This is a genomic window from Fulvimarina thalattae (assembly GCF_040239565.1).
Taxonomy (GTDB): Bacteria; Pseudomonadota; Alphaproteobacteria; order Rhizobiales; family Rhizobiaceae; genus Fulvimarina.
This window is the reverse complement of the sequence record NZ_JBEHWS010000004.1, coordinates 223825-318681: the sequence shown is the minus strand read 5'-3', so window position 1 is coordinate 318681 and position 94857 is coordinate 223825. Positions and strand designations below refer to the sequence as shown.

The window sequence follows — 94857 nt, the reverse complement described above, 5'->3', positions numbered from 1 at the left end:
CGACGACGACCCGTCTCCACCACCGAAAGTCGGGAAACTTCGTGACTGTGAGTATGACTATCCATACTCACTGTCTCTTACGTCAGATCAGACCCAACAAGGCGGTACCCGGCGGGTGCTTACGATCCACGAAGGATCCGGGGCTTTTCTTTGCCTGGTACGACGGACTCTGCCGACGTTACTGTGCCGAGGAGGTCTGCACCGGTTTGACCAGCGGCGTGATACGGCGGACCGTCACGCGGCGGTTCTCGGCATTCTGCTCCTGCGTATTCACCTTCAGGAACTGCTCGCCATAGCCCTGCGTAATCAGGTTCTCCGGCGGAACGTCGAAGTAGTTGGTCAGCGCCGCCGCCACTGTCTCCGCACGCTGGTCGGACAGCCTCAAATTGGCGACATCGGTGCCAACCGCATCCGTATGGCCTTCGACGATGAAGGTCTCGTCCGGATTCTGGTCGATGACCTCGGAAATCGCACGGGCTAGGGCTTCCAGATTGGTGACCTGTTCCTGTGCGATCTCAGCCGAACCGAAACCGAAATTGATCGTGTTGAGATCGATCCGGCGAACCTTGTCGCGAATGCGCTTGGAGCGGCGCACCTCATCGACCGAGTATATCCGCTCGACCGTCTCGACAGGCGGAGCGACGATGGTGCGATAGTAGAGATCCTGATCGGGCTCGGCCACATCCACGATGTAGTCTGATTCCGGGATCGTGTACCGCACCGGCGGCAGCTCCGCGCCGGGATCGTAGTAATACTGTGGCTCGGCCGTATCGCTCTCCGCATAGGGATCGTAGAACAGCACGACCTCGCGCCCATCCGGCAAGATGCGCGAACGCTGGATGGTTTCGCCGTAGCGATTGGTGATCGTCACGACCTGCACCCCGTTCTCGCGAACGATCGTCTCGCGAACGCGGCCTCCGCCGAGGCGCTCATAGTACTGGTCCTGAGCGTCCACTGCGACACGGCCGGTGTCGTCGCTGCGGATGAAGTAGGCCGCGGCTGCGCCTGCCGCGGCGCCGGCAAGGCCGGCACCGACGAGCGACAGAATCTCGCGACCGTCGTCGTCACGCTCGACGACCTCGACCCCCGGAGGCACTTCCGGCTGGGGACCGCGCACGACGGTCGTGTTGTTGACCGTTGTATTGTTGGTCGTCGTCGTGTTGTTCGTGGTCGTTGAATTATCGGTGACCGTCGAATTGTTGATGGTCGTCGACTCGATCCGCTCGCCCTCTTCGGCGTTTGCCGACGGGATGTCTCCGACCGGCTCTGCCAGCGTCTGGACGCGGGCATCACTCGCGGCGACACCACCCTGAGGCACTTCCTCGGTCTGAATGTCCTCGGAAACGGCTTCCGGCTCTTCTTCTGGGGCAGTCGAAGCCGCGGCTGCTGCAGGCTCTTCGGCACTGTCTTCAGCAGGAGCGGCACCAGCTTCGGCCGGCGTATCTCCACTCGTTGCTTCGGGAAGCTCGCCGGTGCCTTCCGCATCGGTTTCTGCGGGAACAGCATCGGCGGGAGCGTCATCAGCTGGTGTTTCTTCAGCCGCTGATGGTTCCGCCGTGCCGTCTACGGCAGGAGCTTCGTCGAGAGTTTCACCCGGAGCCTCGTCAGCCGCAGGAACTTCTTCAGATGCGGGGTCGGCGGCAGGCTCTTCAGCCACGGCCGGCTCGTCGCTCGCTGCAGGGGCCGCGGCGCCTGGAGCTGCTTCATCCGCAGGTGCTTCCGGCTCGCTGGCTTCCGGCGCCGGTTCAGGTTCTGCTGCTTCCTCTTCAGCTGCTTCAGAAGCCGGCGCTTCTTCGGCGGCGGGTTCTTCCGCCGGAGCGGCTTCTTCAGCCGGTGCAGCCTCTAATTCCGGCTCAGGAGCCGGTGCTTCTTCTTGAGCAGCTTCGGGCTGTTGTTCGGGGGCAGCTTCTTCCGCAGGGGCTTCAGCCTGCGCTGGTGCGGGCGCTTCCGCTGGCGCCGGTTCTTCCGCAGGAGTCGGCTCTTCGACCGGAGCTTCCTCGGCCTGCGGCTCTGGGGCAGGGGCGTCTGCAGCTGGTGCCTGTGGTTCTTCAGCAGGCGCTTCAGGTTCCGGCTGCGGTTCTGGTGCCGGTTCCGGCTGGGGCTCAGGCTCCGGGGCAGGTGCCGGCTCTTCAGCCGCCGGTGCGGGCTCCTCTACCGGCTGGGCCTGCTCTGCCGGCTGTTCTTCCGGTGCAGGTTGCGCGCTCTCCGGCGGCAGAACTGGTTGTGCTTCACCCTCCGCCTGCGCGAGACGATATTCGGCACTGTCTGCGGCATAGGCCGAGATCGGACCGGCAAGGGCGGTCGAGGCAGCCAGCGTCGCCACGGAGGCGAAGCGGCCGGCTTTCTTGATATCGAACATGGTGTCCAACTCACGTTTTGTTTTCTCAATGCCGTGGCGGACTCTCTCGGTCTGCCCACGGGATCGTGGAGCGTCAGATAGGGCGCTCAAGATGAACGTAAGCTGAGTTTGCCGCGATCACGGGAAATTGGGCGGTTCCCAGTCATAAAGCCAGGAGAGAGAGGCGCGCAGGCGCGCAGGCGGCGTCACCGCCATGACGACGTCGCGCCCAAGCGAAAGGGGCGGCGGCAAATGGTAGACGAAGCGGTGGAAGCGCGCTCGCCCGACGACACGCTCGACACGCGCCCGGCGCAATCCTTCATAGGAAGCCAATGCGGCGATGAGATCGCGATGGGTGGCGATCTCATGGCTCAGAACATATGCGTCTTCGATCGCCATCGCCGCGCCTTGAGCGGCGAAGGGCAGCATGGCGTGCGCAGCATCGCCGATCAGGACGACTCGCCCATCGGCTAGCACCCATGGCCGGCTTGGTGGTGCCGCACGAAGCGGCCAAGGCGTGAAATCGGCGGCATTCGCGATCAGACCTTTCAGATCGGGATTCCAGTGAGAAAATGCCTGAGGGAGCCTCCGCCCTTTCGCGTCATTTTCCGAGGAGGCCTTTTCGACGAGGACGAGATTGACTTCTTCCCCGGACCGGATCGGATAGACGACAGCGTGACGCTTTGCACCGAGCCAGGCTGTGATGCCTGAGGTTCTCGCATTGAAGTCGCGGGCAGGTTGGCCGGTTACACGGCCGCGCCACGCAATAGCCCCTGCAAATTGTGCCGGCTGAAGGCGAAAATGGGATGCGACCCTACTGTTTACGCCGTCCGCCGCTATGAGGATGTCGGCGTTGGCCTGACTGCGCTCGCCATCTATTGAGCGAAATTCCGCGTCGATCCCGTCTGATCGGTTTTTGAGCGCAACGAGTTCATGGCCGGTTTCAAGCCGGATCAGCGGTTCGGTCTCGACAGCCTCGAGAAGAACTTTCTGCAGATCGCCGCGATGGATGGAAAGGTAAGGCGCGTCGTGGCCTGATCCCACGGGAACACTTGCGAGGCGCCGCCCGCTTCGCCCACTACGCAGGGTTACGGCTGTCGCTTCAACGCTGTGTTGCCGAAGAGCGGTTGTGAGATCGAGTCGGTCGAGAACACGCAGGGCGTTGGAGGAGAGCTGAAGGCCGGCCCCCACCTCCCGCAAGGTGGCGGCTCGCTCGTAGACTGTGGAACTGATCCCCCGCCGCGCGAGTGATAACGCCATGGTGAGGCCGCCGATGCCAGCGCCCACGATGGCGATCGATCTGCCGGATGAGTCTTCCATCGGCCGCTCAGCCAGATTCTGCGCTTCAGCCTTCGTAGAGACAGCCAGCCGGCTTGGTTTCGGTGGCTTTCAGATCGCCGGAATACTTGAAGAGGGTGGAACAGTAGGCGCAGATCTTCTCCTGCTCGTCGCCCATGTCGAGAAAGACGTGTGGGTGATCGTGCGGCGGATTGGCGCCGCAGCACATGAACTCCGTGACGCCGATCTCGATGACGTCGTGGCCTGCATCGTTCTGGAAGTGCGGGATCTGGTGTCCGGCCATAAGATACCTCGTCGGAACGCTCGTCTGATTTGGCGCGGACCATATTGAGGACGAGGTCGAAATGCCAGCGCCTGAAACGCAAAAAGCGGACCGTGCGGCCCGCTTTCGGTGATTTCCGTTGTTGCCCTCGCGCGAGGTCAGCTGGTGATGTCGACGCCCCCCGGGATCGTCTCGACCCGCGGATTTGCCTTCTTGAAGGCTGCGACCCAGTTGCGCGGAAGATAAAGGTGGTTGACGCCGCGCATACCCATGAACTCCGCCACGTCGTTGTTGAAAGACGAGCAGTTATAGGCAACCGCGCTCCAGAGCTTCAGGCCGGCCTGCTTCTCGCGAACAAAAGCGGAGAGGCGCTGGTACTGCGCGGCGGTGAGCGGGATTGTCATCTCGTTCTGTAGGTAGGCGATTTCCGTGTCACCGTCCGTCGGCCCCGTGCCTGACGGGACAGGAACCAAATGGCCCATGGAATACATTCCGGGTCCGCCTTCCGGCCAGAAACCGGCGATGTCTACCATTGAAGGGACAAGGACGCCGGAGCGATCGTAGGGAACTCGGCCCGTCGAATCGAGCTGTCCGAAGGCGACGAACGAATGGCCGTAGCTTTCCGCGTTACGAGCGCGGAAGGACATGAAATAGGGCTTGTCGAGAATGCCGACTGCGCTCTGGCCAGACCACGGCGTGAAGCTGACTTGGCCGGAAGCTGAAGCGAGATTGGCGGTCGGAGCGCCAACGGTCATGTTGCTGGACGTAGATGTCGAGGAACAGCCGGCTAGGGCTGTCACGACGAGCGCAATTGCGCCGAGTTTTGCGAAACTGTTTGCCATATCGGCCGATCCTAAACGCTTGCGAGGACCGTCCTGCGTTTGAGACGAGAACGTCGCGTGCTGAGTGTAGAAAGGGGAACGTATTGTTCCTAAAGGCCGAATGAGGCCGAATTTGGGGGAGCGGCTACTGCCAGCCCCCCCAATTTCTACAAGGGGATTAGCCCTTGGTGACGTAGGTCTCTTCATAGACAGGAGCCGGAGCAGCAACGGGCTCTTTGCCCTTGCCCTTACCCTTGCCCATGCAACCAGCGAAGGAAGCGACTGCGAGGGCCGCGACCGAAGCGATGATGATCTTTTTCATTTCTATACCTATCAGTGCCTGACGGATGATGCCGCAGTTAAGGTTCGGTCGCGTTGACCGATACCTGTCTGCAAACTGTTGCGATTTGGCGATAGGAGCAAGTGCGAAACCGCAACACTTGCCCGCCATCGCGATTACCTAACCCCGAAGCGCTTAATCTGCGGTTACCGAGGTCAGTTTCCCCTCTCTCAAAGGGCCGTAATCCCTTTATTCGCAAGCGTTTGTCACATCAAGCGCTCATTCGCATAGACTGGTGCGCAGTGGCATCACGTGTTTTGAAACGTGGAAATTCTTCGCGAGATGGAGGGCTCCAGACGGCCTCGCCGGACGCTCCGGCGGGTAACCTCGTCACCCATTGCCACGATCTTGCCACGAAGGGCAAGGCGAAGCGATTCTTATTCGGTCGGATTCAATACAAAACGGCCCGCGCCATTCCTGACGCGAGCCGATAACCGCCTGTTTATATTTTCGGATCGACGAAACCGATTCCCGTCAGCGAGTCACGATCTCGGGTCCCATCAGTGCGTTCGGAATGAACGTCGAGAGGAACGGCACGTAGGTGACGAGGATGAGGAACACGAAGAGGACGCAAACGAACGGCGCTGCCGCCTTCACCACCTTCACGAGACTCATCCCGGTGATGCCCGAGGTCACGAACAGGTTCAGTCCGATCGGCGGGGTGATCATGCCGATCTCCATATTCACGACCATGATGATGCCGAGGTGGATCGGGTCGATGCCGAGCTCCATAGCAATCGGGAACACGACGGGCGCGACGATAAGGAGGAGGCCCGAAGGCTCCATGAACTGGCCGCCGATGAGGAGCAGCACGTTCACCGCGATGAGGAAGGTGAACCAGTTGAAGCCGTAATCCAGCATCAGCGCCGTGATCGCATCGGGGATGCGCTCTGCCGTCAGCGTGTGGGCGAAGAGCAGCGCGTTGACGATGATGAACATCAGCATGACGGTCGTCTTTGAGGCGTCGACCATCACCTTGCGCGTCTCGTCGTGGATCAGCGCCGGAAAGAAGCGCACCGTCATGAGGCGCAGGTTGCGGCCCCAGATCGGCAGGCCGGCGGCAAGTGCGCCGGGGATCTGGCCGAGAACGCCCATGCCTGCGGTGCCCGTCGCGACATAGGCCGAACTGCCATCGATGCCGATGGCCTGAGATACCATGCCGTGCTGCAGCCGCCAGAACGGATAGGCGACGAGTACGATCGCGACGCCGATCAGCCCGATCATGGCGCGGAAATCGATCGTGGTGACGCCCGGCTCGCCCATGGCGAAGAAGGACAGAATCAGCCAGATGAAGAAGAAGGCGATCGCGTAGACCGTCGCCTTGAAGCCGACGACGGCGCGGTGGCTGCGCCCCTGGTCGATCCAGGCCTCCTCCTTGAGTGGACCCATGTCGCGGTAGATGAAGAGCGCGACGAAGCCGGAGTAGACCGCTGCGACCGCCGCGGCTTCCGTCGGCGTGAAGACGCCGCCGTAGATGCCGCCGAGGATGATGACGACGAGGAACACGCCCCAGCCGGCTTCCTTGCCGCCCTCGACGATTTCGTGGAAGCCTTTCCACTCTTCGGCCGGCAGGTTCTTCCAACGCGCGACGACGTAGATCGCAAGCATCAGCATGACGCCGGCAAGGATGCCGGGGATGATGCCGGCCAGGAACATGCGCCCGACAGAGACATTCACCGCTGCCGCATAGACGACCATGACGATCGACGGCGGAATGAGAATGCCGAGCGTGCCGGCATTGGCGATGATGCCCGCCGCGAAGCTCTTCGAATAGCCGACCTGCATCATGCCGGCGATGGCGATCGTGCCGATTGCGACGACGGTTGCGGGCGAGGAACCCGAAAGCGCGGCGAAAAGCATGCAGGCCAGCACCGAGGCCATGGCAAGGCCGCCCCGCAGATGGCCGATCGTGGCGATCGCGAGCCGGATGATCCGCTTGGCGACGCCGCCCGTCGACATGAAAGCCGAGGCGAGAATGAAGAAGGGAATGGCGAGCAGCGTATAGTTCTGGCTGGCGGTGAAGAGCTGCAGCGCGACCGAACTCATCGAATCGGACGAGAAGAGCGCGATGACGAGGATCGAGGACAGACCCAGCGAAATGGCGACCGGCACACCGAGAAACAGCAGGCCGAAGACCATGATGAAGAGGAAACCCGTTTCCATGGTCCGGTCAGTCCTTGAGCGTGTTGAGGTTCTGCTGGACGAGGTCTTCCGCCTCGTGGCCCGCTACGATGAGCTCCCTGTTGCCCCGCGCGATCTCGACGAGCGCTTGAAGGGAACGGTAGGAAAGGAGGGCAAGGCCCACAGGTAGCATGAGATAAGCGACCCAGCGCTGGACGCGGTCCTGAAGACCGAACGCCGTTTGCATCCAATCGGGATAGCGCAGTTCATCGAGGCCGGTGCCCCGGTCGAACATGAAAGTCCAGTAGCCGATGGCACCGCTCTGCCGCCAGTTCGACGAAACATCCGCGCCGAAGAAGGCGAGCCAGCCCGAATAGAGAAGCAGCATGCCATAGGCGAACGTCGCGAACGCGCCGAACAGAGCGGCAGCCTTGAAGAGCGGTTTGGGGAAGAGGCGGATGACCGCATCGACACCGAGATGGATGCCGACCTTCACGCCGTAGGCCATGCCGAAGAGAATGAGCCAGGCAAACAGGATTCGGGTCGCTTCCAGCGAGCCCTGCCAGCCGGAATTGAAGCCGTAACGTCCGACGACCTGAAAGAAGGAGATCAGCGTGATCAGCGCCATCAGGATGGCGATCACGTTCTCTTCCAGACGCTCGACGGCGGCGGGAAAGGCCCGCTCGGCCGCATACAAGGCCGCGACCAGCGCAAGAAGCGCGATGGTCATCCCCAAAAGTTCCATGATTTCCTCCCGATGGCCCCAAAGGGCACATGAGCGGGCCATGCTCTTGGCACGGCCCGATCGTTTATGGCGCTATCAGTTCGCGGACTGCTCGGCGGAGCCTTCGCTTCCTGCATCAGCCTTTTCGGTGGAGCCGTAGCTCTCGGCAGTTTCGATCACGTCGGCACCGATATCGTCTTCGAATTGGTCCCAGACGGGCTTCATCGTGTCGACCCAGACCTGACGCTGGCTATCGTCGAGTTCGCGGATCTCGGTTCCGGCCTCGGTAATCGAGCTGCGGCAGGTGGCTTCCTGATCGGCGACCTGCTGGTTCGCCTCCTCAAGTGTGTCACCGAGGATCTGCAGAAATTGCTCGCGTACATCCTCGTCGAGGCTGTCGAGCCAGTCCTGGCTGGTGATCACGCCGTAGGCGAGAAGCTGGTGGTTCGTCTCGGTGATGCCGTCCTGCACTTCGAAGAACTTCTGGGTGTAGATATTGCACCAGGTGTTTTCCTGGCCGTCCACAACGCCGGTCTGAAGGGCGCCGTAGACCTCCTTGAAGGCGAGCTTCTGGGCGGAAGCGTTCATCGCCTCGATCATCGCCACCGCGACGTCGGAGGTCTGGACGCGGAACTTGAGACCCGAAGCGTCTTCAGGCTTCAAGAGCGGCTTGTTGGCCGAGAACTGCTTGAGGCCGGATGCGATATAGCCGAGGCCCTTGTAGCCCTCGTCCTCGAGTGCGGCGAGAAGTTCGGTCGCATCGTCGGAAGCGAGATAGCTGTTCGCATCTTCGAGGGTCGGGAAGAGGAAGGGCAGATCGTAGAGGCGGAGCTGCTTGGTGTAGGCCTCGAACTTCGACAGCGACGGCGCGGCGAGCTGGACGTCGCCGAGGAGCAGAGCCTCCATCACCTTGTCGTCGTCGTAGAGCGTCGAGTTCGGGAACACCTGCATGCAGGCCTTGCCGTCCATCTGCTCGTTGATGTTTTTGGCGAGCAGCTGCGCCGCGTCTCCCTTCGGATGGCCGCTGTCGGCGACGACATGGCTGAACTTGATGACGGTCTCTCCGTCGCCGCAGGCATCGCTCTGCGCCTGTGCGGCACCGGCGGCCAGAACGAGCGCGAGGCCCGAGATCGTACCGAGCATGAGATTCTTCATGGGAATGTCTCCTCCGTGGCGGATCTTGGCGATCCGTTTGAATTGGCGTTTTTCGCGTGCCGAGCCGGGGGCTCCGGTTCGTCAGCTAAGCGTGACACGCAACATGCGGGATGGCTGAAGAAACGTCTTCGATTGGGTAAGGCACAGCCGTGAGGGGCCGGCTACCAAAGTCTCGCAATGCCTCCCGCCACCGCGATACAAAACGTTCTGCATCTGTCGTGCCAGTTTTCAATATTAGCAGAGATTTGTTGGAGAGGTGCGGATTTTCAGGGCGTTAGGGGGCGACCGCCGCTGCCCGTCACGAATGCGAACGGGCTCGTTGTGTAGCGAGCTACCCATCGTCGGCTCCGCCGATCGGCAGCTGACGACACATCGGTTTCTGGTGCTGTAGGCGCAACTCATGGACCGAAGAGGTTTGCGGTTCGAAGCTGAAAAACCCCTTCAGGCGTCGCTGCGCTCCTCGTCGGGTTCGCTTGTTTCGATCCCGAGCCTTTTGATCTTGTCGTATAGACCTTTGCGCGAAATCTGAAGCGCCTCGAACGTCGGCTTCAGCGCACCTTGATTTCGCGACAGTTCCGTTTCGATGACGAGCTTTTCATAGGCCGCCAACCGGTCGGCGAGCGAACCTTTCTCGCTGACGGGCTCGGAAAGGCGCTCGGTTTCGGACTTCTTTGCGGCGGCCACTCCCGGCCACATACCGAGGACGAACCGGTCGGCGTAATTGCGTAGCTCGCGGACATTTCCGGGCCAGTCCTGCCCGATCAGCATTGCCTCGATCTCCGGGGCGATCGGCGGGATTTCGCGTCGGAACCTCGCCCGCGCCTCGCGCGCAAGGTGATAGAACAGGAGCGGGATATCCTCGCGGCGTTCCTTCAGCGGCGGGATCGTCATCGTCACGACGTTGAGGCGATAATAGAGGTCGGAGCGAAACCTGCCCTTGCGGCCGGCCTCGGCAAGATCGGTCTTGGTCGCGGCGAGAAAGCGGATATCGAGTTCGATCGGCTTGTTAGAGCCCAGCCGCTCGATCGTACGGGTCTCGATCGCCCTCAGAAGCTTTGCCTGAAGATCAAGCGGCATCGATTCAATCTCGTCGAGAAAGATCGTGCCTCCGTCTGCATGTTCCAGCTTGCCGATCCGTTGCTTCTGGGCACCGGTGAACGCGCCGGGCTCGTGGCCGAAGAGTTCCGATTCGATGATATCGGCCGGGAGAGCTGCGCAGTTGATGGCGACGAAATTGCCCTTCTTGCGGTCGCCGAAATCGTGCAGTGCGCGTGCGACGACCTCTTTGCCGGCGCCGGTCTCTCCGAGGATGAGGACATCGACATCCGTGTCGGCAAGCGCCGATATCTCGTTGCGAAGCCTCTGGATCGCCGGTGTTCGCCCGACAAGCCGTGCCGCCAGTTCGTGGTCTCCGTCGAGAACCGAGCGCAGCAGCCGGTTCTCCATGACGAGGCGGCGCTTTTCGAGGGCGCGCTCGATGACCGAGTAGAGCCGCGATACCGAGAAAGGCTTCTCGATGAAGTCGTAGGCGCCGGTCCGCATGGCATCCACCGCCATCTGAACGTCGCCATGGCCGGTAATCAGGATGACCGGCAGCGTCGGATCGATCGCGAGAGCTTCTTTCAAAAGTTGCAGCCCGTCGAGACCCTTCATGCGAATGTCGCTGACGACCACCGCATAGGCGTCGTGCCGAAGCTGGGAGAGAAGCGTGGACCCGTTCTGATGAATGCGGACGGGCAAGCCTTCCAATTCGAGCCCTTGGGCGAGGGCGTCGCGCAGATCCTCGTCGTCGTCGACCAGATGAACGACTGCGGCGCTTGGATCGGGCATGAAGGTCGCTCCCGCTCAGCCTATTCGGCGGCAATCGCCGCGCTATCGGCGTTTCGCAGACGAATTGCAAACACCGTTCCCTCCGGGCCGCTTTTGAGGAGCCTGATGGTTCCGCCGAAATCCGCAAGAATGTTGGAGACGATGGAAAGGCCAATCCCGATGCCTTCGCCACTCGATTTCGTGGTGAAGAAGGGTTCGAAGATTTCGGACTGCATCTCAGTAGGAATGCCCGGTCCGTCGTCGCGGATTTCGATCTCCGCAATGCCATCCACCGAACTTCGCGAAAGGGTGACTTCGATCCGGCTTCCCGAGGTCTCGCCGATCGCATCGGCCGCGTTGTTGATGAGATTGACGAACACCTGGCTCAGCCGGATCTTTCCGCCGATCACTTCCACATCCCGCAATTCCGGTGCGATGGTGAGCTTGATACCCGTCTTCTTGAGGCGCGGACGAACGAGAATCATCGCCTCGTCGAGGACCGCGCCGAGCGCGATCGGGCTCGATGTGGTTCCGGGTTTGCGGGCGAAGGCGAGGAGCGTCTTCGACATTTCCGCCATGCGCTCGGTCATCGCAGTGATGCGCTTGAGGTTTTGCGCCGCCATCTCGGTTCGGTCGCTGGCGATCAGGCGTTCGGCATTGTCGGCATAGGTCCGGATCGCGGCAATCGGCTGGTTGAACTCGTGGCCGAGTGTCGCCGCCATCTGACCGAGCCCTGCGAGCTTCGCGGTCTGAACCAGTTCGTTCTGCGTCTTGCGTAGTTTCTCTTCCGTCTGTCGGCGTTCTTCGACTTCGCCGGTGAGGGTCTGATTGGCACGGCTGAGGGCCCGCGTCCGGTCGCGCACCTTGCGCTCAAGCTTCAGAGCGACCGATCGGTCGCGGCGCTCGCGCAGGATCGCCTGTTCACGCCTGCGGATCAGGACGCCGATGGTTGAAGCGAAGAGAACCACGAGAAGCGCGGCAAGAGCCTGAGAATAGAGTGCGGCCTGCGTTATCGCGCTGGTGCTGGCCAGCACGTGCACCTGCCATTCGAGGAGGGGCATGTAGCGCGTTCGTTCGAGGTAGGGCACATCGAGATCGCCGATACGGGCGAACCATGCCGCGGAATCGATAGCTGGAAGGGTTTCTATCCCCCATTCGGGACGGTTCGTCAGAAATATTCGGTCGAATTTGTCGGTGACGAGAATTGGGTTCTTCGAGAGCGCCCAGGTCGATTCGACTGACTCGAAACCGACGAGCACGGTGACATAGCCGAGAATATTGCGCTCGCGGCGGACCATCCAGGTAAACAGATAAGCCCGTTCGCCATCGGGAAGGATGAGGCTCTGACGACCGAGCCGGCCTTCGGAAGCGACGTCGAGGGCTGACTGCACCTCATCGTCCTCCAGCGACAACCGGTTTCGAGAGGAAGCGATGATCTCGCGATCCGCCGAGAGAAGCGCGACATCGAGAGCACCCGACATCGCCGTGATGCGCCCCACCTCTAACAGCGCTTCATTCCGGTCGATCTCGATCAGCGGTGCGCCGGGCGGTGACAGAATCGACCTTATCTCGCGAGCCTGCGCGACCAGCGGCGTCAGCAGGCGATATTTGTCGAGAATGCCTTCGAGGACGGCGGTCTGCACGTTGAGCGTCTCGACCGCATCGCGGACGATCCGCTCACGCTCTCGATCGGCGGCGAACCGACCGGCAAGGACGATCGCGAGAATTGCAATCGCGACGATCGATACCGCCGCAAAGCCTCGCAGGAGCCAAAACCGGCGCCGGATTGCCGGGCGGCCCGACTGCGCAGGCGCACTTGTGGCTTCCCACCCCATGAAATCTAGCGCCCATCCTCCAAGCATTTTGGCACGATAGTGCCAAAACCTGGAGAAAGGGAGCCAGTCACTGGGGCATCAGAGGATGAAGCGCGAGAGGTCCGTGTCGCCCGCAATGCCGTCGAGCGCATTGTGCACATAGGCCGCATCGATCGTGTAGGTCTCGCCGCCCTTGTCCGGGGCCTCGAACGAGATGTCGTCGAGAACCCGCTCCATAACCGTCTGGAGCCGGCGGGCGCCGATGTTTTCCACCGAGCCGTTCAGCTTCACTGCCGTGTCGGCCAGAGCGTCGATTGCGTCCTCGGTGATCTCTAGGTTCACGTTCTCGGTCTTCATCAAGGCAATGTACTGCTTGATGAGCGAGGCTTCGGTTTCGGTGAGAATCCGGCGGAAGTCCTCACGGGTGAGGGCGCGGAGTTCGACGCGGATCGGCAGGCGGCCCTGAAGCTCTGGCAGCAGGTCCGACGGCTTGGAGACGTGGAACGCACCGGAGGCGATGAACAAGATGTGGTCGGTCTTCACCGGTCCATGCTTAGTCGCAACGGTCGTGCCTTCGACCAGCGGCAGGAGATCGCGCTGCACGCCTTCGCGGGAGACGCCGGCGGAATGGCCGTCCTTGTTCGCCACCTTGTCGATCTCGTCGAGGAAGACGATACCGTTGTTCTGCACCGCTTCGACCGCTTCGCGGGTGAGCTGCTCCTGGTCGAGCAGCTTGTCGGATTCCTCGCCGATCAAGAGATCGTAGGAGTCGCGAACCGTCGTGCGCACCTGCTTGGTGCGGTTCATCGCCTTGCCGAACATCTCCGACAGGTTGAGGACGCCGATATTGGCGCCGGGCATGCCGGGAATGTCCATGCCGCCCATGGGGTTCGACGTGTCGGAGATCTCGACGTCGATCTCCTTGTCGTCGAGTTCGCCATCGCGCAGTTTCTTGCGAAAAGAGTCCTTCGTGGCGGGCGAGGCAGACTTGCCGACGAGCGCTTCGAGGACGCGATCCTCGGCTCCCTTATGGGCCTTGGCCTTAACCTCTTCCCGCTTTTTCTCCCGCACGATGCCGATGCCGATCTCGACGAGATCGCGGATGATCTGCTCCACGTCGCGGCCTACGTAGCCGACCTCGGTGAACTTCGTCGCCTCGATCTTGATGAAGGGCGCACCCGCGAGCTTGGCCAAGCGGCGGGAAATTTCCGTCTTGCCGACGCCGGTGGGGCCGATCATCAGGATGTTCTTTGGCATCACCTCTTCGCGCAGGCCCGGTTCGAGCTGCTGCCGGCGCCAACGATTGCGCAGTGCGACTGCGACGGCGCGCTTGGCGTCCTTCTGGCCGATGATGTGGCGGTCGAGTTCGGATACGATCTCGCGGGGGGAATAATCTGTCATGGCTCGTCTGGGTTTGGCGGGCTCGTCGCCGGCCTGTCCTTCGTCTGCGGGCGTTGGCCCGCCCTTATTCTGAAACCGCTACATGGGTTGGAGCTGCGAGATTCGCCAGTGCGCCCTTTAAGGCAGGTTCGAACGCCAGCGCCTTGCGAGAGAACATGCCTCGGCCGGCAGGCGTCGCACAGGCTACATTCGCTCTTTGAGACCCTTCGAGATCAGCCAGCGGTTGACCGGGTAGGATGTCAGGAATCCGCAGATCATGGCGATCTGCATGGAGGCCCAGAATTCGGGAGTGGACGGATCGATAGCGACGCCGATCAGTGCTCCGAACAGGACGAAGTGCGCCAGCGCCATGAAGCCATACATTCCCACCTGCCAAGCCGTCAGCGACAGGATGTCGGCCTTGATCGCAGCCTTCAGCGCGCCGCCTCGGCTCATGTCCGGATTCATCGGCTTGATCGAAGCATATTGAAACGCGATGCCGATGATCAGCGCGAGAATGTAATCGAAGATCCAGACGGCGAAGATCTTTTCCGAAAAGAGGGTTTCATACCCGAAGACGATCGCGACCGCCGGGAAGAGGAAGGCAACCGTTTCCGCAATGATGTCGGCGATCGTGCAGCCCGCGCCGCAATGGGTCGCGCCTTTGCCGACCGAGGCAAAGAATGGCGTCTTCTCCATGTGCGGCATCGGTTTGTCGTTTTCCATCGCGGCCCGCGCGATGTCGTCGCGTGCCAGCCAGCCGTATTTGAAATAGCCCCAGAGCGCGAGCGGGCCGGCATAGAGCCCGGTGATCGGCCAGACGAAATTCATTACGGCCATATGCTGCGGGCGATAGATGACAATCGCAAGCAGGATGAGGGAAGACAAGAGACCCGCGAGGATCAGGATGATTGCGAGAAGATGGAGCCAGTCCGGAATCATGAATTGCTTCGGTTTGCTTGTTCGGCCTCGAGACGATGAACCAGACGACCGATGTCATTGATGCCTGGTGTTCGGCTCTTTTTTGTGCCGGTCACATAAAGCCCAATGCTGAAGCTACGCTCGGGTTTCGCGCTTTCAGTGCCTCATTCATTGGCTGACCATTCAAAGCGGGGAAGGGTGCCTCCGGGACGGCAAAAGGCTCCGCCACACTGAAGATCAGTGCAACGGAGCCCGTACATCCCTCGGATAAAGTTGCCCTCAGTTCGTTAGGCGCGGCTGAGAGACCGTCTTCATGAAAAGGGCTTCCATCGCCTCCTCGATGCCTTCGCTGAGGCTGACTTCAAAGAAGAAACCAGGCGATGCACATTCCTTCATTTTCGGGGCGATTTCGTTAGAGAACGGTTGTATCCAATTTCGATACCACTCGTTATTCCAGAGGGGCAGATAGGTGGTGTAGAGAACGGCGATCTCGACGTCTCGTTTCTTTAACTTCTCGCAGTATTTCACATCGATCGGCTCTTGGCAGCGTGTCGCCTTGGTCAGCCTCTTGGTGCAACCATAAGGCTTGTATGAGTCGGCGACTCCGTCGGATACGAAGAATAGGATTTGTCGGCGGTCGCTTTTTCCATCCGTACCCTTGGCCGGAATTTCTTTGCTTGCTGATTTTAAAGTGTCGTCGAACGATGTCAGCTGATCATTGAAGAAATTCTTTGTAGGGATGGTCATGAGGTCGAGAGCGTCGGTCTTGGCACTTACGCTATCGAGATCACCAGTGAGTGGCGCCACTTCCGTGAAACCCATTGCTTCTGCTCGTTTTCCGAATGAATAGACAGCCATCCGAAACTGGTCAGGCGTCTGACGGACCTTCTTCGCTCGCTCCGTCAATCGCTGTGTCGCGTGGCGCACGACATCAATACGCATTTTGACACCGAGGGACTTGGCAAGATTGTAGTAGTTATTTGCTTTATCCATCTGGTGGCATGCAAACGCGCACTTTTCTTCGTCGCCCCTACCGCCATTTCCCGTGTTGTCCAAAAGAGTTTGGATATCTCGCGGTGTGGCGCCTACGCCCATCGATGGCGTGTTATCGAGTAGCATGTAGAAATCAATCGGCGCGCCAATAGCGGTTTCGGCTCGAACCTTACCGGTTACGGTCCTGACCTTCTTCCCGAACAAACCACCGAAATGCATCTGGACGTCCGCCGAATATTCGATCTCGGAAACGAGCACATTTCCCGTCTTCGTCAGTTTCGGATCAATTTCCACATCGTCCAACTGAATCCGGTTGAGTAGGTTTGCCTTGGCCACCCGTTCGATCAGCGCTTCGCCGCCTTCAATCTTGCCGTCCCCGGCCATGAGTATGGCCTTTTCGAATGTCGGGCTCGAGGGGGAGAGCGCCGATAGAACCGCCGCATCGGCCGCCGCATCGAGTTGCGACTTCGCCGCCTGGAGCCGGGTCATGTCGATGGCTCCGCCAGCGGCGAGCATGATCGGAAGTACGAGCAGCGCGGCGATCATACCGAAATTGCCGCTGTCATCTCTAAAAAATCTCACCTTAAACATTCCTTCAGCCAGCTACTCTCGGTAAGAAATGCGGCGAAGGATACGGTTTTTGTCTTTACATTAGGATAAGGGGCCAGTTCGAATTTTTCGCCCGCCGACGATCGGGAAGCCATGGAACGTTCGCGGGCAGTGACCGTTCTTCAGCCAAACACGGAAAGTCTCGCCAACGACGAGTGGCTTGTTTCGGCGGTTAGCGCCGAGTTCCGGGCAACCAGGCAAAATAACCGGTTCGCTTCGCGTTCGATATCGAACGTGTCGAGCTGTTCTGCGTCCCGAAACCACCGCTCGCCAAGAGACGTGTCAATCAGAACGGAGTAAATGATGACCAAGATTTCTGAGGCGAAGATCGCCATTCTCGCAACGGATGGTTTCGAGGAAGTCGAACTCACCGAGCCGTTGGATAAGCTTCAGGCAGCCGGTGCCGAGGTTCACGTGATCTCGACTAAAAGCGGTTCCATCCGCGGTTGGGATCAGGATCACTGGAATCGCGAGATCAATGTAGACAAGCAGCTCTCAGAGGTCCGCGTAAGCGATTACGATGCGCTGGTCCTGCCGGGCGGGCAGATCAATCCCGACGTGCTGCGCGCCGACCCGAAGGTCGTGTCATTCGTCCGCGAGTTCTTCAACTCGAAGAAGCCGCTCGCCGCGATCTGCCACGCACCATGGCTGCTGATCGAGGCGGACGTCGTGCGCGGGCGCGACGTGACGTCCTACAAGTCGATCAAGACCGACATCGTGAATGCCGGTGGCAACTGGCTCGATCAGGAAGTCGTCTGCCACGAAGCGCTGATCACCTCGCGCAATCCAGGCGATCTCCCTGCGTTCATCAGCAAGATCATCGAGGAGGTCGAAGAAGGCCGTCACGAGGATCGCAAGGCCGCTTGAGCTTTAGCAATATATTGAAGACCGAAAAGGGCTGGCTCATCGCCGGCCCTTTTTTGTTCGAGGGGTGAAAGCGAAACGGCCTCACCGTCGTTGCCAGAAAAGCAACTCTTCGTGTATGTCCCAAGGGATATTTTCGTCTCGAAAGGCACACGAATGGCAACCCAGCCCAGCTACGACACCGACAGCGCCGCGGATATGGACTATCCGGAGCATGATCGGACCTATGCGCTGTTCCTGAACATGTTCAAATGGGGGGCGATTTTCGTCGTCGCGTTGCTGGTCGCCATGGCAGTAAGCCTTGTTGGCTCCGGCGGCGTCCTTGGTGGCATCGGCACATTCTTGATTGTCTTCGCCGCCGCCTATTTCCTAGCCAAATAGCTTCCAAGAATAGCTGCGATCAACGCGGATGAAGCAGGCCGTGTCAACGGCTTTGAATGATATGGGAGGGAAAGCGACGGATGAAGGTCTTCATACCGCGTGAAGAAGACGGCGAGACCCGCGTTGCGGCATCGCCCGACACGATCAAGAAGCTAAAAGGTCTTGGAGCCGAAATCGTCGTTCAGTCCGGCGCGGGCGAACACTCCAGAATCACCGATAAGGCGTTCGAAGATGCGGGCGCCTCGATCGGCGACGGCGATAGCGGCAAGGATGCCGATGTCGTTCTCAAGGTGCGTCGGCCGAGCAAGTCGGAGGCCTCGGGCTACAAGGATGGCGCCGTCGTTCTCGCTCTGATGGACCCCTACGGCAACGAGGACGCACTCAAGGAGCTGGCCGAAGCCAAGATCTTCGCCTTCTCCATGGAGCTGATGCCGCGCATCACCCGGGCCCAGGTGATGGACGTTCTCTCATCCCAGGCCAATCTCGCCGGCTATCAGGCCGTCATCGACGCTTCCCACGAATTCGATCGCGCCTTCCCGATGATGATGACCGCGGCGGGCACCGTTCCGGCAGCGAAGGTTTTCGTTATGGGCGCGGGCGTCGCAGGCCTTCAGGCGATCGCGACCGCCAAGCGCCTTGGGGCGCGCGTCTCGGCCAACGATATCCGGCCGGCCACCAAGGAGCAGGTCGAATCGCTAGGCGCGAAGTTCATTGCCGTCGAGGACGAGGAATTCAAGAAGGCCGAAGACTCAGGCGGCTACGCCACCGAGATGAGCAAAGAGTATCAGAAGAAGCAGGCAGAGCTCGTCGAAGAGCACATCGCCGCTCAGGACGTCGTGATCACGACAGCGCTCATTCCGGGCAAGCCAGCGCCGAAGCTCGTCTCCAAGACAATGATCGAAGCGATGAAGCCGGGCTCTGTGCTCGTCGATCTCGCCGTGGAGCGCGGCGGCAACGTCGAAGGCTCGAAACCTGGCGAAATCGTCGATGTCGGGCCGGCAAAGGTGATCGGCTACAAGAACGTGGCCGGCCGGATCGCGGCGAGCGCTTCTTTGCTCTACGCCAAGAACCTCTCCTCCTTCCTCGAAACCATGATCGACAAGGAGGCTGAAAAGCCAACGCTCAAAATCGATTTCGACGACGAGCTCGTGAAATCGACGCTGCTGACGCGCGACGGCAAGGTCGTTCACGAGCGTTTCGGTGGACCGTCCGGAAGCGAGGAGAAAGAGAAGACCGGCGAAGCTGAAGCCGAAACCGGCGAGAGTGAAGGGGACAACTGATGGAAAACGAGACCGCTCAGAACACGCTCCAGAAGCTCAATCAGGCCGGTGCCGCGCTCCGCGAGGCTCGTCAGGGCGTCGAGCAGATGATCGGGCAGGGCGCCGCCAGTGAAGCGGCCGGCCATGCCGCGGCTTCGGGTGCGCCTTTTGTCTTCTATCTGGCGATCTTCGTGCTTGCCTGCTTCATTGGCTACTACGTCGTCTGGTCGGTGACGGCCGCGCTGCATACCCCGCTGATGAGCGTCACCAACGCCATTTCTTCGGTCATCGTGGTCGGGGCGATTCTTGCTATCGCGCTTTCTACGTCCTGGGCCGCCACCGTTTTCGGTTTCATCGCCCTCGTCCTCGCCTCGGTAAACATCTTCGGCGGGTTCCTCGTGACCCAGCGCATGCTCGGCATGTACAAGAAGAAGAACTGAGGGGAGACGGATAGATGGCTCAAAGCCTGGCAACACTCGCTTATCTTGTCGCCGCGGTTCTCTTCATTCTGGCGCTCCGTGGCCTTTCGCACCCCTCCACCAGCCGGCAGGGCAATCTCTACGGCATGATCGGCATGGGGATCGCGATCCTCACCACGCTGATCTATGCGGGGACCTCCTTCGGATCGCTGGTTCTGATCGTGCTCGGTCTCGCCATCGGTGGCGGGATCGGTGCCTATATCGCGCGCAAGATTCCGATGACGGATATGCCGCAGCTGGTCGCGGCGTTCCACTCTCTGGTGGGTCTCGCAGCGGTCATGGTCGCGGCCGGCGCGCTCTATTCGCCGCAGGCTTTCGGAATTGGTGCGCCGGGTTCGATCGAGGTTCAGGCACTCATCGAAATGTCGATCGGCGTCGCTATCGGCGCGATCACCTTCACGGGCTCGATCATCGCCTTCGCCAAGCTGGACGGGCGAATGAGCGGCAAGCCGATCGTCCTGCCGATGCGGCACTGGATCAATATCGGGCTCGGCGTGGCAATCGTCGTCCTTGTCGTGGTGTTTGCCATGACGGGCAGCACGGTCTCGTTCTGGCTCATCGTCCTCGCCTCGCTCGCCCTCGGCATTCTGCTGATCATTCCGATCGGCGGCGCGGACATGCCGGTCGTCGTTTCTATGCTGAACTCCTATTCGGGTTGGGCGGCCGCAGGCATTGGCTTCACGCTCCAGAACCTTGCACTCATAATCACCGGCGCGCTGGTCGGCTCGTCCGGCGCGATCCTCTCATACATCATGTGCAAGGGCATGAACCGATCGTTCTTCTCGGTCATTCTCGGTGGCTTCGGCGGCGAGAGCTCCGGCCCGAGCCAGGACGACATGGGCGACAAGACCGTCAAGCAGGGCTCTGCGGAAGACGCCGCCTACCTCATGAAGAACGCCAATCAGGTGATCATCGTGCCGGGCTATGGCATGGCGGTCGCACAGGCGCAGCATGTCCTGTCAGAGATGGTCGAGGCGCTGAAGGAGGAGGGCGTCACCGTCAAATACGCCATCCATCCGGTGGCGGGCCGCATGCCGGGCCATATGAACGTGCTCCTCGCCGAGGCGAATGTGCCCTATGACGATGTCTTCGAGCTCGACGACGTGAATTCGGAGTTCAAGCAGACCGACGTCGCCTTCGTCATCGGCGCGAACGATGTGACCAACCCGGCGGCGCGTGACGACCAGTCCTCGCCGATCTACGGCATGCCGATCGCCAATGTGGACGAGGCCCAGACCTGTCTCTTCCTCAAGCGCTCGCTGTCTTCGGGTTATGCTGGCATCGACAACTCGCTGTTCTACAAGGACGGCACGATGATGCTGTTCGGCGATGCCAAGGAGATGGTCGAGAAGATTGTGAAATCTCTGGAAGAGTAAGAGCGGGGCAGCTGCGGCCCCGGTTCGAGGACTGTCGACATGAATGAAGGCGGCGGATGCGCGATGTCGGCATCCGCCGCCTTTCTTTTGTTATGGGCCTCACCCACCATTCGATCGATCTGGATCGCAACCCTAGGGACCGATCCCGTGTTAGGCTGAGTGCCTGACGCCAATCTTCACCGGGGATCGATCGAAGGATGATCACAGCGCTCGCCGCCCGACTTGTCGCCGCGCTCGGCTTGATGGGCGCCGCGAGCCAGTCCGCCGAGTTCACCCAGCAATATCTGCAACGGCTCGGGGGCGCGGCGGACGAACTGGCCGCGACGGTCGAGCGGTTTGATGAGAGTGTCGAAGTTCAGGGGCTGGACCGGGGTTCGGCGCTTGATCGGCTGCGCGGCAACAGCGATCCCTTCGTCGCATCTCAGGGCGATCAGATGGGAGAGACGATCGCGCGGGCCGAGCTTGTCGGTGAGCGATACCGCGAACTCCGGGAGACGAGCCCGCTTTTCCGCCCTTTCGTGGCTCTCACCAATCCCGACTGGGCGATTGCCGACCGGGTTATGGACGATTTTCGGCCCGCTCTCCCGGTCACGATGGACGGTTTCGTCTTGACCGCGACCGGTTTCCTGCTTGGTTGGGCAGCAGGAGCCTCAGGTCACGGCGCCGTGCGGATGAGAAAGCAGCGTCGCAACGGGAAATCCGGAGCGAGCGATGCGGGCCAAGGCGAGGGGGCTATCGCTGTCAGCTCCTCTGCCCACCGACCCGATGGCGAGCGCCGGGAAGGTTCCTCGGAACACAGTCCCAGACGCTTGCGCGGCCGCAGTGCGGACCAGGATATGCTTTGATCGCTTTGCCTTCGTTTCTCGGCCAAGACAGAAGATCGCTCGACCGCGGCCTTTGGCAGCTTGCGCGCATGAACCGAAAGCTCCATTGAAGCGGTGAATGACCGATCTTTTCCCGCCCGCATTGAGAACACCCAACCTCTTCGATGAGCCCGTTTCGACGCTTGTTCGCGTCATCGACACGGAAACGGCCGGACAGAAGCTGGAAGAAGATGCGGTCATCGAGATCGGATCGGTCGATCTCGATCTGTCGACGGGCGCTATCTTCAATCCCATGCAGACCTTCTGCGATCCGGGCGGAGTTGTGATCAGCGACGGTGCTCGACGAGTGCATCACATCACCGACGAGATGCTGGCCGGCGCGCCCCCCTTTGCCGAAGCCGCACAGCCATTCCTCACTGAAACCTATGCGGCCCAGCGGGCCGACTTCGATCGCTCACGGCTGAGCTTCACCGGCCGCTGGCTCTGCACCTACAAACTGGCACTGCGCGCCTTTCCGAATGTTCGAGCGCATGGCCTGCAAAGTCTCGTCAAATACGTTCCGCTTAATCTGTCGAGTGTTGAAGAGATGCTTGCCGGTCTTCATCCTCACCGTGCGCTGTTCGATGCGGTTTGCACAGCCGTTCTGCTGCGCCGGATCGCGGAAGAACTCATGCCCCTCTGTCATGACCTAACGGACTTTCTGGACCGCGCCGAGCGCGTGTCGAACGAACCGGCGCTCCTCGCCAAATTGCGTTTCGGTCGCCACAAAGGTGTGCCGATCCGTGAAGTGCCGGCCGACTATCTCGAATGGCTCGTTTCCGAGCCCGACATGAACGCAGATGCGGTTTTCACAGCCAAGCGCCAACTCGCGCTTCGGCAAGTGCGGGGCGAGCGGGCGCTGCCCTCTTCCATCTGACGGGAAGCAACGGGCGAAGTGTCGCTCTGGAACCGACTCGCCGTGCCTGCGGCGAAAGCTAGTTTCCGCCTTCATGAAGCCCTTCGCCGACCTCATCGATGCCCTGACGTTGACGCCGTCTCGAAACGGCAAGCTGCGGCTGATGGTCGAGCACTTCGAGGCGCAGCCCGATCCAGAGCGCGGGCTTGCGTTGGCAGCGATTACGCGCGATCTCGACATCAAGTCCGTGAAGCCGGCCATGCTGCGCGAGCTGGTGGCCGAGCGGATGGACCCGGTGCTGTTCGGCTATTCCTACGACTATGTGGGCGATCTGGCGGAGACGATTTCTCTCGTCTGGCCGACGCCCGAGGCGGGGACCGACGACAGCGCCACAGGCGGGCCGACACTGGCGGAAGTGGTCGAAACGCTGAACGCGGCGACCCGCCAGCAGGGACCGAAACTGGTCGAAGCATGGCTGGATAAGCTCGATTCCTCCGGCCGCTATGCGCTTCTGAAGCTCGTTACCGGCGCGATGAGGATTGGTGTCTCGGCGCGCCTCGCCAAGCAGGCGCTCGCAGATTTCGGTAAGAAGGACGTCAGCGAGATCGAGGAGCTCTGGCACGGACTCGACGTGCCCTATGAGGAGCTCTTCGCCTGGCTTGAGGGGAGGGCGGAGAAACCCGTCTCCGCAGCGAAGTCCCCGTTCCGGCCGGTCATGCTGTCGACGCCGCTCGAAGAGCCGGACTATGGGGTTGTCAGGCCTGACGAATACGCCGCCGAATGGAAATGGGACGGCATTCGCGTGCAGGCGAGTGCCGAGGGCGGTGTCGCAAAGCTCTATTCGCGTACAGGCGACGATATCTCCGGGGCATTCCCCGATCTGATGGACTTTATGACTTTCGATGGCACGCTCGATGGAGAGCTTCTGGTAGCCGTACCGACGCAGGAGAAGTCAGGCCTGCCGACGGTCGAGGACCATGCGGGTAAGCGCAGTGACGATATCGTGGTCGGCACGTTTTCCGACCTTCAGCAGCGCCTCAACCGAAAGACCGTCTCGGCCGCGATGCTCCAGAAATATCCGGTATTCCTGCGCGCCTACGATCTTCTCTTCGAGAATGGCGAGGACTTGCGCAGCGTTCCGTTCGCCGAGCGCCGAAAGCGACTGGACGTTTTCGCAGAGAGGCTGGAACCGACTCGCTTCGACGTCTCGCCCTTCGTGCCGTTCGAGAGTTTCGACGATCTCTCGAAGCTTCGGGCTGAGCCGCCCCACGCCGTCATAGAAGGCCTGATGCTGAAGCGCTGGGACTCGATCTACGTCCCTGGCCGACCGAAGGGCCCATGGTTCAAGTGGAAGCAGGACCCCTATCTGATCGATGCGGTCCTGATGTATGCCCAGCGCGGCCACGGAAAGCGGTCGAGCTTCTATTCGGACTACACCTTCGGTGTCTGGACCGGCGAGATTGATGAACCGGAGCTCGTGCCTGTCGGCAAGGCCTATTTCGGCTTCACCGACGAGGAGCTGAAGCAGCTCGACAAATATATCCGCGACAACACCATCGACCGGTTTGGTCCGGTGCGTTCGGTAAGAGCCGAGCCGGACCATGGGCTCGTGATCGAGGTGGCGTTTGAGGGATTGCAGCGTTCGGGCCGTCACAAATCCGGCGTTGCGATGCGTTTCCCGCGGGTCTCACGGCTGAGATGGGATAAGCCGGCGGCTGAAGCCGACCGGCTGGAAACGCTTCAGGCGATGCTGGATTGAGATCGTCTCTAGTGACTCGCGCAAGGCACAACTCGGTGGAACCAGTCGAAAGCTGAATCCTCAGCGTCGCTTGTTGCGCTGGCGCTCGACATCGCGGGACACGAGATGCGCAATTACCACAAAGCCGGACAAGCCCAGGACGATCCAGAGTATGTTGAGAAGGTCAGCGCTCATCGTCGTTCACCTTGAGGAAGCGAGTTGCCGTTCTGTGAACATAGTAGCTGATGCCAAATCCCGCCAGACTGATGACTGGAACGCCGAGCCCCAATGTTCTGGTCACGGCAGCATTCACAAGCGGCCCGACGCCAATCGCAAGACCGTTGAGATAAGTGACCTGGAGCTTCTCACGCTCCGTCGGTCCGCCTTTCTGGTCGATCAAGGAAAACATGAATTTCGTCTCTGAAAATACGAAACTGGCCCGGCATTTGCCGGGCCAGAATGCGTGTCACAGTCTCGTCGGAGCCCTCAGAAGTTCTCCTCTTCCGTCGGCACCAAAATCTCCCGCTTGCCGGCGTGGTTGGCCGGGCCCACGACGCCTTCGTTTTCCATCTTCTCGATGATCGAGGCGGCGCGGTTGTAGCCGATGGAGAGGCGGCGCTGGATGTAGGAGGTGGACGCCTTGCCATCGCGGAGGACAACCGCGACGGCCTGATCGTAGAGATCGGCGCTCTCGTCGAGATCGTCATCCGATGCTGCCGGAGCGTTCTTCGAGGACGCGCTGTTGCCGCCTCCCTTGCCACCCTTGCCGGAGCCGGACTTGCCGTCGTCTTCATCCTCGTCGTCTTCGAGGACGGCATCGAGGTAGTCTGGCACGCCCTGTGCCTTCAGGTGGCTGACGATGCCTTCGACTTCGGCGTCGTCGACGAATGGGCCGTGGACGCGCTGGATGCGGCCACCGCCGGTCATGAAGAGCATGTCGCCCATGCCGAGCAGCTGTTCGGCCCCGCTCTCGCCGAGCATGACGCGCGAGTCGATTTTCGACGTCACCTGGAAAGAGATGCGGGTCGGGAAGTTCGCCTTGATCGTGCCGGTGATCACGTCGGTCGAGGGACGCTGGGTCGCCATGATGACGTGGATGCCGGCGGCACGGGCCATCTGGGCGAGGCGTTGGACGGCGCCTTCGATCTCCTTGCCTGCAACCATCATCAGGTCGGCCATCTCGTCGATGATGACGACGATGTAGGGGAGGGGCTGCAGGTCGAACTCTTCCGTCTCGAAGATCGGCTCGCCGGAATCCCGATCAAAGCCGGTCTGCACCGTGCGCGACAGGGTCTCGCCCTTGGCCTGTGCCGTGCGGACGCGCTGGTTGAAGCCGTCGATATTGCGAACGCCGACCTTCGCCATCTTGCGATAGCGATCCTCCATCTCGCGCACCGTCCATTTGAGGGCAACGACCGCCTTCTTGGGGTCCGTGACGACGGGGGAGAGGAGATGCGGAATGCCGTCATAGATCGACAGTTCGAGCATCTTCGGGTCGATCATGATCAGGCGGCATTCGGCCGGCGAATGCCGGTAGAGCAGTGAGGAGATCATGGTGTTGATCGCCACAGACTTGCCCGAGCCGGTCGTGCCCGCGACAAGAAGGTGCGGCATCTTGGCGAGGTCGGCGATCACTGGCTCGCCGCCGATCGTCTTGCCGAGCGCGACGGGCAGGCGACCTTTGTGCTGGGCGAAGGTGGGCGAGTCGATCATCTCGCGGAAATAGACCGTCTCACGCTTCGGGTTCGGCAGTTCGATACCGATTGCGTTCTTTCCGGGGATGACGGCGACACGGGCCGCGATGGCGCTCATCGAGCGGGCGATGTCGTCGGCAAGACCGATGACGCGGCTCGACTTGATGCCGGGGGCGGGTTCAAGCTCATAGAGCGTCACGACCGGGCCAGGCCGCACTTCCATGATCTCGCCCTTCACGCCGAAGTCCTGGAGCACGCTTTCCAGAAGCCGAGCATTGTCGGCGAGGGCCGCCTCGGAAAGCGTTTCGTCGAGATAGGGTGCCGGAGGCGGCGTCAGATATTCGACCGACGGAAGCTCGAAGGTTTCCGGATCGGGAAGCTCGAGCTTGGGCTGCATGGCGAGCGCCTTGCCAGAGCCGTTGCGCAGCTGGTTCTGCTGACCGGTGATCGTGCGGGTCTGCGGCACGGCACGTCCGGTTGGCAGATCCTGAGAGGACGGGGACGGCGCATGGGCGCGCGGCATCTGCCGCTGCTGGCGCTCGGCCTGCTGCGGTCCCTGTGCTGGCTGACCGGCATCGAAATCCGGCTCCTGGCGCTGAGGCTGCGGTGCCTCGGCCTTCGGGCGGCGGCCCGGGAAAGCGACGATATTGCCGGGCAGGAGACCGCGCCAGCCGCCTTCGGCAGGTTGGGGTGCCGGCTCGGGTTGAGGCTCCGCATAGGTCTCGTCGCCGCGATAGCCGTCGTCATAGCCCTCGTAATTCGGGTCGCCTTCCGCGTTCTGCTCACCGGCACGGAACCAGGCGTGATTGGCGAAGGGATCGGCTTCGGAAGGTGCTTGGACGGGTGCTTCGAAGGGTGCGTCGAAACGGCCGGTTACCTGCGGCAGGCCATAGGGATCGGCAGCCGGTTGTGGAGCGGGAGCCGGCCGGCTTTCCATCGCTGGCTGGGAGAAGTCGTCCTCGTCCGCCTGATCGGCAAACGGATCGACGAAACCGGCGGCCGGGCCTTGGCCGGGCATGCGGATCGAGACGCCGCGATGGGCGACTTCCGGTTCATGCGGCGGCTGGACGGCCGGCATTTGGGGAGCGACCGGGCCGAGTTGCGGCTCGGCGCGACGGAGCAGCGATGGATCGCGGACGAGGGGCGCGGGTTCGGCATGGTCGTTCCACTCGTCGAAGCGGTCGCCGAATTCGCGGCGACGCTCTGCCCGCTTGGCACGGACGCGGTCGATCGCCGAACGGGCCGAGAAAACGACATGCGCCAGCGCGCCCATGGCAAGGGCAAACTTGCCCTCCTGTCCGTCGAGTTCGTCCTGCTGTGCTGCATGATAGGCAGATGCGCGATGCTGAGCGTTTATCGGTGCGGGACGGCTGCCGGTCTTGAGGTCCCACAGACCAGAACCGCCGAGGAAGAGCCGCACGCCGGGAACTACTGCGAGAAGGCCGACCGGGACGGCCCAGAATCCCGATGGGTAGCCGCCAAAGAAGAGTGCAGGCACCTTGAGAACAATGTCACCGAGGACACCGCCGAGGCCGATCGGCAGCGGCCAGCTTTCGCTTTCAGGCAGGCAACCGAGGGCCGCGCAGACGAGTGCGATACCGGCGACCGCGAGCCAGCCTTTGCGCGCCAGCCGATCGAGCGGCCGGCCGATGAGGTAGAAGACGCCCCAAATGAGCGGCCAGAGAACGATGAGCGCTGCACCGAGGCCGAGAACCTGCATCAGGAGATCGGCGGTAATCGCGCCGGATGCGCCGGCCGCGTTCTCGATTGCCTGTCGGTTGGCCTGGCTCCACGAGGGATCGGCGACATTCCAGGTTGCGATCGAGGTCGCGAAGAAGACCGATAGGCCGATCATGCCTAATCCCGCGCCCAGTTCGGCCTGTCGCTTGAGGTTCATACGCTTGCCGCTTGCGCCATCCGCCGTGATCGTCATTTCGCCGCCCGTCTTGAGGTGGATTAATAGTCTCTGCGCCGCGCTCCATACGAGGCGCGGACGTGTCCTCCACACATTAGGACCGCGCTGGTTAAGCGGCCTTTAAGCTTAAGGCGCCGTTACCGTTTCCGGCGCCGCTCATTGTTCGAGACTTGAACGGAGCGGCAGAAGTCGACAACTCTTTGAAACGTAACGATCGAAAGCGAATTCCGCCGTTGGGGCGTGAGAAGAGGTAGAAGATGATGGATATCGAGCACCAAACACGGGACGGTGGTGGCCGTTTCACCACATCGAGTGGAGCCGCCGAACTCACTTATGTTTGGCAGGATACCGAGACCGTGGTCTTCGATCACACATTCGTGCCGCCGGAAGAGCGCAGCAAGGGTATCGCGGCAGAGCTGGTGAAGGCCGGCGCCGCCTGGGCGCGTCAGGAAAATCTGAAAGTCGTGCCGCAATGCCCGTATGTGGCTGTGATGTTCCGGAGAAGTCCCGAGGAATACGCGGATATCGCAGCCTGAGCCGCAGGCCTGAGGGCGAACATAACGGCTCTTAGTGCCGAAAACGAAAAGAGGCGCCCCTTCGGACGCCTCTCTCTCGTTCAGTCCGACCGGAAGATCGATCAGGAATGGTAGGCGACCTCGCCGTGATAGGCGAGATCGAGGCCCTGACGTTCGTCTTCCTGGGACGGACGCAGACCGATCGTCAGATCGACGATCTTGAACGCGATCACTGAGACGACACCACTCCATACAATGGTGATCAGCACACCGACGACCTGAGCCCAGACCTGGGAGACCATGGTTACGCCTTCACCATAGCCGATACCGCCGAGCGCGCTCGAGGTGAAGACACCGGTTCCGATGGCGCCGATGATACCGCCGATGCCGTGGATGCCGAAAACGTCCAGGCTGTCGTCATATTGCAGCTTGTTCTTGACCACCGCGACGAAGAAGTAGCAGCCGGCGCTGGCGATTGCGCCGAGAACGATCGCGCCAACGGGGCCGATCGTGCCGCAGGCCGGCGTCACGGCGACGAGGCCTGCGACGATGCCGGAAGCACCGCCCAGCATCGAGGCCTTGCCGCGCATCGCCGCTTCGATCGCGCACCAGGCAACGAGCGCGCCGGCAGTGGCCGTGAAGGTGTTGATCATCGCCAATACGGCGGCTGCGGTCGATTCGAGGTTCGAACCTGCATTAAAGCCGAACCAGCCGACCCAGAGGATCGCGGCGCCGACCATGGTGAGCGTCATCGAATGCGGAGCCATGTTGTCCCGCCCGAGGCCGATGCGCTTACCCACGAGGAAGGCCCCGACGAGAGCCGCGATGCCCGCATTGATGTGGACCACCGTGCCACCGGCAAAGTCGATTGCCGCGATCCCGCCCGAGACCGCGCCAGTGAAGATGAGGCCAGCGCCGTCCCAGACCATGTGGGCCACGGGATAGTAGGAGAACGTCGTCCAGATAAGGACGAAGGCGATGACTGCTGAGAACTTGATGCGTTCTGCAAAGCCACCGACGATCAGTGCGGGCGTAATGACGGCGAATGTCATCTGGAAGGCGATGAAGAGATATTCCGGTATCTCCACGCCGTCTGTGAAGGTCGCCGCGGTCGATTCCACGGTGACCCCTGCAAGGAACAGTTTGCCGAGACCGCCCCAGAAGTATCCCGTACCTCCGCCAAAGGCGAAGGAATAGCCGTAGACCACCCAGGCGATGATCATGACGCCTGAGATCATCGTGCACTGCATCAGCACCGAGAGCATGTTTTTCGCGCGCACGAGGCCGCCATAGAAGAGGGCGAGACCCGGCATGGTCATGAAGAGCACGAGGAGGGTCGCCGTCATCATCCAGGCGACATCGCCCTTGTCGACCGTCGCGACAGCGGCTTCCTCGATACCGGCGCCACCCGATGCGACCGTTTCCTGCGCGAGCGCCGCAGAAGCCTGAAGGAAAGCGGCAAGAGCCGCGGATGCTGCCGCCATGGGCCGCAGGATGCTGTGTCTGGTCACGTTTGGACGCCCCTCATACAAGTTTTGCCGGCGCCTGTAGAAGTGCGCCGCAACATTCCGAAGGTCGGGAATCAAGCAGCGTGCCAATTCCCTGTGCCTTGCGGAAAGGGCTGGCTTAAAAGAAAGGTGAGCGCTTATTGTCTAAATAGCGTGCTGTTGCCTAGAAATTACTCATAGATTTCTGGCGGTGTTTAAAAATTTGAAGGTAGGAACGGCAAAGGGCCCGCCGCAAGGCGAGCCCTTCTTTGGATCCCTTGGGGGATCGCTCGTTTCGATTTCGCCGATCAGCGCTGGCCGCTGGCGAATTCCGGATAGGCTTCGACGCCCACTTCGGCCCGGTCGAGACCGAGCGCCTCTTCCTCTGCCGAAACGCGCAGGCCCATAGCCGCCTTGATGATGCCGAAGATGACAAGGCTCGCGACAAAGGTGAAGACACCGTAGGCAACGATACCGATGAGCTGCGTGACGAAGCTCGCATCGCCGTTCGTCGCCGGAACGATGATCGTGCCCCAGATGCCCGCAACAAGGTGGACCGGGATCGCACCGACCACGTCGTCGATCTTCAGCTTGTCGAGCAGCGGAACCGTGAAGACCACGATGACACCACCGACGCCGCCGATGAGGATCGCCTGCCAGGCGGTCGGAGCGAGCGGCTCCGCCGTAATCGAGACGAGACCGGCGAGCGCACCGTTGAGCACCATCGTCACGTCGACGCGGCCATAGATCGCCTGAAGGAGGATCATCGTCACGACGACACCGCCGGCAGCTGCAAGGTTGGTGTTGGCGAAGATGCGACTGACGTCGCTGACATCACCGATCGTGCCCATGGCAAGCTGCGAAGCGCCGTTGAAGCCGAACCAGCCGAGCCAGAGGATGAACGTGCCGAGGGTTGCGAGCGGGATCGAGGAACCCGGCATCGGAACGCCCGTGCCGTCTTTGGCAAAGCGACCCGTGCGGGCACCAAGCAGAAGCGCGCCAGCAAGGGCTGCCCAGCCGCCGACCGAGTGAACCAGCGTCGAGCCGGCGAAGTCGGAGAAGCCCATCTCGGAGAGCCAGCCTGCACCCCACTGCCAGGACCCGGCGATCGGGTAGATGAAGCCTGTCAGAATGATCGTGAAGACCATGAACGAGCCGAGCTTGATACGCTCAGCGAGCGTGCCCGAAACGATCGAGGCGGCCGTAGCAACGAAGACCATCTGGAAGAACCAGTCGGACGCCGTCGAATAGCCGGTGGAAAGCGCATCGCCGCCGACCGGATCCCAGGCATAAGGTGCCAGCGTGCCGATATAGCCGCCGTCGACACCCGTATACATGAGGCTGTAGCCGCAGGCCCAGTACATGATGCCGGCTGTCGAGTAGAGACCGATGTTCTTCAGGCACTGCATCGACACGTTCTTGGAACGCACAAGTCCGGCCTCGAGCATGGCGAAGCCCGCTGCCATCCACATGACGAGGAAGCCGCCAATGAGGAAGAGCAGTGTATTGAAGATGTAGGCTGTCTGGTCGCCCGGGGCACCGCCGCCGGACGAGGCCGCGGCATCAGCCGCTGGAGCGGCTGCGTCAGCCGCCGCATCGGCGGCCGGCGCAGCAGCGTCCTGCGCAAAGGCAGCGGTGGCCGTGAGGCCCGCACCAAGCGCCGTGTAGAAAATCAGTTTCTTCAATTTCATTCTATCGTCCCTTCTCACCCTCAAAGCGCGCTCGAATCGGTTTCGCCGGTGCGGATGCGAACCGCCTGATCGATTCCGTAGACGAAGATCTTGCCGTCGCCGATCTGGCCGGTCTTGGCGGCGGCCTGAATCGCTTCGATCGTCTTGTCGACGGACTCGTCACCGACCACGACTTCGACCTTCAGCTTGGGAAGAAAGCTGACCGCGTATTCGGTGCCACGGTAGATTTCCGTGTGTCCCTTCTGGCGGCCGTAGCCTTTGACCTCGGTGACAGTCAGCCCCTGGATCCCAACGCCGGTCAGCGCTTCGCGCACCTCGTCGAGTTTGAATGGCTTGATGATCGCCATTACGATTTTCATGTTCACCTCGAACCTGTTGCGGCGGCTCAAGCCGCAGGTGTTGAGCCAAGAATGCGCCGCAGCATCATGCGGCGACTGCCCAACTCAGATTCAAGCTTTGTGCCAAACTCGAGATTTGGTCTCGAAACCCCATGGGGATGGCGGGTTTAACGGATAGGCAATATCAACGGCGGGGCCGGCGTCGGCTCTGCCTACGAATTGTGCGATATTGCATTGCACATTCTGATTAAAAAACATGCAGATTAGGGCGCTGCATGATTTCGGCATGCGATCTTATTATCCGAACGACCGCTCCGCAGGCGAAAACTGCTTGGAATCAGCCCTTTCGCGGGCGTATGAGGCCTTCTTGCGCGACCGAAGCGACAAGCACTCCGTCGCTAGAGTAGAGACTGCCCCTTGTGAGGCCGCGCCCGCCTGAGGATGACGGGCTGTCCTGGGCGTAAAGCAGCCAGTCCGATGCCCGGACCGGTCGGTGAAACCACATGGAGTGGTCAAGGCTCGCGGCCTGCACCCGTTCGTCGAACACCGAGAGACCGTGCGCAAAGAGCGATGTGTCCAACAGCGTCATGTCGGAGAGATAGGCGAGGACAGCGGCGTTGAGGTTCGTGTCGTTGCCGATCTCGCCGCTGCAACGGACCCAGATGCGCTGGATCGGGTCGAGTTTGTTCTCAGTCAGATAATGATCGAGCATGATCGGCCGGAACTCGATGGGGCGCGGCCTCTGCCAGTATCGCTTTACGGCGGGCGGCGCATGTTCGAGGATTTTTTCCGTTAGTGCTTCGCCGTGGGGTATTTCGTCCGGTGACGGGACGTCCGGCATTTCGATCTGGTGATCAAACCCATCTTCAAGCACCTGGAAGGACGCTGAAAGAAGAAAGATCGCCCGGCCATGCTGTATCGCGACAACGCGCCTCGTGGTGAACGAGCCGCCGTCGCGGATGCGATCGACATCGTAGATGATTGGCGCGGACGGGTCCCCGCCGCGCAGAAAATAGCTATGCAGCGAATGGCAGAAACGATCGGCCGGCACCGTGCGCTGAGCCGCGACAAGAGCCTGCGCCACCACCTGTCCGCCGAAGACGCGTTGCCAGGTCTGATCGGCGCTCACGCCGCGAAACAGGTTCTCCTCGATCTTTTCCAGATCAAGTATCTCCAGAAGCTGCGATACGGCTTTCATGTCTGTGGTCGTTCCCTTCTCGCAGGTCATGCGGCGATTGAGCCTTTCGAAGCTCTGGTGCTCGGCGCTCACCAAACCATATGCTTTGAAAAGAGTTCGTCCATGGCGAACATGGGCTGGAGACTGAGGAGAGCTGACGATGGCCGAACAAGCGACGGATTTTTCCGCGGGCGACATTGAGGCAGGCGAGCGCGCCGATATCCTGATTGCGGGCGCGGGCTATGTCGGGCTGACACTGGCTGTCGCGATAAAATCTGCCGCGCCTTCTCTCGACGTGCGCCTCGTCGACATCGCGCCGGAGGGGGTCTGGAAGAAGGATGGCCGCGCATCCGCTATCGCCGCCGCTGCCATCCGCATGCTCGATCAGCTCGACGTCTGGAACTCGGTCGAGGACGAGGCTCAGCCGATCACCGAGATGATCGTGACGGACTCCAGAACCAGCGACGTGGTCCGCCCGGTGTTTCTCACCTTCGGCGGCGAGGCCGAGCCCGGCGAGCCTTTCGCGCATATGCTCAGCAATCAGGTTCTGAATGGCGCCCTACGCGAAAAGGCGGCCGAGATCGGTGTTTCGATCGAGCAGGGCGTCGGCGTTTCAGCGATTCATCCGAAATCCGCGCGCATCGACATCGACCTCACGGATGGCCGCAGGCTGACGACCCGGCTGCTGGTTGCCTGCGACGGCGTCAACTCGAAAATTAGATCCATGGCCGGCATCCAGACCGTCCGTAAGGAATACGACCAAGCCGGCATCGTCGCGACCGTCTCCCATGAGCGACCTCACGAAGGGCGGGCGGAGGAGCATTTCCTGCCCTCCGGCCCATTCGCCATCCTGCCGCTCAAGGGCAATCGCTCATCGCTCGTTTGGACCGAGAACACTCGCAAGGCGAAGGAGCTCGTCGAGGGCGACGAGCTGGTCTTCGAGCTCGAACTGGAGCAGCGCTTCGGCCACAAGCTGGGAGCGATCAGCCTCGAAGGTGGCCGCAAGGCCTTTCCGCTCAGCCTGACGCTTGCCCGCAGCTTCGTGAAGCCGCGCGTCGCTCTATGCGGTGACGCCGCCCACGGCATTCATCCGATTGCGGGGCAGGGGCTCAATCTCGGCTTCAAGGATGCGGCGGCACTCGCCCAGACCATCGTAGAAGCCGAGCGCGGTGGGCTCGATATCGGCGCGATCGACGTTCTGGAGGAATATCAGCGCTGGCGCCGCTTCGACACGGTCCAGATGGGCATGACGACCGACATCCTGAACCGGCTCTTCTCCAACGACAGCAGCCTGCTGCGCTCGGTCCGCTCCTTCGGTCTTTCACTGGTCGACCGCGCCCCACCGCTGAAGGAGTTCTTCATCTCCCAGGCGGCGGGACTGACCAATGGTCCGTCGCCGCGCCTCTTGCAGGGCGATCCGATCTGATATCGCGTCGGTCTGTCGGTACGATACCATCGGGCGATTGCGGTTCTTGGAAGAGGACGCTAGGAAGCGTGGCGAATCCACGGCCCAAACGCCTGCGCCGCACTTCCGGCTGCGAATGAGGCCCACTGAAAGCAGATCGGAGCCATAGACGCATGACGACCGGCGGAATTTTCTTTGTTCTTCTCCTGATCGCCCTGATCGCGGTCATGCCGATCTGGCCATATTCGCGTCGCTTGACGATCGGCCCGCTGATGATAGTCGGCCTGCTTCTCGTCGCCGTTCTCGTGCTGATCCTGATCGGCATTCTCTGACGCATCGATAGTTTCACTTGTCGAACGCAAAACGGGCATCCTGCCGGATGCCCGTTTTGCTGTGTCGTCGTATTTGTGCCGGAAGGCGCTTGTCAGAATTTCGGCGCTTCCTTGCCGGCTGCGCGATAGGCCGAGCGGAGTGTATTCGCCATCAGCATGCCGATGGTCATCGGGCCGACGCCGCCCGGAACGGGCGTGATGGCCTTGGCCTTCTCGGCTGCCTCGTCGTAAGCGACATCGCCCACGAGCCGGGTCTTCGGCGTTCCATCGTCCTTGGTGCCCTTTTCGGGTGCATCGATCCTGTTGATGCCGACATCGACGACCACGGCACCTTCTTTCACGTAATTGCCCGTCACCATCTCCGGCCGGCCGACGGCAGCCACCAGAATATCGGCGTTGGCGCAGACGGCGGCGAGGTTTTTGGTGCGCGAATGGGCGATGGTGACGGTCGCATTGGCGGCGAGCAAGAGCTGGGCCATCGGCTTGCCCACGATGTTGGATCGGCCGACGATGACGGCGTTGAGACCCGAAAGATCGTCGCCCAGAACGTCGCGGATCATAACCATGCAGCCGGCCGGCGTGCAGGGCACGAAGGCTTCGTCTGCCGCGCCCGTAGCGATGCGCCCGACATTGATCAGGTGAAAGCCGTCTACATCCTTGTCGGCGTCGATCGCCTGGATCACCTTGCCCTCGTCTATCTGTTTGGGCAGCGGCAGCTGGACGAGGATGCCGTGGATCGTATCATCCTTGTTGAGATCGTCGACGATCTTCAGAAGATCCGCCTCGCTCGTATCCTCGGGCAGTTCGTGCTTGACCGATTTGAACCCGCATTCTTCCGCGCGCTTCGCCTTCGAGCCGACATAGACCTGGCTTGCCGGATCGGATCCCACGATGACCACCGCGAGCCCTGGCTGGAGGCCAGTCTCTTCCTTCAGTTTCTTGGTCTGTTGGGTGACCTCTTCGATGATCGACTTGGATCGCGCCTTGCCGTCCATGATCGTTGCGTCGCTCATGAGTCTCATTCCTCCCGAATATGATGCGCGGCGCCCGCCACTCTCCTTCGAATAGGGGGAACTATAGGGCTAGGGCAAGAAAGGCACGGAGGGCGGTCGAGCCCGATCGGGTGAAAAATGCTGGCCGGATGGGGATGTCGGCGCGCCAAGACACGCGGAGCTTCGCGTCAAACCCCCTTGCCGAACATCCGCTTCAGCATTTCGGCCATCGGGCCTTTTTCAGGCACCTTGACCTGCGGGCCTGTTCCTCGAGCCTGATGGATGTGGCTCTTGCCCTTGGCGGGCTTGCCGGTTTCATTGGGTTTCGGTGTCTTTGGAGGCTTTGACGCGGTCGAGGCATTCGGGCCGCCCGCCGTCGAGATCTTGTTCATGAAGCTCGCGTCCTCGCCCTTCACCAGCGGCTCGATATTGCGCGCGATCGTGTCGAGGAGAGGCTCCAACCACTCCCTGTCGGCTTTGGAAAAATCGCCCAGCACATGGGGCGTGACCGCCTCCTTCCGGCCCGGATGGCCGATGCCGAGACGCATGCGGCGATAGTCCCTGGTGCCGAGATGGGCGTCCGTGGAGCGCAGGCCATTGTGCCCCCCGTTCCCGCCGCCGGTCTTTACCTTCACCCGGCCGGGATCGAGATCGAGTTCATCATGGACGACGATCACGTCCTTCGGGTCGATTTTGTAGAACCGCGCGGCTTCGCCGATCGATCGTCCGGAGTCGTTCATGAAGGTGAGGGGCTTGAGGAGAAGTACCTTTTCACCGCCGATCTGGCCCTCGGAAATCTCGCCGGAGAACTTCTTCGACCATGACGAGAAGCTTGGATCTCGCGCGATCTCGTCGACGGCCATGAAGCCGATATTGTGCCGATTGTCGGCATATTTCGGACCGGGATTGCCAAGGCCTGCGATGAGGATCATGGAGCGTTCCTTTTATCGGGACTTCGGAACCAAAACGGCCGGATGAAACACCCGGCCGTTCGATACATCTGGCGAATGAGAGCGTGAGACGCCAGCCTATTCCGGGCCGGCCTTGGTCTCGCCTTCGACGGTCTGGGCGTCCTGCTCGGTGACTTCGGTCGCCTCGACCTCGTCGGCCTGCGGAGCCTCGTCCTCGGAGATGTCGCCTTCTTCTTCCTCGGAGCGCAGCGCTGCCGGGGTTGCGATCGTCGCGATCGCGAAGTCGCGGTCGGTGATCGTGAACTCGACGCCCTTCGGCAGCTTGACTGCGGAGGCTGCCAGCGTGTCGCCGATTTCCTTATCCGTCAGATCGATCGTGAAGTATTCCGGAATGGCGTTCGCGGAGCACTCGACCTCGACCGCATGGCGCACGATGTTGAGGACGCCGCCGCGCTCGAGCCCAGGAGAGGCCTCTTCGTTCTCGAAGTGAACCGGGATTTCGACCGTCACGCGGGTCTTTTCGCCGACGCGCAGAAAGTCCACATGCTCCAGGAAGTCGCGCACCGGATCGAGCTGGTAGTCGCGCGGGAGAACTTTGATCTTCTCCTTGCCTACCGTGATCGTCGCGAGATTGGTCATGAAGCCGCCGGCGTGAAGCGCAAGGAAAGTTTCCTTGTAGGGGAGCGCGATCGGCAGAGGATCTTTGTTGTCGCCGTAGATGACGGCTGGAATCATGGCGTTGCGGCGCAAAGCTCTGGCGGCCCCCTTGCCGACCTTTTCGCGCTTCTCGGCCTTGACCTCGAAGGTCTGATGCATGGTTTTGTCCTTTGACTGTTGAGGTGGTCGCCCGGCCGCGTCTCGTGCCGGAAACGACGAAAAGCGGCCTGCCACTGGCAAACCGCCCATCTCCGCGCTGCCTCCAAGGGTGTCTGCGCGGACGCCGCAGCCTATAACGCAGGCCTGCCTTGAGGGCAAGCGGGCCGCGTGACGGCTCTTTTCGAGGCGCGTTCGCGTCAGCCGTCGAGAAAACGGGTGGTGCGCGGGGCGGAGCGCTCGATAGTCCGCGGTCGCGGCAATACGACCTCGTCGGGTTTCTCGACGGTTCAGAAGTAGCGGCTGGCCCAGGCCGCGATGATGCCGGCAGCGTATTCGGCATCGGCGCCATCGGTTAGAAAATGCGTCGCGCCTTCCAGCGAGACGAAGCTCTTGGAATGGCGTGCCCGGTCGTGAATCATCCGTGCGTTCTCGATGCCGACGACATCGTCCGTCGGCGAATGCATCACGAGGAGAGCTATATTGAGGGCATCGATCCGTTCGGGCTGAGGCTGGTCTTTCAGATCGTCGACAAACTTCCGGGCAATGGTGAAGGTCCGTCCACCGAGTTCGACCTCGGCGCGTCCATCCTTGCGTATGGCGTCGAGCGCATCCTCGAAATTGTGGGTCACGTGCCAGGCGTCGTAGGGCGCGGCAATCGTCACGACGGCTTTGCATTCTGGAATATCGCTTGCCGCCGCGATCGCCACCGCGCCGCCTAAGCTATGCCCAACGATCAGCTTGGGAGCGGCGTAGTTCTCACGCAGGAAACCGGCGGCTGCGACCGTATCGGCGCGGTCGGTCGAGAAGTTCGTATATTCGAAATCGCCTTCGCTCTGGCCGATACCGGAGAAGTCGAAGCGTAGGGTTGCGATCCCCGCCTCGGCGAGGGCGCGGCTCACTTTGACGCTTGCGAGGAAATCCTTGCCGCAGGTGAAGCAGGAGCAGAACAGCGCGTAGGCCACCGGATCAGCGTCGGGCACTTCGAGCCGCGCGGAAATCCTGTTTCCGTTCGAACCCGTGAACTCGACGGCTCTGCTTTCGGTCATGTCACTTTCCGCGTGGTGATCTGGCGGAAAGGGTAGGACGCAGTAGAAGGAAAGCCACCAGCGCCAAGGCGCCGCCGCCTGACGAGCGGCGCGATTGGGTCCGCAGGCCGATCAGTCGAAGAGGCTGGAAACCGATTCTTCTGAAGCCGTCCGCGCGATCGCTTCGCCGAGGAGATTGGCCGTGGTCACGATGCGGATATTGTCGGTCTCGCGAATCGCCTTGGTCGGCTCGATCGAATCCGTGATGACCAGCTCCTGCAGGCTGGAAGCGGCAATACGGGCCGCCGCGCCGCCGGAGAGGACGCCGTGGGTGATGTAGGCCGAGGCGCTGTTTGCGCCGGCATCGACGAGCGCTGCGGCGGCGTTGCAGAGCGTGCCGCCCGAATCGATGATGTCGTCGATCAGGATGCAGTTCCGGCCGTCGACATCGCCGATGATGTTCATGACTTCCGATTCGCCTGGCCGCTCGCGCCGCTTGTCGACGATGGCGAGCTGTGCGTCGAGCCGCTTGGCCAGAGCGCGGGCACGCACCACGCCGCCGACGTCCGGCGACACGACGGTGAGGTTCGAAAGGTCCTGATGCTCCTTGATGTCACGGGCAAAGAGCGGGATCGCGAAAAGGTTGTCTGTCGGGATGTCGAAAAAGCCCTGGATCTGCCCGGCATGAAGATCGAGGGTCATCACCCGGTCGGCGCCGGCATGGGTAATGAGGTTGGCGACGAGCTTGGCGGAGATCGGTGTGCGGCCGCCGGCTTTCCGATCCTGTCGCGCATAGCCGAAATAAGGGAGGACGGCGGTGATGCGCTTGGCCGAGGCGCGGCGCATCGCGTCGATGATGATCAACAGCTCCATCAGGTGGTCGTTGGCGGGGTAGGACGTCGACTGGAGAATGAAGACGTCTTCGCCGCGCACGTTTTCCTGAATCTCGACGAAGATTTCCTGGTCGGCGAAACGGCGGACCAGAGCCTCGCCCACCGGAAGCTCCAGATATTTCGCCATCGCCTCCGCAAGCGACCGGTTGGAGTTGCCGCTGAAAATTTTCATCACGCTAGTCCGTGTCTCGGCTGTTCCGTCACATCCTTTGCCCCGGGAGCCTGCCGGACGGCTCCCGCGGACGCGCCGCTTTCGCCAGCGCGCTTTACCAGCCTGCCGGGAAACTTCAACCCAAACACCGTTGGGAGTTTCTGGAGATGGTTACGGCTTGTTGCCGTGACATCAACCTGAGGCCTGCGGAAGGCTCTGTGCTTCCTGAAGTGTCGTTCTCGCAACGCGGTCGAGCACCGTACGATCGACGCCCGCCCAAGGACCATCAGGCGACTTAGCGTAACGCTCCTGGCCTTGGATGCGGTGAATGCGCTCGTCATTGGGATCGAGAACGTCCCAGACATAGACCAGCACCGATTGATCGCCCTCATCGAAGGCGCTGAAATATCCTTTGAGGCGTACCGATGCCTGTCCATCGGATGCCGGGCGAATGGTGACGCTGGAGCGGCCTGCTTCGTCGGAGAGGGCCTGAGCGAGAATATTGGCCTGCTCGTTCGGCGCGCCGACGAGTGGCAGGAACTGAACCTCCGATGTCGACCGGCCGAGCGCCGCGGATTGCGTCTGAGTCTGCGTCTGTGGCGCGGGTGCGGGTTGGGACGGCGGCGCAATGCTTGCCTGCTGTTGCGCCGTGGACGCGTCGTTGTCGTCGGAATAGGTCGGCTGCTCGTATGTCTCTGCCGGCTGCTGAACTGTCTGCTGGTTGGAGGACGGCGCAAGGAGCGGCGCCGACTGAATATTGTTCGATGTCGGCGCAGCTTGTTGATAACCGTCGTTCGGCTGAGCCGAGGCGTTCTGCTGATACCCGCTGTTCTGCTGGTAGCCCGCTTTTTGCTGATAGTCTGGATTTTGCTGCGCTGGCTGCTGATAGCCCGCATTCTGTGGCTGGTAGCCCCCCGGCAGCTTTTCGACTGGGTAGGGCGGCGTCGGCGCGGACATGCCGCCATAGCCGCTGGAAAGATCGCTTCCCGACCCCGCGGGGTTGGGGGAGGGCGACCCGTATACGCCGCCGCCCGAGCCGATCGAAGCTGGCGGAACCAGATTGCCATCGACGCTCGACATCATCTCCACGCCAGAACACGCACTGAGCATGCCCGGAGTCATGGCCGCGATAAGAAGGGTAGCCTTCTTTCGATCGAAGCGTCGCTGTCCGGTCACGTTGGTCAAGCCTCTTGCTTATCCCGCCATTCGCTCCGTCCGGCCGGAGGAACGTGTGTCGTGTGACGCTGGGAGAAAAAGCTTGATGGGTGGTGAAGAGAACCTGACCCCGATACCTATAAGTTGTCGGGCACAGTAAACGGAGTCTTGACGGCGTTACCCGTCAGGGCCGGATCACCGGAAGATCGAGCGAGAGTTTCGAGAACGGCTCCGGCGCGCCTTCCGTGGTGAGATAGGTCCGGCCCAGGGTCATCGCGGTACCGCTTTCCGAGTCCATGATGATCATATGAGCAAACAGCGTCATGTCCGGCACGATCTCAGCCGCATTGCCCGACATGAACATCGGTGCATCCATCCAGGACGGCGCATAGCTGGCCCCGAGTGAATAGCCGCAGGCCGACAGGCGGTGGCGGGCGAGATCGTGTTCTTCCATGACCGTCGCATGGGCGTCGAACACGTCGCCGAAGGTCTTGCCGGGCCGCATTGTTTTTTCCACCGCTTCGAGCGCTTCGGTCGCGGCGGCGTAGAGCTCCTGATGGCGCTCCGTTGGCTCGCCGATGATGACCGTGCGCATCAGAGCCGAATGATACTGCGCTTTGACGCCTGCCCATTCGAGGGTGAGCTGATCCTGCTCCTTCAGCTTGCTGCGTCCTGACTTGTAGCGGCAAAGAAGGGCCGCTTCCCCGGAACCGAGAATGAAGGGATTGGCCGGATAGTCGCCGCCTTTTTTCAGGATCGTGCCCTGAAGAACCGCGAGGAGCTCGCCTTCGTCGGCGCCCGGCTTGATCAGCGGCAGGACCTCTTCATAGGCCTCGTCGGCCAGGCGGGTCGCTTCGCGAACCTGCGTGATCTCGGCCGGTGATTTCACGGCGCGGATCAATGGGATCAGGAGCGATGCATCCTTGAGCGAAGCGAAGGAGTCGAGACGCTCCTCGACCATCCTGCCGTTGGCCGCGGTGAGGCCATGGGTTGCCCATTCGACGCCGATCTTGGCGCCGAGGAGGTCCATATCTTCCAGCATGTCGCGCAGTTCGATCACCGGATCGGCGCTTCCCCGGTCCCGCCAGACGATGACGGTTTCGATGATCGAGGTTTGTCGTGCCTGCCGCATATCGGCCGAGCGCGTGAGGAGCCGCATCTGGCCGTCGGCAGTGAAAACCAGGCACTGGAAGAAGCAGAAGCCGAAGGAGTCGTAGCCGGTGAGCCAGTACATGGATTCCTGGGAGAAGAGCATCAGCGCATCGAGCTTCTCCTCCTTCATCCGCGCCATGAGGCGTGCCTGTCGGGCTTCGTATTCCTCGCGAGTGAAATGCAGCATGACGTTCAGCCTTTGACCGCGATTGCTGAAAGCTGGCGTCCGTAATCCGGATCGCCGCGATGTGTCGCCCGGCGGAAAGAGAAGAACCGCTGATCGCCATAGGTACATATACCGACGGACCGACCGTCAACGCCGGCCTTGTTCAGGCGCTCTACGATCAGGCCGGGCAGGTCGAACTGATATTTGCCGGGCGCGACGCCGTCTTCGAAGAACCGGCGAGCGGACGGACCGGCAGCCTCGACAGCCTCGTCGAGACGCTCCGCGCCCACCTCGTAACTGGCTTGGCTGATAGTCGGGCCGAGAATCGCCGTGATACGCGAAAGTTTGGCGCCAAGGCTGACCATGGCTTCGAGGGTCGCCTCGATGACCCCGCCGGTCGCGCCCTTCCAGCCGGCATGGGCTGCGGCGACGACACCCGCTTCTGCATCTGCAAAAAGGATCGGTCCGCAATCGGCCGTGACCACGCCGACAGCAAGACCTTTCGTCTTTGTCACGACGGCATCGGCTTGTGGACGCTCGTCGCCGAACGGCTCTTCTACGATGACGGCCGTTGGCGAATGTATCTGCCATGGGGTCGCGAGCCGATCGGGAGAAACTCCCATGAAACCGAGTGCGCGAGACCGATTCTCGATGACCGCATCGCGCTCGTCATTCGAGCCAAGCCCAGCGTTCATCGATGCATAGAGTCCCGTCGATACGCCGCCGTCACGGGTGAAAAACCCATGGCTTATCGCCGGTCCGAAGGCCTCGGCCGTTTCAACGTGGATTTCGTTCAGCACCCTCGAGCCGCCCCGTGCCCTCATCGCATAATCGGCGCGGATGGTGGTGGAGGGGCGAGGGGAAGTCAATCGCCCTCGTGTCTGTAGTCGAAAGCGATGCGTGACTGTGCCTGCTCAAAGGCGAGGAGCTCAAATGGAACTCGGGCTGGCTGATGAGCGGTGTCGAGAACGCCAAAAGCAGTTACCAGCGAGCACTTGCCCGTGCGATTGCGGATTGACTGAGGGCAATCTCGTTTAAACGCAACGGGCTCATACGGTTGCCGGGACGAGGGAAAGGGCGGTGCGATAGGGTCTTTGCGGCGCCTGCTCCGCGGGCCGATGAACACCACGAAAAACCGCCTTGGTGTCCCGCTTTGTCAGGAACTCGGAGAAAGCTCTTACTTCGAGCGGTCGCGAGATGTGGTAGCCTTGCACAAAGTCCACGGCCGGTTTCTGATCGTGAAGATAGTCGAGACGTTCCTGCGTTTCGATCCCCTCCACAATGAGCATTTTTCCGGAAGCTTCGACCATTTCGATCGCGAGATCGAGCATCCGCGCCTTCACGCTTCCGGAGGCTGCCATGGCGAATCCGCGGTCGATCTTCACGCCGTCGACGGAAAGATCGACGAGGTTCTGCATGTTGGAGTAGCCGGTTCCAAAATCGTCGATGTAGGTGTTGATTCCTGCACGTTTCATCTTCTCGATCTGGACCTGGACGAGCTCGACATCGATCGCCTCGCTTTCCACCAGCTCCGCGACCAGTTCGAACCGTTGTTCAGTTCCTTCGAAGATTCGGAAGATGTCGATCAGCTTGTCTTCTTCCAGATCTCGCGGGAAGAGATTGAACGTCACGCGTAGACGCCGATCGAGGTGTACGTTCTCTGTCAGGTCGCGGAAGGCCCGCTCGACCACGAGCTTGGTGAAGGCGAGCGTCAGCCCGAACTTTTCGATGAGCGGAATGAATTTGTCCGGGAAGACGATCTTGTCGTCGACATCCCGCCAGCGCGCCAGCACCTCGCAGGCAGCGATTTCTCCGGTCTTCATGTCCAGGATCGGCTGGTAGAGGCACTCGACCGACTGCGCCGTGAAATTCCGGCGAAAGCGCGATTCGAAGGACAGATTTCTGGAGATGGCTGCTTTCGTCTGCAGACCGGCACACACGGATACGAAGAGAGCCAGGGCCAGAAAGGCGGCAACGAACGTCAGGTGCATGCCTAAAACGGCCAGAATTGATGCCTCGGTCGCCGCACAGACAAAGCCGTTGCCGAGACATGTCGAATCGCGAAGCTTTAGGTCGTAGGAGGGCAGCGAGGACGAGATGCCTGTGTTGCGCGTTGCCTCGTAGAGCCCTTTGGTGCCCTTGCGGTGCCACCAGTTGCCTGTCTCGGAAACGAAGGCGGTCTCGACCGCGACCCATTCAGGATGCGCGAGCTCGCCCTGAGGTGTGGGTATGACCACGCCCAACGGTCCAGCCCGACCAATCGACGCTTTCATATTGTCATAGCCGAGCGCTTTGACATTGCGGTCGACCCAAAGCTCTGCCTGAAGGTTGCCGAGCTTCATCTGCAGATCCGGCTCACCAAAGTCGATCCGCTCTGAGAATATGCCTGAATTGGAGGAACAGATGACCTCGTTGTCCCGCATATAGAGGAAATCGTTCAGTCCATCCGGCAAGAGCGCAACGCGTTGCAGCTGCCGGAAATAGGTCGTGCTGCAGGGCGGTCCGAGGACTTCTCTCTCGAATGCAAGTATAGCTTCCGTCAGCTTCGTCGACAGAGCGTTATAGGGTTCCAGGGCCTTGGCTGACGTGGTTCGCATCTCGTCCCGAACACCTTGAACAACGAACCATCCGGCGATCAGGCATAGAGACAGGAAAACAAGAATTGCAGCTGCTACACCAATGCTTCGTTGCCGTCTGGCCGAAAGGAAGTGACTGACGATCTTAGCCATTTTTGCGCCCTATGCCCTAGCGACGCATACAACTGGAATAACCCTCAAAGATCGATTAACGTCATCAAAAATTGTAGCATTTCAACGTTTCGGTTCGAGCGATCCAATGAGCTTCAAACCGTCTTTCATGTCATTTGTTTCAACAAGTTGCGTCCGAAGTTTCATTCAATACAACCGGTCTTGCGATCGCTTCGATGGTGGTTTGGGCAAAAGTCTCGCGACGCGGTCGCAACGCCAACAAGAAGCCGATATTTGTGTTGGAAATATCAAGGTTTCTTTGCCGGGGCGCTGGCCGCCGGCCCAAGCAGAAACCCCGTTTCTTAATCGTCACACATTCAATCAAGCGTCCCGTTTCATGATCCATTCAACTTCGGGAGCGGCAACGAAGCGCCATTTGCGCAAGGGGCCGGCCATGACGTTAAGATAATACATCTCGAATCCATAGGGTGCGCCGCAGGGATGATGGCCGCGCGGCACGCAGACGACGTCGCCGTCCCTCACCGCCATTACCTCGTCGAGCGAGCCGTCGTCGGTATAGACACGCTGGAAGGCAAAGCCTGAGGCCGGGTCGAGCCGATGGTAATAGGTCTCTTCCAGATAGGTGATGCGCGGGAAGTCGTCCTCGTCGTGCCGGTGGCTCGGATAGGACGACCAGTTGCCGGCCGGCGTGAAGACCTCCGTCACCAGAAGCCGCTCGGCGACCGGGGAGTCCTCCATGGCGATATTGTTGATAAAGCGCGTGTTGTTGCCCTTGCCACGCTCGGTGAGCGAGATACCGTGCGGGCCGATGCGGCGTGCGGGGTAGTCGGCGTCGTCCGAGGCGGGCGCGGAGCAGACGGCGAGGACACAATCGGTCTCGGCGACCGCGCTCCATTCCGAACTGTGCGGCACGTAGAGACAGTGCGGCGGCGTCTTCTCGAAGACGCTCATGCGCTCGCCGAGGGTGCCGAAATCCTCGCCCGCGCCGCTGATTTGCGCCTTGCCCTCGACCATGACGAGGATGACTTCGCGTTTACCCGTCGCCTCCGACGCGCTCTCGCCGGCGCGGAGGCGATAGAGCGAGAAGCCGACATAGCGCCAGCCGGCGCTTTCCGGCGTGATCTGGTGCACCTTGCCATGGGTGCCGAAGGGCTTCTTCTGAAGATGGCTCATCGCTCGTCCTTCTTCTTGGTGGTGTCGGCCGGTGGAGTGGCGTTTGGATCGTAGGTGATGATCAGCGCCCAGGCGAGCCAGGCTCCCGATCCGAGGAAGAAGAGCGCCCAGAACGTGTTGCCGTTCACCGCCTCGAAGACTCCCCAGGCGAGCGTGAGGACGGTGATGATGAGGCGCCGCCAGAGCGGTCTCAGCCACGGGCTGGAAGTGTCGAACATCCTAAGCGATCAGCCCCGTCTGGCGCGACATTTCCTTCAGCGCCTGAAGGCCCATGCTCTGATATTTGAATGGATCGCGTTCGATCGGGTCCTGCTCGGCCTCGATGACGACCCAGCCGGAATAGCCGGCCTTCGCCGCGGCCTTGAGGACTGGCAGGAAATCGACCACGCCTTCCTCGTCGCCCGGCACGGTGAACATGCCACGGCGCACGCCCTCTAGGAAGGAGAGGTTCTCCTCGCGCAGCATCTTGAGGAAGCCGGGCCGCACATTCTTGCAGTGGATATGCCCGACGCGGTCCATGTATTTTTCTGCGATCGCCGCCGGATCCGCACCGCCGACCGTGCAGTGACCTGTGTCGAGGAGGAGCTTGGTATCCGGGCCGGCAAGCGACATGAAGCGGTCGATGTCGTCGGCGCTCTCGACCACGGTGCCGGTGTGGTGGTGGTAGCAGAAGCGGACGCCTTGCTTCGCGGCATGGCTCGCCAGCGCGTTGATCGCCTCCATGAAGCGCGGCCAGTCGGCCTCGTCCATGATCGGTCGATCGTTCGCCGCCGCCTGGTCGTTGCCGTGAACGGTGTTCGAGCATTCGCAGACGATGATGACGTCGGAGCCGGCTTTCTTCGTCATCTCCAGATGGACGTCCATCGCCGCGATCTCGGTCTCGAGCGTCGAGCCTGTGTCGAGGATGTTGGTCGAATGCCAGCCGCCGACGAATTTCAGGCCGTATTCGCCGATCTTTGCCTTCAGCTCCGTGCCGTCGGTCGGCATCTTGTGGCCCTTCTCGATGCCGTCGAAGCCGATCTTTCGGCAGTCGTCGAGGCATTGGTCGAGGGAGATGTGATCGCCGATCGACCAGTCGTCGTCGTTCGACCAGGCTATCGGGTTCGTTCCAAAGCGGATCATTAAGTGGTCCAGTTCAATAAAAAGGTCGGTCAGCCGGCGGCGCGGATGCGCAGCTGTTCCTCGTATGCCTTGCGGGCGGTCTCGACTTCCTCGCGCGAGGAGACTTCCGGCACGGCCACGTCCCACCAGTGCCCGCCGTCGGGCGTCGAGGGATAGGGGTCGGTGTCGATGACGACCACATAGGGTCCGTCCACATCCTTGCCCTCGGCAAGAGCGGCTTCGAGCTCGGCGATCGAGCCGACGTGTTTGGATGTCGCGCCCATGGACGCGGCATGGGCGGCAAAGTCGATGTTCGAGTGTTCGCCGCGATAGCTGTTGGCAAGGAGATTGTTGAACTCCGCCCCGCCGCAGCCCTGCTGGAGCCGGTTGATACAGCCATAGCCGCGATTGTCGGTGATGACGACGGTGATCTTCTGGCCGAGCATCGCGGCGGTCGCGAGCTCGGAATTCGCCATCATGTAGCTGCCGTCGCCGAGCATACAGACAACGTCGCGCTCCGGCTGCGCCATCTTGATGCCGAGCGCGCCGGCAATCTCGTAGCCCATACAGGAATAGCCGTATTCCATGTGGTAGCCGCCCGGCCGCGGCGTCTTCCAGAGCTTATGGAGCTCGCCGGGCATGGTGCCAGCGGCGCACATGACGACCGTATCCGGCCCGCTCGCACGCTGAACCGCGCCGATGACCTGCTGGTCGGTCGGCAGTTCGTTGGTTTCGTCCGGCGCATCGGTGAGCGGATCGACGGCGGCGAACCATTCCTCTTTCAGCGATGCCGACGGGGCCTCGAAGGCGACATCGCCGAGGGTGTCCGACAGCGCTTCGAGCCCCACGAGGGCATCGCAGCAGAGCGGTTCGGCCTCATGCTTCATGGCGTCATAGGCCGCGACGTTGAGGCTGACGAGCTGGCGCTTCGGGTTGCGGAACAGGTTCCAAGAGCCGGTGGTGAAGTCCTGAAAGCGCGTGCCGACGCCGAGCACGAGATCAGCCTCCGCGCAGACGATGTTGGCCGAAGATGCGCCGGTGACGCCGACGGGGCCGAGATTGAGCGGGTGATCCCAGACGAGCGCCGACTTGCCAGCCTGGCTTTCGACGACGGGGATGCCGTGCTTTTCGGCAAAGGCCCGAAGCGCATCCGTCGCGCCGGCATAATGGACGCCCCCGCCCGCGACTATGACCGGCTTCTTCGCCGCCTTCAGCATGTCCGCCACCGCTGCGACCTCTACCGGATCGGGATGCGGCCGGCGGAAGCGCCAGGTCTTCGGCGTGAAGAAGCTTGCCGGATAATCGTAGGCCTCGGCCTGCACGTCCTGACAGAAGGAGAGGCAAACCGGGCCGCATTCGGCCGGATCGGTCATGGTGCGGAAGGCGCGCGGGAGCGCCGTCAAGAGCTGCTCGGGCCGGGTGATGCGGTCGAAATAGCGGGTCACAGGCCGGAAGGCGTCATTCACAGTTACCAAGCCGTCACCGAAATCCTCCACCTGCTGGAGTACCGGATCGGGGCCGCGATTGGCGAAGACGTCACCGGGCAGGAGAAGTAGCGGCAGGCGGTTCACATGGGCGAGCGCCGCAGCGGTGACCATGTTCGTCGCGCCGGGGCCGATCGAGGAGGTGACGGCCATCGCGCGGCGGCGGTTCGATTGCTTGGCATAGGCGGTCGCGGCGTGGCACATGGTCTGCTCGTTGTGCCCGCGATAGGTCTGGATGTTCTCCCGCTCGCCATAGAGCGCCTCGCCGAGGGCGGCGACATTGCCATGGCCGAAGATCGCCCAGACGCCGGCGAGAAAAGGCTCGCCGTCCTCGTTGAGCTGGGCGGCAATGTATTTCACCAGCGCCTGTGCGGCGGTCAGTCGGATCGTGCTCATTTTGTGTCTCCTCCCGCGCGGGCCTCGTCCCAGAGGGCGCAGAGGCGCGCGTATCGATCCGCCATCTGCGAAACGGCCGCATCCGGCGTGATCTCGTCCTTCATGTAGGCTTTCGCGGCGTCCGCAAAGATGGTGCGGCCGACGGCAAAGCCTTTGACCAGCGGAAATTTCGCGGCCTTGGCGAAGCTCGCTTTCAGCGAGTCTTCGGTCGCTTCAAGCCCGAGGACCACGATGCCGCGCACATGCGGGTCATTCTCCTGGATCGCGGCGCAGGCGTTGCGCCAGCCGGATTCGCTCACCATCGGCTCCAGCTTCCACCAGTCGGGATAGACACCGAGATCGTAGAAGCGGCGGATGACGGTCGCCGTCGTCTCGTCGTCGACCGGTCCGGCCTTGGAGGGGATGACCTCCAGCAAGAATTCCAGCCGGTTGCGGCGGGCGGCGGCGACGAGGCGCTGAACGGTGGCCTCCTGCCTCGCCCACATCTCAGCATAGTCGTCCGGATGGCAGAAGCAGAGGCATTTGACCACGTGCTCGGCCGGCCATTCGGCGAGACCGCCATAGTCCGCGCCGATCTCCGGCTCCAGTTCCAAGGGGCGCGAGCCGGGCCATTCCACCGGCCGGCCGATCCACAGGCCGCGACCCGCCGCGCGGTAGAGCGCCTGCCGCCCGAGCCGCCCGTCACAGAGGAGGCCGTAGCCGGGCCGCCCGTCCTGCACCTTGAGGACGGCGTCGAGGCAGAGCTGCTTGAATGCGCCGATCTTGTCCGCGTCCGCGCCGGGGAGATCCTCCAGCTGCATGCGGTGGTCGAAGGCGAAGACGCGCATTTCCGGCCAGTCGCCGTTGCGGTTGGTCGACCAGTGGACCTGTTCCAGTTCGGCGTCCTTGCGCAGCGCCTTTTCGGTTACGCCGCGCTTCAGGAAGAATTCAAGTTCGGCGAGCGAGGGATAGGCCGGTGTGCAGCCATGGCGCGAGACGGCGAAGGCCCCGCAGGCATTGGCGTATTTCAGCGCCGTCGGCCAGTCTTCGTCGTCGAGCCAGCCCTTGAGGAGACCGGACATGAAGCCATCGCCCGCGCCGAGGACGTTGAAGACCTCGATCGGGAAGCCCGGCCCGGTCTGGCCGTCTTCGAGGCTCTCCGGGATGGAGCCCTCGAAGGCCGCCGCGCCGGCCGCGCCGCGCTTGCAGATGAGCGTCGCGTTCGACACCGAGCGAACCGTCCTCAGCGCGCCGATCGTATCGGTCGTGCCGCCGGCGATGTGGAACTCCTCCTCCGTACCGACGATGAGATCGAAGAGGTGGAGCGTCGATTGCAGCTTCTCGGTGACGGTGTCCGAAGCGATGAAGCGTTCCTCGCCCGCATCGTGGCCGGCGAGACCCCAGAGGTTCGGCCTGTAATCGATGTCGAGCGCGGTGCGCGCGCCGTGTTCACGGGCAAGCTGAAGCGCCTTCAGGACGGCAGCTTCCGTGCGCGGATTGGAAAGATGCGTTCCGGTCGCAACGACGGCTCGCGCGCGGGCGATGAAGTCCTCGTCGATATCGTCTTCGGACAGCGCCATGTCGGCGCAGTTCTCCCGGTAGAAAATTAGCGGAAACTGCTCCTCGTCGCGAATGCCGAGGAGGACGAGGGCGGTGAGGCGCTCCGGATCGGTGACGACGCCGGTCACGTCGACGCCCTCGCGCTCTAGCTCCTCGCGGAGGAAGCGCCCCATATGCTCGTCGCCGACGCGGGTGATGAGGGCCGATTTAAGACCGAGGCGAGCCGTGCCGGTCGCCATATTGGTGGGCGAGCCGCCGACATATTTATCGAAGCTCCGCATGTCCTCCAGCCGGCCGCCGACCTGTGCCCCGTAGAGATCGACCGAAGAGCGGCCGATCGTGATGAGATCAAGATCCTTGGTCATGCCTGGCGACCCCATGCGGCGGTAGATGCCAGTTCTGGTCCGGTATGGAGTCCCGTCATTGTCGTCCTCCCCTGTGCGGCGCGGTGGCCGGGATGCGCGGCAGGTGTCCAGATTTCCCGGTGCCACCGCGAACGGTCCAATTTGGAATATTTATTCCATTTTGCGCCTCACTGGCCGGCATGTCAACGGGCCTTCTTGCGAATGGTCCCGATTGCGACGGAGAGTGCGGTCGCTAATGTTAGCGCCGCCGTTGGAACGCGGAACGCGCCCACCTCCACCTCCCGCGCGATGAGGAGATGGCGGGCGTGATCGCCAAGCGGGCATTCGGCCGTATCGCTCAGAGCAACGAGCGGGACGCCACGCTCGGCCGCGCGCGTCGCGACCTCGATCGTCTCGGGCGAATAGGGTGAAAAGGTCACCGCGAAGACCGCGTCCTCAGGCCGGATCGCATGGTCGCTGGCGAGGTGTCCGGCCGCGTGGTGGAGCAGCGTCGGCACCTCCATCTTGTCGAGGAGATAGGCCATGGTGCTGACGATCGGAAAGGCACGGCGCAGGCCGACCAGGTGGATCGTCCCGGCACTGGAGAGAGCCTCCGCCGCGCCCTGCAATGCCGAAGGTTCGAGCCCGCTCGTCAGGGCCTCCAGCGATTGGCGGCCGGCAACGGCGAATTCGGCGGTAAGGGCTCCGACATTCTGCGCGCTCGCCTCGCCGATCCGCGACAGGCGCTCGGCGTAATCGGGGCGCGACTGGGCATATTCGGCGCGAAACAGCGCCTGCATCGGCGAATAGCCGGAAAAGCCGAGCGACTGGCAGAAGCGCATGAAGGCGGATGGCGGCACTTCCGCGCCGGCCGCCATATCGGCGACCGTCGAGACCGCGACGAGATGCATGTTCCGCCGCAGGTGAATCGAGCACTGTTTCAGCCGTTTCGGCAGGCCAGCCTCGATGCGATCCAGCTGGTCCAGCAGTTCGGCGATCGTCGCCGGGCTGGTTCTTGCGTCGTCGGTGATCGACGTCATCGAAGGGGCCTCGCTCTTGACAGAAGCCGCCGATGAGCGCACTCCCGTTTTGGAATATAAATTCTAATTCGGTGGAGAGCAAATGATGCCGGGAGAAAGCCTCGGTCTCGGCCTCATCGGCACGGGTTTCATGGGCAAGGCGCATGCGCTGGCCTATCGCTCGGCGCGCGCCGTCTTCGGCCAGCTGCCCCATCTCGACCTCGCCTGCCTCTGCGATCAGCCGGATGACCGCGCCCGCGCCATGGCCGATCAGTTCGGATTTTCGCGCGCGACCAGCGACTGGCGCGACCTCGTCGCCGATCCGCAAGTCGACATCGTCTCGATCACGACGCCCAACGCGCTCCACAAGGAGATCGCGCTGGTGGCGATTGCGGCGGGCAAGCATGTCCACTGCGAAAAGCCCCTCGCACTCACGCTGGACGATGCCCGCGAGATGGAGGCGGCCGCGCGCGAAAAGGGCGTGCGGACCATGGTCGGCTACAACTACATCCATAATCCGGCTTTCACCCATGCGGTCCGGCTCATTGCGGAGGGCGCGATCGGAACGCCGGTGCATTTCCGCGGCTTCGTCGATGAGGACTACCAGGCCGATCCAGAGCTCTTCTGGAGCTGGCGTTCGCGGCGAGCCGATGCGGGCCTTGGCGCGCTGGGCGATATCGGCTGCCATCTCGTTTCCATGGCCTGCGGGCTGATGGGGCCGATAGAAAGCCTCGTCGCCGATACCCAGATCATCCATCCGACACGGCGTCTTGCGACAGGCCCCGGCTCGGCGGAAGTGGAGAACGAGGACGCCGCGAGCGCGCTGGTGCGCTTCGCCAACGGCGCGCAGGGCACCATCAACGCCTCGCGCTCGGCCTGGGGCCGCAAGAACAAGCTCGAATGGGAGGTGCATGGCACCAGGGGCATGCTCGCCTTTTCCCAGGAGCGGATGAACGAACTCCAGATATACGTGAACGAGGGCCCGGTCGGCCGGCAGGGCTTTTCGACCATCCTGACCGGGCCGGAGCATCCGCCCTATGGAGCGTTCTGCCCCGCGCCGGGCCATCAGCTCGGCTTCGGCGACCTGAAGACCATCGAGGTCGCCGCCTTCCTTCGCGCCATCGCGGCCGGCGAGGAGGCGTATCCCAATTTCACCGACGCGCTCGCCTTCGAGGCCGTCATCCACGCCATCGATCAGTCCGCCCGCGAAGAGCTGCGCGTCACGCTCTGACATCTCGCCTTGGAGGGAACCCCATGAAAACCGCCATCTTCGGTGCCGGCCGTATCGGCAAGGTCCACGCCGCCTCGATCCGCATGGACCCGCGCAGCGAGCTCGTAGCCGTCACCGATGTCGTCGGCGAAGCCGCCGAGGCGCTGGGCAAGGAGTATGGCATCGCGGTACGTAGCCCGGAAGATATCCTTGGTGATCCGGCGATCGAGGCGATCCTGATCGCATCTTCGACCAACACCCATGCTGATCTCATCGAAAAGGGTGTTGCAGGCGGCAAGGCGATCTTTTGCGAAAAGCCGATCGATCTCGATCTTGGCCGCGCGCGGGAGGTTCAGGCGATAGCGTCGAAGTCGGCTAAGCCGGTGATGATGGGCTTCAACCGTCGCTTCGACCCTAACTTTTCCGCGCTGAAGGGCGCGTTCGCGGGCGGCGAGATCGGCAAGGGCGAAATGCTGGCCGTCACCTCTTACGATCCGGGCCCTCCGCCGGTCTCCTATATCAAGGTCTCCGGTGGTCTCTTCCGCGACATGATGATCCACGATTTCGACATCTGCGCCTGGCTCTTCGGCATGCCGGAGAAGGTGACGGCCTCGGGCTCCTGCCTCGTCGATCCGGAAATCGGCAAGGCTGGCGACATCGATACAGCGGTCGTCATCCTGCACTATCCGGACGGCCGCATCGCGACCATCCGCAATTCCCGCCGGGCGGTCTATGGCTACGACCAGCGCATAGAGCTTCTGGGCTCAGAGGGCATGCTCCAGGCCGAGAACGTTCTCGAAAACAGCGTCACGAAGTCGACCACGGCAGGCGTGACCTCGGCGAAACCCGTCTACTTCTTTCTCGAACGCTATATGCGCGCCTATGGCATCGAATGGGCTCGCTTCGTGGACGCGGTCGTCGATGGTAAGCCGGTGCCCGCCACGGTAGAAGACGGTGTCAATGCGTTGCTCCTTGCGGAGGCTGCGAACGTCTCGCTGAAGGAAGGCCGCAGCGTAGAACTCGCATCTCTCTGAGGCGGAGCAGGCTTCCGAGGTTTGAAATTATATAGACCGCGAAGTTCCGATAGACTTCGCGGCTTTTCTTGTCAGGCGACGCTCAGACCGTACCGCCGAGGCTGCTTTCGAGTTCCACCATGTCCTGGCCGCCGGCCATGAGGTCCTGAAGCTCTTCGGCCGTGATCTTGTCCTTGGTCGAGGTACCGAAGGTCTTGCCCCGGTTGAGCACCGTGAACCGATCTCCCACCGCCATGGCGTGCCGCACATTGTGGGTGATGAAGACGACGGCGATGCCGTCCTTGCGCACCCGGTCGATCGTGGACAGAACGCTCGCGGTCTGGCGCACTCCCAAGGCAGACGTCGGCTCGTCGAGGATCAGCACCTTCGCCCCGAAATAGACCGCGCGCGAAATCGCCACGGTCTGGCGCTCGCCGCCGGACAGCGTGCCGACGGCCTGATCGGCTTCGCGGAGATGGATGCCCATGCGGCCCATCTCCTTCATCGTCACTTCTTCGGCGGTCTTGGTGTCGAAGCGCTTGAAGGGGCCCCAGCCCTTGGTGGGCTCGCGGCCCATCCAGAAGTTCCGGGTGACGCTCATCAGCGGGATCATCGCAAGGTCCTGATAGACCGTCGCGATGCCGGCATCCATCGCCTCGCGCGGGCTGTCGAAGGAAACCTCCTCGCCGTTCACATAGATCTTGCCCTTGGTCGGCTTGTGGACGCCGGACATGGTCTTGATGAATGTGGACTTGCCCGCACCGTTGTCGCCGAGAAGGCAGTGGCATTCGCCGGGGCGCACGTCGAAGGAGACGCCCGAGAGCGCGACGATATTGCCGAAGTGCTTCTCGATATTCTCCATGTGGACGATCGGTTCGCTCATCTTACCGCTCCCCCGTCACACGCTTGCGAATGATGTTGTTGAAGAGCACGGCGATGAGCAGCATGCCGCCGAGGAAGACCTGATACCAGTCCTGATCGATCTGAGTGTAGGTCAGCCCGATCAGGACCATGCCGAAAATGATCGCGCCGAAGAACGCGCCCACCGCGGAGCCGTAGCCGCCGGTCAGCAGGCATCCGCCGATGACGGCCGCGATGATCGCCTCGAACTCCTTCTGGAAGCCGCGCCGTGCGTCGGTCGAACCGGCGTCGAGCACGGTGAGGATCGCAACGAGCGCGGCGCAGCAGGCCGTCAGCATGAAGAGCGCGGTCTTCACCCGGCGCACCGGGACGCCGGAATTCTTCGCGGCATTGGCGTCGCCGCCAGCGGCGAAGATCCAGTTTCCGGCGGGGGTGCGCAGGAGGATCCAGGTGAGAACCAGCGTGAGGCCGATGAACCAGAGGATTTCCACGGGAACGCCTTCGACCTTCGGGGTACCGTTCGAGAAGGAGTCGATCCAGCCCTGTTCGGCCATCCATGCAAAGAGGCCCCTAAAGGCGCGACCGGAAAAGATCGGCAGCAGCCAGTCGTCCTGAACCGCGCTGTTGATGCCGCGCATCTGGGTGGAGCCGTTCGTCGCCCACTTCAGGCCAACGAGGCTCAAGCCCCGCAGGATGAAGAGGAAGGCGAGCGTGACGATAAAGGAGGGAAGTCCCGTGCGCAGGACGATCTCGGCGTTGAGCAGCCCGAACATCGCCGCGACCACCAGCGTCAGAGCGATGGCGATGAGGAGTGGCAGCTGAAACACCGTCAGCGCCGTGCCGAAGACGAGGCCGGCAAAGGCCACCATAGAGCCGACGGAGAGGTCGAACTCGCCGCCCACCATCAGGAGCGCCGCGCCCAAAGCGAGAATGCCGAGCTGGGCCGCAGGTGTCAGGAAGTTAAGGACGCCCGACAGCGAGAACATCACCGGATTGGCGGCGAAGATGAAGAAGATCGTCACTGCAACGACGCCGGCGATCGCGCCGAGTTCGGGCCGTTTGAGAAGCTGGGAGATGAACGAGCTCTTCTTGAGCCGTTCGTCCTTTTCGGCGGTTTCGGCTGTCATGATCTCCTCCCGGTCCTCACGTCGGCTTCGCCAGCACCGCTACGCGACGGCGTCGGTCGCCGCACCTTATCCAGCCGTGTTCGATGGCGGTCTCGGCGACGGTCAGGCGCTACAGCATGCGGAGCCGCAAATCTTTAAATGCAAAGACGCCGGGCCGCCTGAGGGCGGTCCGGCAATGCTACGTGCGGATGCGCACTGGCTTTAGCGAATGCCCTGCGCGGAGAGATCGATCACCTGCTGGGCGTCGTCCTGCATCACGAGGTTCGGGCCAGAGGGCACGTCGCCGCCGGGTACGAGGCCGAACTTCGCGTTGAGGTTCAGGAAGACGACCGGCAGATAGCCCTGCAGATACTGCTGCTGGTCGATCGCGAAGGCAGCCTTGCCGTCGGCGATCGCCTGCAGGAAGTTCGCCGAAAGGTCGAAGCTCGCGACGCGCACGTCTTCCAGCTTGTTCAGCGATTCGACGGCGGCCACCGAAGGCTCGCCGGCAGTCGGTGCGCCGAGGGCGAGAACCGTGTCGATCTCCTCGTTCGACTGGAGCGCGGCGCGGACCTTGGCCTCCACATCGGCCGGATCATTGGTGGTCGGCAGCACTTCGACCGTACCGCCGAAGCCTTCCGAGAAGCCTTCGCAGCGCTGGTCGAGCGAGACGTTGCCGACCTCCTGATTGACGCAGATCGCGGTCGTGCCGCCCATCTCCTTCAGCTGCTCACCCGCGCGGACGCCGGCATCGTATTCGCTCTGGCCCACATGAAGGAGAGCACCGAGATCCTTGGCGACGTCACTTCCGGAATTGAGCGAGATTACCGGAATGCCGGCCTGTGTGGCACGTTCGATCGACTGGCTGAGCGCGTCGGCGTCGGGGATCGAGACGGCGATGCCGTCAGGCTCCTGATTGACCGCGGCGTCGATGAGCTGGCTCATCGCGACCATGTCGAAGGTTTCGGGTGCGCGGTAGGAGACGTCCGCGCCGGTGTCCTGCGCGGCCTGATCGACGCCGTTCTTGACGACGGACCAGAACGGATCGTTGGCCTGGCCGTGCGTTACGACGATGATCGTCGGCGTTTCGCCGTCCTGCGCGGCGGCAGGAATGGTCGAGACAGCGGCGAGGCTGAGAATGCCTGCTCCTACGGCGAGTGACTTGAGAAGTGATGCCATGGATTTCCTCCCAGAAAACGGCAGTGTCGGCCGCAGCTGAAATCTCTTCGCCGCGGCTCGTGGATAAGTTTGGGGTGTGCCTCCCGCGCACCATCCGGGATCATCTTAGGAAGCGGACAATCGCAAATGCAAGGATTGATCTTGGTTAATGAAGAATTCCGCGCTGCACCATTATCCAAGGCGTTGAAGGTGTTCGGCAAGGGCGGGAAAATACGGGCATCTCGACTGTTTGACGTACCCTAATCAGAGCGGCCCATCGGGCATGGGCTGGCTGTCGAACGCCCCGCGAATCGACTGATCGAAGCTGATCGTCGCGCCGGTCATCAGCCCCGATTCGGCCGAGGCGAGATAGGCGCAGGCCCGCGCCACCTCCTTCGGATCGACGAGGCGTCCGTTCGGCAGATGCGAACCGGCCGTGTCGAGCCAGTCGTCGCTTGCGCCGTGGAAGCGCTTCTGAACCTCCGCTTCGCCCTCGCTTGCCATCCACCCGATGTTGAGTGCGTTGACCCGGATTCGGTTCTTCAACAGCCCATAGGCGGTGTTGCGCGTCAGCGTGTCGAGCGCGCCCTTGGAGGCGCAATAAGCGGCGATGAAGGGCTGGCCGGCATAGGACGAGACTGAGGAGATGTTGACGATCGAGCCTTCCGTCACGGTCTCGCGCATCACCTTGATCGTTTCCTGCATGAGAAAGAAGGGAGCTCGTAGATTGACCGCCATCATCCGGTCGAAGAGCGCCGGATCGGTATCGAGGATCGTGCCGCGATCGGTGAGCCCCGCCGCGTTGACTAAGCAGTCGATCCGGCCAAAGCGCGACTTGGCGCGGGCGATGACATTTCGGCAGGCGTCCACATCGGCGAGGTCGGCCGCGACGAACTCCACCGGCACGCCGAATGACTTATCGATCTCACTGGCGACGGCCTCACCCTTCGCGCCGTTCCGGCCGCAGATCGTCAGCCCCGCCGCGCCGCGTTCGGCGAACAGCCGCGCGATCTCCGCACCGAGCCCTTGCGTTCCGCCGGTAACGACCGCGAACTGTCCGTCGAGCCTGCCCATCGATTTCTCCCTCCCGAGACCTGAAACCCGATCGCGCTTATCGCGAAGCCGAGCCGCTTAACAGCCTGTGGCGCGTACGAACGCGATCAGGTCAGCCGGCGCTCGTCATAGGCGGCCATCTGCTCGGCAAAGCTTGTCGGTTCGACACCCGCGAGAAGAGCCTCCAGCATCAGATCAGCCTGGCTCTTCGGGGCAAGGCCGCCCTTCGGCGGATCGCGGTCGAGATTGGTGGGGAAGGCATAGCCCTCCGCACAGGCGGCGACGGCATTGGAGAGCTCGGCCTCGCTCATCCGCCCGGCCTCTTGCGCCGCTTTAAGCGCGGGATAGAGCGTGACCGCCATCTTGGAGCGATCGACCGATTCCATCGCACGCCCGAAGGCGGAAGACACCTGGAGAAGGTTCGCCATCCGCCTGATATCAGTCGACCGGTTCGTGCCCGCGCCATGCATCAGCGCTGGATTGAAGAAGACGGCATCGCCCTTCGCGAGCGGCAGCTGCACATGGTTTTCCGCGAAATACCGCTGGAACGGTTCGCGTTCGAAGGCAAGATAGCCTTCAAAGAAGGTCTGCGAATACGGAAGGAGCAGCGTCGGCCCGCTTTCCACCGGCATGTCGCAATGAGCGACGGCTCCCTGAAGCGTCAGGAGTGGCGAGACCTGGTGGATATGCGCCGGAAAGGCGTTCATCTGCTCTGGGGACATGAAGCCGAGATGATAGTCCCGGTGCGGCGTCTGCGCGGCCCCGCCCGGATTGACCCGGTTCACCTGAGCCGTCACCTGATAGCCGCGCCCGAGCCAGGCCTCTGACGCCATCGCGATGGCATCGCAAGCGTAATAGTGTGCGAAGTTCTCCGGTTCTGCCAGACAGTGCTTTTCGAGCGCGTTCCATATCCGGTCGTTTGCGCCCGCCTTCGCGAAATGATCGCCGCCTCCGCCGGATCCGGCTTTCTCTTCCTCGATGATCCGATCGAAGATCGCGGTCGCTTCGTCGATGACGGCGAGGTCGGTCATCGCTCCTTTGATGACGATCACGCCGGGGCCCGACATGAAAACTTCCGCCCATTCCGCGCTGAGTGCGAGCCGCGCCTCCCTGTCTCGAGCGGCGTTTCGGACCGAGCCACCGTCATAGATGAGAACGTTCTTCTCGACCCCCGCCGCATGTGGCCAGTCTTCGATCCGTGTCTCGCGTGAAACCTCTTCCAAGAAGGTTTCGAACCGCCCGCTGACCTTATCGAGCCAGACTTTATTGCGCCGCTGCGCGCTCAGGGTGATCACATCCATCGTTTTGCCTCCCGGATCGTCATGCAAGGATCATGATATGTTTTTCAGGCAGGATAAACCGGACATGGTCTCTGGGAAATTGTCGTTGGATGACCTTTTCCGATAGGCAGCGTTCGCTCGATTGTTCTCAACTCTCTCCGAGCCGTTCGGCGATCCACCCAGCGGCAGCCTGAACCGTGAGATTGTCGGTTTTTCGGGAGGCAATGACGACGTTGTAGAGACCGGATGATCGGACAGTCCGCTCGCCAAGCGGAACGAGCCGGCCGTCGGCGAGGACCTGAGACAGAAGAAGGCGCCAGCCGAGAACGATGCCTTCTCCAGCGATCGCCGCATAGACCGCATCGTTGTATTGGCTGAACCGCAATGCGGAGGCTTCGGAGAAACGCCCAAGCCCGGCCTCGGCATGCCACTGCCGCCAGGAAACCCAGGTCGCGTCCGGAATATCGGTGGTGATCAGCGGGACTTCACTCAGCCGTTCGGCCCGAAAGTCCGCTCCAAGCTCATTCGCGAGCGCAGGACTTGCCGCCGGAAACACCTCGTCCGTTACCGAGCCGACGAGCACGCCATCGCGGAAGGGCGGACGCCCAAAGCGGATGACGAGGTCGACGTCATCGCCGCGAAGATCGAAATGATTATCCTGCGACAGGACGCGGAGTTTGATACCCGGATTTGCTTCGCGAAACGCCTTCAGATGCGGCAAGAGCCAGAAATGCGAGACGGCGTGCGTCGCACCGATCGTCACCGTGCCCGTTAGAGCCGGTTGCCTGATCTGGGCGATAGCCTCCGCCATCGTGTCGAAAGAATGAGAGACGGCCCGAGCGAGTACTTGGCCGGCCGGTGTTAGGTCCACGCGGCGATGGCCGCGCACAAAGAGACTGGTGTGAAGCTCGACTTCGAGCAGCTTGATCTGGCGGCTGACGGCCGCCTGCGTCACGCCCAGTTCCTCAGCTGCCTTGGTGAACCCGCCCAGACGCGCCGCAGCTTCGAAGGTCGCGAGTGAGGCCAGCGAAGGAATGCTGCCGCGGAGAGCCATTGTCGACCTGACCTCCCGGTTCCAATCTTCAGGCCTTACATAACTTCAGATTATGTGAAACGCCAGAATTTCTGGCGTTGAAAGCGACCTTTATCGGACGGAGAATGCGCGCCGGACCGAGATCCGCCTTATCTCCTACATTTCAGGTTTAGCCATGCTGCAATCCCCGAAGGATGACGTCTCCGGCCTTCTGCGCGCGCGCCAGCCGGGCTATTCACTGCCTGCCGGCCTCTACACGCGGCCTGACGTCTACGAGGCCGATCTGGACGTGATCTTCCATCGCCATTGGATCGCCGTTGCGGTTGAAGCGGACGTACCGGAGGAGGGCGATGTATACGGGGTCGATATTGGCCGCTCCTCGATCGTGATCGTGCGTGATGACGAGGGAATGGTGCGTGCCTTTCACAATGTCTGCAGCCATCGCGGTGCCAAGCTCGTCGATGCCGGCCATTCGACCATCGGCAAGCTCGTCTGCCCTTACCATCAATGGATCTACGAGCTTGACGGTGAGCTGATCGAAGCTCCGCATATGGGCAAGGACTTCCGCCACGACCTGCATCATCTGCGCCCAGTCCACATGCGCTCGATCGGCGGCATCCTCTATGTCTGTCTCGCCGACGAAGCGCCGTCCGATATCGAGACGCTTGCCGAAACCATGGAGCCGCGCCTCGCACCCTACGATCTTGCGAACACGAAGGTCGCCTATGAGAGCGAACTCGTGGAGGACGGCAACTGGAAGCTGACGATGGAGAACAATCGGGAGTGCTATCACTGCGCCTCGAACCATCCCGAGCTCTGTGTTTCATTCATCGATCTCGACTTCGGATTCGACCCCGAGCAGCTTTCCGACGCGGACCGCGAGGAAGCGGCGACACATGGCAAGATGTACGAGGAGCGCACGAACGCCTGGGAGAATGCCGGCTACCCCTCCCGCGCGATCGAGCACACGGTGGGGAAGGAAACCAATTTCCGAACCCAGCGGCTGATCATTGCCGGAGCGGGCGAGTCCCAGACACCGGACGCGCTTGCCGCCTCAAGCAAGCTTCTCGGCACGATGACCCGCAAGGATACCGGCGACATCCATCTGTGGGGCAACAATTCCTGGAATCACGTGATGGCCGATCATGCCGTAATCTTCACGATCTTTCCGCTTTCGGCCAACCAGACGCTGGTGCGCACCAAATGGCTGGTCCACAAGGATGCCGTCGAAGGGGTCGATTACGATCTTGAACACCTGACCTCGGTCTGGAAAGCGACCAACGCCCAGGACGCAGCTCTCGTCGCCAGAGCCGATGCCGGCGCCCACTCGGTCGGTTATCGTCCGGGGCCCTATTCCAAATTCACCGAAGGCGCCCTCGACGATTTTGCCACCTGGTATGTCGAGCGCATGAGCGCTCACGGTTATTGAGAGAACGGACGGTCGATCTCAGCAGAGGGTGACCTTCGTATTCCAGTCGCGGCACTTGGCCAGCAGCGGCTCGGAGAGGTTCGCGTCGGTGTATAAAACGTCCACCGCTTCGAGGCTGCCAATGCAGGCCGGTGCATTGCGCTCGAACTTGGAGGCGTCGGCGACGAGGATGACGTTGCGGGCGCGCTGCAAGGCAGCTTGGCTGACGCCGACTTCCTGAACGTCGAAATCGAGGATGTCGCCGTCTTCGTCGAGCGCCGAGCAGCCGATGATGGCGAAGTCGAACTTGAACTGCTCGACCATGCGGTTCGTCATGCTGCCGACGATGCCGCCATCGCTGCGTCGCAGCGTGCCACCGGCCACGATCACCTCGCAGTCGCCGTTCGCCGCAAGAATGTTCGCGATGTTCAGATTGTTGGTCATCACCAGGAGATCGCGGTGATGAAGCATCTCACGCGCAACAGCCTCTGTGCTCGTGCCGATATTCATGAAGATCGACGAGCCATTCGGGATCGCCGCCGCCGCAGTGCGCCCGATTCGCGCCTTCGCGTCGGCATTGAGCGCGCGCCGCGCCTCATAGCCTATATTGGCGACGCCTGAGGCGAGGATCGCACCGCCATGCACGCGCTTCAGCTGACCCGAATCGCAGAGTTCACTCAAATCGCGCCGGATCGTCTGGGCCGTGACTTCAAATCGTTCGGCGAGGTTGTCGACCGAGACCTTTCCCTCGGTCCGGGCAATTTCAAGAATTTCAGGATGCCGCATCAATAGCGTCAATGTTTCGTCCCCCAGCGCTTTCGAGCCGGTTTTACCAGTTGATGGATAGTGTGGAACCGACGAGCATTTGACAAGCGCTGATTTTCGGTTTTGCGTAAAACGAAAACGAATATGGGAATATTGAACATTCATGATTGACAAACGAACATAGGCGCGTTTGTTTGAGCCGTATAAACAAGAATGTCCGATTGCGCCGCTTGGGAGGGTGACGCGATGCCTTCACCATCTTCGGCTCAAGCTGCTGCACCGACCGCGGGTCGGTTTGCGCGAAATGCACGCGAGCACACCGACGACATCGTCGATCTCTTCGTGATCGGCGGTGGCGTGAACGGCTGCGGGATTGCGCGAGACGCCGTCGGCCGTGGCTACTCGGTCGCTCTTGCCGAGATGAATGATCTCGCCTCGGCGACATCTTCCAAATCGACCAAGCTCTTCCACGGCGGCCTTCGCTACCTGGAATATTTCGAGTTCAGTCTGGTCCGAGAAGCTCTGCACGAACGCGAAATCCTCCTGAAGGCGATGCCGCACATCGCCTGGCCGATGCGGTTCGTCCTGCCGTACAATTCCGAAATGCGCTTTGAGACCGACACCCCGGCTTCGAAGCTCCTGTCCACGGTCATGCCCTGGATGCGGGGGCGGCGTCCTGCCTGGATGATCCGGCTCGGTCTCTTCATCTATGACACAATGGGTGGCCGAACGCTCCTGCCCGGAGCGAAGAGCGTCGATCTCGAGCGCGATCCGGCTGGAGGGCCGTTAAAAGACGAATTCAAGACGGCATTCGAATATTCCGATTGCTGGGTCGAGGATTCACGGCTGGTCACTCTCAATGCGCGTGACGCCGCCAAGCGTGGCGCGCGTATCATGACGCGCTGCAAGGTTCTTCGCGCAGATCGGGAGAATGATGGCTGGACAGTCCAAACCGAGGACACCGAGAGCGGTGATCGCCGGACGTTCCGCGCCAAGATGCTCGTCAACGCGGGAGGCCCCTGGGCGGCCGACGTCATCTCCCGGTCGTCGCGGGCGAATGACGAACATTCGGTGCGCCTCGTTCGCGGAAGTCATCTCGTTGTCGACAAGCTGTTCGACCACGACAAGGCCTATTTCCTTCAGGGCGAAGATGGCCGCATCATCTTCGTCATCCCCTACGAGACCGATTTCACGCTGATCGGGACGACCGACCAGGAACACGCCGATCCCGACGAAAAGCCGGAAACGTCGAAAGAGGAACGGGACTATCTCCTCGGCTTCGTGAATCGCTATTTCGAAAAGAGCCTGACGGTCGAAGACGTCGTCTGGGACTATTCCGGCGTCCGCCCGCTCTTCGACGACGGCGCTTCGAGCGCGACGGCCGCGACACGCGACTATGTTCTGAAGCTCGACCGGAATGGCGCCCCGCTCCTCAATATCTTCGGCGGGAAGATCACGACCTATCGCCGGCTCTCAGAAGGCGCGCTGGAACACATCGACGAGGCGCTTGGTCGCAAGACGAAGCCATGGACGTCCGGCGCAGCCCTGCCGGGCGGAGATTTCGGCGTCGATGAAGCCGACCGCCTCGTCGAGCGGCTCATGGCCGACCATCCGTTCCTGACCGAACGCTGGGCGCGTCGGCTGATGAAGGCTTACGGCACCGAAGCGGCGGACGTGCTTGGAGATGCGAAGACTGCCGGCGATCTCGGCCAAAACTTCGGTGCTGACCTGACCGAGGCCGAAGTGCGATGGCTGATGGACAAGGAATTCGCGAAAACCGCAGATGACGTCGTCTGGCGGCGCACGAAACTCGGATTGCGTCTTGATGCCGAAGAGATTGCAGCGCTGGATGCCTTCATGACGTCGCGCAGCAATTCGCTTGCAAACGCGGCGGAGTAGGGCGGAGGAGATGCGATGACACTCAGGCTGGACGGCGTTTCGAAAGTGGTGCGTGGCAGCACCCACATTCATCCGATGGATCTGACCCTCGACAAGGGCACGATGAACGTGCTGCTCGGGCCGACCAACGCCGGCAAGACCTCGCTGATGAGGCTGATGGCTGGACTCGACCGGCCTTCGACGGGCCGCGTGCTCTGGAACGATGAGGACGTGACCGGCGTGCGGGTGCAGGACCGGCAGATCGCCATGGTCTATCAGCAGTTCATCAACTACCCCTCTATGAGCGTCTACGACAATATCGCGAGCCCGATGCGGCTGTCCGGCCGGCCCAAGCAGGAGATCGATACCGAGGTCCGCAAGGCCGCCGAGTTGATGAAGCTGACGCCCATGCTGGATCGCAAGCCGCTCGAGCTCTCAGGCGGGCAGCAGCAACGCTGCGCACTGGCCCGCGCCCTTGTGAAGAACGCAGGCCTCGTCCTCCTCGACGAACCTCTCGCCAATCTCGACTACAAACTGCGTGAGGAACTCCGCATCGAGATCCCGAAGATCTTCGAGGAAAGCGGCTCGATCTTCGTCTATGCGACGACCGAGCCGGAAGAAGCGCTCCTTCTCGGCGGCAACACGGCGACGCTTTGGGAAGGCCGTGTCACGCAGTTCGGCCCGACGCCGACTGTCTATCGCCAACCCGTCGATGCGACGACGGCTCGCGTTTTCTCCGATCCGCCGATGAACTTCACGGGTGTCGAGAAACGCGGCAATGAACTCGACTTCGGCGACGGCAAGGCGAAATCAGCCACCGGCGCGTTCTCTGAACTCGCCGACGGCGCCTATATCGCAGGTTTCCGGCCGAACCATCTTGAGCTTGAGAAACCAGACGGAACGGCATTCGAGTTTTCGGCTAGCGTCGCCGTCACGGAAATCACCGGCTCCGAAACCTTCGTGCATCTCGACCACGGCAAGGATCGCTGGATCGGGCTGGTCCATGGCGTGCGCGACCTCGATGCGCGCGAGCAGGTCTCCGTCTATCTGGAGCCTCGCCACGTCTATCTATTCGACAAGAACGGCGCGCTGATCGCGCCTGCCTCCTACGCTCAGGCCGCTTGAGGGATTATGGCGCAGATTACGCTCAAAAACCTCGCTCACTCCTATCATCCCAATCCGTCGAAGGACGACGACTGGGCGCTGAAGGAGATCGACCATGTCTGGCGCGACGGCGAGGCTTACGCGCTGCTCGGCCCTTCGGGCTGCGGGAAGTCCACGCTGCTCAACATTATTTCGGGTCTGCTGATCCCGTCCCAGGGCAGCATCCTCTTCAATCAAAACGATGTCACGACCGCGCCGACGGCGCAGCGCAATATCGCACAGGTGTTCCAGTTTCCCGTCGTCTACGACACGATGACGGTGCGCGAAAATCTCGCTTTCCCCCTCAAGAACCGTGGCCTCGACGCGGCCGTCATCAAGGAGCGCGTCGAGCGGATCGGCGACATGATCGGCATGACCGATCAGCTCGACCGCAAGGCGAGGGGTCTGGCCGCCGACGCAAAGCAGAAGATCAGCCTCGGGCGCGGCATGGTGCGCGAAGACGTGAACGCGCTTCTCTTCGACGAGCCGCTGACGGTCATCGATCCGCACATGAAATGGCAGCTCCGCACCCAGCTGAAGGAGCTTCACCGCCAGTTCGGCCATACCATGATCTACGTCACCCACGACCAGACGGAGGCGCTGACCTTCGCAGATCGCGTCGTCGTCATGCATGACGGCCGCGTGGTGCAGATCGGAACGCCGGAGGAACTCTTCGAGCGTCCCGAACATACCTTCGTCGGTTACTTCATCGGATCGCCCGGCATGAACTTCCTCGATTGCTCCGTCGAGGGCGAAACCGCGACGGTCGAGGGCCACCATATCGCGCTCGGGAGCGATTACGGCCGGCCTTCGGGGCGAACGCAGCTCGGCATTCGGCCCGAGCATGTGAGGCTGACCACGGGCGAGGGGCTGCCTGTCACCATCGATCGGGTCGAGGACGTCGGCCGGCATCGGATCGTCCGAGCGCGGCTCTTCGGTGTCCCGCTCGACATCATCTCAGGCGAGGGCGAGGACATCGCTTCGGAGGGCCAGACTGTCGCCTTCGAGCCCGGCCGGGTCAACGTCTATGTCGATGACTGGCGCATCGAGCCGCAGGGCGGTTCGGCCGAAGGAAGGAGGGCGGCCTGATGGAAAAGACCGTCAATAACAAGGCCTGGTTCCTCGTTCTCCCGGTCCTGATCCTCGTCGCCTTCTCTGCGGTCATCCCGCTGATGACGGTGGTCAACTATTCGGTTCAGGACACATTTGGTAACAACGTATTCTTCTGGGCCGGGCTCGACTGGTTCGAGCAGCTTTTGGCCTCCGACCGAATGTGGAATGCGCTTCAGCGCCAGCTCGTCTTTTCCGGCATCATCCTCGCAATCGAGGTGCCGCTCGGTATCTTCGTCGCGCTCAACATGCCGAAGAAGGGCTTCTGGGCCTCCGTCTGCCTCGTCCTGATGAGCCTGCCGCTGCTCATTCCGTGGAATGTCGTCGGCACGATCTGGCAGATCTTCGCGCGCGTCGATATCGGCCTTCTCGGCTATACGCTCCGCGCGATAGGCGTCGACTACAATTACACGCAGGACTTCTTCGCGGCCTGGACGACCGTCATTGTCATGGATGTCTGGCATTGGACGTCGCTGGTGGCACTCCTTGCCTATGCCGGTCTTCAGTCCATTCCGGATGCCTATTATCAGGCCGCCAAGATCGATCAGGCCTCGCGCTGGGCGGTGTTCCGCTACATCGAGCTGCCGAAGATGAGCGGCGTCCTGATGATCGCGATCCTGCTTCGCTTCATGGACTCGTTCATGATCTACACCGAACCGTTCGTCGTAACGGGCGGCGGACCAGGCAATGCGACGACCTTCCTGTCGATCGACCTCGTCAAAATGGCGCTCGGTCAGTTCGATCTCGGGCCCGCCGCCGCCTTCTCGATCATGTACTTCCTTGTCATTATGACGATCTCCTACGTCTTCTACATCGTCATGACCAATCTCGATAAGAGGGACGGACCGCAATGAGCGACGCCGCCACTTCTACGACTGGCGCCGCTGCGGCGGCGCGCGGGACGAAGAGCGAGGAAAGCTCGGGCGTCTCCGTTCTCCAGCGCATCCGGCCTTCGGGTTCGGGCGTCGTGATGACTGCCTATCTCGTCTTCCTGCTGCTGCCGATCTACTGGCTGCTCAATATGAGCCTTCAGTCGAATTCGGAGATTTTGGGGTCCTTCTCACTCTTCCCCCAATACCCGACGCTTCGGAACTACGAGAAGATCCTGACCGATCCTTCCTGGTACATGGGCTACGTCAATTCGATCGCTTATGTGGTGATGAATACGATCATCTCGGTGACGGTGGCACTGCCGGCGGCCTATGCCTTCAGCCGCTACCAGTTCATGGGTGACAAGCACCTGTTCTTCTGGCTGCTGACCAACCGCATGGCACCGCCGGCAGTCTTCGCGCTGCCCTTCTTCCAGCTCTATTCGTCGGTCGAACTTTTCGACACGCATATCGCAGTGGCGCTGGCCCATTGCCTCTTCAACGTGCCGCTCGCGGTCTGGATTCTGGAAGGCTTCATGCGCGGCGTGCCGCGTGAGATCGACGAGACGGCCTATATCGACGGCTACTCTTTCCCGCGCTTCTTCATGAAGATCTTCATGCCGCTGATCGCGAGCGGCATCGGCGTCGCTGCCTTCTTCTGCTTCATGTTCTCCTGGGTCGAGCTGCTCCTGTCGCGCACGCTCACCTCCGTGGACGCCAAGCCGATCGCGGCGACAATGACCCGGACCATGGGCGCGGCCGGCGTCGACTGGGGCGTGCTGGCGGCTGCCGGCATCCTGACGATCATCCCCGGTGCGCTCGTCATCTACTTCGTCCGCAACTACATCGCGTCCGGCTTCGCGCTGGGCCGGGTCTGAGGGAGGAGATCAACCCATGTCATGGATGGCTTGGACCTGGCCGACGGCGGCCTTCTTCGTGATCATCGCGGCAACGCTCGCCTTCTTCACCGTGCTAGCGATCCGATACCCGGAAACGCCCCGGCGCGGCATCCTGCGTATGGAAACGACGCGCGGCGACCGGCTCTTTATCGGCCTGCTTAGCATGGCCTTCATCAATCTCGCCTGGCTCGGTCTCACCGACATCACCCAGTGGGCCGGCCTCGCGATCTCGCTTCTCTTTCTGGCGGTTGTCTTCAAGACCGTCTGAGGAGTTTATCCGGCGGTCTCGGAGGGCCGCCGTTTCAGCCAAGGTTCCAATCCAGGGAGGAATGAATGAACCTCGTACTCAAGACAACGACAGCGCTGGGCCTTTTGGCCGCGTTCGCCGTGCCCGCCCATGCGGGCATGGAAGAAGCAACCCAGTTCCTCGACTCGGAAATCGGCGACGTCTCTACGCTTTCCCGAGAAGATCAGGAAAAGGAGATGCAGTGGTTTATCGATGCTGCCAAGCCATTCGAAGGTATGAGCATCAACGTCGTTTCCGAGACGATCACGACGCACGAATATGAAAGCCAGGTCCTCGCGCCCGCCTTCACCGCGATCACCGGCATCAACGTCACGCACGACCTCATCGGCGAGGGCGACGTGGTCGAGCGCCTGCAGGTTCAGATGCAGTCCGGCGAGAACGTCTATGACGCATATGTCAACGACTCCGACCTGATCGGCACGCACTGGCGCTACGGCCAGGCCCGCAACCTCACCGAATGGATGGAAGGCGAGGGTGCCGACGTCACCAGCCCGACGCTGGACCTCGAGGACTACATCGGCACCCAGTTCACGACGGGCCCGGACGGCAATCTCTACCAGCTGCCCGACCAGCAGTTCGCGAACCTCTACTGGTTCCGCTACGACTGGTTCAACGACGAGAAGACCCGAACGGACTTCCAGAACGAATACGGTTACGAGCTTGGGGTGCCGGTCAACTGGAGCGCCTACGAGGATATCGCCGAATTCTTCACCGGCCGCGACATGAGCTATATCGACGGCGAGCCGTCTTCCGGCGTCTATGGCAACATGGACTACGGCAAGAAGGACCCGTCACTTGGCTGGCGCTACACCGACGCCTGGATGTCGATGGCCGGCATGGGCTCGACGGGTGAGCCGAACGGTCTTCCGGTTGACGAATGGGGTATCCGCGTCAACGAAAACAGTCAGCCGGTCGGCGCTTGCGTTGCACGCGGTGGAGCGGCGAACTCGCCGGCGGCTGTCTATGCCGTCGACAAGGCGATCGAGTGGCTCGAGAAGTACTCGCCGCCGCAGGCTGCCGGTATGACGTTCTCGGAAGCAGGTCCCGTCCCGGCTCAGGGCAACATCGCTCAGCAGATGTTCTGGTACACCGCCTTCACCGCCAACATGGTGGGCGACGGTGCGGATGCGGTTCTCAACGAAGATGGCACGCCGAAATGGCGCATGGCTCCCTCGCCGCATGGCGCCTACTGGGAAGATGGTATGAAGATCGGCTATCAGGACGTCGGTTCCTGGACGATCCTCAACTCGACGCCTGACGACCGCGCCAAGGCCGCCTGGCTCTATGCCCAGTTCGTCACCTCCAAGACGGTGGACGTGAAGAAGTCCGACGTCGGTCTCACTTTCATTCGTGAATCGACGATCAACTCCGACCACTTCACCGAGCGTGCCGATCGTCTTGGCGGTCTCGTCGAGTTCTATCGCTCTCCGGACCGCGTCCGCTGGTCGCCGACGGGTACCAACGTGCCGGACTATCCGAAACTCGCGCAGCTCTGGTGGCAGAACATCGGTGACGCGATGAGCGGTGCCAAGACCAGCCAGGAAGCGCTCGACAAGCTCTGCGCCGACATGGAGCAGGTGATGAGCCGCCTCGAACGCGCCGGCATTCAGGGAGATCTCGGTCCGGTCCTCAACGAGGAAAAGGATCCGCAGGAGTGGCTCGACGAGGAAGGCTCGCCGAAGGCCAAGATCGAGAACGAGGACCCGCAGCCTGAGACGATCGCCTATGACGATCTGATCCAGCGCTGGTCGCAGGGTCAGGCATCCGACGAGGGCTCCAGCGAGAGCGGTTCCATGGAAAGCGGCGACAGCGGCTCGATGGAAGAGCCGGCCGCCGAAGAGGCTTCGTCGAGCGAAGGCGAGGCGGCGAACTAACTCAGCAGCCACTCGGGCTTCAAATGTCGGAGCTCAGGAGATCAGAAACTCGGAAGAGGGCGGCATCGGGCCGCCCTTTTTCGTTGAAGCGATCGCACGTGCGGAAATTCTCGTTTCGAGTTCAAATTGAGCTGGAAAAAACGCGAGGTTGACAAAATCCGCCGTTAACTTTCTTGAAACCTTATCCGCTGGGGAAGCGGTTTTTGCACAAGAGGGATTTAAAATGATTGGGGGCGGATCGTCATGCGCGTTGGATTTCTCGGAGCACTGATACTCGCCGTTTCGCTCTCGGGATGCTCTTTTTTCGGTGGTATCGGCACCGTAAGAATACCCGATGTCTCGGTTCCGAAAATGTCCGAGGTTGTCGATGTGATGACTCGCGGTGGTATCGAAACCTTCGAGAAGACGACGCCTGCCGGCCTGAATCCCACTCAGGATCAATCTGTCCGGCAGTCGGTTCGCAGGATATTTCCCGGATCCTGGGATGTGGTGCTGAAGGGGTTGGACACCGGCCGCACGGTGGACGGGAGGCTCGTCACCTGTGGCATCTACAACGCTTCGAGCGCGAAGAGCGGCAACAAGCGCAGCGGTATCTTCAGAGCTGAGACTGATCCTGCCACGAATCAGACAGTGGTGCGGGAGGCTGCCCATTCGGGCAGCAACAAGCTCGCCGCATTTTCGAATTGCCAGGCCCTGGGCCTCTTCTGATCGTCAGCCTTGCTCCGCACTCTGCAATGCTGGCTTTACGCAAGAGCGGTTTGGCCTACCAGGCAAGACGGACGCCTTTGACCTGCAGAGCCAGTTTTGCAAAGGCCGAGGTGAGCTGATTTGAGGATGTCACATAGTGATATTTCTCCTCATTTTCCGCGCAGGCTTTCAGCAGGCTTTCATTGCCCTGGATCAATCGGACGGTCAGCATTTCGATGCCCATCGCCTTGGCATTGTTGCAGGCCTCCAGCGTCCGCGCGTCGATCTTGTCGCGATCGCGCGAACCCCACCAGCGGTTTTGCGTGTTGAGTCCGTCTGTAAGAACGATCATCACTTTGCGCGCTTCGCCATCCGGCCTCACACCCTTGAGAGGTGCGGCAGCGGTGAGCGCTTCAATGCCCCATTGAACGCCGATCGTCACATTGGTGTTGCCTGACGGGGTCAGCTTGTTTGCGGCCGCTTCTATCTTCCCAAGGTCCGAGGTCAGCGGGGTGATGGGCTCCAGCGAATCTGTCGCGCAGTGGGCTTCAGGATAGATCGAGTTCTTCATCGCGATCGTCATCGGAGTGGCGTTCGTGTCATAGGGCTGCGAGCGATCGATAAAGCAGCGAGGCCAAGGTCCCGGATATTGGGCGATGAGGTCGTTATTGGCCGTCTCGGCATCGTTGGATTTGCTCGTTGCTGGAGCCCCTGCGCTGGAGGCCACCTCGAAAATCGTTTCCGTCGAGTATGTCTCCTCCCAAGTGCAACCGTAACGGCAATCTGCCTTGCCTTTCTTGCGCGTAATCCGGAACATGTTCCCGTCAAGAAATGCATCGTATCGCCGGTCTTGAATGAAGTGGAAGTTGGCGATTCCGGTCGTGCCGACCTTGAACCCATCGTTGTTTTCACCGCACAGGGCCGCGTCTATGAAGTCTGTCAGTTTGGAGCAGTCCACGATCGGCGGCGGAGCGTTCTGAGCGGCGTAGCAGGCATAGCGATCCAGCGGATCAGAAATTGTCCCGCATGAATCGGTCGCAAATGGATTTTCGGCAGAGAGATTATCGAGCAAAGCGAATGCTTCGCTGTCGGCTTTGACCTGGGTATCGAACGGGACAAGCGCGACCTGAGTGGTGTCTTGCGACTTGAACTGGTCGAGAAACAACTTCACTGAGGCCTTCAGTTCGACCATTCGGTTGTCGTTCGCCATAGAGCCCGAGGAGTCGAGGACGAGAACGACGTCGATCGGCGAATTTGCCATCGCAGCGCCCGCCCTGCTTTTCATCTCGAACTTCTCCTTGCCTAGGAGGTGAAGAAAATGGGTGGGTACGGTGTATTCGGCCTGGTAGATCCAGCCGTCCTCGCTTTTGTCGAGCGACGTGTCGTCGATGGAAATCCCTTTGGTATTGTTGACGAAGAGCGTATCTGCCGAGCGCTTCCGTTCTGCTTCGCTTTCGCCGGAATAGCTCACTGCCGCGAGCGCGGAAGAATCGACTGCGTTTTGCACCGCACTCTGCACGCGGCGAGCATTCCATAAATCGATGGCACCGCCCGCAGATGCGAGCAGCGGAACGAGCATGAGGCAGGTGATGACGGCAAACTGACCACGGCGGTCATCACAATACTGCTTCAAGATCCTCGGGATCGCTGACTTCATGACAGTATCCGTTCTGATCTAACGCTGATAAATAGACCGTCAGAGTGTCATGAGCGAATGAAGCCAAGGTTAATATCATCATATGCAGTTTTTTGTTTTCGGCGTCTGGCATTCAAGATCAGGAACGCACGGGCCGCCTAGCCCGATGTACTAAATTTTTTCTATTCGATCACTTGTTTCGCTTCTGTCCGAAACTCAGCAAGACCAGTCGCGGCGGACGCGGCTGCCGAGACCTGTCAGCAGTTCATAAGCAATCGTGCCCGCCGCTTCGGCGACGTCATCGATCGGTATTTGGGGCCCGAACAGCTCGGCGCGATCGCCTGGCTTAACCGCGCCATCCGGTAAGTCGCTGATGTCGAGGAGCGTCATGTCCATCGAGATGCGTCCGAGAATGGGAACAGGATGGCCGGCAAGGAAGGCGCTTGGACCAGCCCGTCCGTCACGCAGCGGGACGCCAGCTCCGGAAAGCGCGCGCGGATATCCATCGCCATAGCCAACTCCGATGGTGGCGATACGCGTCCGCTGCGAGAGCCGGGCCGCACCGGCATAACCTGCCTTCTCGCCGCTTTCAGCTTCGCGCACCTGAAGAACAGCGGCGGTGAAGCGTGCCACGGGCTCGGTCACCACCTTTCCACGCAGACAGGCCATACCGCCGTAAAGCGCCATACCCGGCCGAGTGAGGTCGAAGCCGAACCTTTCGCCGCAGACAATGCCTGCGGAATTCGCCAGAGATCGCGGAATTTCACGAAATTGCGACGTCATCGCCTCGAAGCGCCGATGCTGGTCTGCCGTGTCATCGGCCGAAACATCCGCGCTGGCGAGATGGCTGAGAAGGAGTTGGATGTCGAGCTTCCGCTCGGCCACGATATCCATTGCTTTCAAGAAAACGCGCTCGTCGAGCCCGAGCCTGTTCATGCCGGTTTCGAGCTGCAAAGCGGCCGGCGCATCTTGCCCGAGCCGAGCGATACCTTCCGCCCAGATCGTAAGGTCGTCGAGATTTGAGAGGACCGGAATCAAACCGTTTGCCGCAAGAACTTCGACTGCCGCTGGCTCGATGCCCTGCAATACGAAAATTCGCCCGGCAGACCCAATTTCGCGCCGGACGCTCAGTCCCTCCTCAGGCCAGGCGACGAAAAAATCCCGGCATCCGGCCGTGAAGAGAGAACGCGCGACGGTCTCGGCGCCAAGCCCATAGCCGTTTGCCTTGATCGCCGCGCCCGTCCGGGCGTCCGGATGCATGGCAGCAAGTGCAGCCCAATTTCGCTGGAGCGCGCCGCGATCGATCTCGACCCGCGGCATCCTGCCGAAACTTACGCTTTGAGAGGCATGTGGCCCGTGATTTTGAGCGGAACTGGAGCTTCCTGGCCGGTGCCGCATGGCGCACCCCTCAGTATGTCTGTTCCGGCAGATAGGCTTCGTCGGCGAGATCGGAGAACCGCGTATATTCAGCCTGGAACGCCAGCGGGACCGTGCCGACCGGTCCGTGACGCTGCTTGGCGATGATGACATCGCCCTTGCCGCGCGAATCGTTCATCGCCTGCTCCCATTTCAGGTGCTCGTCCGTTCCCGGTTTCGGCTCGCGGTTCGCGAGATAATATTCGTCGCGATAGACGAAGAGGACGACGTCCGCGTCCTGCTCGATGGAACCGGATTCGCGAAGGTCAGAGAGCTGCGGCCGCTTGTCCTCGCGGCTTTCCACCTGACGCGAGAGCTGCGAAAGAGCGATGATCGGAACGGCGAGTTCCTTGGCGAGCGCCTTGAGACCGGTCGTGATTTCGGTGATCTCCTGCACGCGGTTCTCGGACGATTTCTTGGAGGAGCCGGTCATCAACTGAACGTAGTCGATCACCATCAGGTCCAGACCCCGCTGCCGCTTGAGACGGCGCGCGCGCGCGGCGAGCTGCGCAATCGAGATGCCGCCGGTCTGGTCGATATAAAGCGGGATCTTGCTCATCATCTCGGTGCAGGCGATCAGCTTCTGGAGCTCGGTATCGTTGATCTCGCCGCGGCGAATTTTGGATGACGAGATCTCGGTCTGCTCGGAGATGATACGTGTAGCCAGCTGTTCGGCCGACATCTCCAGTGAGAAGAAGCCGACAACGCCGCCATTCTTGGCTTTGAACGAGCCGTCGGCCTGTTCTGCCGGCTCATAGGCCGCGGCAACGTTGAAGGCGATGTTGGTCGCGAGCGAGGTCTTACCCATGGCCGGGCGCCCGGCGAGGATGATCAAGTCAGAAGGCTGGAGACCGCCCATCTTTCGGTCGACACTGTTGAGTCCCGACGAGATACCCGAAAGCCCCCCATCTCGGTCTTTCGCTGCCGTCGCCATCTGGACGGCCAGGTCGATCGCATCTCGGAAGGACTGGAAACCGCCATCGTAGCGTCCGGTCTCCGCGAGTTCGAAGAGCCGCCGCTCTGCGTCTTCGATCTGGCTCTTTGGCTCCATGTCGACCGGCGCGTCGAAGGCGACATTGACCACGTCCTCGCCGATGCGGATCAGCGAGCGCCGGATCGCGAGATCGTAGATTGCCCGGCCATAATCGCCGGTGTTGATGATCGTGGTCGCTTCAGCCGCGAGACGCGCAAGATACTGCGCGATCGTCATCTCGCCGATGCGCTGGTCTGCCGCCAGAAAGGTCTTGATCGTGACCGGATTGGCGATCTTGCCCATCCGGATCATTTCCGAAGCCTTGCCGAAAATGTCCCGGTGCAGCGGCTCGTAGAAGTGGTCGGCCTTCAGAAAGTCGTGGACGATGTAATAAGCGTCATTGTTGACGAGAATCGCGCCGAGTAGCGCCTGCTCCGCCTCCAGATTGTTTGGGGCTTCCCGATAGAGCGCCTGTTCGTCTTGCTCGAGCTTTCGAAGGGCCTGAGCCATGGTCGTTCCGCTTCCTCATGTATCGCCGTGGGAGAGGGGATACACGAGCCCCGGCCGATAAGACAATCAAATCCCGAAGCGTTTGATGGACTGTTGCGACGGGTCGTCAGAAAGCGGGAGTCGCTGTGGAGAAATCCGGGGACCGCAATGACACAGATCGATGGAACGATGAGCCAAAACTGATCAAAAAAAAGGGGGTCCCGGTATGCGGACCCCCCACAAGAGCGCTGTTTGCGCCGGATTTGTCGCTGAACTGCCGCAGCTTAGCTCGGCTGTTCTTCGCTTTTTGCCTCGGCTTCCGCGTCGATCGGTTCACCGGAATCGGCGCGGGCGTAATCGTCGTCACGGTCCTCGTCCATGGCGTTTTCATCACCGCCGAAGTCTGGCTCTTCTTCGCCGTAGATGGCCTCGTAGGAGGTGAGGTCTTCACCGGCGGCCTGACGCTCGGCTTCGTCGGCGGAGCGGGCGATGTTGATCTTCACCTTCACCTCGACCTCGGCATGAAGCGCGATGGTAACCTCGTGGACACCGATCTGCTTGATCGGCTGCTGCAGATCGACCTCGTTGCGGCCGACCTTGTAGCCTTCCTGGCCGATGAGCTCCGAGATGTCGCGGGCCGAGACCGAACCGTAGAGCTGGCCGCTCTCGCCGGCGGAGCGAACGGCGACGAAGGTCTTGCCTTCGATCTGATCGCCGATCTGGCGGGCATCGGCCTTGCGCTCTTCGTTGCGCTGGATGATCTGCTCCTTCTGCGCTTCGAAGCGGGCCTGGTTGGCCTCGTTCGCGCGCAGGGCACGGCCTGTCGGCAGCAGGTAGTTGCGGGCATAACCGTCGCGCACGCGAACGGTTTCACCGATCTGGCCGAGCTTGCCGATGCGTTCGAGAAGAATGACGTCCATGATTGATATCCTTTTCGGGTTTTCGGTTGATTGGGCGTTGTTGCGGGCGCCGGTTGTCGTCAGCCGGGCCTGTTCGGGAGAAGCCGCTCTCCGTTACGCCAGACATCGATGATGCCGATGACGACGAAGACGAAGAGCGGAAAGGTGAGAAAGAGAATCGACGTGTAGACCACGAAGAGGATGACACCGCGCGCTGGGCGACCTCGTGTCCGTTTATGCAGTCTCGCGAGGCCAACAAGTCCGAAAGCGGTGCCGAACGCGCCGATGAATACGGTTGCGATCAGACCAGCGCCGCCGCTCAGAAATGTGCCGCCAAGAGCGACCGCGAAGAGCAGGAGAGCATCCTGCGGCAGGGATGTTGCAGACGGTAGATCGTCTTTCGGCCGCTCGAACCGCCCCGAGCGCCGCGCTACCGCAGCAGAAAGATGCAGACATACGACGAGCGTCAGCGTTAGAATTGACGGCTGTATCAGCGGCACGAGATCGACGACCACCGACACGAGGTTTTCGAGTTGTACCTCCGCTGCCGGATCGAGCTCGGTGCCTGATTGCACGAAGGCTTCGGTCATCGCGCTCCGGATGGCGTCCGGTTCGTAACCGAGAAGCCAGCCGATTAAGACACAGGCTATTGCGGCGAGCGTGGTCAGCACGAAAAGAATGCGGGCGACCGGCATCCAGTCTGTCGTGGCAGCCGCGGGCTGGACGTCGTGCGGCCCGTGCGGCGTCTCGATTGGCGGCGCGACCGGAAAAGCACGCTGTGCCAGATAGGCGCAAACGGCTGTCGGAATCGTCATCGCGATTGCAAGTGTCAAGGCAGTCGGCGTGTTGCCGGTGAACACAAAAATCAGGATGGGTGCCGCGAATGCGGCAACGAAACCTGCGGCAGAACCCCAACCGAGTGCGGCAATAGCGACGGGGACGGGGGTTGCGAGAGCGAAACCGACGGCAAGGGGCGACTGGGTCGCGAGTCCTGCGAAAAGCAGGGCGCTCGTCAATGCCGCGCCGATCGCGATCAGGATCGTAGAAGGTTTCATGTTTCGTCGCTGTCCTGCGTGTCGCAGTTAGGGGCCGCGCCCCAACCCGGCTTTGAAAACTTGTCACTTCCGACCGCCGCCGTCATGCGGAGGGAAGGGGAGGCGGGGCCGTTGGTTAGTTGGTCCCGCTTCGATTGCTGGGTGAGCGCGTCGGCGCTCGTGACGCCTTATTTCACGACGTAGGGCAGGAGGCCCAGAATGCGGGCGCGCTTGATGGCCTTGGCGAGGGCGCGCTGGTTCTTCTGGGAGACCGCCGTGATCCGCGAGGGAACGATCTTGCCACGCTCGGAAATGTAGCGCTGCAGCAGGCGGACGTCCTTGTAGTCGATCTTCGGCGCATCTGTGCCGGAGAACGGATCGGACTTGCGCCGGCGATGGAACGGACGGCGGGTGGGGAGCTGTGCGATATCGACCATGATGACTTACTCCGAATCGCTGTTGCGTTCGCGGCGCGGGCCACGGTCTTCGCGGTCGCCACGCGGGGGGCGATCGTCGCGATCACGGCGCGGGCCGCGATCGTCGCGTCCACCTCCACGGCGCGGGCCACGGTCGTCGCGCTTCTGCATCATCGCGGACGGGCCTTCTTCATGCTCGTCGACGCGGATGGTCATGAAGCGCAGGATATCTTCGTTGAAGCGCATCTGGCGCTCCATCTCGTGAACCGCCGCCGACGGGGCGTCGATGTTCATGAGCGTGTAGTGCGCCTTGCGGTTCTTATCCATGCGGTAGGCCAGGGTCTTCAGACCCCAGTTTTCGACCTTGCCGACCTTGCCGCCGCCGGATTCAAGAATGCCACGCAGGTTTTCGACCAGCTGTTCAACCTGGCTGTTCGAAACGTCCTGACGTGCGAGAAATACGTGCTCGTAGAGAGCCATATCGGATCGCCTTTCCAGTTTCGTTGCATCGACGGTGAAGAAGAGAACCCAACGGCTAAGCCTCAGCGACCTTTCTCAGGTCCGCGATTAAGGCGGACATCGAAGGAAAGGCGCGTCATGCGAAAAACGGTCGAGAGCGGAGACACGGGAAGCCGGGGAACTTCTGATCCCCAAGAAACCGGCGATGCCGGTAGCCTTCCGTTCAGCCCCCAGCTGGGTTCCCAAACGTCGATGCGCGGCAGATAGCGGTTTTGGGGCCGGAACGCAACAGCGGGTCCAGCCTTACAGAAGTTGCGTTTGAACTGCGATTTGCAGAGCGGTCTTCTGACTATCAAAACACGCGCGAACTTGACAGCGGCTCCGCGTGCGGAACATGGCATTGCCAAACGACAAGCGGTCGTTGCCGCATCAGAGAAGCCCAACGATCACGCGGGCCTGGAGGATACACAGCATGTCATTGGCACTCGTATTTCCGGGGCAGGGCAGTCAGAGTGTCGGTATGGGCAAGGCGCTTTACGATGCCTACTCACAGAGCCGCGACGTATTCGCCGAAGTCGACGAGGCGCTCGGAGAAAAGCTGTCGACATTGATCTTCGAGGGTCCGATCGAAGAGCTGACTCTGACGGCGAATGCTCAGCCGGCGCTGATGGCGGTCTCGCTGGCTGCGATCCGTGCGCTTGAGAGTGAGGGATTTGCCGTTGCCGACGCCTCCTTCGCAGCCGGCCATTCTCTCGGCGAGTATTCGGCGCTCGCCGCGACTGGCGCTTTTACGATTACCGATACCGCAAAACTTCTGCGGATCAGGGGAAATGCCATGCAGGAAGCCGTACCGGAAGGCGAGGGCGCGATGGCCGCGATCCTTGGCCTCGATATGGACTCGGTGAAAGGGCTTTGTGGAGCTGCTGCCGAGGGTTCAGTCTGCGAGCCTGCCAACGACAATGGCGGCGGCCAGATCGTGATCTCCGGCAGCAAGGCGGCAGTGGAACGTGCGATCGCGCTTGCGCCGGAACGCGGTGCGAAGCGGGCGATCCCGCTTTTCGTTTCTGCGCCCTTCCATTGCGCGCTGATGCTTCCGGCGGCCGAACGCATGGCCGAAGCCCTGAAGGATGCGTCGATATCGGCGCCTGCTATGCCCGTTATCTCGAATGTCGCGGCAGATGCGACGAGCGATCCCGAAGTCATCCGCAAGAGGCTGGTGGAGCAGGTGACCGGGGCTGTCCGCTGGAGCGAGTCGATGCTGTTCGCCGCAGAAAACGGCGTCACCGAGCTTGCCGAGGTTGGTGCCGGCAAGGTGCTGTCGGGGCTCGCACGGCGCATCGACAAGCGGCTTTCCGCAAAACCGGTCGGCACGCCCGATGATATTGCCACATTCTTGAAAGATCGGGGCTGACCCGGCAACGGACCGCTCGATCCGATATCCGGCTGCCCTGGGCGGCAAGCAGAAAACTGAGAGGTAGACAATGTTCGATCTGACGGGACGCAAGGCGCTTGTGACCGGCTCTAGCGGAGGCATCGGCCGGTCGATTGCAGCCGCGCTTCACGGCGCCGGCGCGACGGTCGGCATCCACGGTACCCGTCGCGAGGCGCTCGACGAACTGGCCGCCGAATTGGGCGATCGCGTCCACGTCCTGCCTGCCGATCTCTCTGATCGCGACGGTCAGAAGGCGCTGGCGGAAGAGGCCGACAAGGCGCTCGACGGCGTCGATATCCTCGTCAACAACGCGGGTATTACGAAAGACGGTCTCTTCGTCCGCATGTCCGATGACGACTGGGACAAGGTTCTGGAGATCGATCTCACCGCGGCCTTCCGCATCACGCGCGGCCTGACCCATGCCATGATGCGCCGCCGTTTCGGCCGAGTCATCAACATCACTTCGATCGTGGGGGTTACAGGTAATCCGGGCCAGGCAAACTATTGCGCGGCCAAGGCCGGCATGATCGGCTTCTCCAAATCGCTGGCGAACGAGATTGCCTCACGCAATGTCACGGTCAACTGCATCGCGCCCGGCTTCATTGCCAGCGCCATGACGGAAAAGCTCAACGACAAGCAGCGTGATTCGATTATGGGCGCAATTCCGATGAAGCGCATGGGCGAAGCGTCCGAAATCGCGGCCACCGCAGTCTTCCTCGCCTCGAACGAAGCCGCCTACATCACAGGGCAGACACTCCATGTGAATGGCGGTATGGCGATGATCTGAGCGGGCCGTCAGGCCTTTAAAGACAACCGAACGGCGTTATCCTGCTTAGCGAAGCGGCAGGGCGCTTGATAAACATCTGTCGCACGTCTAACGAGGGCGGCGACTAGGTCACTGGAGCAGAGGACTCACAATGAGCGATACCGCTGAACGCGTAAAGAAGATCGTCGTCGAGCATCTCGGGGTCGAGGAAAGCAAGGTAACCGAGAATGCCAGCTTCATCGACGACCTGGGCGCAGACAGCCTGGACACCGTTGAACTCGTCATGGCGTTCGAGGAAGAATTCGGTGTCGAGATTCCGGATGACGCTGCCGAGACGATCCTGACTGTCGGCGACGCGGTCAACTTCATCGAGAAGAACAAGACCACCTAATCTTCCGAAAGCTTGGCGCCAGCGGTCCGGATCGAACCTTTGGCGCTGGCAAGCCGGCTGATGGCAGCCTCATAGAGCGCGGCCAGGATCCGGTACATCAGTCTGAATGGTTCGGCGATTGTGCGTGAGATGAGACGAGTTGTAATCACGGGCGTCGGCATGGTCTCTCCTTTGGGAGCGAATGTCGGCAGCACCTGGAAACGGCTTTTGAAGGGCGAGAGCGGTGCGAACCGGGTCGACTCCTTCGATGTCGACGACCTTCCGTGCAAGATCGCTTGCGAGATTCCGAAGGGCGACGGACAGAACGGGACCTTCAATCCCGATCTGTGGATGGAGCCGAAGGAGCAGCGCAAGGTCGACGATTTCATCGTGTACGCCGTCGCCGCGGCGGCAGAAGCGCTGGACGATGCGAACTGGCATCCCGAATCTTACGAGGACCAGATCCGCAGCGGTGCGCTGATCGGTTCGGGTATCGGGGGTCTCGAAAGTATCGAGCGAACCTCGCTACTTATGGCTGAAAAAGGGCCCCGCCGGGTTTCTCCGTTCTTCATCCCTGGCAGCCTGATCAATCTTGCCTCGGGGCATGTCTCGATCCGTCACGGCCTCAAGGGGCCGAACCACTCGGTTGTGACGGCTTGCTCTACCGGCGCGCACGCGATCGGTGACGCATCCCGGCTCGTCGCTCTCGGCGATGCAGACGTGATGGTAGCAGGGGGTGCCGAATCGCCGGTCTGCCGTCTCGCTTTGGCAGGCTTTGCTGCCTGCAAGGCGCTCTCTACCCATTTCAACGATGAGCCTCAGCGAGCTTCCCGGCCATACGATCGCGATCGTGACGGCTTCGTCATGGGCGAGGGCTCCGGTATCGTCGTTCTTGAAGAATACGAACACGCGAAAGCGCGTGGCGCCAAGATCTATGCCGAGATCATTGGCTACGGCATGTCGGGTGATGCCTATCACATCACGGCGCCGGCTTCTGACGGCGACGGCGCCTATCGCTGCATGTCGGCAGCATTGAAGCGGGCCGGTATCACGCCGGATCAGCTCGATTACGTCAACGCACATGGCACCTCGACGCCTCTGGGCGACGAAATCGAATTGCGGGCGTTCGAGCGTCTCGTCGGTGATGCGGCGGATAAGATCACCATGTCTTCGACGAAATCGGCAGTCGGCCATCTGTTGGGCGCGGCTGGAGCCGTCGAAGCGATCTTCTCGGCGCTCGCGATCCGCGACAATGTCGCGCCGCCCACGATCAATCTGGACAATCCGTCGGTGGAAACGAAGATCGATCTCTGCGCCAACGCAAAGCGCGAAAAGCAGATCGATGTCGCTCTCTCGAACTCGTTCGGCTTCGGCGGAACGAATGCCTCGCTCGTCATGCGACGCGTCGCCGACTGATCACACCGAGCCGCGAGCGACCTTGCGTCGAACCGCACGCCGGGCTTTTGCCACATTGCCGTGGTGGACGATTTCTTCACGAGGGACTTCGTTTGAGAGGGGCGAGCGTTGAGCAAGGATCGGAAGGCTGAAACCTTGGAAACCGCAGAAGAGACTGCGGCTACGGGCAAGCCAGGCCGAAAGCCCAAGCGGCGTTCCCGTCTGGCGCACAGCCAGTTCGTGATCTTCCTGAATTTTTGCCTGTCGCTGGCTTTCTTCGGGGTTCTTGCGCTTGGGGCGGTGTTCTACTGGGGCAAGGGCGAATTCGAAAATCAGGGGCCGCTGAACGATGAGGCAAATTTCGTTGTCGCTCGTAACAGCTCGCTGAATTCGATCGCTGACGGGCTCGAAGAGCGCGGCGTGATTTCGAATGCGCAGATTTTCAAATTCGGTGCCAAGTTTTCCAATGTCGGTAATCAGCTAAAGGCCGGCGAATACGCCTTCGATCCCGGCGTCTCCATGCGCGATGTCATGGAGAAGATTGCCCGCGGCGATTCGGTGCAGCATGCAATTACAATTCCGGAAGGTTGGACCGTCCAGCGAGCGTTTGAGCGCATTGCCAGCTCCGAAATCCTCACTGGACCAATGCCTGGGCTTCTCCCTGAGGGCATGCTTCAGGCAGAGACCCATATGGTCCAACGCGGTATGACGCGAGAGCAGCTGGTTGAAGCCATGCACGACTCCCAGGAACAGATGATCGAGGAAATCTGGGAGGGACGGGACGAAGGGCTGCCGATCGAAGATATCGGGCAGTTCGTGACACTGGCATCGATCGTCGAGCGTGAGACCGGGATCGCATCGGAACGCCCGCATGTAGCCTCGGTCTTCGTCAATCGTCTGCGCGAAGGTATGCGGCTCCAGTCCGATCCGACGTTTCTTTATGGAATCTACGGTGGCGCCGGAAAGCCAAGCGAAGAGCCGATCACGCGTTCCGATATTGAAAGCGACACCCCGTATAACACCTACCGGATCAACGGCCTCCCGCCCGGGCCCATCGCGATTCCCGGTCGTGCAGCGCTGGAAGCGGTCGCGCATCCGCTCGATACGAACGACCTGTATTTCGTCGCCGACGGCACCGGCGGCCATGTGTTCTCCGAAACGCTCGACGAGCATAACCGGAACGTTCAGAAATACCGAGCGATCGAACGGGAACGTCGCGCCGATGCCGAGCAGGCTGCCCAGTAACTAGCTCGGCGTTGCATCCTCGGCTGTTTATGGCAGAAAGACTGCCTACTCATCTGGGAGCGCGGACATGCCGCTGATCAGTATGACCGGCTTTGCCCGTGTCGAGCGGGAAGTTCAGGGTGTTTCCCTCCGCTGGGAGCTTCGCAGCGTCAACGGTCGCAATCTCGATCTGCGTCTGCGGCTTCCGTCAGGCTATGAAGCTTTGGAACAGCGGCTTCGTACCATTGCGGGCGGTACGCTCGCCCGCGGCAATGTTCATGCCATCTTGAATGCCGGTCCTGCCAAAAGCGAGGGTTCGATTTCGATCGACGAGGCTCGTCTCGAAGCGCTTCTCGAAATCACCGACCGCATGGTTGCGGAAGGCCGCGCCGCCTTGCCACGCGCCGATGGCTTGCTGGCGATCAAGGGTGTGGTCGAGGCGAATGAGGATGGCCGGGCCGGAAAGGCTGTCGATGAAGCTTCTCTCGATGCGGCGGCCAAAACGTTCGAGGACGCGCTGGCGGGGTTGCAGTCGGCGCGTGCGGAAGAGGGAGCCAATCTCACAGCGGTCGTCTCGAACTGCGTTGATCGTATTGAGGCTTTGGCTCGGAGTGCGCGAGAGGATCGGAGCCGTGCTCCCGCCGAAGTGAAACGCCGTATCGAAGAGCAGGCGAGACAGGTCCTCGACCATGCGCCCGACGAACAGCGCCTTCTTCAGGAGCTTGCCATGTTGGTCATACGGGCCGATGTCGGCGAGGAGCTGGACCGACTCGATAGCCATGTTGCCGGTGCGCGAGAGCTCCTCGCGAAAAGCGAGCCGGTCGGCCGCAGATTTGATTTTCTGGCACAAGAAATGAATCGCGAATCGAACACGATCTGTTCCAAATCTAACGCTGTCTCGCTCACCACGATCGGTCTCGATCTGAAGGTGGCGGTCGATCAGTTGCGGGAACAGGTTCAGAATATCGAATGACGAAGATTTCAAATCAGGCCAGAACGGATTCGTTGATCGAGCGTCGAGGCTTGATGCTCGTCATTTCCTCACCCTCGGGCGCAGGGAAATCGACGATCGCCCATACGCTTATGGAAGCCGATCGCAGCTTCGCGCTTTCGATCAGCGTGACCACACGCAAGCGGCGCGGTAGCGAGGTGGACGGCGTTCATTACCGTTTCATCGATCGTGACGAGTTCATCCGGCTCCGGGATGCCGATGCGCTTCTCGAATGGGCGGAGGTCCACGGTAACTTCTACGGCACGCCGCGTGGCCCCGCCGAGGAAGCGATGCAGAGCGGTCAGGACATGCTGTTCGACATTGACTACCAAGGCGCCTTGCAGCTTCAGGAAAAAGCTGGCGACGATGTGGTCTCGATCTTCATTCTGCCGCCGTCCATGGCGGAGCTGAGGTCGAGGCTCCGGCGAAGGGCGGAGGACTCCGAAGAGACGATCGCGATCCGGCTCGCCAATTCGCGCGTGGAGATCGAGCGCTGGCGCGACTACGACTATGTGATCGTCAACGACGATCTCAATCAGGCCTACGAGGCTGTTCGTTCAATTATCACAGCCGAGCGTCTGAAGCGTGAGCGACGGCCCGGGCTTCAGGCATTTACCGAACAGCTTTTGAGCGAGCCGGCGGAGTAGCGGCGAGTTCACCAGCGGCCAGCGGACCGAAGAGCGGACTGATTTCAGCTTGCGTTGGCGATCGCGACGAATTCTTCGATCGACAGTGTTTCCGCGCGCCGTTGCGGGTCGATACCGACTTTCGACAAAAGAACTTCGCCACCGAGTGATTTCAGGCTCTGGCGCAGCATCTTCCGGCGCTGGCCGAATGCCGCGGTCGTCACGCGTTCCAGCGCCGAGAGCGATGCCGCAAGCGGTGCCTCGCGCGGCGTGAGCTGCACCACGGCGGAGGTCACTTTGGGCGGCGGTGTGAAGGCTTCTCGTGGAACGTCGAAAAGGATGCGAGCCTTCGTCCGCCATCCGGCAAGAACCGCCAAGCGCCCATAATGGTTTGTCTTCGGTGCGGCGACGATTCGCTCGGCGACCTCCTTCTGGAACATGAGCGTCAGGCTTTCCCAGCGTGGAGGCCAGACCTCGTTCGTGAGCCAATTAATGAGAAGCTGGGTGCCGACATTGTAGGGAAGATTGGCGACGATCTTCAGCTGCCCATCATCCGCGACCGCGGCCAGATCAAGGTCGAGTGCGTCCATATGCCGGACATCCAGTCGGCTCGGATAGCGGTCCTGAATGTCCTTCAGCGCCGGTAGGCAGCGCGGGTCCTTCTCTACAGCGATTACCTTCGAAGCACCGTTGGCGAGTAGGGCGCGCGTGAGGCCACCGGGGCCGGGACCGACCTCGACAACGACGCAATCTTCGAGCGGCGCGGCCTGTCGGGCGATTTTCGAGGTAAGATTGAGATCAAGGAGAAAGTTCTGGCCGAGTTGCTTGCGCGGCGCCAGCTCGTGTTCGGCGATCACCGCCCGAAGCGGAGGAAGGTCATCGATCGGGCTCAATTCTGCGAAGCCGTCGCGATGTGCATCCGGCGCGATCCAGCAGAAGCTGCCGCCATTTCACGGGCCTTCAAAATTGCTGCTTGAAAACTGTCTGGCCGTGCAACGCCCTTGCCGGCGATATCGGAAGCGGTCCCGTGATCGGGGGAGGTCCGAATGATCGGAAGACCGAGCGTGATGTTCACGGTCTCGTCGAAGGCGAGCGTCTTGGCCGGGATAAGCGCCTGATCGTGATACATGCAGATGGCGACGTCGTAGCCCTTCCGGGCGCGAGCGTTGAACATGGTGTCGGCGGGTATGGGACCCGTGGCTTCGATCCCTTCCACGCGTAGCTTTTCAATCGCCGGACGCACGATCTTCTCATCCTCCAGGCCGATGGAACCGCGCTCTCCGGCGTGAGGATTAAGTCCGGCGACGGCCAGCCGAGGCCGAGCGATGCCGAACTTTTCCTGCAAATCGCGATCGACGATGCGGCAAGTTTCCAGAATCAGGTCTTCAGTCAGAAGTCGCGGCACCTGTTCGAGAGGAACGTGAATCGTAACCGGCACGCAGGAGAGATCCGGTCCAGCAAGAAGCATGACCGGCATGATCGGTTTGCCGGTCGCCTCCGAACAGAGATGAGCCAGATACTCTGTATGCCCTGGATGCCGGAAGCCGACATCGTAGAGCGCCTTCTTCTCGATGGGGGCCGTGACGATGCCGGAAATCATGCCGTCGAGAGCAAGCGCTGTCGCGCGATCGATCGCCTCGATTGTTCCAGCGCCGTTCGCCGGATCAATCTCGCCCGGTCGGTCACTCTGCCGGTTCACCAGTGGCAGGACCGGCAGATGATCGGCGTCGCATCCGGCGGCTTCAGCAGGCGTTCGGACTTTTGCTATGCGAATAGGTCGCTTCAGCCGCTCCGCACGGCTCGCCAGCATGTCTGGATCTCCCAGAACAAAACATCCGGCCTCCCGGATGAGGCCGGTGTGATGAAGATCGATGATCAGGTCGGGACCAATGCCCGAAGGTTCTCCGACCGTAATGGCGAGCGGGAGCGCTCCGTCTGCGGATGTCATAGGCCTCTGCCCGTCAGCGCCGGACGATCTGTGCCTCTTCGCGGAGCTTTTTCAGAAGTTCCGCGTCGGCGCCGCTACCTTCCTGATTCATGGACTCCATGTCGCGCGCCTGGAACACCATCTGGGCCGCTCGGTCGTCGGAGATCTGCCGGGCATTGCAGACGCCGATGAATTCGACGCCGCGCTCGGTTTCCTTCGTCGGTGTAGCTCGGCCCGGCGAGGTCTGCATGACATCCTCTTTCCACATAGGCGGCAGTTCCGGCTGAGCCACGCGGCCGAGATCACGAACGGTCACGTCGCGAAGGCCCTTCGCGAAGGCGAAGGTCGATTCGCAAGACTGGAACCGCGAACGCATGGCCTGGGCCTCACGCTTGCGATTCGCGAGTAACTGGCCGCGCTGGCCGTTGGGGATGACGAAGATCACCTGCTGGAGGGTATATTCGGTGGTCGATGGCTTATCGCCGCCCTGTGCCAGCATGCGCTGGACGACGTCCTGCTCGCTGAGACGCTCCTCACGCTGCAATCGCTTCGACGCAGCCTGACCCCAGGCCATCTGCACGCGGATATAGTCCTTGAAGCCTTGCGGTGAGAAGCCGGCCTGCTGAAGCACCTGAGCGAGCTGCGCCTCGGATAGCTTGTTGCTCTTTGCGAAGTTCAGATAGGCCGCATTCACCGCATCGTCGGGAATGCTGATGCCCTGCCGCTGAATCTCCTGGCGCTTCAACGCCTCGTCAATGAGCTCCTCGGTTGCCTTCTGGGTGGTGTTACCACCGACCCGGCGCAGCTTGAGGAAGGCGGCGCGCTGGCGGATCTGATAGGTCGTCACGGGCATACCGTTGACGACGACGGAGACCGCGCTCGCCGCCTGGCTGCTCTCGATCCCCAGTCCGAGCGATGCTGGTCCGCCGAGACCCAGCATGGCCACCATCGCTCCACGCATCAACCACGACGTAACGTTTTGCATGCTCTTTCTTCCCTTGTTCTCAACCCAGGTCTGATTGTGGCCGCCTACAGTCTCGATGGGGCAAAAGCATGGAATTCGCGGCGAATTAGTTGCCGATGTCGTAGCTCTGCTGGAAATCGCTGATCGTCCGCAGGCCGACATTGAACATCAGAGTCGTTTCGTCCGTCTCCAGCGAATACCGGTCCGTCCTTTCGCGATAGCTCACGAGCAGGCTGAAACACTCGTCTGCGTAACGGATGCCGAAGCTCTGATCGACCAGAGCATCGTTTTCGATGTCGTAGGAGGCACTGGCCATAGCGCTCCAGTTCTGTGCGAAGTTCAGCGTCGCCGAACCCGAGACCTGACTGCGATCGTCGAGTGAGCCGTAGATCGGCTGGGCCGCGATGTTCGTATAGCTCACTGTCGCATTTCCGAGCCCGCCACCGAAGCTGTAGTCTGCGAAGACGTCCTGGCGTTTCAGATCGAAGTTGTCCTCATCGTAGCGGCCCTGGGTTCCGACCGTCACGCCGAATGGCGTCTGGAGAGAAACGAGTCCGACATAGTCGGAGACGTCATTCTCGAGACCCGAATCGAAACCGGCGAGGGCGAGATCGAGCTGATCGTAAGAGTTCCGTCCTCCGAGGTGGTAGGACTGGCCCGCAACAGCGTTGATCAGCCAGCTATTGCCGAGATCGGCTGAATAGCGGACGCCGACGTTTGCGCGGTGGCCGCCTTCGACCCGATCGTAGCCGGAGAACTTGTTGAAGGAGAACAGGTTCGTCGCATTGAAGACGAGCGTGCCAGCATCCTCGTTCGGAATAAGGCCGATGTCCTCTTCGTCGGTGCGCGCGATGATCTGGCCGATCGGCTCGATCACGTGCGAGACGCCTCCAACCTCGATTAGGTAGGGATATCGTGCTTCGAGGGCCGCCATGGCCATGCCGCGTGAGCCGGATCGATCAATGTCCACCGCACCGCTGTTGTCGAGCAGGTATTGCGGGACACCATTGGCAAAAAATGGGTTGCCGAAGCCGTCGGATTCCATGTTCGCCGAATAAAGATCGCCTCGGACGGCAGCGGTTGGTTTCAGCACCAGCCCGTTCGACATCGTATAACGGTCGGACCAGGCAAGTTCCGCCGTGCCGCGGGTGTAATCGCCTTCAAGTCCGTTATTTCGGTTGAAGTTCGGATTGTAGAAGAAACCGTCTTCTGGCTGGACGCAGACTTCGCGCAGATTCTCGTTGAGCATCAACGAGGTGTTGCAGATCTGGCTGAAGTCCTCCTTGTCGCGGCTGAGAGACGCCACGTTGACGTCGAACTCGATTTCACCACCCAGAACACTTTCCTGTTCGATCCGTTCGTAATCGAAGACCGGAAGAACGGTCGGCTGCTCGTCGTCCCGATCGGGATCGATTGTCTGGTAGTCAAATTCCTGGATGCGCAGATCGAAGAAGCTCTGATCGCCGAGGCCAGTCAAATAGACTTCAGACGTTTGGATCGTGTCGTCGAACCCATCGATCTCGTAGGTGTTGGAGAAGTTACGGTCGCTCTGGAAAAGCCAGTCCCAACCGAACGTCCACTGCTCCGAGAGCGCGAACCGGCCCTTAGTACCGATCATGCCGCGATCGGTGTTTGCGTAATCCGGGCTTTCTACCACGCCGCCGCCGCGGACGAAGTTATCGTCTTCGAACTCGTAGCGATCCTGCTGGCTGATGCCCGCCGCCTGGAGTGTAATGATGCCATTCTGGAAAGCTTGGCGGTATTCGATTTCGCCAAGAAATCCCTGCTTGGTGTAATAGGTGCCGGCGACCGTGAAATCCTTGTCGTCTGAAAGAGCGACAAAATAGGGAACACGCAGGCCGTAACCGCGTCCGTCTCCAGACTTGAACTCCGGTGCCAGGAAGCCTGACTTGCGCTTCACCGTTGGGTCCGGAGACTGGAAGTAGGGCAGATAAGCGATCGGCGCGCCGAAGAACTCGAACTGCGCCCCGTAATAACGGATTTCCTTGTTCTGCTGGTCCCAGACGATTTTGCGCGCCTTGACCTGCCAAAGCGGTGGGCGGTCCGGATTTTCGCGGCATGCCTCACAGGCGGTGTAGACACCGCGGTTGAACGTGGTGACGGAACCATCTGCACGGGTCGCGGACGCAGCGGCGAAGCGCGTGTTGTCCGGCGTCTCGATGCGCAAGGCCTGAACGAAGCCGTCTCGGAAATCGTCGGTCAGATCGAGCTGGTCAGCATAGATGCGATTGCCGTCTGGCTGTTGCAGTTCGACATCGCCGCGGGCTATCAGCCTGCGTGATCTCTGGTTGTAAATTAGCTCGCGAGCGACGACCTTGTAGTCTCCGTAGTCGACCTGAACACCGCCGCTCGCAGAAACGAGCGCGCGTTCGCTGTCATAGGTGACGGTGTCAGCTTCCAGAAAAAGCTGGGCGTCGGTCGGAACATCTGCGCTCAGTGCCGGCACGGCCTGGGCCATGGCGGGCTTCGCACCGACGGCCGCAAACGCTGCAGACAGAGCGAGGGCCGTACTGCACAGAAGCACCGATTTTCGCGATCGTTCGCCGATCCCCATCGGCCAAACCCCGCGTCCCCTCAATTCACTCAATCTACCCATCCTCCTGGTGCAGCAGGATCGTTACGCCGAACAGTCCCGCGGCCAGGACTGGAAACCACGCCGCGATGATTGGTGGTACGACGTCATTGCTGCCCAGGGCTTTTGCCAAGAACGTCACGACGTACAACACAAAACCGGCGAGCACTCCACCAACAAATACCCGCCCAGGCTGCGCGGTTCGGGAGAAACGCGTGGCCACGGTCGCCGCCAGAAGTGTCATCGCCACGAACAGCGCAGGCTGTGCGATGAGCGTATGATACTGCATGGAGAATGCCATGGAGTTAAAACCCAAGCTCGCGGCGACATCTATCTTCGAACCGAGGTCCCAAATCGAAATCGTTTCGGGATCGGCCAATCTCTGCTCGATATACTCCGGTCTGAGGCTTGTCGGGAGGCGGTACTCGACGAGATCACGCGGAGTGTAACCAATCCGCGTCACTCTTGGCCGCAGCAAAACCCATTCCTGGTTCCCCAATGTGGCGCGCGGAGCATCGATTCTTGTCTCCACGGATCCATCGTCAGCCATCACGAAAGCCGACACGTTGGAGAGGACGCGGCCGTTCTCGGCCACCTGTTTGGCCCCGATAATGGACGTTACGCCCTCGGCTTGCTGGCGTAGCCACGGCGTCTGCAGAGCCGTTGACGCAGGCTCTCTGCCTTGCGCGGTCGCCTCGATATTCGCCGCTGTCGCCTTGGCCATCGCCGCAAGCGGGTTGTAGGCGAATGTCGCAAGGAGGCCGAGGAACAGCGAGCCGGCGATAAACGGAATGAGAATCTGCCAGGTCGAGACGCCGGCCGCTCGCGCGACCACGAGTTCCAGCTTCCGGTTGAGCGAGATCAGCGTGAAGATCGACGAAAAAAGAATGATGAAGGGAAAGGCCTGCTCCATAAAGGACGGAACCCGCAGTGCGGAGAAGGCGAGCAGCAGGCCAAATGACCCATCGGCCAGAACCGATCTCCGGCCCAGTTCCACGAGATCTATGAGAAAGATCAGCGCGCTGATTGCGATCAGCGTCGAGAAAAAATTGAAGAGATACAGCCTGAAGAAGTAGCGGTTGAGGGTCCAGCGGTTCATCGCGCGGTGCCCTCGCGTCGGCGGGGCGGACGTGATGTCAGGTTTTTTCGGACGAAAGCGAGCAGCTTTCGGGGCAGGTCGAAGACTGTCTGGATGATCGGTGTCTGGGCGATATTCGTGCCACGCGAGATCAGAATGATGTTGAAGAGACACGCCGCAAGCGGCAGCGCATAGGCGAAAATCGCCATGATCGGATTATCCGTGATCATGCTCAAGGCAAGGAATGCGGCCGCCTTTAGCCCGACAGCGCCGGCTAGACCGAGGGTCATCGCCGCGTTCGACGCCTGCCGGTTTGTCTGCGGCTGGCCTGCGACAACGACGGCCCAAAGCGCGAAAGCGATGCAATAGAGCCAGGAGGTGAACCGGTCAGTTGCTTCTTCGATGTAGCGCCCCGGTGTCTTTTGGAAGATCTTGTCGTCAGGATCAGGGTCGACGAGAGTGAGGGTCGAGAGTTCCGAGGTCCGCGTCCAGTCATCCTTATCCGAAGGCTTCAGGTCCGACAGATCGAAGGCGTATGTCTGGAACTCGATGACGGAGACCGAATTGCCGCGTTTTGGCTTTCGGTGGAGTTGTCCGTCGAACAGCATCAGCACCGACTGATCGTCCGTATCGAGTATCGAGGCTTCCGCCGCGAAATAGGTGAGATCAAGATTGGGGTCGCGGGTGTCCTGAATGAACAGGCTCTCGATCATCGAGCCATTGGTCTTGCCGACCGAAATTACGAGATCGGACGAGATCCGCTCGAAGCGGCCCGGTCTCAGAAACAGCGTGATCGTATCGACATTGATCGAGCGCACGCCGTTATAGAAGGCGCTCGAAGCCAGAGGGCCGATGCCGTGAGCGACCGTCAAGACGAGAAGGGCGCCCGCAAAACCGAGGTAAAGGATCGGCTTCAAAATGACCCGCATGGACGCGCCGGACGCCGCGATCACCGCGCGTTCGGAGTCGGCGTTAAGGGCATTCAGAACCTGAATCGAGCCGAGGAGAATCGCGAAGGGCACGACGCCGGCCGCCAGATCCGGCAATAGCATCAGGGCGATCCAGAGAATGTTGCCGGCAGCGGACGCGCTGGTCTTAACTATGTCGATTCGCGAAAGAGCCTGAACGATCCAGACGATGAGTGCGAGCGAGAGGAGGGAACCGACCGAAGACGTGAGGGCACGTCGGAAGATGTATCGTTCAATGAGGGTCATCCGGCCTCTGCTGCAAGTTCACCGGCGTGTTTCAAACGTCAACGCGTCCAAATTGCGACCCCGAGGGCAATGCATGGGCTGCCCTCAACCTTACCGGAACGTATCGCATTTAAGCTAATATTCGGCGAACGAACGTCCTTAACGCGACATTTGCCCACTCTGCAAAGCCGGAGTCTGGTTTTCTCTTGATCGAGGACCATGATAGGCATTCCGCACAAGCGCCGGCTCCGGCCCGGCGATCCTTCTCATGCCCTCATAAACTGGACCCGACATGGCGAGCCTTCCGAATATCCGATTTGCGAATATCGACGAAAAAGCAGAGGGGGTTTTCGTCATTCTCGGCGGCGAGGATGCGAGCCTTGCCGACGACCATGCCGCGCTTCGCGATTTCGTCGCCAAGGCCGCAACCGCAAGCCGCTTCAAGGGGAAGGCGCTCGCCAAGCTCGATCTCGTCTCTCCCTCCGCGATTGATGTCGATCGCCTGCTGGTTCTCGGCACGCATCACGACCGCGAGCCGGTCGAGGAAGACTGGCTGAAGCTCGGCGGTACGATCGCAGCGGCTACGAAGGGCGCCGAAAAGGTCACCATCTCCACGACTGTTGCGGGTGATCGGCCGATTTCTGCCGAAGAATCTGCAACGATCGCTGCTGGCATGCGCCTGCGTGCTTATGAATTCGACCGCTACAAGACGAAAAAGAAGAAAGATGACGAGGGCGAAGAAGGCGAGACGCCGGCGTCCGACATCACAATCCTCGTCTCAGACGTCGCCGCGGCGGAACAGGCCTACGAAGCCGAGCGCGCCCTGAGCGACGGCACGATGCTCGCCCGCGATCTGGTTAACGAACCCGCAAACATCCTCGGTCCCGTGGAATATGCCGAACGGGCGGAGCAGCTGAAAGACGTCGGCGTCGAGGTCGAAGTTCTCGGACAGAGCGAGCTCGAAGACCTCAAGATGTACGCTTTGCTGGGCGTCGCGCAGGGCTCGCCGCGCCCGCCGCGCCTCGTCGTCATGCGCTGGAATGGCGGTGAAGAAGGCGAGCAGCCCATCGCCTTCGTCGGGAAGGGCGTCGTCTTTGATACCGGCGGCATCTCGATCAAGCCGGCCGGGTCCATGGATGAGATGAAGGGCGATATGGGCGGTTCAGCCGCCGTCGTCGGAGTCATGCACGCGCTCGCCGCCCGAAAGGCGAAGGTCAACGCGATCGGCATCATCGGTCTCGTCGAGAATTCAGTCGACGGCAATGCCCAGAGACCTGGCGACATCGTGACCGCGATGTCCGGGACCACGATCGAGGTCCTGAACACCGATGCGGAAGGCCG

The 94857-nt window shown here is 61.3% G+C and carries 84 protein-coding genes (1 of these 84 only partly in view); 30 read left to right on the top strand and 54 right to left on the bottom strand.

Annotated elements, in window-relative coordinates; genetic code table 11:
- Window positions 1–178 precede the first annotated feature (178 nt).
- The 13 genes from ABRA89_RS07900 to ABRA89_RS07840 form a co-directional block, all read right to left on the bottom strand.
- Entirely contained in the window at window positions 179–2359 is a 2181-nt protein-coding gene (locus ABRA89_RS07900) for an OmpA family protein (protein ID WP_349940900.1), read from the bottom strand.
- A gap of 117 nt (window positions 2360–2476) precedes the next feature.
- The gene (locus ABRA89_RS07895; protein WP_349940899.1) at window positions 2477–3658 is read right to left on the bottom strand and encodes an FAD-dependent monooxygenase; all 1182 of its coding nucleotides are present in this window, start codon (window positions 3656–3658) and stop codon (window positions 2477–2479) included.
- A gap of 25 nt (window positions 3659–3683) precedes the next feature.
- On the bottom strand, window positions 3684–3920 hold the full coding sequence (locus ABRA89_RS07890) for a zinc-finger domain-containing protein (protein ID WP_349940898.1): 237 nt from the start codon (window positions 3918–3920) through the stop codon (window positions 3684–3686).
- A 137-nt stretch (window positions 3921–4057) separates the two neighbouring features.
- Window positions 4058–4741 (bottom strand): hypothetical protein, encoded by a 684-nt coding sequence (locus tag ABRA89_RS07885; protein ID WP_349940897.1) that lies wholly within the window; start codon window positions 4739–4741, stop codon window positions 4058–4060.
- 157 nt (window positions 4742–4898) lie between these two features.
- Window positions 4899–5042 (bottom strand): hypothetical protein, encoded by a 144-nt coding sequence (locus ABRA89_RS07880; protein ID WP_007065759.1) that lies wholly within the window; start codon window positions 5040–5042, stop codon window positions 4899–4901.
- Between the two features lie 492 nt (window positions 5043–5534).
- Window positions 5535–7223: a TRAP transporter large permease gene (locus ABRA89_RS07875; RefSeq protein WP_349940896.1), complete on the bottom strand. Its 1689-nt coding sequence runs from the start codon at window positions 7221–7223 to the stop codon at window positions 5535–5537.
- 7 nt (window positions 7224–7230) lie between these two features.
- Window positions 7231–7926 (bottom strand): TRAP transporter small permease, encoded by a 696-nt coding sequence (locus ABRA89_RS07870; RefSeq protein ID WP_349940895.1) that lies wholly within the window; start codon window positions 7924–7926, stop codon window positions 7231–7233.
- A 75-nt stretch (window positions 7927–8001) separates the two neighbouring features.
- Entirely contained in the window at window positions 8002–9060 is a 1059-nt protein-coding gene (locus ABRA89_RS07865) for a DctP family TRAP transporter solute-binding subunit (RefSeq protein WP_349940894.1), read from the bottom strand.
- A 441-nt stretch (window positions 9061–9501) separates the two neighbouring features.
- Window positions 9502–10890, bottom strand: coding sequence for a sigma-54-dependent transcriptional regulator (locus ABRA89_RS07860; protein ID WP_349940893.1), 1389 nt, complete (start codon window positions 10888–10890; stop codon window positions 9502–9504).
- Between the two features lie 20 nt (window positions 10891–10910).
- Window positions 10911–12704 (bottom strand): sensor histidine kinase, encoded by a 1794-nt coding sequence (locus ABRA89_RS07855; RefSeq protein WP_349940892.1) that lies wholly within the window; start codon window positions 12702–12704, stop codon window positions 10911–10913.
- A gap of 78 nt (window positions 12705–12782) precedes the next feature.
- Window positions 12783–14084: an ATP-dependent protease ATPase subunit HslU gene (gene hslU, locus ABRA89_RS07850; protein WP_349940891.1), complete on the bottom strand. Its 1302-nt coding sequence runs from the start codon at window positions 14082–14084 to the stop codon at window positions 12783–12785.
- A gap of 183 nt (window positions 14085–14267) precedes the next feature.
- Entirely contained in the window at window positions 14268–15005 is a 738-nt protein-coding gene (locus ABRA89_RS07845) for a DUF4396 domain-containing protein (RefSeq protein ID WP_349940890.1), read from the bottom strand.
- 258 nt (window positions 15006–15263) lie between these two features.
- A complete protein-coding gene (locus tag ABRA89_RS07840; protein ID WP_349940889.1) occupies window positions 15264–16568 on the bottom strand; it encodes a TadE/TadG family type IV pilus assembly protein in 1305 nt (434 codons plus the stop codon).
- A gap of 321 nt (window positions 16569–16889) precedes the next feature.
- On the opposite strand from ABRA89_RS07840, the gene ABRA89_RS07835 reads away from it, so the two are divergent.
- The 8 genes from ABRA89_RS07835 to ABRA89_RS07800 all read left to right on the top strand — a co-directional run bounded on the left by ABRA89_RS07835 (window position 16890) and on the right by ABRA89_RS07800 (window position 24423).
- The gene (locus ABRA89_RS07835) at window positions 16890–17453 is read left to right on the top strand and encodes a type 1 glutamine amidotransferase domain-containing protein (RefSeq protein ID WP_349940888.1); all 564 of its coding nucleotides are present in this window, start codon (window positions 16890–16892) and stop codon (window positions 17451–17453) included.
- 153 nt (window positions 17454–17606) lie between these two features.
- Window positions 17607–17831: an aa3-type cytochrome c oxidase subunit IV gene (locus tag ABRA89_RS07830; protein WP_349940887.1), complete on the top strand. Its 225-nt coding sequence runs from the start codon at window positions 17607–17609 to the stop codon at window positions 17829–17831.
- Window positions 17832–17911: 80 nt separating this feature from the next.
- Window positions 17912–19111, top strand: coding sequence for a Re/Si-specific NAD(P)(+) transhydrogenase subunit alpha (locus ABRA89_RS07825; RefSeq protein WP_349940886.1), 1200 nt, complete (start codon window positions 17912–17914; stop codon window positions 19109–19111).
- Window positions 19111–19530 carry a proton-translocating transhydrogenase family protein gene (locus tag ABRA89_RS07820; RefSeq protein ID WP_349940885.1) on the top strand — a complete coding sequence of 140 codons (420 nt, stop codon included), beginning with the start codon at window positions 19111–19113 and terminating at the stop codon, window positions 19528–19530. The genes ABRA89_RS07825 and ABRA89_RS07820 overlap by 1 nt, the downstream gene beginning before the upstream one ends.
- A 14-nt stretch (window positions 19531–19544) precedes the next feature.
- Window positions 19545–20945, top strand: a complete 1401-nt coding sequence (locus ABRA89_RS07815; RefSeq protein WP_349940884.1) for an NAD(P)(+) transhydrogenase (Re/Si-specific) subunit beta — start codon at window positions 19545–19547, stop codon at window positions 20943–20945.
- A 197-nt stretch (window positions 20946–21142) separates the two neighbouring features.
- On the top strand, window positions 21143–21790 hold the full coding sequence (locus ABRA89_RS07810) for a DUF2937 family protein (RefSeq protein WP_349940883.1): 648 nt from the start codon (window positions 21143–21145) through the stop codon (window positions 21788–21790).
- A 97-nt stretch (window positions 21791–21887) separates the two neighbouring features.
- Window positions 21888–22685 carry an exonuclease domain-containing protein gene (locus tag ABRA89_RS07805; RefSeq protein ID WP_349940882.1) on the top strand — a complete coding sequence of 266 codons (798 nt, stop codon included), beginning with the start codon at window positions 21888–21890 and terminating at the stop codon, window positions 22683–22685.
- A gap of 73 nt (window positions 22686–22758) precedes the next feature.
- Complete coding sequence (locus ABRA89_RS07800; RefSeq protein WP_349940881.1) at window positions 22759–24423, top strand: cisplatin damage response ATP-dependent DNA ligase; 1665 nt, start codon at window positions 22759–22761, stop codon at window positions 24421–24423.
- Window positions 24424–24586: 163 nt separating this feature from the next.
- Here ABRA89_RS07800 and ABRA89_RS07795 read toward each other — a convergent pair whose 3' ends face one another.
- Window positions 24587–24811, bottom strand: a complete 225-nt coding sequence (locus ABRA89_RS07795) for a hypothetical protein (RefSeq protein WP_349940880.1) — start codon at window positions 24809–24811, stop codon at window positions 24587–24589.
- Window positions 24812–24888: 77 nt separating this feature from the next.
- Window positions 24889–28029, bottom strand: coding sequence for a DNA translocase FtsK (locus tag ABRA89_RS07790; RefSeq protein ID WP_349940879.1), 3141 nt, complete (start codon window positions 28027–28029; stop codon window positions 24889–24891).
- 239 nt (window positions 28030–28268) lie between these two features.
- On the opposite strand from ABRA89_RS07790, the gene ABRA89_RS07785 reads away from it, so the two are divergent.
- Complete coding sequence (locus ABRA89_RS07785; protein WP_349940878.1) at window positions 28269–28547, top strand: GNAT family N-acetyltransferase; 279 nt, start codon at window positions 28269–28271, stop codon at window positions 28545–28547.
- A gap of 101 nt (window positions 28548–28648) precedes the next feature.
- Here the strand turns inward: ABRA89_RS07785 and ABRA89_RS07780 are convergent, their stop codons facing one another.
- The 4 genes from ABRA89_RS07780 to tesB form a co-directional block, all read right to left on the bottom strand.
- Window positions 28649–30010 (bottom strand): ammonium transporter, encoded by a 1362-nt coding sequence (locus ABRA89_RS07780; protein ID WP_349940923.1) that lies wholly within the window; start codon window positions 30008–30010, stop codon window positions 28649–28651.
- Window positions 30011–30321: 311 nt separating this feature from the next.
- The gene (locus ABRA89_RS07775) at window positions 30322–31704 is read right to left on the bottom strand and encodes an ammonium transporter family protein (RefSeq protein ID WP_349940877.1); all 1383 of its coding nucleotides are present in this window, start codon (window positions 31702–31704) and stop codon (window positions 30322–30324) included.
- A gap of 20 nt (window positions 31705–31724) precedes the next feature.
- Window positions 31725–32063 carry a P-II family nitrogen regulator gene (locus tag ABRA89_RS07770; RefSeq protein WP_349940876.1) on the bottom strand — a complete coding sequence of 113 codons (339 nt, stop codon included), beginning with the start codon at window positions 32061–32063 and terminating at the stop codon, window positions 31725–31727.
- Between the two features lie 316 nt (window positions 32064–32379).
- Window positions 32380–33240 carry an acyl-CoA thioesterase II gene (gene tesB, locus ABRA89_RS07765; RefSeq protein ID WP_349940875.1) on the bottom strand — a complete coding sequence of 287 codons (861 nt, stop codon included), beginning with the start codon at window positions 33238–33240 and terminating at the stop codon, window positions 32380–32382.
- Window positions 33241–33379: 139 nt separating this feature from the next.
- Here tesB and ABRA89_RS07760 point away from each other — a divergent pair, with 139 nt between their 5' ends.
- Together ABRA89_RS07760 and ABRA89_RS07755 are read left to right on the top strand one after the other, a co-directional pair.
- Window positions 33380–34645: a ubiquinone biosynthesis hydroxylase gene (locus tag ABRA89_RS07760; protein ID WP_349940874.1), complete on the top strand. Its 1266-nt coding sequence runs from the start codon at window positions 33380–33382 to the stop codon at window positions 34643–34645.
- 152 nt (window positions 34646–34797) lie between these two features.
- Window positions 34798–34956 carry a DUF3309 family protein gene (locus tag ABRA89_RS07755; RefSeq protein WP_349940873.1) on the top strand — a complete coding sequence of 53 codons (159 nt, stop codon included), beginning with the start codon at window positions 34798–34800 and terminating at the stop codon, window positions 34954–34956.
- 92 nt (window positions 34957–35048) lie between these two features.
- Here ABRA89_RS07755 and folD read toward each other — a convergent pair whose 3' ends face one another.
- The 15 genes from folD to ABRA89_RS07680 all read right to left on the bottom strand — a co-directional run bounded on the left by folD (window position 35049) and on the right by ABRA89_RS07680 (window position 52002).
- Entirely contained in the window at window positions 35049–35969 is a 921-nt protein-coding gene (gene folD / locus ABRA89_RS07750; protein ID WP_349940872.1) for a bifunctional methylenetetrahydrofolate dehydrogenase/methenyltetrahydrofolate cyclohydrolase FolD, read from the bottom strand.
- A gap of 167 nt (window positions 35970–36136) precedes the next feature.
- The gene (gene pth / locus ABRA89_RS07745) at window positions 36137–36880 is read right to left on the bottom strand and encodes an aminoacyl-tRNA hydrolase (protein WP_349940871.1); all 744 of its coding nucleotides are present in this window, start codon (window positions 36878–36880) and stop codon (window positions 36137–36139) included.
- 96 nt (window positions 36881–36976) lie between these two features.
- Window positions 36977–37675: a 50S ribosomal protein L25/general stress protein Ctc gene (locus ABRA89_RS07740; protein WP_349940870.1), complete on the bottom strand. Its 699-nt coding sequence runs from the start codon at window positions 37673–37675 to the stop codon at window positions 36977–36979.
- A 287-nt stretch (window positions 37676–37962) separates the two neighbouring features.
- Entirely contained in the window at window positions 37963–38721 is a 759-nt protein-coding gene (locus ABRA89_RS07735) for an alpha/beta hydrolase family protein (protein WP_349940869.1), read from the bottom strand.
- A 111-nt stretch (window positions 38722–38832) separates the two neighbouring features.
- Window positions 38833–39765 carry a ribose-phosphate pyrophosphokinase gene (locus ABRA89_RS07730; RefSeq protein ID WP_349940868.1) on the bottom strand — a complete coding sequence of 311 codons (933 nt, stop codon included), beginning with the start codon at window positions 39763–39765 and terminating at the stop codon, window positions 38833–38835.
- Between the two features lie 171 nt (window positions 39766–39936).
- Window positions 39937–40920: a hypothetical protein gene (locus ABRA89_RS07725; RefSeq protein ID WP_349940867.1), complete on the bottom strand. Its 984-nt coding sequence runs from the start codon at window positions 40918–40920 to the stop codon at window positions 39937–39939.
- 163 nt (window positions 40921–41083) lie between these two features.
- Window positions 41084–42238, bottom strand: a complete 1155-nt coding sequence (locus tag ABRA89_RS07720; RefSeq protein WP_349940866.1) for a M24 family metallopeptidase — start codon at window positions 42236–42238, stop codon at window positions 41084–41086.
- Window positions 42239–42243: 5 nt separating this feature from the next.
- Window positions 42244–43041, bottom strand: coding sequence for a peptidoglycan editing factor PgeF (gene pgeF / locus ABRA89_RS07715; RefSeq protein ID WP_349940922.1), 798 nt, complete (start codon window positions 43039–43041; stop codon window positions 42244–42246).
- 225 nt (window positions 43042–43266) lie between these two features.
- Window positions 43267–44814 carry an EAL domain-containing protein gene (locus ABRA89_RS07710; protein ID WP_349940865.1) on the bottom strand — a complete coding sequence of 516 codons (1548 nt, stop codon included), beginning with the start codon at window positions 44812–44814 and terminating at the stop codon, window positions 43267–43269.
- 471 nt (window positions 44815–45285) lie between these two features.
- Complete coding sequence (gene iolB / locus ABRA89_RS07705; RefSeq protein ID WP_349940864.1) at window positions 45286–46098, bottom strand: 5-deoxy-glucuronate isomerase; 813 nt, start codon at window positions 46096–46098, stop codon at window positions 45286–45288.
- Window positions 46095–46316 carry a hypothetical protein gene (locus ABRA89_RS07700; RefSeq protein ID WP_349940863.1) on the bottom strand — a complete coding sequence of 74 codons (222 nt, stop codon included), beginning with the start codon at window positions 46314–46316 and terminating at the stop codon, window positions 46095–46097. Before ABRA89_RS07700 ends, iolB begins: the two co-directional genes overlap by 4 nt.
- 1 nt (window position 46317) lies before the next feature.
- Window positions 46318–47220, bottom strand: coding sequence for a myo-inosose-2 dehydratase (gene iolE, locus ABRA89_RS07695; protein WP_349940862.1), 903 nt, complete (start codon window positions 47218–47220; stop codon window positions 46318–46320).
- 29 nt (window positions 47221–47249) lie between these two features.
- Window positions 47250–49079 (bottom strand): 3D-(3,5/4)-trihydroxycyclohexane-1,2-dione acylhydrolase (decyclizing), encoded by a 1830-nt coding sequence (iolD, locus tag ABRA89_RS07690; RefSeq protein WP_349940861.1) that lies wholly within the window; start codon window positions 49077–49079, stop codon window positions 47250–47252.
- Complete coding sequence (locus ABRA89_RS07685) at window positions 49076–50983, bottom strand: bifunctional 5-dehydro-2-deoxygluconokinase/5-dehydro-2-deoxyphosphogluconate aldolase (RefSeq protein WP_349940860.1); 1908 nt, start codon at window positions 50981–50983, stop codon at window positions 49076–49078. Before ABRA89_RS07685 ends, iolD begins: the two co-directional genes overlap by 4 nt.
- Before the next feature lie 182 nt (window positions 50984–51165).
- Window positions 51166–52002 (bottom strand): MurR/RpiR family transcriptional regulator, encoded by an 837-nt coding sequence (locus ABRA89_RS07680; protein ID WP_349940859.1) that lies wholly within the window; start codon window positions 52000–52002, stop codon window positions 51166–51168.
- Window positions 52003–52084: 82 nt separating this feature from the next.
- On the opposite strand from ABRA89_RS07680, the gene ABRA89_RS07675 reads away from it, so the two are divergent.
- Both ABRA89_RS07675 and iolG read left to right on the top strand, forming a co-directional pair.
- Window positions 52085–53212, top strand: a complete 1128-nt coding sequence (locus ABRA89_RS07675) for a Gfo/Idh/MocA family protein (RefSeq protein WP_349940858.1) — start codon at window positions 52085–52087, stop codon at window positions 53210–53212.
- Window positions 53213–53235: 23 nt separating this feature from the next.
- Window positions 53236–54225 (top strand): inositol 2-dehydrogenase, encoded by a 990-nt coding sequence (gene iolG, locus ABRA89_RS07670; protein WP_349940857.1) that lies wholly within the window; start codon window positions 53236–53238, stop codon window positions 54223–54225.
- Between the two features lie 82 nt (window positions 54226–54307).
- On the opposite strand, the gene ABRA89_RS07665 is transcribed toward iolG, so the two are convergent.
- The 6 genes from ABRA89_RS07665 to ABRA89_RS07640 form a co-directional block, all read right to left on the bottom strand.
- Window positions 54308–55087, bottom strand: a complete 780-nt coding sequence (locus ABRA89_RS07665) for an ATP-binding cassette domain-containing protein (RefSeq protein ID WP_349940856.1) — start codon at window positions 55085–55087, stop codon at window positions 54308–54310.
- Between the two features lies 1 nt (window position 55088).
- Complete coding sequence (locus ABRA89_RS07660; protein WP_349940855.1) at window positions 55089–56192, bottom strand: ABC transporter permease; 1104 nt, start codon at window positions 56190–56192, stop codon at window positions 55089–55091.
- 201 nt (window positions 56193–56393) lie between these two features.
- The gene (locus ABRA89_RS07655) at window positions 56394–57350 is read right to left on the bottom strand and encodes a sugar ABC transporter substrate-binding protein (RefSeq protein ID WP_349940854.1); all 957 of its coding nucleotides are present in this window, start codon (window positions 57348–57350) and stop codon (window positions 56394–56396) included.
- A 243-nt stretch (window positions 57351–57593) separates the two neighbouring features.
- On the bottom strand, window positions 57594–58403 hold the full coding sequence (locus ABRA89_RS07650) for an SDR family oxidoreductase (protein WP_349940853.1): 810 nt from the start codon (window positions 58401–58403) through the stop codon (window positions 57594–57596).
- 86 nt (window positions 58404–58489) lie between these two features.
- Complete coding sequence (locus tag ABRA89_RS07645; protein WP_349940852.1) at window positions 58490–59683, bottom strand: phytanoyl-CoA dioxygenase family protein; 1194 nt, start codon at window positions 59681–59683, stop codon at window positions 58490–58492.
- 127 nt (window positions 59684–59810) lie between these two features.
- The gene (locus tag ABRA89_RS07640) at window positions 59811–60716 is read right to left on the bottom strand and encodes a LysR substrate-binding domain-containing protein (protein ID WP_349940851.1); all 906 of its coding nucleotides are present in this window, start codon (window positions 60714–60716) and stop codon (window positions 59811–59813) included.
- Window positions 60717–60870: 154 nt separating this feature from the next.
- Here ABRA89_RS07640 and ABRA89_RS07635 point away from each other — a divergent pair, with 154 nt between their 5' ends.
- A complete protein-coding gene (locus ABRA89_RS07635; protein WP_349940850.1) occupies window positions 60871–62124 on the top strand; it encodes an aromatic ring-hydroxylating oxygenase subunit alpha in 1254 nt (417 codons plus the stop codon).
- Window positions 62125–62142: 18 nt separating this feature from the next.
- Here ABRA89_RS07635 and ABRA89_RS07630 read toward each other — a convergent pair whose 3' ends face one another.
- A complete protein-coding gene (locus tag ABRA89_RS07630; protein WP_463671264.1) occupies window positions 62143–62901 on the bottom strand; it encodes a DeoR/GlpR family DNA-binding transcription regulator in 759 nt (252 codons plus the stop codon).
- A 213-nt stretch (window positions 62902–63114) separates the two neighbouring features.
- Here ABRA89_RS07630 and glpD point away from each other — a divergent pair, with 213 nt between their 5' ends.
- The 8 genes from glpD (at window position 63115) to ABRA89_RS07590 (ending at window position 71656) form a co-directional block, all read left to right on the top strand.
- Window positions 63115–64767 (top strand): glycerol-3-phosphate dehydrogenase, encoded by a 1653-nt coding sequence (gene glpD / locus ABRA89_RS07625; RefSeq protein WP_349940849.1) that lies wholly within the window; start codon window positions 63115–63117, stop codon window positions 64765–64767.
- 15 nt (window positions 64768–64782) lie between these two features.
- A complete protein-coding gene (locus ABRA89_RS07620; protein WP_349940848.1) occupies window positions 64783–65871 on the top strand; it encodes an ABC transporter ATP-binding protein in 1089 nt (362 codons plus the stop codon).
- A gap of 6 nt (window positions 65872–65877) precedes the next feature.
- Window positions 65878–66978: an ABC transporter ATP-binding protein gene (locus ABRA89_RS07615; protein WP_349940847.1), complete on the top strand. Its 1101-nt coding sequence runs from the start codon at window positions 65878–65880 to the stop codon at window positions 66976–66978.
- On the top strand, window positions 66978–67853 hold the full coding sequence (locus ABRA89_RS07610) for a carbohydrate ABC transporter permease (protein ID WP_349940846.1): 876 nt from the start codon (window positions 66978–66980) through the stop codon (window positions 67851–67853). Before ABRA89_RS07615 ends, ABRA89_RS07610 begins: the two co-directional genes overlap by 1 nt.
- A gap of 116 nt (window positions 67854–67969) precedes the next feature.
- The gene (locus tag ABRA89_RS07605) at window positions 67970–68746 is read left to right on the top strand and encodes a carbohydrate ABC transporter permease (protein WP_349940920.1); all 777 of its coding nucleotides are present in this window, start codon (window positions 67970–67972) and stop codon (window positions 68744–68746) included.
- Window positions 68747–68762: 16 nt separating this feature from the next.
- Window positions 68763–69035: a DUF2160 domain-containing protein gene (locus ABRA89_RS07600; protein WP_349940845.1), complete on the top strand. Its 273-nt coding sequence runs from the start codon at window positions 68763–68765 to the stop codon at window positions 69033–69035.
- 65 nt (window positions 69036–69100) lie between these two features.
- Complete coding sequence (locus ABRA89_RS07595; protein ID WP_349940844.1) at window positions 69101–70948, top strand: ABC transporter substrate-binding protein; 1848 nt, start codon at window positions 69101–69103, stop codon at window positions 70946–70948.
- Between the two features lie 243 nt (window positions 70949–71191).
- The gene (locus ABRA89_RS07590; protein WP_349940843.1) at window positions 71192–71656 is read left to right on the top strand and encodes a hypothetical protein; all 465 of its coding nucleotides are present in this window, start codon (window positions 71192–71194) and stop codon (window positions 71654–71656) included.
- 55 nt (window positions 71657–71711) lie between these two features.
- Here ABRA89_RS07590 and ABRA89_RS07585 read toward each other — a convergent pair whose 3' ends face one another.
- The 7 genes from ABRA89_RS07585 to rpsF form a co-directional block, all read right to left on the bottom strand.
- Window positions 71712–73292, bottom strand: a complete 1581-nt coding sequence (locus ABRA89_RS07585) for a VWA domain-containing protein (RefSeq protein ID WP_349940842.1) — start codon at window positions 73290–73292, stop codon at window positions 71712–71714.
- Window positions 73293–73487: 195 nt separating this feature from the next.
- Window positions 73488–74591, bottom strand: a complete 1104-nt coding sequence (alr, locus tag ABRA89_RS07580; protein ID WP_349940841.1) for an alanine racemase — start codon at window positions 74589–74591, stop codon at window positions 73488–73490.
- 88 nt (window positions 74592–74679) lie between these two features.
- A complete protein-coding gene (locus ABRA89_RS07575; protein WP_349940840.1) occupies window positions 74680–76170 on the bottom strand; it encodes a replicative DNA helicase in 1491 nt (496 codons plus the stop codon).
- A 263-nt stretch (window positions 76171–76433) separates the two neighbouring features.
- On the bottom strand, window positions 76434–77069 hold the full coding sequence (gene rplI / locus ABRA89_RS07570) for a 50S ribosomal protein L9 (RefSeq protein ID WP_349940839.1): 636 nt from the start codon (window positions 77067–77069) through the stop codon (window positions 76434–76436).
- 59 nt (window positions 77070–77128) lie between these two features.
- Window positions 77129–78103 (bottom strand): YybS family protein, encoded by a 975-nt coding sequence (locus ABRA89_RS07565; protein ID WP_349940838.1) that lies wholly within the window; start codon window positions 78101–78103, stop codon window positions 77129–77131.
- Between the two features lie 167 nt (window positions 78104–78270).
- Entirely contained in the window at window positions 78271–78519 is a 249-nt protein-coding gene (gene rpsR, locus ABRA89_RS07560) for a 30S ribosomal protein S18 (RefSeq protein ID WP_322188058.1), read from the bottom strand.
- Window positions 78520–78525: 6 nt separating this feature from the next.
- A complete protein-coding gene (rpsF, locus tag ABRA89_RS07555) occupies window positions 78526–78978 on the bottom strand; it encodes a 30S ribosomal protein S6 (protein ID WP_349940837.1) in 453 nt (150 codons plus the stop codon).
- 451 nt (window positions 78979–79429) lie between these two features.
- On the opposite strand from rpsF, the gene fabD reads away from it, so the two are divergent.
- The 7 genes from fabD to gmk all read left to right on the top strand — a co-directional run bounded on the left by fabD (window position 79430) and on the right by gmk (window position 85782).
- The gene (fabD, locus tag ABRA89_RS07550) at window positions 79430–80368 is read left to right on the top strand and encodes an ACP S-malonyltransferase (protein WP_349940836.1); all 939 of its coding nucleotides are present in this window, start codon (window positions 79430–79432) and stop codon (window positions 80366–80368) included.
- A gap of 70 nt (window positions 80369–80438) precedes the next feature.
- Window positions 80439–81176 (top strand): 3-oxoacyl-[acyl-carrier-protein] reductase, encoded by a 738-nt coding sequence (gene fabG / locus ABRA89_RS07545; protein WP_349940835.1) that lies wholly within the window; start codon window positions 80439–80441, stop codon window positions 81174–81176.
- Window positions 81177–81306: 130 nt separating this feature from the next.
- Window positions 81307–81546 (top strand): acyl carrier protein, encoded by a 240-nt coding sequence (locus tag ABRA89_RS07540; RefSeq protein WP_007066668.1) that lies wholly within the window; start codon window positions 81307–81309, stop codon window positions 81544–81546.
- 129 nt (window positions 81547–81675) lie between these two features.
- The gene (gene fabF, locus ABRA89_RS07535) at window positions 81676–82941 is read left to right on the top strand and encodes a beta-ketoacyl-ACP synthase II (RefSeq protein ID WP_349940834.1); all 1266 of its coding nucleotides are present in this window, start codon (window positions 81676–81678) and stop codon (window positions 82939–82941) included.
- Window positions 82942–83076: 135 nt separating this feature from the next.
- On the top strand, window positions 83077–84165 hold the full coding sequence (gene mltG / locus ABRA89_RS07530) for an endolytic transglycosylase MltG (protein ID WP_349940833.1): 1089 nt from the start codon (window positions 83077–83079) through the stop codon (window positions 84163–84165).
- Window positions 84166–84232: 67 nt separating this feature from the next.
- On the top strand, window positions 84233–85117 hold the full coding sequence (locus ABRA89_RS07525) for a YicC/YloC family endoribonuclease (RefSeq protein ID WP_349940832.1): 885 nt from the start codon (window positions 84233–84235) through the stop codon (window positions 85115–85117).
- Window positions 85114–85782: a guanylate kinase gene (gene gmk, locus ABRA89_RS07520; protein WP_349940831.1), complete on the top strand. Its 669-nt coding sequence runs from the start codon at window positions 85114–85116 to the stop codon at window positions 85780–85782. Before ABRA89_RS07525 ends, gmk begins: the two co-directional genes overlap by 4 nt.
- Before the next feature lie 44 nt (window positions 85783–85826).
- Here the strand turns inward: gmk and rsmA are convergent, their stop codons facing one another.
- The 6 genes from rsmA to ABRA89_RS07490 form a co-directional block, all read right to left on the bottom strand.
- Window positions 85827–86654: a 16S rRNA (adenine(1518)-N(6)/adenine(1519)-N(6))-dimethyltransferase RsmA gene (rsmA, locus tag ABRA89_RS07515; protein ID WP_349940830.1), complete on the bottom strand. Its 828-nt coding sequence runs from the start codon at window positions 86652–86654 to the stop codon at window positions 85827–85829.
- Window positions 86651–87709, bottom strand: a complete 1059-nt coding sequence (gene pdxA / locus ABRA89_RS07510) for a 4-hydroxythreonine-4-phosphate dehydrogenase PdxA (RefSeq protein ID WP_349940829.1) — start codon at window positions 87707–87709, stop codon at window positions 86651–86653. Before pdxA ends, rsmA begins: the two co-directional genes overlap by 4 nt.
- Before the next feature lie 13 nt (window positions 87710–87722).
- The gene (locus tag ABRA89_RS07505) at window positions 87723–88673 is read right to left on the bottom strand and encodes a peptidylprolyl isomerase (RefSeq protein ID WP_349940828.1); all 951 of its coding nucleotides are present in this window, start codon (window positions 88671–88673) and stop codon (window positions 87723–87725) included.
- A gap of 85 nt (window positions 88674–88758) precedes the next feature.
- Complete coding sequence (locus ABRA89_RS07500) at window positions 88759–91260, bottom strand: LPS-assembly protein LptD (RefSeq protein ID WP_349940827.1); 2502 nt, start codon at window positions 91258–91260, stop codon at window positions 88759–88761.
- Window position 91261: 1 nt separating this feature from the next.
- A complete protein-coding gene (lptG, locus tag ABRA89_RS07495; RefSeq protein WP_349940826.1) occupies window positions 91262–92344 on the bottom strand; it encodes an LPS export ABC transporter permease LptG in 1083 nt (360 codons plus the stop codon).
- A complete protein-coding gene (locus tag ABRA89_RS07490; RefSeq protein WP_349940825.1) occupies window positions 92341–93537 on the bottom strand; it encodes an LptF/LptG family permease in 1197 nt (398 codons plus the stop codon). The genes lptG and ABRA89_RS07490 overlap by 4 nt, the downstream gene beginning before the upstream one ends.
- Before the next feature lie 271 nt (window positions 93538–93808).
- Here ABRA89_RS07490 and ABRA89_RS07485 point away from each other — a divergent pair, with 271 nt between their 5' ends.
- Window positions 93809–94857, top strand: partial view of a leucyl aminopeptidase gene (locus ABRA89_RS07485; RefSeq protein WP_349940824.1) — the 5' portion only. Its footprint extends 454 nt past the window's final position; only the first 1049 of its 1503 coding nucleotides appear in the window; it begins with the start codon at window positions 93809–93811; its stop codon lies off the right edge, out of view.

Bases quoted from the DNA above. Each gene is read 5' to 3' on its own strand.
- ABRA89_RS07900 (WP_349940900.1), bottom strand. From the start codon at position 2,359: ATGTTCGATATCAAGAAAGCCGGCCGCTTCGCCTCCGTGGCGACGCTG.
- ABRA89_RS07895 (WP_349940899.1), bottom strand. From the start codon at position 3,658: ATGGAAGACTCATCCGGCAGATCGATCGCCATCGTGGGCGCTGGCATC.
- ABRA89_RS07890 (WP_349940898.1), bottom strand. From the start codon at position 3,920: ATGGCCGGACACCAGATCCCGCACTTCCAGAACGATGCAGGCCACGAC.
- ABRA89_RS07885 (WP_349940897.1), bottom strand. From the start codon at position 4,741: ATGGCAAACAGTTTCGCAAAACTCGGCGCAATTGCGCTCGTCGTGACA.
- ABRA89_RS07880 (WP_007065759.1), bottom strand. From the start codon at position 5,042: ATGAAAAAGATCATCATCGCTTCGGTCGCGGCCCTCGCAGTCGCTTCC.
- ABRA89_RS07875 (WP_349940896.1), bottom strand. From the start codon at position 7,223: ATGGAAACGGGTTTCCTCTTCATCATGGTCTTCGGCCTGCTGTTTCTC.
- ABRA89_RS07870 (WP_349940895.1), bottom strand. From the start codon at position 7,926: ATGGAACTTTTGGGGATGACCATCGCGCTTCTTGCGCTGGTCGCGGCC.
- ABRA89_RS07865 (WP_349940894.1), bottom strand. From the start codon at position 9,060: ATGAAGAATCTCATGCTCGGTACGATCTCGGGCCTCGCGCTCGTTCTG.
- ABRA89_RS07860 (WP_349940893.1), bottom strand. From the start codon at position 10,890: ATGCCCGATCCAAGCGCCGCAGTCGTTCATCTGGTCGACGACGACGAG.
- ABRA89_RS07855 (WP_349940892.1), bottom strand. From the start codon at position 12,704: ATGGGGTGGGAAGCCACAAGTGCGCCTGCGCAGTCGGGCCGCCCGGCA.
- hslU (WP_349940891.1), bottom strand. From the start codon at position 14,084: ATGACAGATTATTCCCCCCGCGAGATCGTATCCGAACTCGACCGCCAC.
- ABRA89_RS07845 (WP_349940890.1), bottom strand. From the start codon at position 15,005: ATGATTCCGGACTGGCTCCATCTTCTCGCAATCATCCTGATCCTCGCG.
- ABRA89_RS07840 (WP_349940889.1), bottom strand. From the start codon at position 16,568: ATGTTTAAGGTGAGATTTTTTAGAGATGACAGCGGCAATTTCGGTATG.
- ABRA89_RS07835 (WP_349940888.1), top strand. From the start codon at position 16,890: ATGACCAAGATTTCTGAGGCGAAGATCGCCATTCTCGCAACGGATGGT.
- ABRA89_RS07830 (WP_349940887.1), top strand. From the start codon at position 17,607: ATGGCAACCCAGCCCAGCTACGACACCGACAGCGCCGCGGATATGGAC.
- ABRA89_RS07825 (WP_349940886.1), top strand. From the start codon at position 17,912: ATGAAGGTCTTCATACCGCGTGAAGAAGACGGCGAGACCCGCGTTGCG.
- ABRA89_RS07820 (WP_349940885.1), top strand. From the start codon at position 19,111: ATGGAAAACGAGACCGCTCAGAACACGCTCCAGAAGCTCAATCAGGCC.
- ABRA89_RS07815 (WP_349940884.1), top strand. From the start codon at position 19,545: ATGGCTCAAAGCCTGGCAACACTCGCTTATCTTGTCGCCGCGGTTCTC.
- ABRA89_RS07810 (WP_349940883.1), top strand. From the start codon at position 21,143: ATGATCACAGCGCTCGCCGCCCGACTTGTCGCCGCGCTCGGCTTGATG.
- ABRA89_RS07805 (WP_349940882.1), top strand. From the start codon at position 21,888: ATGACCGATCTTTTCCCGCCCGCATTGAGAACACCCAACCTCTTCGAT.
- ABRA89_RS07800 (WP_349940881.1), top strand. From the start codon at position 22,759: ATGAAGCCCTTCGCCGACCTCATCGATGCCCTGACGTTGACGCCGTCT.
- ABRA89_RS07795 (WP_349940880.1), bottom strand. From the start codon at position 24,811: ATGTTTTCCTTGATCGACCAGAAAGGCGGACCGACGGAGCGTGAGAAG.
- ABRA89_RS07790 (WP_349940879.1), bottom strand. From the start codon at position 28,029: ATGACGATCACGGCGGATGGCGCAAGCGGCAAGCGTATGAACCTCAAG.
- ABRA89_RS07785 (WP_349940878.1), top strand. From the start codon at position 28,269: ATGATGGATATCGAGCACCAAACACGGGACGGTGGTGGCCGTTTCACC.
- ABRA89_RS07780 (WP_349940923.1), bottom strand. From the start codon at position 30,010: ATGGCGGCAGCATCCGCGGCTCTTGCCGCTTTCCTTCAGGCTTCTGCG.
- ABRA89_RS07775 (WP_349940877.1), bottom strand. From the start codon at position 31,704: ATGAAATTGAAGAAACTGATTTTCTACACGGCGCTTGGTGCGGGCCTC.
- ABRA89_RS07770 (WP_349940876.1), bottom strand. From the start codon at position 32,063: ATGAAAATCGTAATGGCGATCATCAAGCCATTCAAACTCGACGAGGTG.
- tesB (WP_349940875.1), bottom strand. From the start codon at position 33,240: ATGAAAGCCGTATCGCAGCTTCTGGAGATACTTGATCTGGAAAAGATC.
- ABRA89_RS07760 (WP_349940874.1), top strand. From the start codon at position 33,380: ATGGCCGAACAAGCGACGGATTTTTCCGCGGGCGACATTGAGGCAGGC.
- ABRA89_RS07755 (WP_349940873.1), top strand. From the start codon at position 34,798: ATGACGACCGGCGGAATTTTCTTTGTTCTTCTCCTGATCGCCCTGATC.
- folD (WP_349940872.1), bottom strand. From the start codon at position 35,969: ATGAGCGACGCAACGATCATGGACGGCAAGGCGCGATCCAAGTCGATC.
- pth (WP_349940871.1), bottom strand. From the start codon at position 36,880: ATGATCCTCATCGCAGGCCTTGGCAATCCCGGTCCGAAATATGCCGAC.
- ABRA89_RS07740 (WP_349940870.1), bottom strand. From the start codon at position 37,675: ATGCATCAGACCTTCGAGGTCAAGGCCGAGAAGCGCGAAAAGGTCGGC.
- ABRA89_RS07735 (WP_349940869.1), bottom strand. From the start codon at position 38,721: ATGACCGAAAGCAGAGCCGTCGAGTTCACGGGTTCGAACGGAAACAGG.
- ABRA89_RS07730 (WP_349940868.1), bottom strand. From the start codon at position 39,765: ATGAAAATTTTCAGCGGCAACTCCAACCGGTCGCTTGCGGAGGCGATG.
- ABRA89_RS07720 (WP_349940866.1), bottom strand. From the start codon at position 42,238: ATGCTGCATTTCACTCGCGAGGAATACGAAGCCCGACAGGCACGCCTC.
- pgeF (WP_349940922.1), bottom strand. From the start codon at position 43,041: ATGAGGGCACGGGGCGGCTCGAGGGTGCTGAACGAAATCCACGTTGAA.
- ABRA89_RS07710 (WP_349940865.1), bottom strand. From the start codon at position 44,814: ATGCGAACCACGTCAGCCAAGGCCCTGGAACCCTATAACGCTCTGTCG.
- iolB (WP_349940864.1), bottom strand. From the start codon at position 46,098: ATGAGCCATCTTCAGAAGAAGCCCTTCGGCACCCATGGCAAGGTGCAC.
- ABRA89_RS07700 (WP_349940863.1), bottom strand. From the start codon at position 46,316: ATGTTCGACACTTCCAGCCCGTGGCTGAGACCGCTCTGGCGGCGCCTC.
- iolE (WP_349940862.1), bottom strand. From the start codon at position 47,220: ATGATCCGCTTTGGAACGAACCCGATAGCCTGGTCGAACGACGACGAC.
- iolD (WP_349940861.1), bottom strand. From the start codon at position 49,079: ATGAGCACGATCCGACTGACCGCCGCACAGGCGCTGGTGAAATACATT.
- ABRA89_RS07685 (WP_349940860.1), bottom strand. From the start codon at position 50,983: ATGACCAAGGATCTTGATCTCATCACGATCGGCCGCTCTTCGGTCGAT.
- ABRA89_RS07680 (WP_349940859.1), bottom strand. From the start codon at position 52,002: ATGACGTCGATCACCGACGACGCAAGAACCAGCCCGGCGACGATCGCC.
- ABRA89_RS07675 (WP_349940858.1), top strand. From the start codon at position 52,085: ATGATGCCGGGAGAAAGCCTCGGTCTCGGCCTCATCGGCACGGGTTTC.
- iolG (WP_349940857.1), top strand. From the start codon at position 53,236: ATGAAAACCGCCATCTTCGGTGCCGGCCGTATCGGCAAGGTCCACGCC.
- ABRA89_RS07665 (WP_349940856.1), bottom strand. From the start codon at position 55,087: ATGAGCGAACCGATCGTCCACATGGAGAATATCGAGAAGCACTTCGGC.
- ABRA89_RS07660 (WP_349940855.1), bottom strand. From the start codon at position 56,192: ATGACAGCCGAAACCGCCGAAAAGGACGAACGGCTCAAGAAGAGCTCG.
- ABRA89_RS07655 (WP_349940854.1), bottom strand. From the start codon at position 57,350: ATGGCATCACTTCTCAAGTCACTCGCCGTAGGAGCAGGCATTCTCAGC.
- ABRA89_RS07650 (WP_349940853.1), bottom strand. From the start codon at position 58,403: ATGGGCAGGCTCGACGGACAGTTCGCGGTCGTTACCGGCGGAACGCAA.
- ABRA89_RS07645 (WP_349940852.1), bottom strand. From the start codon at position 59,683: ATGGATGTGATCACCCTGAGCGCGCAGCGGCGCAATAAAGTCTGGCTC.
- ABRA89_RS07640 (WP_349940851.1), bottom strand. From the start codon at position 60,716: ATGGCTCTCCGCGGCAGCATTCCTTCGCTGGCCTCACTCGCGACCTTC.
- ABRA89_RS07635 (WP_349940850.1), top strand. From the start codon at position 60,871: ATGCTGCAATCCCCGAAGGATGACGTCTCCGGCCTTCTGCGCGCGCGC.
- glpD (WP_349940849.1), top strand. From the start codon at position 63,115: ATGCCTTCACCATCTTCGGCTCAAGCTGCTGCACCGACCGCGGGTCGG.
- ABRA89_RS07620 (WP_349940848.1), top strand. From the start codon at position 64,783: ATGACACTCAGGCTGGACGGCGTTTCGAAAGTGGTGCGTGGCAGCACC.
- ABRA89_RS07615 (WP_349940847.1), top strand. From the start codon at position 65,878: ATGGCGCAGATTACGCTCAAAAACCTCGCTCACTCCTATCATCCCAAT.
- ABRA89_RS07610 (WP_349940846.1), top strand. From the start codon at position 66,978: ATGGAAAAGACCGTCAATAACAAGGCCTGGTTCCTCGTTCTCCCGGTC.
- ABRA89_RS07605 (WP_349940920.1), top strand. From the start codon at position 67,970: ATGACTGCCTATCTCGTCTTCCTGCTGCTGCCGATCTACTGGCTGCTC.
- ABRA89_RS07600 (WP_349940845.1), top strand. From the start codon at position 68,763: ATGTCATGGATGGCTTGGACCTGGCCGACGGCGGCCTTCTTCGTGATC.
- ABRA89_RS07595 (WP_349940844.1), top strand. From the start codon at position 69,101: ATGAACCTCGTACTCAAGACAACGACAGCGCTGGGCCTTTTGGCCGCG.
- ABRA89_RS07590 (WP_349940843.1), top strand. From the start codon at position 71,192: ATGCGCGTTGGATTTCTCGGAGCACTGATACTCGCCGTTTCGCTCTCG.
- ABRA89_RS07585 (WP_349940842.1), bottom strand. From the start codon at position 73,292: ATGAAGTCAGCGATCCCGAGGATCTTGAAGCAGTATTGTGATGACCGC.
- alr (WP_349940841.1), bottom strand. From the start codon at position 74,591: ATGCCGCGGGTCGAGATCGATCGCGGCGCGCTCCAGCGAAATTGGGCT.
- ABRA89_RS07575 (WP_349940840.1), bottom strand. From the start codon at position 76,170: ATGGCTCAGGCCCTTCGAAAGCTCGAGCAAGACGAACAGGCGCTCTAT.
- rplI (WP_349940839.1), bottom strand. From the start codon at position 77,069: ATGGACGTCATTCTTCTCGAACGCATCGGCAAGCTCGGCCAGATCGGT.
- ABRA89_RS07565 (WP_349940838.1), bottom strand. From the start codon at position 78,103: ATGAAACCTTCTACGATCCTGATCGCGATCGGCGCGGCATTGACGAGC.
- rpsR (WP_322188058.1), bottom strand. From the start codon at position 78,519: ATGGTCGATATCGCACAGCTCCCCACCCGCCGTCCGTTCCATCGCCGG.
- rpsF (WP_349940837.1), bottom strand. From the start codon at position 78,978: ATGGCTCTCTACGAGCACGTATTTCTCGCACGTCAGGACGTTTCGAAC.
- fabD (WP_349940836.1), top strand. From the start codon at position 79,430: ATGTCATTGGCACTCGTATTTCCGGGGCAGGGCAGTCAGAGTGTCGGT.
- fabG (WP_349940835.1), top strand. From the start codon at position 80,439: ATGTTCGATCTGACGGGACGCAAGGCGCTTGTGACCGGCTCTAGCGGA.
- ABRA89_RS07540 (WP_007066668.1), top strand. From the start codon at position 81,307: ATGAGCGATACCGCTGAACGCGTAAAGAAGATCGTCGTCGAGCATCTC.
- fabF (WP_349940834.1), top strand. From the start codon at position 81,676: ATGAGACGAGTTGTAATCACGGGCGTCGGCATGGTCTCTCCTTTGGGA.
- ABRA89_RS07525 (WP_349940832.1), top strand. From the start codon at position 84,233: ATGCCGCTGATCAGTATGACCGGCTTTGCCCGTGTCGAGCGGGAAGTT.
- gmk (WP_349940831.1), top strand. From the start codon at position 85,114: ATGACGAAGATTTCAAATCAGGCCAGAACGGATTCGTTGATCGAGCGT.
- pdxA (WP_349940829.1), bottom strand. From the start codon at position 87,709: ATGACATCCGCAGACGGAGCGCTCCCGCTCGCCATTACGGTCGGAGAA.
- ABRA89_RS07505 (WP_349940828.1), bottom strand. From the start codon at position 88,673: ATGCAAAACGTTACGTCGTGGTTGATGCGTGGAGCGATGGTGGCCATG.
- lptG (WP_349940826.1), bottom strand. From the start codon at position 92,344: ATGAACCGCTGGACCCTCAACCGCTACTTCTTCAGGCTGTATCTCTTC.
- ABRA89_RS07490 (WP_349940825.1), bottom strand. From the start codon at position 93,537: ATGACCCTCATTGAACGATACATCTTCCGACGTGCCCTCACGTCTTCG.